The sequence below is a fragment of the Synechococcus sp. LTW-G genome (assembly GCF_054459035.1).
Genome location: NZ_JBTKYW010000001.1, coordinates 382,975 through 491,169, shown reverse-complemented (window position 1 = coordinate 491,169; position 108,195 = coordinate 382,975). Strand labels below are relative to the sequence as shown.

Below are 108,195 nucleotides of genomic sequence, written 5' to 3'. Positions count from 1 at the left end.
TGCTCCCAAAGCATGTGTTCTGCCCTAGTGAGACTGTGAAATCCCTTGGCTAGAGGCCTTTTGGCGCCTTGCCTCTTCTGCGTGAGACTGCACCAAACCGCATTCGCAGCCTTGGTTTTACCCGAAGTTTCGGGTAACTTCACGCAAGTGCTCCAATGGCACCGCTTCCATGGCGGATGGCCTGACTTTTACCCGAATTACCCGAAATGCCAAAGGCGGCCGAGCAACCGGAATGGGTCAAGAGCCTCCGCAATGGCATCAAGGCCTCGGCTCCCAGTGGTTGGCTTGTTAGCAACGACCACGGACGCATCCGGCTTGAAGTCCACGACCCAGCAGTCGGGAAGAAGCAATCCGTAGGCCTGCCATACCAGTGGCATCAAGACGACTGGCCGGACGCCCTCGTCCGCATTCGGGAAATCATTGCGGCCTACAAAACCGGTGGCCTGAGCCTCAAAGCCGCCGCCGACTTCGGCCAAAAAGTCAGCAGTTATCAAGAGGACAACTGGGCGGATGCTCTGCAGCGATTCGAGGCCTACAAGGTTCCTGACCAAGTCGCCGCCAAGACCTTCTGCACCAAATACCTTCCTGTCCTGGAGCCAGCGGTGACGCTCCTCACCGGTCGCTCTGCTCCAACTGATGGCAAAGGCCTCTGCGAGGAGGTGCTGCGGCCATGGAAGGGCAAGGACACCATGCACCGACACATGTGGCAGGCGCTGACCCAATTCCTGAACTATTGCGTTGATGAACTGGATTTCAAGGCCATATGGCGGCCTCCGGCCAAGCGCATGGCCAGAGCCAAAAAGATCGACTCCACTGGCGCCAAACGCCAGAAAAAGGTCGATGGGTATCCACTGACCGATGAGCAGATTCTCCGGCTGCTCGATGCCTTGCCGGATGACGAGGCCGGTATGCGGTGGCGCTTCGCTTTCCAGCTCATGGCCGTTTATGGCCTAAGGCCTGAAGACCTTCGCTATCTCCACACAAGGAACGGAGGCGAAGAGCTTTGGAGCAACTACGAGAAGAGCAAGGGCGGCACTGCTGGTGATTGCACCGAACCACGCATGCTCCATCCGCTCATGGTCCATGACCTTGATGGTCCGCAGCAATGGAATCTCCGCCAACGTGTCCACCTGCGTGAGGCCTTGCCACCTCTTGGGGCAGATGGCCATGCGGGTGAGGCCTGCGGTACTTTCCTGCGCCGTCAAAAGGTCTGGCAGTGCCTCAAGCAGGAAGTCGCAATGGAAGGACAAAAGCTTGTGCCGTACTCATTCCGGCATCGCTACAGCTACGTGGCGCACACCAGACCGCTTGCTGACGGTGGCTACCGGACTCCAAAGCAAATTGCCGATGCCATGGGGCATGACCTGGAGACACACCTGCACAGCTACTCCCGCTTTGCAACCTGAGACTTGAAGGCGGCCTTTGACGATGACGCTGCTACTACGCCAGTCAGAGCGTCTTCAACCAGCTAGCCAGCACGTACTGCCTCAGGTGGTCAGGGACGCGTTCTGCTTCCAGCGCCGCCATCAAGCACCCGGGATGGAGTTCTGACGCCCGCTCCAGCGCATCAGAGCGATCAGCAGCCTCTACCGGCTCGATGCCAAAGGCTTCTGGACCGCTGAACAGGATATTTAGCTGCGACGGATGGGTCTGCTCAAAGCATTCCGTGGTAGCGCTACACCGACACTCCAATTCTGAGGTTGCATTTCCAGCACGACCTGAGCCATGACAGGGGAGGACGACTGCGGGAACAGTTCAGTCCTGAACGGCTGGGGGTGCATCCGCACCCTCAACCAAGCAAATCGCACCATAGGTATGTGGCTGGCAGGCAGAGAGTTCTATTACTGCCGCCAACTAACACATATATGCTCGAATTCCCGCGAGTAACTTAAAAGAGAAAAAGAGTTATCCAATTCAGTTGAATGACGACATTGACGAGTAATTCATTTATGGCGAAATAGACCAGCTTTGAATTAAGGGAAGAAGCGGGATCCGACACTTCTACTTTTTGCTAGCAACCCTAATAAGGAGTGACTCATTGTCAATAGACCAAGGCTTGCATCCCTTGCCATACCTTGCTAATAGTTGGCGCGTATCATGCAATTGCGGGCTATCTGAGTGCTAGCCAGTAGAGTCTTCTTATGTACTCAAAGGAATAGTCAAAGTCTTCTGTCTCATCATTGATCTCTACCCATATGGCTGGATTGAATGACCTCTTGGAAAATGTTTCACTCATTAGATTGCAGGTAAGCTGAGTGTCATTGCGAATGATCGATGGCGGTGGGAGTAGCTCCAGAGAATCATGTTTAAACAGCGAAAGGTATGAAACAACCTCCCATGTACTTACCCTGGGGAGAGGCATCCCGATCGCCAGTCTCTCTATGAACCTGTAGACATGAAGGAGCCATTCTTTCATGGCGACTGGAACATAGGCTCCAAAGATTTCACCACCTGAATTCGCAAAAGCCTCATTAGGATGCTTTCTGCCAAAGAAGCAAAGTGAATTAGGATTTAGGGCAATTTGAGACGCAATAGCTTGCAGCGCTTCCCAGGTAAAGCAAACATCGCCATAGAGCCAAAGCAGTGACCTGCCTGAGTGACTACTTAGACCTAGGCTGTTCTCAAGAATCTCGATGCCTACCGGATCTGATGGTTTATTTATTAGAGGAATCTGCTGGCAAAAGTGGTCATAATTGTTAGCCACAGCAGAATCATGAGAGTCGGAGTCTATGATTGAGCATAGTGACTGAGGGAAAGTCCTGGCTAATTGCTGGATCGTTCTTTCTATCAGAGGAACGCCATCGCCAAGATCGAGAATATGCTTGCGAGGGAGAAATGAAGCATTCCATCTCGAAGAAAGTCCTCCACATGGAATCATTATGCTTAATTTGTCGTGAATCAGTGGACTTAGCCCGCTTGGCTCTTCGGTGATTGGCTTAGAATGTAAATAATCCAGCAGGCAATTAGTCATAGATTCAAAATCGAGCCTATTCAAGAATAAGTTTGCTGACTGAATTACTTGAGATTTCAAGGCCATCAAATTTCGTCTAAGCCAACATGATGCTTTCAGTCTAGGCACAAAATATCTTTCGGTGTTTTCTTAGGCGCACTGTCGAAAGGCAATGTGCGCAGAATGTTACTCAATCATGCCATGTAAGCGCTCACTCGCCCATGCTGTCAGCTTCAAATGTGACGGGCGATGGGCAGCTTCTCCGAATGTCGGACGTTTTTCAGCAGAAGAGCCGATCAGCATTCTCCTGTTGTGTAGGCCGCTAAATTGGTCACAGTTTATAACTATACTGAATAGTAAAAAGAGTTCCGCTCCAGGCCTGCTAGGCAAAGCAGTCCAGATATCATTGATTAGTGCGATTTACTCAAAGACTCTTTTCCACTCTCCTCTTTAGCCAAGAGATATACTCAATTGGGAAGTCGAAGTCTTCCGTCTCATCATTTATTTCACGCCATATCGATTCAATAAAGTCTCCATTTTCTAATGCTGCTTTCATTTCTGGTAGCAACTCTCTCAGTGAAAAGGGATGCCGAATTATTTGGGAAAGGGATTCTTCACCGCTGATTCTTCCAGCCGCAGTAACAAGTGCCAGAACTTCCCAGGTTGAATACCTGTGCATTACAAGCCTATCAGTTCCGAAGTATAGCTTCTTGCAGGTTTCGTAAAAGTGGCGGATATTGATAACTTCACTTGATGGGATATAAGCTCCGAAGATCTCACCTCCGGTATTACCATAATCCTTGTTCAATCCACTCCTCCCGAACACTCTGAGCGAACCGCCTGACAGCACAGAATCTGCTATATGATCCATCGCCAATTCCGAAAAACATACATCACCCATAAGGAGCAGTAGGTCTGCTCCTTCTACAGGAATAACCTTTGGATTTGAAAGAACCTCAATAGCAACATCTTCTTCTGGGTCACCATTGCGATAAACGAGTTCACATCCTTCAACTGCTTGATATGCAGAGCAATTACGGCTGTCAACTAAGACTTTAATATGCCCCGAAATGCTGATCCTACTGGCTATCTGATTACACGTCTCCTGAAGAAGACAGTCCTCTTCGCCGATATCCACTAGATGCTTGGCTGTGCCCAGGAAATTAGCCCATCTCTTCGCACTTCCGCCGCACGCTAGACAAATCTGTAAGCGATCTACCCGCGTCGGCGGGGGTAGGCACACAGTATTAGGAACATAGCGATGACGGAGAAAGTCAGTCATGCACTTAATGGCTTTCGCGTGCTCCAATTGGTCAAGCATTGCCCCTGCTGATTGAAGGATATTCTTCGCGCTATGCATTGAATGAGAGCTGACGTAAATAACCTAGCACTTATTCGTCTATCAGATTAGGCATCCCAAAGGATGCCTGTAAAAGTGTTTTGCTTCAGATGACTCGCACTGCCATGCGGATGTATCCCAAACGATCTCGAATGTATTTCTGCCTATTGCTTGGATGTGAATGACGCCTGGTTTACACTGCTCTTTGTACTAGTATTGCTGAAGCGAGAATCACGGTTGAGTCAGGATTTATCTGATGATTTCAAGTTTTCTTGAACCGCTCTAAAGATGTAGTTCGTTAGAAGTCTACGAAGCCGAACCTGATATAATTGCCTCTAACGTATGTGACAGTATCGACTTTGTCGACCATCAATCAGCGGAATTGAAATTACACACCACCTATTTCTGAGGTGGCGTCAAGGATGCACCAATAGAGCGTTGCCCACTGAGTCCCGTTCCACGGGCGGTTTGACCAACCATCACCTGCAAGCCAGCCATTGCAGGTTTCAGCAATCTTGTCCCAATCAACGGCGCCATCTGCTTTAACAACTGTGGCACTGTTGCTACGCTGCTGAGTTGCTTCCTTGACGGCAGCAGCAAGACCGTTGACTTCAATCAGGCGCTTACCGCCACGCCAACAGACAAAATCATCAATCCTGCCATCATTCATCAGGCGATAAAGCTGTGAGCGGCTGGAATGCCCAATCGCTTTGGCAGCATCCGAGATTGATAAAGCAGCCATTGAGACACTGCCGCTCGTAGCGCGACACGGGTAGGGGCAGCTGTATCTTATCGGCGCTTATCTACTGCTATTTGACCCAAAGTTATTCCGCTGAAGGTAGCTATTCGAAGGGGTTCGAACTCACCTTCAAATCTCCTCTATAAAGGACCCAGTGGATCTGAGCCGGTAAGGAAATTTCAGGGCAACTGCCAGCAGGAACGAAGGAATTGATTTCGCTCGGCGATGGTTTGCTGTTCATGAGCCACCGACTCTGGCCTTACGGACGAGTCAACTCCAAGATGGCCAAACCAGGGATATGTACTTGTGTAAGTCTTGCAAATATCGAAAAGTAAGTAGTCAGAAACGCAAAGCTCGGGACAGTAAAAACCAGAAAGGTCAAGCATGCAGGATGAGAAAAGGCGCTCAAGAACTCTTAGAGCACCTTTTTTGTTGACCATATACGCATAGGATCCCCAAAGGGCGTAGTGCCAATTATGCCACTCTAATGAATGCTTTATTCTATGACTTAAGAGCAGAGACGAGCCTTTAGTGTGACTTGTGCCTAGCTGGAGAACCTCAAAGTCCTTGGGTGCATACAATATGAGAGACCTGAGTCGTTCTGGAGTCAGGGAAGGGGCTGGAGTTGCATCATCTTCAAGGATTAAAGCTATATCGCCACTCTCAGACTCTGACACAAACGTCATGAGGGCTTTCAGGTGGGAGGTGAGGCAGGCTGGTTCAAGCATGCTGTGGTAGACAATGTCGCAATCACTCTTAATGTCTATGTGTTTCATGGCTGCAGGTGTTACAGCCTCGATCCTCCTGAACGCAATGCTTTTACGAGAAAGAGCTTGTGAAATCTCGGAGAGCCTTTTATCCTCCCCTGCGACATTGATGACATAGGTGCGGATCATTCTCTATTGATACCTCTGGAGCACCAAATGTGAACCTACTGTAGTCCAGTGAACATGGACGATTTGGTTGCACTAGAGCTATTGCCTAGGCTCCAGGCACGTGCAGGCTCTTACTTTCAGAGGTCTTGCTGCCCTCATTCCCTGAATGTAGCGTCGCCAACGGTGAAGGCACCATACGTAGTACTTGTCGGTAGCAGTCGGCTCAGCTTTGGTGTGCCCAATCAGCCAATGAACAGTGTCAGTCCTCAAAGCAATCAAGAATCTGATGATCCTCCTTGGTCTGCACTCCGATTCAGCCAAGGTGGTAGATGAGCCATCTCCTTATCTTGAAGAGGTCGATGGGGTGGTGATATTCAGGTGACAGCATCAGGACAAAAAGCCCCTGGTGTTCGAGTCCCAGAGGCTCGCGTCTCCCATGACGACCTTTGGTCCGCCCAGGCGAAGCGCTACCAGCGCCTATGTTTAGAGCGGTTAAGCCTTAACGGGGCTAAATCCGCCGCTAAAATGACAGGCTCGATTTAATCGGGTTAAATAAGCGCTAAACGGGCTTCTGCAGCCCAAAGATCAGCCGGGTTTATATGCAAATCAGGCTGAAGCTAGAGAGGCGTCGTGCTTCGAATTTCCCCGTAGACAAAAAATCAGTAAGGACCCCGAAGTAATTGTCATCTGATTGCAATGGTGCCAGGTATTGGAGGCTAATTGGCTGTTTTACGGGTGTGACTGAAGATATGAAAAGCCCCTGCTTTTGCAAGGGCATTGAGTGGCTAGCCTGGGTGTTTGACTGGAAATTTGGAACCAGGCTGGAAGCCAAACTGTTAAGTAAATATATCCGGGCAGCTTGTGCTCCCGTTCCATAATCTGCTTTGTCTATTGTAGCATCTACTTGTGTCGTGTACTCGCACATCTCTATTGCTCGGTGTTGATTTTAGGGCTTCAACTGCGGCATTGGATTTCGGTGTTTCTTTCCCGGGACCGCCATTGGTATTGAATCTCCACTTGATGTCAGCCGAGAAGCGTGACTTGAAGGCACTGTCATATGAGAGGTTGGTGCCAAGAGTTAGTCCGTTATTAATGGAATAAGCGAGGCGACCCAAGACGCCAGAGCCATCAGCTGTATTCATATCACCGTTTTGATAGTAGTAACCAACAGATGCCCTCAAATCTGGCGTGATGTTGTAGCCAGCATCAAAACCAATGGTGGCGAGTGCGTCACCTTGATAGACGGAGTTGAGTTGCTGCTCATCAGGCTCGCTCGTTGGAATGAGCGCATAGGCATTGAATGCCCACTTGTCGCTGACTGCTTCTGCGTTGACAGCAGCCTGCTGGAAGAAAGCGGTGCGTGATGCGTAGACAGGGATACCTGTGTCAGAGGGACCCGTGCTCATTGGTCGGGTGTCATAACCCGCATTCAGTCCATACATCCAACTGCGGTCGCCGTTGAGCCAGCGATAACCCAGGCGGGATGAGGTGGAGATGGTGGTGCCAGCAACGGTGGTGTTGATGATGCTGCTGGAGTTATTGATGTCAGCGAAGTTGGCGTTGGCTAGGACATCAGCAAAGAAGACGCTGTTCTTGCCGACAACCAGGGGCAGGAAGCCACCCAGACCTGCCTCGTTGGGAGTGCCAGCAGCTTGTGTCTGTGCCTGGACACCAACCTGAGGCTTGATCACATCCTTGAGATTGATGCTCATCACGCCCAGGTCGCTGGCTGAGCCTTGCGCCAGCTCAACGGGCTTGGCGTTGACCTGAGGGATGAATGACAGTGCCACAGCAGCAGCACCTAGAGCAGAGAAGCTCAACCGCAGAGATTTCACGCGCGCCGATCCCTTCGTTACGGGGATTGTCAAGCCGCCTGTGATGACCTACCACCTCGGCGGGTCAGCTGCTGCTCTGGATGGTTGTTGTGGGGGGCCTATGGCAGCCCCCCGTGTGGACTCTGTTCCCGCAGAGATCCACTCATGTCATGGCCTAAGTGCTACTTCGGGTGCAAGTGGCTTAACGCCCCGCAAACTCCCGCTCGGACGGCGCTGGTCTGTGGTGCGCCTCCAGCTCGGTCATGGCTTGGGTGGGGCTGGGGTGTTCGCTACCCCGTTTGCCCTATCAATGGCTAAGCCAGGGTTTAAGCGACAAATCTGTGGGCAAGCTGTTTGACCTGGCCGTTGAGGTCTCCAAGGGCTAGAGCGTCGGAACGTTGGTCCACGCAGAAAGTGCAGAGCAAGTCAGGGCCTTTGGGCGGGATCTCTTTCCCGGCTGCAACGTGATGGCCGTCCTGCATGACGGCGAGCCTGGCGCCGAGAACGACTGACCGCGCGCCTGAGCAGGTTTGCGTGCGTTTTGCGTGCCCCACTGGGGGCCAATCCCTGACAATTCAATCGGGGCGACAGGATTCGAACCTGCGACCTAGTGCTCCCAAAGCACCCGCGCTACCAAGCTGCGCCACGCCCCGTATGTCTGGAGCTTACCGGTCGATCCGCTGGGCTGGCCGTGGCGCTGGGCCCCGGTACAACGGGCCCGAAGTCCTCGCCCCACCATGGGATTCGGCCCCGTTCGCGCTGTTGCTGTCCTCGCCGGGCTGACGGGCTGTCTGTTGCCTTTCCCGGCTCTGGCCCTCCCCGAGAGGCCATTGCAAATCCCTGGCGATACTCCGGTCGCTGACCTGACGCCCGGGATGGGAATCAGCGAGGCCATGCCCGATTCTCTGGCCTGGCCACTGCGTCCTGGTCAGCCGATCCGTGTGGTCTATCCCCTGGCGGTCAAAGCGACGGAGGTGGACCCCTACGGCTGGCGCTATTCGAGTTCCCGCGGGGCCTGGCGCATGCACGCCGGTCAGGACCTGGTGGCTCCCGCGGGCACGCCTGTTCTGGCCATGCTTCCGGGACGTGTGGTTCTGGTGGAGCCCATCGACGGCTACGGCCTCACGGTGGTCCTGGACCATGGCCGCGGTTGGCAGAGCCTCTATGCCCATCTGCAGAGCGCCAATGTCCGCAAAGGTGACTTCCTGACGGCCGCCTCCACCCTGGGCCTGGTCGGCCAGAGCGGCCGTGCCAGTGGCCCCCATCTCCATGTCGAGTTGCGCCAGCGCCAAGGGGAGCAGATGCTGGCCCTCGATCCCACCCCGGTTCTTGATCAGGCCACACGCCTGACGCTCCTGGCCCCGCCCCCCGTGGCTGAAGCTCGGGTGATTGAACCAGCCCAGCCTTGATTGCGATTGAGCGTCCTGGCCTGAAGCTTCGCCACGGTTCCGCCTGGCTACAGGGCCATGGAATCGCCACGGAATCCCTGCGTCAGCGCCTGGCTCAGGAGGTTCCCTGGGAGCAGCCCCTGGTGCGCGTCTTTGGCCGCCAGCACCCCACGCCTCGTCTGACCTGCTGGATGGCTGACCCCGGCTGCAGCTACCGCTACAGCGGCCAGGTGCAGCCCATCACCCCCTGGAGTCCCTCCATTGCGCCCCTTCGCGATCTCCTGGAGCAGGAGTTGGGGGTTCGATTCAACAGCCTGCTGCTGAATCGCTACCGCACTGGAGACGACCGCATGGGCTGGCATGCCGATGACGAGCCGGAACTCGACAACCAGGCCCCCATCGCCTCATTGAGCATCGGCGTTCCGCGCGATCTGCGTTTTCGCCCGAGACGTACCTCTCTTGCGTCCGCTGAGGCGCCCTTCTCGCTTTGCCTAGATGACGGCGATCTGTTGGTGATGGATCCGCCCACCCAGGCCCACTGGCAGCACGCCCTACCGGCCCGTGCCCGGGTCAGGACCGAGCGGATCAATCTCACCTTTCGGCTGATTCAGCCCAGCACCGCGATGCAGTCGATCTCCACCCGGGCGGCCTTCGGCAGTGCGGCCACCTCCACGCAGGCGCGAGCCGGGGAAACCCCCTCTCCGAATACCTCGGCGTAGAGCGCGTTCACCTTGGCGAAATCCCCCAGATCGGCCAGGAAGACCGTGGTGCGCACCACCTGCTGCGGCGTGCAGCCGGCTTCCTTGAGCACGGCCTGGAGGTTGCTGAGAACCTGGCGGGTCTCAGCCTCCACATCTCCATTGCCGACCATCGCGCCGGTGGCTGGATCCAGGGCGATTTGGCCGGAGCAATAGAGCACCCCACCCGCCTTGACGGCCTGGTTGTAGGGGCCGACCGGTGCGGGTGCCGCGGCGGTTGTCACCGCCTCAATCGCTGGAAGGTTCATTGCACGAGAGGATGTGGCGCCGAGCCTATGGCGAACCTGCTGAATGCGCCCTGAGATGCCCAGCCCTGATCTCCCCCAGGAGCCGCAGGTGGAGCTCAGTGGCCTGTGGCATCGCTACAGCGGCCCCGCCTCCAGTGGCGACTGGACCCTTCGCGATATTGATTTCCAGCTCCAGCCCGGTGAGTTGGTCGGCCTGCTGGGCCCCTCGGGCTGCGGCAAAACCACCCTGCTGCGCCTGATCGCTGGTTTTGAGAAGCCCGACCGCGGCTCTGTGTCCATCGGCGGACGCCCCGTGGCCGGGCAGGGACGTTGGTTACCCCCGGAGCGCCGCGGCGTGGGCATGGTCTTTCAGGACTACGCCCTCTTCCCCCACCTCGATGCCTGGCGTAACGCCTGCTTTGGCCTCAGGCCAGGTCAGGACACCAGTCGCGCCTCCTGGCTGTTGGAACTGCTGGGCCTCAAGGGCCTCGAGCGCCGTTATCCCCATGAGCTCTCCGGCGGTCAGCGGCAGCGCCTGGCCCTGGCCCGCGCCCTGGCTCCGGGCTGTTCCCTGGTGCTCCTCGATGAGCCCTTCTCCAACCTGGATGTGGAGGTGCGGCTGCGCCTGCGGGCGGAGCTTCCCGGTGTCCTGGCCCGTTGCGGCGCCAGCGGGGTGATCGTGACCCACGACCCGGAGGAGGCCATGGCGATCTGTGATCGGGTGGCGGTCCTGGAGTCCGGGCATCTGCACCAATGCGCCAGCCCCCACGACCTGGTGACGGCCCCGGCGACCTCCTTTGTCGGTCGCTTTGTGCTGCAGGGCAACCTTCTGCCGGCCCAGCTCCAGGACGGTTTTTGCCTTACGCCCCTCGGGGTGCTCGAACCAACGGAGGCCGGGGCTGCTGCGTCCTCCTCCTCGGACTTGGAGGTGCTGGTCAGTCAGCAGGCCATCGCCTTGGTTCCGGACGATGACGCCGAGGCCTGGGTCGTGGGCCGGGAATTCCTCGGCCGTGAGTGGCTTTATCAGGTACAGCTCGATGACCGACGCCTGCGCCTGCGTCTGCCCTTGGAGCTGGACTATGCCCGCGGCCAGCGCTGTCAGTTGCACCTGCGCGCAGGCGAGCAGGGCCGGCTCTACCCCAGTGGTGCCGCCCTCATCGCCCGCGGCTGAGTCCTAGCCCCGCCAAAGGTCCTTGTGGCCGCGCAGCTGGCGCAGCGCCGCCGCGTCTTGGGCCCGGACGAACAGGTTCGTCTCCTGCTCCAGTCCAATGCGGCTGGGAATCGTTGGATGTCCTTCACGGCGCAGCTGCTGCACCTCCGCCAGTCGCGTGCGGATCGCGGCATTGTCCGGTTCCTGCTCCGCCGCCCATCGCAGGTTGCTTTCGGTGTACTCATGGGCGCACCAGACCCGGGTCTCGGGCCCCAGGGCCGCCAGGCTGCCCAGGGAGCTGAGCATCTGCTCGGGGGTGCCTTCAAACAGGCGACCGCAGCCGCCGGCAAACAAGGTGTCGCCGCAGAACAGCTCAGCGGCTCCCCCCGCCTCCGGCTCCACGACATAGGCAATGTGGTGACGCGTGTGGCCGGGCACCTCCAGCACCCTCAGCTCTCGGCCCAACAGCCTCAGCTGATCGCCTCCCTGGACTCCTTGGGTTTGCAGCGGGATCCGCTCACGATCCGCGGCACTGGCGATCACCGCCGCCTCAGGCCAGCGCTGCAACAGCCCGGGTGTTCCGCCGATGTGGTCGTTGTGGTGGTGCGTGTGCAGGACCGCCTCCAGCTCCAGGCCCTTCTCCTCCAGCCAGGCGATCACGGGCTCGGCCACCGCCGGATCCACCACCACCGCACCCGGACCTTCGCCGTGGAGAACGAACACGTAGTTGTCGCTCAGCACAGGGATCAGCGAAACCGTCGTGGCGGCATGCATCGTTAAAGTCCCGGTTCAGGCTGCCAACCATGATCACCGTCGCGCTGGCCAAGGGAGCCCTGCTGAAGGACTCGGTCCGCCGCTTCGCGGCCGCTGGCCTGGATTTCGCAGCGGTGCTGGAGCCGGGCAACCGCCAGCTGATGGTGCCCAGCGTCTGTGGTCGCGCCCGGGCGCTGCTGGTGCGCAATGCCGATGTGCCGGTGTATGTGGCCTACGGCCAGGCCCAGCTTGGGGTGGTGGGCTACGACGTCTTGAAGGAACACCAGCTGCCCGTGGCTCAGTTGGTGGATCTGGGCTTTGGCGGCTGCCGGATGAGTGTGGCCGTGAAGGCCTCCAGTCCCTATCGCCGGGCCAGTGACCTGCCGGCCCACTGCCGCATCGCCAGCAAGTTCACCCGCTGCGCTGAGGAGTACTTCGAGGCCCTGGATCTGCCTGTGGAGTTGATCCATCTGGCCGGCTCGGTGGAGCTCGGTCCGATCACCGGCATGAGCGAAGCCATCGTCGATCTGGTGGCCACCGGCCGCACCCTTGAAGAAAACGGCCTGATCGCCATCGAAGATCTGTTCCACTCCACCGCCCGCCTCGTGGGCCATCCGCTGTCGCTGCGGCTCGATTCCGGCGAGATCCAATCGATCGTCGATCAAATCGCCAGCGCAGGCGCTTGATGGCCAAGCGCGATCGTCAACGTCTGCTGCGTCTTCTGCCCTACCTCGGGCGCGATCGCAAACGGCTGCTGCTCACCCTGGTGCTGCTGATCCCGGTGGCGGGTGCCGCGGCGGTTCAACCCCTGCTGGTCGGACAGGCGATTTCGGCCCTGCGTCAGGAGCCGGTGCTGCCCTGGCTGCAGGCCATGCCCCTCTCGGGCCAGTTGCGGACGCTGGTGTCGCTCTTGCTGGTAGCGGTCCTGATCCGCCTGGGCCTGCAGGGGGTTCAGAGCTTCAACGTGCAGGCCGTTGGCCAACGTCTGACTGCGCGGATCCGCAACGACCTGTTTGCCCATTCCCTCGACCTCTCGCTGCGCTTCCACGACCGCACGCCCGTTGGAAAATTGCTGACGCGCCTGACCAGTGACGTCGATGCCCTGGCCGAGGTCTTTGGCAGTGGCGCCGTGGGGCTGCTGGCGGACCTGGTCACCCTCTTGGTGATCGCCGGAACGATGGTGGCGATTGAACCGCGCCTCGGGGTGTTGCTGCTGTCGGTGCAGGTGCCGGTCACCTTGACCATGCTCTGGTTGCAGAGGCGCTACCGCAAGGCCAACTACCGGGTTCGCGAGGAGCTCTCCCAGATGAACGCGGATTTGCAGGAGAACCTTCAGGGTCTGGAGGTCGTGCAGATGTTCCGCCGGGAGTCCCACAACTCCGCCCGCTTTGCCCGCACCGCTGATGCCTACCGCAATGCGGTCAACGGCACGATCTTTTACGACTCCTCGATCTCGGCCTTGATCGAGTGGGTGTCCCTGGGGGCGATTTCCTTGGTGTTGGCCCTGGGGGGCTGGATGGTCACCGCTGGGGCGATGGGCCTGGGCACCCTGACGACCTTCATCCTCTATTCCCAGCGCCTGTTTGATCCCCTGCGCCAGTTGGCGGAGCGCTTTACTCAGATCCAAGGCGGCCTGACCGCTGTTGAGCGCATCGGTGAGCTGCTGGAGGAGCCCATTGAGATTCAGGAGCTGCCCCTGAACCAGCGCTCCTCGGCCGCCATTCGCAGTGGCAGCGACTTCAGCAGCGCCGGTGAGGTGATTTTTGAAAACGTCTCCTTCGCCTACCGCCCTGACGATCCCATCCTGACGGACCTCTCCTTCCGGATTGCCCCTGGGGAGCACGTGGCCTTGGTCGGTCCGACCGGATCGGGCAAGACCACCATCATCCGCCTGCTCTGCCGCCTCTATGAACCCCAGCAGGGCCGGATCCTGCTGGATGGAGTGGACATCCGCGAGTTGCCCATCCCCACCCTGCGCCAGCGCCTTGGGGTGGTGCTGCAGGACACCTTCCTGTTCAGCGGCAACGTGGCCGACAACCTGCGCCTCGATGGCGCCATCAGCGATGTCGAGCTCGAGCGCCTCTGCTCGGAGCTTGGTCTTGAGCCCCTGCTCGATCGACTGCCTTCGGGGCTGGCCACAGAGCTGCGTGAGCGCGGCAGCAACCTCTCCTCCGGTGAGCGCCAGTTGCTCTCGGTGGCGCGGGTGGCGATTCGCAATCCCTCGGTCTTGGTGATGGACGAGGCCACGGCCTTCCTGGACCCATCCACCGAGGCCACCCTGCAGCGGGATCTCGATCGGGTTCTGCGCCAACGGACGGCCATCGTCATCGCCCACCGCCTGGCCACGGTGGAGGCAGCCCACCGCATCCTGGTGCTCAAGCGCGGTCGCCTGATCGAAGAGGGAACCCACACGGCCCTGCGCGCCGCCGGTGGTCTCTATGCCCAGTTGGCCGACCTGCAGGAACGCGGACTGGCCAGGCTCTAGAACAACGTTCGATCCAGCCAGTCCTCGATGACTCGGGCGAGGGCGTCTGGGGCGCTGCGCATCGGCAGATGCCCTTCCCCTTCGAGCTCCTGCACCTCGGCATTGGGGGCATAGCCCGAGAGATGGCGGACGTAGCGCGGCTCCATCACCGTGTCCTTGCTGCCCACCACCCAGAGGCTGGGGACCTGTAGTTGGCTCGCCAGCGCCGGCAGCTGGCGCACGGCCCCGCGCTGCATGCTGCAGGCCAGCAGCCCGCGGGCAGCGCGGAGCTCCGCCACCAGGGGGCTGCGAATGGCCTCGGTGCCAGGGAGCTGGGCGAGCCAACTCGGCCGCCAGCGCAAAAAGGTGGCCCCGCCGTTGCGCACCATCCGAAAGGGCCGCGGCTGATAGACCCCGCCTCCGGAGGCGACCTGGATGATCCCCCGCAGTTGCTCCCCCAGATGGGGGGCGGCATGGAGCACCAGGCTTCCCCCCAGGGAGTGGCCGATCAGCACGATCGGCCGGCCGCCGGCTTGCTCCTGGGCCGCCTCCGCCAGCCAGCGGCCATAGCTGACCAAGTTGGTCCGCAGGCCTTGGGGCCTCGGGCGTTGGCCAAAGCCCGGCAGATCAGGGGTCCAGCAGTCCCACCTTGGCTCCAGGGCCGTGCGCAGCGGATCCCACAGCCGCCCGGAGAGCAGCCAACCATGCACGCCAACCAGCAGAGGTGCTGCGCCCAGGGATCCCAATGCAAGAAACGGACCCAGCCTGCATCAAGGGGGTGACCTGGTGGGTCAGGATCAACCGAACCCCGCAGCGAGCTCCGTTCTGATTGGTTCCAGCGCCACTGAACTGGAGGAGCTCTACGGCCGGGACCATCGCGTCTGCGTGACCCCAAATGCCCCGACTTCACTGGTCTTGAGCCAGGAGCGGGAGATTGATCTCTATGAGCTCGAGCAGCTCACCGATGCGGTGGGTTGGAGCCGCCGTCCGATGAGGCGGGTGCGCATTGCCCTGGAGAACAGCCTCCTGGTGGTGGCCCTTTGGCGCCATGACGCCCGCCTGCCGCGCCTGGTGGGCTTTGCCCGCTGCACCGGTGACGGGGTGATCGAGGCCACCGTCTGGGATGTGGCCGTCCACCCCCATTACCAAGGTCTGGGCCTGGGCAAACAGCTGATGCAGTACGTGATCGAGCGCCTGCAGCGGATGCAGGTGGAGCGCATCAGCCTGTTCGCCGATCCCGGCGTGATCGAGTTCTATGGCGCCCAGGGTTGGGAGCTGGAACCGCAAAATCGCCGCTGCGCCTTCTGGTACGCCCCCTAGGGGCTGCGGTAGTAGCGCTTGGCGAGCTCCTGGGCCGTGGCGCCGCGGCGCCAGGCCCGGCGCAGGGCCGCGTTGCGTTCTGCCGTGCGCAGCACCCCATCGCGTCTCCAGCGGCGGCCATCGACCGCCAGTGGTTGGCCGAGTCGGCGCAGGGGGGCCAGGGGTTGGAGCCGTTGGACCAGATCCAGGTCCTCCATCAGCGGCAGGGGCCGCATGCCCCCGGCCTGCTCCAGCAGGGCCCGCGGCAGCAGCAGCCCTTGGTCGCCGTAGGGCAGGGCCCGGATCATGCAGCGCAGCTGAACGGCCAGCTCCAGCAGCCGCAGCGGCAGACCGGCCGCGGCGACCTGGAAGTCGAAGTACCAAGCGGCTGGTGCTTGCCCCATGGCCTGTTCCACCGACGCCCCCCAACGGGCCGGAAGCCTGCAGTCGGCATGCAACAGCAACAACCAAGGAGACGTTGAGGCGGCAATGCCGACCTGGAGTTGCAGTCCACGGTTGGCGGTGCAGCGGATCACCTGGGCGCCGGCGAGCTGGGCCACGTCGGCGGTCCCTGGATCGGCGCTGGAGTCCACCACGATCAGCTCTGTCTCTAGCCCGAGTGGGGCCTGCTGCAGATCGGCGAGCAACAGCGGTAGGCGCTGCGCTTCCTGCCGCGCGGGAATGACGACGGCCAGGGACGGTCGCTTCATGCGGGCGGTAGCTGGCAGCGCAGCCAGTCCTCCAGATCGCTCGGTTCATCGAGGTCGTTCTGCTGTCGCAGCAGGACCGCAGGGAGCTGGTGCGCCGCGGCGGCAGCCAGGCTGCGCTGCAGCACCTGATCACTGCCCCAGGGGATGCCACTCATCAGCTGCGCTCCGGCGCGGCGGAAGCCGGAGCGGTTCAGGCCAATCAACCAGTAGCCGCCATCTCGGGCGGGACCAAGGACCAGCGGTGCCCTCAGGAGTGCCTCGGCTGCGGCGTCGAGATCACTGGTTTCCAGGGCGGGCAGATCCGTTCCAATCACGATCACCCGCTCAGCCCCCGCCTGGAAGGCCCGCTGCAACTGCCGCTGCATGCGGCAGCCCAAGTTGCCTCCCCCCTGTGGCCCGAGCTGAACCCCTGGAGCGAGCGCCTGCAGCTGTCCTTGCCAGCGGCGCAACCCGCGGGGGCCTAGACCGTCGACGGCCATCAGCAGCTTGTGCTGGTGCCGTTGGCTCCAGCGGCCGCTGACCTCAAGGCTGTGCTGCGTCAGCTGGCGTTGGATCTGGGCCGCCGCCAGTCGACCCGTGTGGCGGGCCAGCCTGGTTTTGCAGCGTCCGGGGGCCGGCCAGCGGGCCATGACCACCAGGGTCAGAGGGGCAGCCAAGGCCGCGCCTACTTCCCGCGGGGGAGTTCAGCGGGCTTGATCTGGAGGGTGAGCGTCCGCTCCTTGCGCTGGATCACGATCGCCAGGTTCTGGCCGACGCGTCCCTGGTCCACCGCGACCTGCACTTCGGAGGGGTTCTTCACGGGCTTGCCGCCGACCTGCTCAATCAGGTCACAGGCGCGCATGCCTCCCTTGGCGGCTGGACTGCCGGGGATGACCTCCACCACCACGACGCCTTTGGTCTCCGGCAGCCGGCACTCGGCATCGGTGGCATTGACCTCCCTGGCGAGTTGGGGGGTCAGGGCCTGGAGCCGTACACCGATGTAGGGGTGGGAGGCCTGGCCGCGATCGAGGATTTGTGCGGCGATTTGGCGCCCGAGGTTGATCGGGATGGCAAAGCTCAGACCCGCGCCAGGGGCCTGTCGGATGGCGGTGTTGATCCCAATCACCTGACCGCGGTCATTGATCAGGGGACCGCCGCTGTTGCCCGGGTTCACGGCCGCGTCGGTCTGGATGTAGGGCACCCGTTGCCCCTCCCCGAGGGCATTGGTGCGCTGCACCGCGCTGATGATTCCCAAGGTGACGGTGTTATCGAGACCCAGGGGGTTGCCGATCGCGATCGCCCATTCGCCGGGCCGCACGCCTTTGGAATTACCCAGGGGTGCCACGGGCAGGTTGGCTGCCGCCACCTTCACCACAGCGACATCGGTGACCGGGTCAGAGCCCAGCACCTTGCCCTTGAAATTGCGGCCATCCGGCAGGGTGACGCCCACTTCATTGGTGCCCTCGACCACGTGGGCATTGGTCAGGATCACCCCGTCGGATCGGGTGATGAAGCCCGAGCCCTGCCCCTGCTGTTGCTGCACCGAGGGACCACTGCCAAACAGTCCGCCCATCGGGTTGACCACCCGCCGCACCGTGTCGATTCGCACCACCGCCGGTCCGACTTTGTCGACCGCGTTGACCACAAAACTTTTGCCCCCCGGTAGGGGGGCGGCGGCGGGCGCATCGCTGACCTGAGCGCCGTCTCCGCCCCTGCTGCCGTTCCAGAGCGGTAGCCGCAAACCGCCGGTCCCGCAGCCGCTCAGGCCCACACTCAGCAGCAAGCAACCCAAGGCGAGCTGGGGGCGAACGCCATGCATCAAACGGGTCATGCGCAGCAGAGATGTGGGGCAGGTGTTCAGGCGCATCATCGGAGACACTCCCGCCTCAGACCACCCCTATATTCATGGACCACAGGGGATGACGTGACGGTGCAGCAGGGAGAAACGCTGTGGCGTCAGGTTCAAGAAGCACTCCAAGGCAATCTCTCCAAACCCACGTTTGAGACCTGGATTCGTCCGGCCACGTGTGTCGACCTGCAGGGCAACGAGCTGCAGCTGCTGGCCCCCAATACCTTTGCGTGCGGCTGGCTGCGCAAGAACTACCTGAGCACCATTGCCGCGGTGGCCAGCGAGATCGCCGGTCGCCCGATCGCGGTCAGCGTCGAGGCCGGTGGTGAGTCCGCCCAGGGCATCACCCTGAACGGTCAGCCCCCCACGACCGCCGGGGTCGAGGTGGCCCCAGGCTCCGCTGCCCCCCAGCAGCGCACGGCCACGGGTGAGGCCCCGCGCAAGTTGGCCCCGGGCCTGAATCCCCGCTACGTCTTCAACCGCTTCGTCGTCGGGCCCAACAGTCGAATGGCCCATGCCGCGGCGTTGGCCGTCGCTGAGGCCCCCGGCCGTGAGTTCAACCCGCTGTTCATCTGCGGCGGGGTGGGTCTGGGTAAAACCCACCTGATGCAGGCCATTGGCCACTACCGCCTGGAGATTGATCCCGAGGCCCGGGTCGCCTACGTCAGCACTGAGACCTTCACGAACGATCTGATTCAGGCCATCCGCAAGGACGGCATGCAGAAATTTCGGGATCGCTACCGGGCTGCCGATTTGATCCTGGTGGATGACATCCAGTTCATCGAGGGCAAGGAGTACACCCAGGAGGAGTTCTTCCACACCTTCAACGCCCTCCATGAGGCCGGGCGCCAGATCGTGATTGCCAGCGATCGTCCCCCAAGCCAGATTCCCCGTCTGCAGGAGCGTTTGATCTCACGCTTCTCGATGGGCCTGATCGCGGATATCCAAACGCCTGATTTGGAAACGCGGATGGCGATCCTGCACAAGAAGGCGGAGCACGAGCGGGTCAGCCTGCCCCGGGACCTGATTCAATACCTCGCGGGTCGCTTCACCTCAAACATTCGCGAGCTCGAGGGTGCCCTGACCCGAGCCGTTGCCTTTGCTTCGATCACCGGTCTGCCGATGACTGTGGAATCGGTGGCACCGATGCTCGAACCGGCCGGTGTTGAGGTGGAGGTCACCCCGGATCAAGTCTTGAACAAGGTGGCCGAGGTCTTCGGTGTGGGCGTCGATGAGATGAAGAGCGCCAGCCGTAAGCGGGCCGTGAGCCAGGCCCGGCAGGTGGGCATGTACCTGATGCGCCAGGGCACCAATTTGTCCTTGCCCCGCATTGGCGATGCCTTTGGCGGCAAGGATCACTCCACCGTGATGTACGCCGTGGATCAAACCGAGAAGAAGCTGGCGGCTGACCCCCAGTTGGGCCGTCAGATTCAACAGGTCCGCGACCTTCTCCAGATCGACTCCCGCCGCCGGACCCGCTAGGGATTAGCCGGTGATCGGTTCACTGGGGTCAAGGCCTTCGACCTCCCCGGAGAAGACGCGGCTGGCGGTGATGTCCTCCGCTTCGATCGTCATCAGATCCAGCTTGGTGAGCTGACTGCTGTTCATCACATTGAACAGGCGATTGGCTTGGCGCATCCGCGAGCGATCGATCGCATTGCGAATCGAGCGGGCATTGGCAAAGAACGGCAGTTGCATGCGCCGATCGATGTAATCCTCGAAGGCCGCCAGGGCCTCCTCGCTGAAGCGGTAGTTCTCCTCCGCCAGGATCAGCCGCGCAATGGCAAGCAGTTCGCTGGCGCTGTAATCCGGAAAGTCAATGTGGTTGGCGACTCGAGAGGAGAGACCAGGATTGCTTTGGTAAAAAACATCCATCCGCTCCTTGTAACCGGCAAAGATCACCACCAGGTCATCACGGTTGTTCTCCATGACCTGGAGCAGGATCTCAATCGCCTCGGCTCCGTAGTCGCGCTCATTCTCAGGGCGATAGAGGTAGTAGGCCTCATCAATAAACAGCACCCCACCCATCGCCTTCTTGAGCATCTCCCGGGTCTTGGGAGCGGTGTGGCCGATGTATTGCCCCACTAGATCATCCCGGGTGGCGGTGACCACGTGACCTTTGCGCACGTAGCCGAGCTTGTGCAGGATTTGGGACATCCGCTCGGCCACGGTCGTCTTTCCCGTTCCTGGCCGACCGGTGAAGGACATGTGCAGGCTGGGGGCCGTGGTGGAGAGTCCCACCTGCTTGCGGGCCCGGTCGACGACCAGCAGGGCGGCGATTTCACGAATCCGGGTCTTGACCGGCTGGAGTCCAATCAACTCCTGGTCCAGCTGATCGAGAACCTCTTGGACCTCGGCCCCCTCATAGGCGGCCTGAAGATCGACGGGCGTGTTGTCGGGCTGCTCAGACGAGGCCATCGATGGCAGCGGCAAACGCGTGGTCAGCCTCGCCGATGCTCGCCCCCTCCTCCTCGGGCCGGAGGGTGATGTTCACGTATGTACGCCCAAAACTGATGTCCGGGTAGCGCCCTTCCTGCTCGCAGAAATCGTTGAGGCGATCCAAAAACGCCCGGTTCCCGGCGTAGTCCTCGAACTCAATCCGGCGCTCCAGCCACTCAACGCGATCGGGCTTGGGCCGGGGATTCCAGAGTTGATCCATGGGTTGACCCTACGCCGCGAGGCAATCGGTGCGGCCAATCACCAGGCGAGCGGCCCAGGAGGCGGCATAGGCGCGATTGGCCTCCTGTTCCTCCGGGTTGGTCGTGTCCAAGGCGTGGGGCATGGTGCCGCTGATGGCGGCGTTGGTCACGCAGAACATCGACTTCTGGAAGCTGCGGCAGATCTTTTCGCGCACGTCCCCTTCTCCGCGGGTGCGCACCAGATACCACTGGTGCAATCGCTCCGGAAGATGGCGGTACATGTCCTGCATCAGCAGGCTGGGGGGCACGCCCGCACCCATCGTGGGCAGCGGGTCGGCGTAGAGCGCGCCGTAGGTGAAGGTGGCCTGGTCCGGTGAGATTTGCTGAGCCTGGGCGTTGTAGCTGACGGTGCCCAAGAAGGGCATCCCCCGCAGGAAGACCGCCTCGACGTAGGGAACGGCCACATCCACCAGGAAGGTGAGCTTGGCTTCCGGCGGCAGGATCCAGAACCGTTGGCCGGCGATCATCACGCCGTATTCGATCGGGTTGGCGGCGGCGGCCACGAGCCCCTGCTTGATGAAATCGACCACATCCGGGATCGAGCGCACGGCACCGGAGCGCTCCGCCTTGGCCAAGTCGATGAACAAATCGCTCATCACGCGCCAGAACTGCCCCAGGGCATGGGTGGTGGCGGCGTTGCGAATCAGTTCGCTGAGGAAATCTGGGAACAGGGGATGCAGGATTGCCAGCAGCGGATCACGCCGGCGCTTGGCGGCAATGATCGCCTTGCAGTTCTCGCTAAAGGCCTCACTGTCGAAGTAGGCATCCATCCCGCCGGTGGCATGCCAGAGCATGCCCTTCATGCAGTACTCGGCGTACTCGAAGTTGATGCGGTCGTGGTTGAGATGGCGCCAGATCTTGGCGGGGCTGAGGTCCCCGTCGAGGTACTTGAAGATCGGGAATGGGTTGAGGAACTGATGTTCCCCTTGGTAGATCAGGTTTTTGCTGTAGGCATCAAGAACCTCGCCATAGCTCTCGAGCACATCGACCACCTCAATGAGGTGATCGGAGGTGTCGCTCAGCAAGGTCTCACCACCGAGGAGTTTGGCGATGATCTGCTCGGCGTCGAGGCCGGGGTTGCTGTGAACCAGCTCAGCAGGAATGACAGGCATCTCAGCTCACTCCTATCGATTGCAGGGCCAAGGCTGTGAGCGAGGTTTCGCTCAGATAGCTGAGGCCAAACGGTAAGAGGCCCAGGCCAATGATCGCTGCGGCCAGGGCAAGGGCGGGATAGGTCTCCCGGGGAGCCACGGGCGCGAGTTGGACATCCAAGCGTGCATCCCGAATGGGATCGTCGCTGTCGGGGGTAATGGAGAGGCGGCCAAAGAAGGCGCGGTTCACCAGCAGCAGGAAGTAGACGGCCGTCAGTCCAGAGCCCACCATCGAAAGCAGGGTGGCGACCGGGAAGGCGCTGATGCTGCCGCGGAAGACCAGGAATTCCGAGATGAATCCGGCCATGCCCGGCAGGCCGGCGCTGGCCATCACCGCCAGGATCATCAACGTCCCGGTCAGGGGGAGACCCTTTTCAGGGCTCAACAAACCATGGAGCACCTTGAGGTCGCGGGTGCCGGTCTTGCGGTAGACGATGCCCACCAGCAGGAAGAGCAGGGCCGAGATCAGACCGTGGGCCACCATCTGGAACACCGCCCCCAGCAGGCTGATGGGGGTGTTGGCCGCGGCAGCCAGGAGCACGTAGCCCATGTGGCCGACGGAGCTGAAGGCCACCATCCGCTTCATGTCGGTCTGGGCAATGGCCGCCAGGGAGCCGTAGAGCACGGAGATGGCCGCCCAGATCGCGAGGCCAGGGGCCAGCTCAGCCCAGGCCTCTGGGAAGAGCTGCAGGCCAAAACGCAGCAGCCCATAGGTGCCGAGCTTCAGCAGCACACCAGCCAGGAGAACCGACACCGGAGTAGCGGCCTGGGTGTGGGCATCGGGCAGCCAGTTGTGAAGGGGCACCAGCGGGATCTTGATCCCAAAGCCCAGCAAGATCGCAACCAGGAGCACGATCTGACCGCCCATGGCCAGACGATCGGAGAGGACCGGGGTGATGCTGAAATCCACGGTTCCAGTCAGCAGCGCCAAGCCGAGGAAGGCGCCCAGGATCAGCATTCCTGAGATCGCTGTGAAGATCAGGAATTTCGTGGCGGCATAGGCCTTGTTCGCGCCGCCCCAGACGGAGATCAAGAGCCAGAGCGGAATCAGTTCCAGCTCATAGAAGAGGAAGAACAGCAGCAGGTTGTCGGCGATGAAGGCCCCATTCACCGCACCGCTGATCAACAGCAGCATGGCGAAGTAGATCCGCGGTCTTCGGTCGATGTCGCGGGTGATGATCGCCGAGACCAAGGTCAGGGCGGCATTGATCAGCACCAGGGGCAAGGACAGGCCATCGATCCCGAGGGCGTAATCCAGACCAATGCCAGGGACCCAGCGGTGGAACTCCTGGAGCTGCATCCCAGCCACGCTGGGATCGAACTGGACGGTGATCACCAGGCTGGCGATCAGCTGGATCACCAGGATTCCAATCGTGATCAGCCGCAGGCGCCCCAGGGGTTGCTCCCCAGGCCAAAGCAGCAGCGCGGCGGTCCCCAGGAAGGGGATCAACAGCAGAGAACTCAGCAACATCGATTAACCCCCCCGCCCCAGCTGCAGCACACCAAGCAGCAAGACAATCGCGAGGAGCACCGTGAGCACATAGCTCTGGGTCTTGCCGCTGACGCTGAGCTTCAGGCCGTTGGCTGTGGCCATCGAGAGATTGCCGACACCATCGGCCATGGCCTTGATCACGTTGAGATCGAACCAGCGGGTGAATTGGGCCAAGTTGGCCACCAGGCTCACCACCGTGCGCTTGTAGATCTCCGGTGTGTAGAAGTCGTAGGCCAGAAGGTCCTGCAGGGTTCGAACCCAAGGGGTGGTCGAGCGCGACCAGAACTGATCAAGGGGAATCACAGCCCCAATGACGACACCAATCAGACCGGAGGCCGCGACCGCAAGCCCGATGCTGAGGCTGAAGGAGGCGATCCCCGGAACCGGATCAATGCGCTGCATCATCGCGGGCAGCAGCATCACGATCACGCTCAGGCTGACGATGGGCAGGGCCATCAACCAATTGACCTCAGGGGTGCGCTTGGTTTTGGGCAGTGGTTTGCCAAGGAAGACGGATCGGTAGACCCGGGTGGCGTTGGTGGCCGTCAGCAGGTTGGTGATCAAGAAGACCACCGCAAAGCCCGGGTCGCTCTCCTGGAGGCTGTTGATCATCAGGCCGTAGCACCAGAAAGAGCCCAAGGGCAGCAGGCCCACAACACCGGCGCTGCCGATGATGAAGGCCAGAGAGGTCGCGGGCATGCGGGTACCAATGCCGCCCAGTTCAGTCAGGTCCTGGCAGTTGGTGGTGGCGATGATGCTGCCCACCCCCATGAACTGCAGGGCCCTTGCCAGACCGTGGGCAAAGAGCAACAGCAGTGCGATGCCAGGGCGCTGCAGGGCAATGGCGATGAAGACCAGCCCCAAATAGGAGGTGGTCGAGTAGCTGAAGGCGCGCTTGAGGTCCACCTGGGCCAACGACACCAGGGCTCCGCCGATAGCGCTGATGGCCCCCACCGCAAGCAAGACGTCTGTTGCGAGTGGTGAGAGCTGGACGATCGGCATCAGCTTCATCAGGACGATCGCGCCGCAGGTCACCACAACGGAGTTCCTGAGGATCGAGGCCGGGTTCGGGCCCTCCATGGCTTCATCCAGCCAGAGGTGCATTGGGAACTGGGCGCACTTGCCCATCGGACCGGCGATCAACCCCAGGCCAAGCAGGGTGATGCCCAGGGGGCCGAGGGCGCCACTGTCTTTCAAGCCGCCGGCCCAGTCGTAGAGGTCGGTGAACTCCATTGAGCCTGCAAAGGCCGAGAGCGCCACAACCCCCATCAACAGCAGGACATCACCGACGCGCTTGGTGAGGAAGGCGTCCCGAGCGGCCGTGACCACCAGCGGTTGGGCATACCAAAAGCCCACCAGCAGATAGGTGGAGAGGGTGAGCATCTCCAGCAGGAAATAGCTCATGAACAGGTTGCTGCTGAGAACCACCCCACTCATGGCCCCTTCAAAGAAGCCCACCAGGGCGTAGAAGCGGGCCAGGGACCATTCCTTATCCAGGTAGCCCAGGGCATAGACCTGGCAGATCAGGCTCATCGTCGTGACGAGCTCCAGGGCCGCCAGGTTCGTCAGCGACAGATCGAAGCCGATACGCAGGTCGAGGTCAGCGGCTTGAAACCAGGCCAGATCGAGATGCTGGGGACCGATCTCGTAGACCGAACGGAGCACAAGGCTGCCGTGGATGACGGCCAGCAGCGTGACAAGAAGGTTGAGGTAGGCCGCCGGGCGCGGGCCATTGCGTTTGATCCACCCCGTGGCCCAGGGCAACGACAGGAGCATCCCGCTGAACCCGTACACCGGGATCAGCCAGATCAGTTGCAGGGGAAGGGGGAGAGCAGCGCTCAAACGGTTAAAGAATTGGGCCGCCGAAAGCAGCTTCGGCGGCGGAATCTAGGCGCTTCTGATCCCGGTTGGGCAGATCCTCAAGCGCCGAATGGACTCAGAACGTGGCGCGGTCTTGCGGTGCTCCGCGGCGGCGGGAGCCATAGCGCCCGTAGCCGCGGGGACGACGCCCACCGAGCTCGTTGAGCCAGGTCTCGAGGTCCTGCATGTGGTGCTGCTCGTCCTCCAACAGGGATTGGAAGAAGGCCGCGTTGTTTTGGTCGTTGACCACCCGGCAGAAGCGGACCGCCTCGTCGTAGTGGTTGACGAGCTGCTGCTCGAGATCGGCGTTCTGCTCAAGCAGACCCACTAGATCGGCGGCATGGGTCACCGGCTGGAGTTGGGAAGCAGCCGGTGCCGCGCCAAGCGACAGCATCTGTTGGACGATGCGTTCAGCGTGCTGCATCTCTTCGACGGTTTCCTCACGGAACCGATCGGCCGATGCCGCATCACCCCAGAGCCCCACGAGGGAGGCCTGGGTCATGTACTGCTGAACAGCGGTCAGCTCAAGGCTGAGGGCACGCCCAAGAAAACCCAGGACGCGCGGATGGACGGCGTCCATGGTGATCAGGCCCGGCGGTTGTTGCTGCTCACCAGAGCAGGCTCGACCTCGGAGTGGGGGCGGGCAATGATGTGGGCGGCCACCAGGCCATCACCCACGCGCTCGCAGGCATCGGCGCCGGCGCGAACGGCGGCGTTCACAGCACCGGTTTCGCCGCGGACCAGAACGGTTACGTAACCACCACCGACAAACTCGCGGCCGATCAGGGTCACTTCGGCTGCCTTGGTCATGGCATCAGCAGCCTCGATGGCGGGCACCAGACCGCGGGTCTCGATCATGCCGAGAGCGATGCCTTGAACGGAAGAAGCCATGGGGGAGGTGCGAGTGGAGGGGGTGGAGCGGTTGCCGCCGGAGCCCGAGCCGGAGGCAGAGGAGCGAGAGGCGGCAGCACGGGTGCTAATGCGACGGGCAGCGGGAGCAGCTTTCGCTGCTGTGCTGGCCGCACTCTTCGCAGGGGTCGAGGCGACCGTCTTGGCGGTCACCGTCACGGGAGCGGAGGCCGCCGCCGCTGCCGCCGGTGCGGCGGTGGTGGCCTTGGCAGCCGCTGCGGGGATGGCGGTCACCGGAGTGGTCCCGGCGGCCGGCTTGGCGGCAGCGGGCTTCGCGGCTGCGCTGGATTTAGCGCTGGCTGAAGTGCTGGTAGCTCGGGAACGTGGTGTGGCCATGACGGTGATGGGCTAAGCCCGGTGGATGGTCGCTGGAGATAACGGAGTGGACCCAGGCTGGCTGGGAGGAACCAGGGGCTCCTTAGCCGTCGGGCGACCAGTGGTCGATGATTCCGCCGATCGTGAGATCGGTGAAGAGGTTGGCGTTGCCGGTGGCATGGCGAGCGGCGGAGCCACTGGCCGTGAACACCCAGTTGCCGGGGGAGGCGCCCACCGGATCGGTGGCCACGCTCAACTTGCCTTTGTTGTTGCGCAGGATTCGCAGGGTTTGGTGCGCGAAACCCTCCACCCGTTGGGTGCAGACCATCGATCCCATCACCTGCATGATTTCCATTACTTGGCGTCCCCTTGGGGTTTACCCGCGGCCATTTCTTTGCCGGCCTCGGGATCCCAATGGTCAATGATCCCGACGATCGTTAGATCGCTGGGGTAGGACTTGCTGCCGGCGGCTTCGCGGGCGGCGGAGCTACCGACGCAGATCACCCAATCCCCGGGGATGGCACCGACTGCATCGACGGCCACCTTCTGAGTGCTTCCATCGAGCACCACCTGAAGATGCTTGTGCTGAAAGTCAGCGATGCGGTTGGTGGAAACCAGTGGCTTCACAACTTTGCAGATCAACATGTCAGTGCCCCCCTCCTGTGTTGAACGTGATTGAGGAACTTACGGTCTCGGCCGGCACGTGCCGATCCCGATCCCTCACGGTGAGCAGGGTGTGAAGGAGTCCTTGTTCGCAGAGCTCGCTATAGCGGGCCTCGATCGCAGCCTTGACCCGCTCGCAGTGCTGGATGGCCCTCTCCCGAGCACCGGGGACGGCACCGTGATAGTCGAAGCGCAGCACCACAGGAATCGGTAGGCCGCGGGAGACGTTGAGTCCCTTGAAGATCTTGACCCCGACATCGAGATCAGGGGCGCCCTCTTCAACGGTGTCCATGTAGGCGAAGTAGGTCAGGTTGCGCAGGTGGATCTCCTTGAACCCGATGCCGACACCAATGAAGCGCTCGGCGTGGCCGAAGTCGCTGTAGCTGCCGCCGTGGTACTGGCGGACGTAGTCGATCTGGGAGAGGTTGTTCTCGATCAGGCGGCTGATCAGCTTGACCATGCCCTCATCCGGTGTTGCGGCTGCTGCGGCTTTGACCTGGTTCTCGATCTCAATCCGGGCCTGATCGGCACGCATCGAGCGGGTCGCGGCGTAGACATCGCGGGCATCCAGCCAGCTCTCGAGGTTGGTCTTCCCGTCGGCGCTGGGGACGTGGACCCGAATGGCGTCGGTGTCGGTGTCCATCCCGACCAACAGCAGATCCACCGAGGCTCCACAGCAGAAGCTGTTCTCAACGGCCTGCTGGAAATCCTGGAGGCGCTGCATGCCCTGGGCGGCAGCTGCCGTGTCGTCGCTGCCATGGGCAGCACAGCCCTCATGGCAAGGGTCCTTCGAGCTGAAGTGGTAGACGACGGTTTTGAGGTACCGGGTGTCGGCGTGGGCTGGATTGGGGAGCCCCTCGCGATAGCGGCGGTGTTCGGTCTTGACCCAGCGATCAACGGTGTTTTCGACGTCGAACATCGCTCCGGCGTGGGAGCGGCGGCGGACCGAGCTGAAGGGAAGCCTCAGGGCGTAGGCAATGGCATGGGCCAGGCGACCATCGGCACAGGGCGTGACATCCAGCAGATGGAAGCCACACTCCAGCAGGAAGGTGTTGAAGGCTTCGGCCTCAGCGCTACCGGCTTGCGCTGCTAGGGGGTCGTCGTTGAAAAAGGAGAGGCTGGCCTGTTCATAGGCCTCAAACACACACCAGGCGAACAGGGTGCGCATGTCCAGCTGGCTGGTCCAGGCGGTCTCCAAGACAGGCTGGGGCAGCTCATGGCCGAGCTCAGCGACGGCCAGTCGCTGGGCTTGCTCAACAAAGTTGTTTTCGTGCTGAAGCGCAGAGAGACGCTTCAGGACAGGCACGACCCGATCAAAGGAACCGAGGGTCTGCTCCTCGTAGGCCCGCAGTGCGGCGTTGGCCTGACCATTGCTCAGGGGATGCAGACCGCCGGAGTGGACGGGGCCGCTCGAGCGGCGGTCTAGGACGACTTGCGTCGCCACCGGGCGCACCCTGCGTGGATTGCTCAGCTTGGACTTGATCTCAGCAACGGCTGAGCTCTTGCCCCGCACGCGGCTCGCCCTGGAGCTGCCAATGCGGGAGGCGTTCGCCAGTTCACGCTGACGCAGAACCTTGCTCAAGGCGCTGCTGGGGTTGAGCTCAGCGGGGGATTCCGCTGGGCCTGCTGACCCCTGGACCCCAGCGCCGTTTTGGCGGCGGCTGGGGGCCGTTGGAGCAAGCGGCCGCTCGTTAGTGGCGGAACGCCGACGCATTGCGGAGTGCTCCTTAGCCCCGGGCGCCGCCGGACACCGTGATCAGGGAACCCTGATCGGTGCTGCCGCTGGAGCCGGTCACCTTGTTATTCGGAGCAGGCACTTCCTGGTTGCGCTTGTTCTGGGCGCCAGGCATGCCGCTCATCGGGCCAACGCGGGTGGGGTTGCGGCGACGGGCAGATCTGCCCTCGGTGCCGGTGACGCGGTCTCCGCGATCCCAGTCGTCGCCGGTGATCTTGGTGCCGGAACCCTCACCGGTGACCCGGGAGACGGGCTCTTCAGCAGCGGCGATGGCGGCGGGCTGTTGCGCCTGGGCCAGACGCTGGTTGGCGCGACGATCGAAGCGGAACTGCTCAGTGCCGGTGATCTTGCCGCTGGCCATGTCGAAAGGGCCAGTGATCCGTCCGCCTTGCTCGTAGGTGCTGCCGGTCACACGACCGGTGCTTTCGCGCTCCTGTTGGGCGGCGCGGGCAGGGGACTGAACACTGAACTGTTGCCAGTCAGCACCATTCAGAGCCTGGGGAAAGTCAGCATCGCGGCTGGGGGCGGTGCCACAGGCGCTGGCCTGTTGATCGGCGCCGACGTAGGGAGTACCGGTGACGTCTTCGCAGGCGCCACGCTCGGCGCCGGTCAGGGAACCACCGATGCCGGGCTGAATGCCGGTCATGCGGTTGGCGTTGCGAACGGGAGTCCGCTCACGGACGGCACGGACGGCAGCGGTGTTGCAGAAATCACCAGCCTGCTCGAGCCCGGCGTAGGGGGTGCCGGTGACGACTTTGCAGCTACCGGGTTCATCACCGGTGACCTTTTCGGAGCGACCGGTGCGGCTGCCGCTGACGACCTGGTTGCGGTTGGTGATGCTGAAGCCCACCTTGGCGGCTTCGGGTGCAGGGCGAGTGCCACAGAAGCCGTCGAACTGCTGACTACCGATGTATTCATCGCCAGTCACGTTGCGGCAGCTGCCGGCCTCATCGCCGGTGACCCGCTCGCTGCGGCCCACGGAGGTCCCGGTCACGCCTGTGCCACGCAGGGTGTTTTGGCTGCTGACCTTGGTCGCGGCACGGCCAGGAACACTGGCGTCGGAACCGAGGTATTGATCGCCGGTCAGATGGCGGCCTGAACCAGCCTCATCGCCAGTGACGCGCTCGCTGCGGCCCACCATGACGCCGCTGACGGCTTGGCCGCCCAGGGTCTGGCTGCGGCCCACCTTGCGGACCGAGGGGTCAACGCCACCGCAGTAGGACGCGGACTGGTTGGCCGAGATGTACTCGGTGCCGGTGACGCTCTTGCAGGTGCCGGGCTCATCGCCGGTCACTTTTTCGCTGCGGCCGACCTCATTGCCAGTGACACGGTTGCCATGGCTGGTGGCGGTGACGCGCACCTTGGCGGGTTGGTTGCTTCCTGCGGGTTGACCGCCGCAGAAGGTCTGGAAGACTTCGGCGCCGAGGTACTCGGTCCCGGTGATCGAGCGGCAGGTGGCCGCTTCGTTACCGGTGGTTTTCGCCGAGCGGTTGGCCTGGGTGCCGGTGACGGTCTGACCAGAGAGGGTCTCGCTCACACCCACCTTCCAGGCGGCATCCGCGGCTGCGGCTTGCTTGGCGCCATGGCGATTGGGGCCACTGGGGCGGGTTCCGCTGTTGCGAGCCGTACCCGCAGAACCGGTTTTGCTCTTGAGCTCACGTACCTTTTGCGCCAGCTCACGGGCACTGAGGTCGGGGTTGATCTGACGGGCCACAGCAGCTGCACCGGACTTGGCCGCCGTGCTCGCGGACTTGCCGCGCTTGCTCAGGGCTTCGCGGCGCGCCAGGACAAGTGCCCGGCTGGCGTTGTGGACAGCCGTGCCCTTGCGGGCTGCGGGGCGATTGCCTGTGGCAGCACGGGAGGAGCTGGAGGGACGCTCAGTGCTGAGAGAGAGGCTGGCGGAACGGGAAGAGGAGGTATCGCTGGTCGTCTCTTGGCACTTGCACTTGTGCTCAGCAGCCGGTGCCGATGCGGCCTTCGGGGCTTCCTTGGCGACGTCGGTGCGGGTGCGGTCCTTCGAGGTGTCGGCACGCTTGCCGCCGCGGGTCATGGCCTCGCGACGGGACAGCACCAGATCGCGGCTGGGGTTCGAAACGCGCTTGCCAGCGGAGGAACGGTGGCTGCTGGGGGCGGACAGCTGACGGGTAGGCGCCGGAGCGGCTGCGGGAGCCTCGGCTGCGGCGGGACGCGGTGCGGAACTTGGAGCGGCGTTGGTCCGGGTCGGACGGGCATCCGCGACGCTGCGGACGCGACCGCCACCGCTGCCGTAGCGACCGGTGGCTTTCTTGCCGCCGTCGGTGAGGGCCTTGCGGCGCTCAAGGGCTGCTTCGCGACTCGATTTAGTGGCCATGTCCGCCCGGTGTATGGAATGACTGGATGGCATTAACGAAGCCGTTGATTTGCGTCAACACGGCATCGGAATGCTTGAAATCTGACTGCGAAAAATCTCAGTCAGATGGTTAATGAGTAAAAGAAGGAGTGGTCTCGAGGTGAATCGAGACCACAACTTTTAGAAGGCAGCTAATCAGCGGCCTTCGAACACCACGAAGCAAGCGCCTTGGCTTTGGGTGTAGGCGTCGTAGCCCACGAGACGCACGTGGTGGTCGGGGTAAGCGCGGTGGCAAGCTTCGAGCTCGTTCACGATGACGCTCAGATCCTTCTCACCGAAGAAGGGCAGCTTCCAGTAGGACCAGTAGGTGGCCATGGAGCGGCTGGGGTGGACGTGCTCAACGAGCGGGCTCCAACCCTGGGCAATGATGTACGCGATCTGGTCGTAGATCTCGTCCTGGGTCATCGGCGGGAGGAAGCCGAAGGTCTCCAGGGTGGCGACTGTTTGGTAGTCACCCACGGTGCTCTTGAAAGGCATGGGGTTCCTTGAGATGGATGGAATGAATGAACCTTGATTTGGTTCGATGTCCTGTTCCGATCACTGAATGGGATGGAGCCAACGGATGTTGACTCCGATTCCCAATCGCTTCGAAATCAGTTGACGTCGAGCTTGTCGACGGTGTCGAACTCGAACTTGATTTCCTTCCAGGTCTCGAGGGCGATGGCCAGCTCGGGGCTGTGCTTCGCGGCTTCCATGAGGATGTCGCGGCCTTCGCGCTCAATCTCGCGACCGGCGTTACGGGCTTTGACGCAGGCTTCCAGTGCCACGCGGTTAGCGGCAGCACCAGCAGCAGAACCCCAGGGGTGACCGTGGGTACCACCACCGAACTGGAGCACCGAGTCGTCGCCGAAGATGCTCACCAGGGCAGGCATGTGCCAGACGTGGATACCGCCGGAGGCCACGGCGAACACGCCGCCCATGGAGCCCCAATCCTGGTCGAAGAAGTTACCGCGGCTGCGATCTTCGGGAACGAAGGATTCGCGCAGCTGGTCGATGTAGCCGAGGGTGGACTGACGGTCGCCCTCGAGCTTGCCGACCACGGTGCCGGTGTGCAGCTGGTCACCACCGGAGAGACGCAGGCACTTGGCGAGAACGCGGAAGTGGATGCCGTGCTTGGGGTGACGGTCGATCACCGCGTGCATGGCGCGGTGGATGTGCAGCAGGATGCCGTTCTTACGGCACCAGTGTGCAAGACCGGTGTTGGCGGTGAAGCCACCCGTGATGTAGTCGTGCATGATGATCGGCTGCCCGAGTTCCTTGGCGAACTCGGCCCGCTCGTACATCTGCTCAGGGGTGGCGGCGGTGCAGTTCAGGTAGTGACCCTTACGCTCGCCGGTCTCCTGCTCAGCGGACTTCACAGCTTCGGCAACGAACTCGAAACGGTTCTGCCAGCGCTGGAAAGGCTGAGAGTTGATGTTCTCGTCGTCCTTGGTGAAGTCCAGACCGCCGCGGAGGCATTCGTAGACGACACGGCCGTAGTTTTTACCGCTCAGGCCGAGCTTCGGCTTGATGGTGCAACCCAGCAGAGGACGGCCGTACTTGTTCATACGGTCGCGCTCGACCTGGATGCCGTTCGGGGGACCCATGCAGGTCTTGATGAACGCCATCGGGAAGCGGATGTCTTCCAGGCGCAGGTGGCGCAGTGCCTTGAAACCGAAGACGTTGCCGACCAGGGAGGTCAGAACGTTGGTAACGGAACCCTCTTCGAACAGATCGAGGGGGTAGGCGATGAACGCATAGAAGGATTCCTTGTCGCCAGGAACGTCTTCGATGCGGTAGCAACGGCCCTTGTAGAAGTCGAGGTCGGTGAGGAGCTCGGACCACACAGTGGACCAGGTGCCGGTAGAAGATTCAGCGGCAACAGCAGCTGCAACTTCTTCCTTGGGAACGCCTTCCTGGCCGGTGCACTTGAAGCAAGCCAGCAGGTCGGTGTCGAGGGGTACGTAGTCAGGAGTCCAATACGTGTCGCGGTACTCCTTAACCCCAGCGTCGTACTTCTTAGCCATGGAGAATCTCCGAGTGGGTCGAGGGAAATAAGTCAGAGAGATGAGTGGCCTTTAGAGGCCTAGCTCAGTCCTCAGTCCTTCGAACCAACGAAGCCAGCGCTGCTGTTGAGAGCAGGCTCCACTTCACGGTGGGGGCGAGCAATGATGTGGGCGGCAACCAGGCCATCACCCACGCGCTCGCAGGCATCGGCGCCAGCGCGAACGGCAGCGTTCACAGCACCGGTTTCGCCGCGCACCAGAACGGTGACGTAACCGCCGCCCACGAATTCGCGACCGACCAGGCGCACTTCGGCGGCCTTGGTCATGGCGTCAGCGGCTTCGATCGCGGGGACCAGACCCCGGGTCTCGATCATGCCGAGGGCGATGCCCATGGTTTCGTTAGCCATTACCTGCTCCTGGAGGAGGGGTGGAATGTTCGCCAGCAACCATGCTTCGGCAACGATCCGTAAGTCAAGACATTTGGCGCTGAATCGCGATTACCGTCACCACAGTCATTGATAAGCGGCGCTCATCAGTGCCTCACAAAACTTTGGAGATGCTTCTCTAGCTGGCGGTTCCGACGCCTCTGGGTGTCTCCAAAAGCACTGCAGCTAGAGCATTTCTGCCTCGGAGACGTAGGCCACTCCGCCGTAGTAATCGAGCAGCGGTTTGAGCTTGGTTCGCAGTTGCTCCACAACCTCGGGCTCGCAAAACGTCACGACGTGGGCATTGGCGCCAAGGCCGCTGAAGTCCATCGCTTCTGAGACGGATCCATGGGGTCCTTTCCCCGTGACGTGCTTCATCACCGAGTAACCCGCTGCACCCGCCACCTCAATGGCTTTGAGGATGGGTGTGAGCTCCCGCTCGCTCACCACGACATCAACCCGTCTCATGGCGTCAGCTTGCGGAGGGAAGGATGCGATTGATCAGCGCCATGTACAGGGGGATGCCGATCACGATGTTGAAGGGGAAGGTCAACCCCAGCGCGGTTGAGATGTAGAAGCTCGGATTGGCTTCAGGGACGGTCATGCGCATCGCCGCAGGCACCGCGATGTAGGAGGCACTGGCACACAACACAACAAAGAGCAGGGCATTGCCCGGCCCCAGTCCCAGGCCTCGGGCAATCAAGGTGCCAATCAGGGCATTGCAAAGCGGCATCAGCAGGGCGAAGCCGATCAAGAAGCTTCCTGCCGCTTGGAGATCACGGATTCGCTGGGCGGCGACGATCCCCATGTCCAGCAGGAAAAAGCTGAGGGCGCCGTAGAACAACTTGTCGGTGAAGGGCAGCATCTTTTCAACGCTGCTCGGACTCTGGCCTGCACTGAGGAAACCCACGAGCAGGCTGCCGACGAGCAGGTAGACCGAGCCATTCAGCAGGGATTCGTGCAGGACGGCCCCCCAGCGCATTCCTTCACTGTTGGGGTTCTCCTGCGGGCCTGCCAACTTCACCAGGAGCAGGCCAACAATGATGGCTGGCGACTCCATTAAGGCCAGGGCGGCGACCATGAAGCCGTCGTGCTGGAGGTGTTGGGTTTCGAGAAAGCTTTCGGCGGTAATAAACGTCACCGCTGAAATGGAGCCGTAGGTCCCGGCAATGGCCGCCGCATTGAACCGGTCGAGCTTCAAGCGCAGTACCCCAAAGGAATAGAGGGGAACGACCAGCGACATCAAGATCGCCGCTGCAATGGTTGGCAGAACTTGCCCGCTGATGCCGCTGTGCTGTAGCTCAAGGCCCCCTTTAAAGCCAATCGCCAGTAAGAGATACAGCGAAAAGAGCTTGGGTAGGGGTGCCGGGATCTCCAGGTCCGAGCCCAAAAGCACGGCAAAAACACCGAGGAAAAAGAACAGAACCGGTGGTGTTAATAGGTTCTGCAGGACCAGGCTGGTGTCCATGGACGAACCTGCAGAGAGGGGCTGCCGTTTGACGCTAGGTGGCCGCGTTCGAACTGTTCCGTGGTGCACACATCTGGCATCAGTGCCATTGCGCGAGCGGGGCGGGATCCCTACGGTTTGAGGGAGGCAGGTGCCCCTGGATTTGTCTGGGGTGGAATGTTCAACCCAACCTGCCTCACCCCCTTAGGCGGCACAATGGCGGCCCCTGGTGTCATTGGATGCGATCTGGCACGCCCCAGCCGATCTTGGTGATTGCCAGTGGCAACCCCTACAAGGTGGCCGAGATCCAAGCGATGCTCGATGCCGTTGCGCTCGAGGTGCGTCAGCAGCCCGAGGGACTCGAGATCGAAGAAACGGGTACCACCTATCTCGAGAACGCTCGGCTGAAGGCCTCCAGCGTGGCCCGGCTCACGGGCCAGTGGGCCCTGGCTGATGACTCTGGTTTGGAGGTTGATGCCCTGGGTGGTGCGCCTGGGCTGTATTCCGCCCGCTATGCCGCCACCGATCCCGAGCGCATTCAACGCTTACTGGAGGAACTGGGAACGACCCCCTACCGCAGCGGCAGCTTTAACAGCGCCATGGTGCTCTCCGATCCCGAGGGCAATCCTGTGCTCGAGTCCCAGGGGATCTGCCGCGGCGAGATTCTCAGTAGCCCGCAGGGGCAAGGGGGCGGCTATGACCCGATCTTCTGGGTGCGGGAAGCAGGACTGACCTATGCCCAGATGGGGCAACACCTCAAGGACAAACTGGGCTCCCGGGGTAAAGCGGCCCGTGCCTTGGCCCCGGGGTTGAAGCAGATCTTCGGTCTGCGCTGACTCAGCGGGCAGAGCGCCGGTTGATTTGCTCGACGGCCCGCATCGCCGCAGCAGCGGCTTCGTTGACGTCCCCTTCCCAGCCGGCCAGGGTCAGTCGGCCGAAGGCGCCGACGGCCTTGACGTCGACCACGGTGATGTTGCTGGACTTTTCCGCTTCGTTGGCGGCCAGCAGGACATAGCCGGCCGGTTCGGTCTCCAGGATGAACATGCTCATGCCGGCCTGAATCATCGAGCCGCGCCGGTTCTGACGGTTGATCAGCACGGCGTGGTCGGGGGTGATCGCCCGGATGACCTCGGTCCAGGTCACGCTGCAGCGGGTGCGCTGCTCGACGCTGCTGCCGATGGCTTCAAGGACGACATCGCCGGAGTGGAGCACATTGCTCTGGTCGCGGTGATACAGCGCGAGGGAGCCAAAGGCCCGCTCGACGATCATCTGGCCCAGGCGCACCGTGCTGGCTTTGAGGGCGATGTCCGTCACCCTGTGCACGGCCATGCCAGGGGAAACCTCAAGCCAGAGGCAGGCATCGCCTGGGATGGGCAGGAAGCCCTGGCTCACCGTCCCCATGTAGGTGGCGAGTTGGGGCTGGAGTGAATCGAGAAAGACGTAGGTCCGCAGCTCGATGGATTCGACTGCGCTGGCCTGGCTGACCAGCCGCGCTTCGCTGTCGGTCGTGATGACACAGCTGGCGGCCGATGGGTGCAGCTCATCCAAAGAGGTGCCGCTGCCGCTGAATCCCAGGTCGGTGCCAGTGATCTGCACCGATGCAGTTCGTCGCCTGGGATTGTGTTCAATCAAGGGGTCGGGCTGCTCCCTACAGACGTTGAGGTCCTCTGCTGGTCAGCGGGAGGAGCGCGGCGATCTTACCGCTCTACCGCTGTGTTTCCGCACGATGACCTGGGCGCAAAACGGTGGCGAAGGCCACAACCGCTCTGGGAGGCCTGGCTAACACGGCTTCATTCGCGGTGCGTTGGTCATGCTCACACCGTCCACCAGGCTCCGTCTTCAGAACATCGTCCACCGCATTGGCGCCGACCAGGCGGTGTCGTTGCAGGAACGCATCTACCTCCAAAAATTTGCGGATCGCGACCATGCCGTAGCGGCTTGGTTGCGCCAGGCCCGGCGCCGCCAGCAGGCCGCCTCCAGTCAGGGGCTCGATCGCTTGATGGCGGAATTGGATTTGGGCGAGGTGGACCCTGGAGCGGCCTTCCGGCCTGATCCGGAGGATCCAGGCGATCTCGGTGATTGGTTCGGGCAGGCCCCGGATTGGTTGCGCCGCAGTTGATGTCCGCCGGTCTCTGGGGTCTTGCGCCCCGGGCGAGAGCCGGTACCGTCCGGCCATCCCTGCAGGACTGCCCGTGGCTGCTAAGCGCTCTGCCCCTTCTGCCTCCGCGAAGGGCGCTGCTCCCGTTCAAGACGGCGGCGATCTCAATGCTGATCAGGCTTTGGCTCTGGTCAGCATGAGCCTGATGCAGAAGCTTGCGGCCCAAGGGGAGCTTCCCTGGGTCTGGAACGAGTCCGAGGACGGTGGCGCCTGTGATGTCGGCTCCCTGCGCCAGCGCCTGGAGCTCACCCAGTTGGCCCTGCAAACGGGTGCGCCCCTGTCGACGGCAGAGGTGACTTATTTGATGGGTGCCCGTCCCGGCAGCGCCGAGGTGGAGCGGGGCGGCCTGCGGGCTAGGCGCATCAGCCGCAATGTCTGGAAACTGGCTCAAACCGCTGGCGCTGAGGCGCGCCGGGGTGAGGTCACCAGCTTCTCCAGCTTCAATGACGGCCGCCGCCGCTTCGGTTGATCAGGGCAACTCGCCGCCTGCGCTGATCTCTTGATCCCAGGCGGCGATCAGCTGGTTTTTCAGCGCTTCGCTCTGTTCTAGGGCGATCTCCAGTCCCCCCCACCAGTTGATCAAGGCCACCGGGACGGGCATGGCATTGCACTCCAGTTCATAGGACTGGATTTGCTCTTCAGCATCGATCAGGACGCAGATGCTGAACTCCAAGAGCCCGTTGGACCACGGGTGGAGTGAAACGGTCGTCACTGGGCCCAGGTCGATGCTCCACCAGGGGCAATCGGGCGTGACTTTGGGAACCCCGGCGGGAAGGTCAAGTTTGGCCCACCCCCGCAGCACCAGTTGTTCCAGTAGGTCGTTGAGGCTCGAGCGCATGGACTCCCCCGGATGGGGTGTCTTTGTCATGGCACGGCCCATGGGCTGCCAGCAAGGGCAGATCTGGGCATGGTGAGGCCAGCCGCGCGCCACAGGGTTGCTTTCGTTTGCCCGTCGTCTTTTGGGGCGTCCTCTGCCGCGCAGGGAATCGGATGCGCAGCGGCTGCCGAGCCTGATTGCGCTGCCGATCCTCTCGTCGGACGCCCTCTCCTCGGTGGCCTATGCGACGGAGGCCGCTTTGGGGGTCTTGCTCCTGGCCGGCAGCGGTGCCCTGGGTCTGTCCCTGCCGATCACGGTCTGCATCGTCGGCCTGATCGCGATCGTGGTGCTCTCCTATCGCCAGGCGATTGAGGCCTACCCCGAGGGGGGCGGCTCCTATGTGGTGGCCCGGGAGAATCTCGGCGCCTGGGCGGGACTGGTGGCGGCGGCGGCATTGCTGGTGGATTACACCCTGACCGCCGCGGTGAGTCTGATGGCGGCGGCCCAGGCCCTGAGCTCTCTGCTTCCAGGGCTGCTGGCCCATGAGACCAGCCTCTCGCTGCTGCTGTTGGCGCTGGTGGGTTGGGCCAATTTGCGGGGTCTGAAGGAGGCCGGTCGCCTGTTTGTTGTGCCGACCTACGCCTTTGTGGTGATGGTGGCGCTGCTGGCCCTGTTTGGTCTGCAGAACATCGTTTTTGCCCATGGCTTTCGCCCGGACGCACCGCCGGCGATCGCAGCCCTGGAGCCCTTGGGCCTGTTCTTGATTCTTCGGGCCTTCAGCGCCGGTTGCTCGGCGATGACCGGTATTGAGGCGATTGCCAACGGGGTGAAGGTGTTCCGAGAGCCCTCGGCCCGCCGGGCCCAGGCCACGCTGCTGGTGATGGGGGTGTTGCTGGCGCTGCTGTTCCTGGCCGTCAGCGGTTTGGCCTATCTCTACGGGATTGCCCCCAATCCCGATCGCACCGTTCTGGCCCAGATCGGTCTGCGGGTGTTCGGTCCCGGCAATCCCCTCTATTGGTGCCTGCAGATCAGCACGTTGTTGATCTTGGGCTTGGCGGCAAACACCGCCTTCGCTGGATTCCCCCGGCTGGCGGCACTGCTGGCCAAGGACCGCTACCTGCCTCGCCAGATGGCTTGGTTGGGGGATCGTCTGGTGTTCCAGAACGGCATCGGCCTCTTGCTGCTGGTCTCAGCCCTGGTGATCGTGGTCTGCCGCGGCAACACCAATGTCGCGATCAATCTCTACGCCTTGGGGGTGTTCCTGGCCTTCACCCTGTCCCAGGCGGGCCTGGTCAAGCACTGGTGGGTGCGGCGGGGCCAGGGGTGGAGCGGCCGCCTAGCGCTGAACGCTCTCGGGGCCTTCACCACCGGGGTGGTGTTTGCCGTGATTGTCGTCAGCAAATTTGACGAGGGCGCCTGGATCGTGGTGCTGCTTCTCCCCCTGCTGGTCTGGGGCTTGGCCGGCATTGGGCGCCGCTACAAGCGGGTCTATGAGGCGATTGAGCTGAAACCAGGGGAGGACTGCTCAGTCCCCTGGCCGGATCGGCGCGATCCCTTGGAGAACCAGAGCATCGTTTGGTTGGCCTCCTGGAGCCGTCCGACCCTGGAGGCCCTTCGCTACGCGGCCCAGGTGTCTGATCGCGTGATCGGCGTCTGGGTCTGTGAACCGGAGGACGATTTCGAAGCCTTGCGCCTGCGCTGGCATCGACTGGTGGGCGATGCGCCTCAATTTGAGTTGCGCCTGCTGGAGAGTCCCTTCGCCTCCTTGATCGATCCCTTTGCCCAGTTCGTGGCCGAGGAGGAGGCCCGCTGCCCCGGGAGTCAATTCACGATCGTGATGCCCATGGCGATCCCCAGGCGCCGTTTTGATCATCTGCTGCTCAACCAGCGCGGCTTGAACATGCGGGAGGCCCTCAATGCTCAACACAGCCGCGTTTTTACCCTCGTTCGCTACTTCCCGCCTGCCTAGAGGGCATCGAGGCAAGACTGCAGGGCGCCGTAGCAGCGCTCCAGTTGGTCGGTGCTGGTGCAGAGCGGGGGCAAGAGATAGACGACGTTGCCCAGCGGCCGCAGGTAGACGCCTTGATCGATGCAGTGGCGCTGAACCGTTTTCCCAATCGGATTGAGATAACTGGTCTGGCCAGCGTCCAGCTCAAAGGCCGCCACGGTTCCTGTGCAGCGAGGCCGAACCACCTTGGGGTGCTGGGCGAGTGCCGCCAGGTGGGGGGTGTGGCGTGCCTCAAAGTCCTGGTAGCGCTCAGGGTTGGCCTCCAGAAGATCGAGGCTGGCCAGAGCAGCGGCACAACCGAGGGGATTGGCGGTGAAGCTGTGGCCGTGGAAGAAGGTTGCCGTGGGTTCGCTGTCGCTGATGAAGCCGGCGTAGATCCGTTCACTGGCCATGGTCACGGCCATCGGTAAAAAACCAGCGGTGAGACCTTTGGAGAGGGCCACAAGATCCGGCCGAATCCCGGCCCGTTGGCAGGCGAACAGTGCTCCAGTCCGGCCAAAGCCGGTCATTACTTCATCGGCAATCAGCAGGGCTCCACTGGCTTGCACTTGTTCGGCCACCGCTTTTAGAAACTGCGGCCGCACCATGCGCATCCCTGCGGCCCCCTGGATCAAGGGCTCGACAATCAGGGCTGCGGTGGGTGTTTGAAGCGCCTCCCTGAGGGCCGCGAGGGCGGCTTCCTCCCGCTCCTCCACCTGCTCGTCACCCCAGTGGGTGGCGGGCCAGGGCAGTCGGGTGACATCGAAGAGCAGCTCCTCGAAGGCTTCGGTGAAGACCGAGCGATCCCCCACGGCCATCGCTCCAAAGGTGTCGCCGTGATAGGCCCCCTCGAAGGCGATCAGTTGGCGGCGTTCACTGCCCTGATTGCGCCACCACTGCCAGGCCATCTTCAAGGCGACCTCAACGGCACTGGAGCCGTTATCGGAGAAAAACAAGCGCTCGAGGCCGCTCAAGGCGCTGAGGCGGCTGGCGAGTTCTTCCGCAGGGCTGTGGCTGAAGTTGGCAAAGATGACCTGCTCCAGCTGCTGCGCCTGGTGGCCGATGGCTTCAGCAACGCTGGGTTCGGCGTGGCCATGGAGGGTGACCCACCAACTGCTGATGGCATCAATCAGCTCCCTGCCGTCTTCGAGCTGAAGAACGGAACCCTGGGCTCTCACCACCCGAGCCGGCGCGTCGCTGCGCGCCACTTGGGTGATCGGATGCCAGAGATGGGGATGCCAGGCCATGAATCAGGTGATGGCGCTGACGGCCTGTTGCAGAGCTAGGCGACGGTCCAGGCCGGTGCGCTCCGCGGGGAGTTTCTTGTAGAGCCCCAGCTTCTCGAGGCGGCGCTTGGTGGTTCCGCTCGCTCCGACCACAAAGACCTCGCGGCCCTTCTCGATCGCTTCCTCCACGGCGTTCTCCACCGCGAGGGCCGCGGTGACGCCGAGGTGAGAGACCTCAGTTAGGTCAAAGACGACGGCGCGGCAGTCACCAATGGCGTTGTGCTCGCGGCCGATCGCCTTGGCGACGCCGAAGATCATCGCCCCGTTGAGTTGGAACAGCAGGACCTGACCGCGGGCGGCGTCGAGGAGTTGACGCTCTTCATCACTGATCTCGAGGTCGCCGTCACCGGTGCTGATCGACTTGACGCTCTTGCTCTGTAGGGCGCTCATCTTGTCGATCGTGAGGATGTTGGCGATGAAGACGCCCACGCCCACGGCGGCGATCAGATCCACGAGGACCGTGAGGGCGATCACCAAATACATGATCAGTGCGCCGCTGATCGAGATGCGGTGAGCGCGCCTGATGAAGCCCCAGTCGACGATGTCGACACCGACCTTCAGGGCGATGCCGGCGAGGACGGCCTGGGGGATCTGGGCGGCGACGCCGGTGAGGGCGAGGATCACCACCATCAGGATCAGGGCCCGGCTGATGCCAGAGAGGGCACTGCGGCCGCCGCTCTGAATGTTGACCACGGTGCCCATGGTGGCGCCGGCGCCGGGTAGGCCACCGAAGAGGCCGGAGGCGAGGTTCCCGAGGCCCTGACCGATGAGTTCTTTATTGGAGTTGTGCTCGGTGCGGGTGATGCTGTCGGCCACCACCGAGGTCAACAGGGCATCGATGCAGCCCAGCATGCCCAGCACGGCTGCGTCGACAAACATCAACTGCAATTCGCCCAGCTCAAAGTGGGGAATCTGCAGAGCGGGGAAGCCGGAAGCGATCTCGCCGATGCGGCGAATCTCCTCGCCTCCACCGCCGCCCAGGACGGTGATCGAGAGCAGCGTCCCCACCACCAGGGCAATCAGCTGGGGTGGGGCCACTTTTTTGACGGCCGCTGGGGTCAACCAGAGGATGGCCATCGTCACCACGGCCAGGGTGATCTCGGTGGGCCGTGCGTTGGCGAGCAGCTGGGGCAGGTTGCTGAGGGTTCCCATGACGCCGCCCTTCGGGCTGGCCTGACCGAGGAAGGGTCCCAGCTGCAGGATGATCAGGATCAGACCGATCCCGCTCATGAAGCCCGAGATGACCGTGTAGGGCATCTGGGTGACGTAGCGACCGAGCCGCAGCAAACCGAAGGCGATCTGGAAGACGCCCGCCAGCATCACCACGGTGAAGGCCATGGCGAGCCCGTGCTCGGGATTGCGGGCCGTCAAGCTCGCGATCACGGCCGTCATCACCACGGTCATGGGACCGGTGGGTTCGGAGATCAGGCTGGGGGTTCCGCCAAAGAGGGCCGCGAACAGGCCCACCAACACCGCACCCCAGAGGCCGGCCGCCGCCCCTGCCCCTGAGGCGACGCCGAAGGCCAGGGCCATGGGTAGGGCTATCACTGCGGCGGTGACGCCGCCAAAGAGATCTCCCTTGATGTTGTTGGTGCTGATCTGATTCAGCAGGCGAAAACTTGACGCACGTTGGGACGTCGACGCCGGGGTCATGACCGCTGCCAATGGGGCCAAAACGCTACGTCTGAGCGGAATCGATTGGGGCTTTGCCGGCAGGGCGTTAGCGAATCGGTCATCCTGAGCCCAGGACTTTGCGCGAGCCATGGGCGAGCCCACACCCCTGGCGTTCCTGGAGGCCAGCTTTGAGCGGGAAGCCCGCCTGGATCAGTCCTATGTGGTGCTCACGGTTGCGGCGAGCCTGATCGCCACCCTGGGACTGTTGGCGGACAGCGCTGCGGTGGTGATCGGCGCGATGTTGATTGCCCCCTGGATCCTGCCCCTGCGCAGTGCCTCCTTCGCGATCCTGGAGGGACGACTGGCCCTGGTGGGCCGTGCGTTGCTGACCCTGGCCGTGGGCGTCGGCATCACGGTGCTGACCTCAGCGGCCCTGGGTTGGGTGGCCAACCTGCCGGTCCTGGGCGATGAGGTCCTGGGGCGCACCACGCCGAACCTGCTGGATTTGGGCATTGCTTTGGTGGCGGGGTCGATCGCGACCTATGGCCGCCTTAAGCCGGAGGCGGTGTCATCCGTTGCAGGCACGGCGATTGCGGTGGCCTTGGTGCCTCCGGTCTGTGTCCTGGGCCTGTTGCTGTCGCTTCAGCAGTGGGAACCAGCCAGGGGAGCAGCCCTGCTGTTTGCCGCCAACCTGCTGGGCATTCTTTCGGGGGGATTGCTCACCTTGGTGGCTACCCAGGCAAGCCTGCGCCAGCAGCTCTTCCGCAGCCAGATGGGTCTGGTGAGCCTGCTCCTGACGGGACTGCTGCTGATTCCGCTGACCGGTGGCTTTGTGACGCTGCTGGGACAAGCCCAACAGCGTCAGGCCCTCGAGGAGGTGGAGCGGGCCATCACCGAGAGCCTGCGCCAACGCACCATCACCTTGGGGCGGGATTCGGAACTCACGGACGTCAAGATCGATTGGACGCAAAACCCCCCCTTGATCAAGGCGGCGGTGCGGGTGAGTCGCCCCAACCTGCCCACCCCGAAACAGGTTGCGGCTGTTCAGGACTTCATCAACAAGACGCAAAAGTTCCGCTACCGCCTTTTGGTCCAGCGAGTCTCCATTGACGTGATCGGCCCTGAGACCGAACCCAACCCCGAACCCACCCCCGTGGAAGAACCCCAAGAGGTGGTTCCAGAGAAAGCTGAGCCGGCCGGCATCACCCCTGCTCCAGCGGTCGCCCCACCGCCCGCGGCTCCGGTGGTGCCGGGGTAACGGCCTGAAGACATTTCGGCTGTTCTGTGCACAATTGGGCCAGTCCGCTGCTGGCCATGCCTGACGCCCTCACCTTCCTGGAGATCGTCGCGGGCATCTTGCTCCTCTTTGGCGGGGGCGAGCTGTTTGTCGCTGGCGCGGTTGCCCTGTCTTTGTTGCTGGGCATTCCTCAGATCGTCATTGGCCTGACGGTTGTGGCCTTTGGCACGAGCGCCCCTGAGCTGTTTGTGAGCTTGCTCTCGACCTTGCAGGGAAATTCCGGCGGGGACTCGATTGCCGTCAGCAACGTTCTGGGCTCCAACATCTTCAACGTGATGGTGGTGTTGGGCGCCAGCGCGGCGATTACCTCCCTACGCGTTCGTAGTCGCCTGGTGCGGCGGGATGTGCCGTTGCTGATCGCCGTGTCGATGGCCACCTGGGCGATGGCCTCATCCGGGAGCTTCTCCTGGGTTGCGGGTCTGGCTCTGTTGACAGCCCTGGTGATCACCCTGGTTTGGGAGGTGCGCTCAGCGCGGGAAGACCACGAGGACGGTCTTGATGACATTGATGCGGAAGGGGCCTCCACCACACCCGTTGCCGTTTTCAAGCTGGCCCTGGGTCTGGTGTTGCTGGTGGTGGGCTCCCAGGTTCTGATCAAAGGCGCCATCGCTGCGGCCCAGACCCTCGGGGTGAGTGAGGCGGTGATCGGTCTGACGATCGTTTCGGCTGGCACCTCGATGCCAGAACTGGTGACGTCCCTGGTGGCGGCTTACCGGGGTAAGGCGGATCTGGCCATCGGCAACGTGGTGGGTAGCAACCTGCTCAACCAGCTCTTGATCCTGGGTCTGTGCGCCCTGCTCTCGGGTCAGGACGGACTGTTGGTCAGCCCTGAATTGTTGCGCCGTGATTTCCCAGTGATGGTGTTGACGACCTTGGCCTGCCTGCCGATTTTCTGGAGTGGCGGCGTGATCAATCGCCTTGAGGGGTGGCTCTTGCTTGGCGCCTACGGCCTCTATTTGGTTGAGCAGATCCTCAGCAGTACGGCGGCTCCGGGTATTGATGAATTCCGCTTGTTCGTCTTGGTGGCGGCTCTGCCCCTGGTGTTGGTCTTCCTGACTTGGACCTCACTGCGCTGGATGCAACAGCGCAAGAGCGTTGGTTAGGAGCAGACAACGCTCGGGAGCATGGACACGCTGACCCCTGCGGCGGTGGCGTCGTTGTAGAGGCTTTCGCTGCTCTGGCGGTTCAGATTGACCTGTCCTGAGCAGATCAAGTCCCAGGTTTCATCGGCGAAGTGGGTTTGGAGCCAGAGCATCCCCATCACCGTGCGGTGCTTGAGGTTGTAGCTCTCTCCGACGGACGTCAGGGTGATGTCCATGGCCCACAAAAAAACCTCCCCCTATTGGAGGGGGAGGCGTTGGACGCTGATGTATCAATACGAACCAAAACCAAAAGCCTTGGTTTTGGGGCGGAATCAGCCTTGGTTGACCTGGGAAGCGGCCTCGGCCTGGCGGTGGTTGTAGTGATGCCCGCGGTACTGCAGATCGACACTGGTGTCGACTGAAGCCGCTTCGTGACGGAGGGGCGCTTCGAAATGTTGGCCGCGGTAGGCGTGCTCAACGGGAGCGCTGGTGGGCTGTTCGTGGTTGGCGTTGTCGTAGGTGACGCCGCGGTACTGGAGTTTGCTCATGGTGGTCATCGGGCCTCGAAGGGTTGGCTGGTTGTCCGCTTCGTGGGAAGGAGCGTTGCTTCGCCTCGCGGTGGGCTACTTCCGGTGGAGCCAGGCCCAAAGGGGGCTCACTCAACGTTTTGTCCTTCTGCAGCATTTCTAGCGGATGAAGAATGTTCAGAGTGAACAAAAGCCTCTTTTTTGTCTTTTTTGTAATAGTCACTGTGGCCCGTTGAACGTTTTTTCTTCACTTTCCTTCTGCTGCCTTAGCGCAATTCCTGATGGACTTGCGAATTGGTAGCGAATGCAACCTTGACGGTGGTCTGTGATGCGGAACATTGGCACCTAATGGCGGTAATCCGTCATCCACCCAGCGACTGCTTTTTGATGACTGTTGCTTCTCCTGTCTCTCGGCCTCGGTCGAAGAGCCTGCAGGAAGCGAGCTTGCTGGAGGCTCCTCAGCTTCTGCTCCGCAAGGTGCGAGGACTGTCCTCCGGCCGTTCGCTGACCTGGCTGGCTTGTGTGCCTCTGGCTCTTTTCGGCCTGGGCGTGTTCAACCTTTCGGCCCGCGCCGCTGAGCTCCCCGAGCTCAACGCAGCGTTCCTGGCCAACAACATGTGGCTCCTGGTGGCCACGATCCTGGTGATCTTCATGAACGCCGGTTTCGCCATGGTCGAAGCCGGGATGTGTCGCCAGAAGAACGCCGTCAACATCCTTGCCAAGAACTTGTTCGTGTTCGCCCTCGCGGTGACCGCCTACTGGTTCATCGGTTATTCGCTGATGTACGGCGGATCCCTGGTGGATGGCTGGCTTTATTTCAACGGCCTCTTCTTTGACCCCACCGTCACCGCTGAGATGGTGACCGAGGGAGCCTTGGTTCCCACCGTCGACTTCCTGTTCCAGGCTGCCTTCGCCGGCACCGCCGCCACGATCGTTTCCGGTCTCGTGGCTGAGCGCGTCAAGTTCGGCGAGTTCGTGATCTTCGCGCTGGTTCTGACTGCTGTTATTTACCCGGTCTCCGGTTCCTGGCAGTGGAATGGCGGCTGGCTGAGCGAGCTGGGTTTCATTGATTTCGCTGGCTCCTCGATCGTCCACTCCGTGGGTGCTTGGGCCGGCCTGGTGGGCGCCATGCTGCTTGGCCCCCGCATCGGCAAGTTCGTGGGCGGTAAGCCCCAGGCCATCCCCGGCCACAACATGTCGATTGCAACCCTGGGCGCCCTGATCCTCTGGATCGGCTGGTACGGCTTCAACCCCGGCTCTGAGCTGGCGATGGACCAGTACGTGCCCTACGTGGCTGTGACCACCACCCTGGCGGCTGCCGGTGGCGCCATCGCTGCCACCATCGTCTCCACCCTGACTTCGGGCAAGCCCGACCTGACGATGATCATCAACGGCATCCTGGCCGGTCTGGTGAGCATCACTGCCGGTTGCGGCAACATGACCCTGGTGGGCTCCTGGGTCGCTGGTGCCGTTGGCGGCATCATCGTTGTCTTCGCAGTCTCCGCACTGGATGCCGCTGGCATTGACGATCCCGTCGGCGCCTTCTCCGTCCACGGTGTGTGCGGCGTCTGGGGCACCCTCGTCATCGGCCTCTGGGGCGTTGATGGCATGGATGTCGGTTCTGCAGGCCTTGGCCTCTTCAATGGCGGTGGCTTCAGCCAGCTCGGCATTCAGGCCCTGGGCTGTGCGGCCTACGCCATCTGGACCCTGGTCACCTGCTGGATTGCTTGGTCCGTGATCGGCGGCCTCTTCGGCGGCATCCGTGTCACTGAGCAGGAAGAGATCGAAGGTCTCGACATCGGTGAGCACGGCATGGAGGCTTACCCCGATTTCGCTTCGGCGAAGTGATCCTCTGAGCTCTGCTCAATGGGCCCGCTTCGGCGGGCCTTTTTTATTGCCTCAGGGCCTTGGCTGGCAGCATGGACTGGCCCAAGGGTGCCGCTTTTGCCCTGCCCCCGCTGCGGTGCGCGCTTGCTCGCCAAAACCGAGGAGCGTCCTCCGCGCTTGGTTTGCGTGGACTGCCGGCAGGTCTTGCCCCAGTCGGTCCAGGTGCCGCTCATCACCCTGGTGGTGCGTCACTTTTTGGGCGTGATGCTGCTGCTGGGCCTCGTGGTGGTTCCACTGCTGGTGATGAGTCTTTCGCCCTGGATTGATCGGGTTCCCCGGGCGCCCCGCACCAACTTGAGCGTCATTAGATGAAGTACATCGCTTGCGCCTGAAGCAGTGCATCCCGTTGGGCGAGAAGGTCCGCGAGGGTTGTGGACTCCAGGAGGGCCAGGCGCTGTTCCTGCAGTTGGGTCCCAAGCGAGTGCAGCACCTGCTGCTCCAGGCTCTGTTGAGCCGGTGGCTCCGGATCGGACCTGCCCTCGAGGCAGTCGAGCGCCTCGCTCAGCCGGATGTCTGCGGCGGGTCGGGCCAGTTGGTACCCCCCCTTGGGGCCACGGCTGCTGGTGAGCAGGCCCCCCTTGCGCAGGCTGGTCATCATCTGCTCGAGGTAGCGCTCGGGAATGCCCTGCCGCTGGGCGATGACCGAGACCTGTAGCCGCCCTCCTTGGGTCTGGATGCCAGCGAGTTCGATCAGGGCGAGCAGTCCGTAGCTGGTTTTGGCGTTGAAGGGCAACGGAGGTGCTTGGGTTGATTCCACGGTAAAGCACTTGGGAATTGGTGTCGCCAAGTTCCCTTTGGGAGACTCAGCTCTGGCTGAACTTCTCTCGCGGTGCTGTGATTCCCGATCCTCATGCCGTGTTTTTCGAGCTGTAGGCTGAGGGCCTTGCCCGATCGCCCCTCCCTTGGCTGATCTTGTTGCTGCCGCTCTGCAGCCCGGAGCCCTGATCACGCTGGTGGTGTTGCTGGGCTCCGTGGTCCTCTTCATCTCGGGTTGGCTGGCGCCCGATCTCACGGGGTTGCTCGCCGCCGGCCTGCTGGTCAGTTTCCACGTGATCGAGCCGCGGGAAGCCCTGGAGGGTTTTGGCAGCCCTGCCCTGATCACCCTGGCTGGTCTGTTCGCCATCTCCGCTGGGCTGTTCCGCAGCGGGGGACTCGATCGTCTGCGCGCCTTGATCGGCTCCGACGCCATTCGCAGCCCGAAGCGAATGATTGCCTTGATGGTGGCGGTGGTGGGTCCCGTTTCGGCGGTCGTCCCCAATACCCCGATCGTCGCCAGCCTGCTTCCGGTGGTGGAGGGCTGGTGCAAACGCCGCCGGATCTCCCCGTCGAAGGTGCTGCTCCCGTTGTCCTTTGCCACGGTGCTCGGGGGGACGATCACCCTGCTGGGCAGCTCGGTGAACCTGCTGGCCAGCGAGGTCAGTAGCCGTCTGGGCTACGGCAGCTTTGGCTTATTCAGCTTTACCCCGATCGGTCTGGGGGTCTGGCTGCTGGGCGGGTCGCTGATGGTGCTGCTCGCCGATCGCTTTCTGCCGGATCGGGGCCGCGATGACGACGACCTGATCGCTGACCTCTCCAGCAGTGGATACCTGACCGAGGTCAAGATTCCATTGGGTTCTGAGCTCATTGGCCAGTCGCTTCACGCCACGCGGCTGCAACGGCGCTTTGACCTCGACGTTCTGGAGCTGCACCGCGGCACGGAGCGCTTTATGCCTCCCTTGGCCGACCGCACCTTGATGCTCGGGGATCGTCTGCTGCTGCGCTGCAGCCGCGAGGACCTGCTGCGCCTCCAGCAGGACCACACAGTGGTCTTGGCCCCCACGCCGGAGCAACCGCTCAGCCTGGAGCAGGACAACAGCCAGCGGATGGTGGAGGTGCTGTTGCCCTCCGGCTCCACCCTCGCCGGTGACTGCCTGCGCGATCTGCGTTTCCGGCAGCGCTACAACGCCACGGTGTTGGCCCTGCGGCGCGGCAACGCCGTGCTGCGGGAACGGCTCGGGCGCGCCCAACTCCGTGAGGGGGATGTGCTGCTGCTGCAGGGGCCCAAGGACGCCATCCGCGGCCTGGCGGCCAGTAACGACCTGGTGGTCCTGGAGCAGTTGGAGAAGGACCTGCCCACGGTCAGCCGCAAGCGCGTGGCGCTGCTGATTGCTGCCCTGGTGCTGCTGTTGCCCAGCTTTGAGGTCATCCCCCTGGTGGCGTCCGTGCTGCTGGGCACGGTGGCCATGGTGGTGACCGGTTGCCTTCGCGCCGGTGAACTGCAACGGGTGGTGCGCCTGGATGTACTGGTGCTCCTGGGCTCGCTGGCGAGCTTCAGCGTTGCCCTGGAAAAAACGGGTCTGGCCTCTGCCCTGGCCCAGGCCCTGTTGCTCGGCTTGAGCAGCTGGCCGGTCTATGGCGCCATGCTCGTGGTGTTCCTGTTCACCGTCGCGTTGACCGAAGTCATGAGCAACGCGGCGACGGTGGCGATGTTGATTCCCATCGCGGGTCAGTTGGCCCAGGGGCTTGGCCTACCGCCGATGGCCTTGATTTATGTGGTGCTCTTCGGCGCCAGCCAGAGCTTTCTCAGTCCGATTGGCTACCAAACCAACCTGATGGTCTATGGCCCGGGTCGCTATCGCTTCTTGGATGTCTCCCGCTATGGCTTCCCCTTGACGATTGCCATGGCCATCGCCGTTCCTTGGATGGTCTGCCGCTGGTTCGGCCTGTAGAACGTGAGCTCGCAAGGCCCTCGGGGTTGGATGAAGCGCCTCAAACAGTGGTTGCTCTGGCTGTGGCATCACGAGGCCAGCCGCGGCCAGAAAGCCCGGGGCTTGGCGGCTGGGGTGTTCATGGGCTGCTTCCCGATCTTCGGTCTGCAGACCTTGCTGGGCATCGCCCTGGCCAGCCTGGTGCGCGGGAACCACATCCTGGCTGCGGCGGGTACCTGGATTAGCAATCCCCTGACCTACATCCCCCTCTATTGGTTCAACTACAGCGTTGGCTGCTGGTTGCTGGGTCCTGGCCCTGCCTTGCCCAGCCTTGAGGCGATCCAGCAGGGGGGCATCTGGGAGCTCGGGCTGGCGATCTCCAGCCGTCTGTTGCTGGGCTCCACCTTGGTGGGATCCCTTAGCGCAGCGCTGTTTGGCGGGATCTACTGGTGGTTGCTCAAGCGCAGCCAGCAGGGCCGCGCCCATACCTAGCCCTCGGGGACCCGCTTCCAACCGGCCAGCACCCCAAGGATGTCGGCGGCGCTGACCAGGCCGACGAAGGCCCCGAACTCGTCGACAACAACCCGCACGGAGCTGCGGTCGCCGCGCCGGAAGCTGGTGAGCAGCCGATCGGCACGGATCATCTCGGGGACGAATTGCGGCGCATCACAGAGCTGGCTGATCAGGCGGTAGCCCCCACCGCTGAGCAGCTCAGCCATGGCTCGCTCGCGGCTTTGAACCCCCAGCACCTCATCCACCTCTTCCCCCAGGACAACCCACCAGGCGTCATCGGCGGCCTCAAGGATCTCCTGGCGAACCGAGTCCAGGCTGGCGCCGCCTGACAGGGACGGGGTCGCCACCCGTGAAACCATCAGATCCCTGGCGGTGAGGTCGTTGAGGGCAAAGACCTTGCCGATCATCGCGGCCTCGTCGGCTTCGATCTGGCCCTGCTGGGAGCCCAGGCGCGCCATCAGGTGGATCTCACGTTCGTTGGTGGTGAGTTCACTCGTCGCGGTGATGGCCGGCATCAGCTTCTCCAGCACCAGCAGCAGCGGCAGGGTCAGCCGCTCGAGCATCAGCAGAATGCGCGCCGAGACCAAGGAGATCGGCATGGCGAAGCTGTTGCCGATCGTTTTGGGCAGGATTTCAGCAAAGAGGATCACGGCCACCGTGAACCCGACGTTGAAGAGCAGCAGGGCCCAGCGGCCCCCGACGCTTTCGAACACCTGGTTGGCCTGGCTACCGAGCAGGATTGAACCGGAGATGTTGAACAGGTTGTTGATCACCACCAGCAGCACCAGGGCCCGCCCGGGCCTGGCCTTGATGCGCTCCAGTGCTCGTGATCCCGGCACCTTTTGCTGCTTGAGGGTGTGGACCTGAATCGGATTCACCGTCAGCATGGCGGCTTCCGTACTGGAGGCCAAAGCCGAGCCCACCAGGATCAGCACCGCCATCACCAGCAGCACAACGATCGGATTCATCGACTGGCGCAGGCTGCGAGATCGATCGGACCTTACCTACGGTTTGCGGGATGAACCCGTCTTCGAGCAATCCAGTCCGGGCGCTACAGCGTTGGCGTCATCAGCTCACGGTGCCGCAGTTCACCGTGGTGACGGGCCTGCTGGTGATCGTTCTGGCGACACTGCTGCTCTCGACGCCGCTCTGCTCCAACTCCAACGTTGGTTTGTGGCAGGCCCTGTTCACGGCCACTTCGGCGATCACTGTGACCGGTCTGTCGGTGATCGATATCGGAGAGGATCTGACCTTCGCAGGCCAGGTGGTGCTCGCGGGCCTGATCATCACCGGCGGCCTGGGCCTGATGGCGATCACGACCTTCCTGCAGGGGTTTGTGCAGGGCCGATCCGGCTTGCGCAATCGTTTGGACAAGGGCCGTGCCCTTGATGAATTCGGGGTTGGCGGCATCGGACCCACCTTCCACAGCATCCTGCTGGTGGCCCTGTGTGTGATGGGCCTGGGCACGGTGGTGCTCTACAGCTTTGGTTTTACCGACATCGAGGACCCGGGCAGACGGCTTTGGGCTGCGATGTTCCATGCCATCAGCGCTTACAACAACGCCGGATTTGGCCTCTGGTCCAACAGCCTGGAGAGCTATCGCGATAACCCAGTGGTGACTGGGGTCATCGCCTTCATGATCGTCATCGGTGGCATTGGTTGGCGGGTGGCCAATGACATCTGGAACAACCGCTTTCGGTTGGGTCGCCTGCGTCGCCTGAGCCTGCACACCCGCCTGGTCATTCGCAGTACGGCGCTGTTGATCGTGATCGGCGCGGTGGGTCTGTTGATTACCGAGCACATCGGCTACGGCGCCTCGGCGATGGAGCCCTACGGCTGGCTTGAGGACCTTCAGATCGTCCTCTTTCAGTCGATCACCACCCGCACCGCCGGCTTCAACACGATTCCCCTCTCCGCCCACCAGATCACCGACGCCGGGCTGCTGCTGATCATCCTGTTGATGTTCATTGGCGCCAGCCCTGGCGGTACCGGTGGTGGGGTCAAGACAACGACCTTCGCCATCCTGATGGGGGCGACCCGCTCGACCCTCCAGGGCCGCAGCCATGTGCTGCTGCACCGCCGGCAGATCCCCGATGCCACGGTGCTGCGGGCCGTTGGGGTCACCTTGGCTTCGGCCCTGTTTGTGGTGCTGATGGCCTTGACCTTGGGCCTGGGGAATTCCCTGGGGCAGCAGCAGGTGCAGTCCTTCAGTTTCCTGGAGAAGCTCTTCACCTGCGTGTCCGCCTTTGGCACGGTTGGCCTGGACCTGGGGGTCACGGCCCATCTCAACCGCTGGGGCCAACTGGTCTTGATGGTGGGGATGTTCGTGGGGCGGGTGGGAATCCTGTTGCTGCTCTCGGCGCTCTATGGCACCCGGCCCCAGAGCCGGGTGGGCTATCCCAAGGAGGATTTGTATGTCTAGTGGCTTCACCACTTAGAACAGGGACGACGAGCACCGGGCTGTGAATCAGTGGCTGTGAATCAGTGGTGGCAGTGGAGCGCTGAAGCCGGGGTGCGCCGCGGCAGCTTTGCCGTCATCGGGGTCGGACGTTTTGGCTCCTCGGTCTGCTCGGAGTTGCTGCAGTCCGGGGCGGAGGTGTTGGCGATTGATTCCAACCAGCGCGCCATCGATGAGCTGCGGCAGATCGATCCCGCCATCGAAGCGCGGGTGGTGGACTGCACCGACGAAGAGGCCCTGCGGGCCGCCGGGGTGCTGGACATGGAGACGGTGGTGGTGGCCATGAGTGAACCGCTGGAGGCCAGTGTCACCGCGACCTTGATCTGCAAGGACTCCGAAGGCAGTCGGGTGAAGCAGGTGATCGCCCGGGCCACGAGCGACATCCACATGAAGATGCTCAAGCGGGTCGGTGCTGACCGCGTGGTCTTCCCCTCAAAAATGATGGGTCAGCGGCTGGGGATGGAGCTGGTGCGCCCGAACCTCCTGGAGCAGTTGCGCTTGGACGACCGCAGCAGCATCGAAGAAATCAAGGTCCCAGCGGCCTTCATCGGCCATTCCCTGCGGGATCTCAACCTGCGTAAGCACTACAACGTCAACGTCCTGGCGGCAGGACCGGCGGGTGAGCTGCATGTGAACCCCCCGGCCTCCCATGTCCTGGCCGAGGGCGAGCTGCTGGTGGTGATGGGCTCTGAGGATTCCCTGCGGGCCCTGCCAGCCAGTTGAGGGATGGCCTTTGTGCGCTTTCCCTCACCCCGTTAATGACAGCTTGTGCCCAAAACCTTTCCTGACCCCCTGAGCCGGAGCTAGCCCGGGGCGATAGCGCTCACCAAAGGGGGCTGACTGTCATGGTCAGTAGCTCAGTGGCTCCAACGGCCTTACCACCACCGCTCAAGGAAAGCGGCCAGCGGGAGGTCTTTTGCGGCCTGACCTCGATCGTCTGGTTGCATCGGCGCATGCCGGATGCCTTTTTCCTGGTGGTGGGCTCCCGCACCTGCGCCCATCTGATCCAGAGCGCAGCTGGGGTGATGATTTTTGCCGAACCCCGCTTTGGCACCGCCATCCTTGGTGAGCGGGACCTGGCGGGTTTGGCCGATGCCAACGAAGAGTTGGATCGACTCGTCGCGCAACTCCTGGAGCGCCGCCCCGAGATCCGCACCCTCTTCCTGGTGGGGAGTTGCCCCAGTGAGGTGATCAAGCTCGACCTGGCCAAGGCCTCCGAGCGGCTGAATCAGCAGCACGCCGGGCGCGTGACGGTGATCAACTACACCGGCAGCGGCATTGAGACCACCTTCACCCAGGGGGAGGACAGCGCCCTGCAGGCGCTAGTCCCCCTGATGCCCAAAACGGACCAGCCCCAGTTGTTGATCGCCGGGACCCTGGCGGATGCGGTCGAAGACCGTTTGGTGGGACTGTTCCAGAAGCTCGGCATTGAGCGGGTGGTGAGCCTGCCGCCGCGGCGCTCCACTGAGCTTCCCGCGGTGGGCCCGGGGACCCAGTTGCTCCTGGCGCAGCCCTACCTCTCCGGTACGGCTCGGGCCTTGGTGGACCGCGGAGCCACGTTGGTGTCAGCGCCCTATCCCTTTGGCGTTGAAGGAAGTCGGGACTGGATGGCCGCGGCGGCCAGGGCCTGCGGAATCGCGCAGGAGCGGATTGATGCCGTGCTGGATCCCCTGGTGGAGCGCGGCCGGCGCGCCTTGGCTCCCCACCGGGAGGTATTGGCGGGCAAACGTCTCTTTCTCCTTCCCGATTCCCAGCTGGAGCCGGCCCTGGCGCGCTTTCTCGCGCGGGAGTGCGGCATGGAGCTGGTGGAGGTGGGAACCCCCTATCTCGACCGTCAGTTGATGGCCGAAGAGCTCGCGCGCCTGCCCGAGGGCACGCAGCTGAGCGAGGGGCAACACGTCGAAAACCAGTTGCAACGGGTGCGCCAGGAGCGTCCGGATCTGGTGGTCTGCGGTTTGGGCTTGGCCAATCCCCTGGAGGCTGAGGGGATGGCCACCAAGTGGTCCATCGAGTTGGTCTTTAGCCCGATTCATGGCATCGATCAGGCCGGAGATCTGGCTGAACTCTTTGCCCGTCCCCTGCGTCGCCGCGGCGCGCTGCAGTTCTCCTAATTCGCCACCGATGGAACTCACGCTCTGGACCTACGAAGGCCCCCCACACGTTGGGGCCATGCGCATCGCTGCCTCGATGAAGGGGGTGCACTACGTCCTGCATGCGCCGCAGGGCGACACCTACGCCGACCTGCTGTTCACGATGATTGAACGGCGGGATCGCCGACCCCCTGTCACCTACACCACCTTCCAGGCCCGGGATCTAGGTGGTGACACCGCCGAACTGGTGAAGCGCTCCATTGCCGATGCGGTCGAGCGCTTTCAGCCTGAGGCACTGCTCGTGGGCGAGAGCTGCACGGCGGAGCTGATCCAGGACCAGCCAGGGGCCCTGGCGGCGGGCATGGATCTGGGTGGGATCCCGATGGTCAATCTGGACCTGCCGGCCTATTCCAAAAAAGAAAACTGGGGGGCGGCTGAGACCTTCTACCAATTGGTCCGCAGCCTGCTCAAACCGCAGCTTCCAGCGCCCGGTCAGCCCAAGCTCGATCCCACCCGTTGGCGCGCTGAAAACCGCCGGCCGCGGGTGAACCTGCTGGGTCCATCCCTCTTGGGTTTCCGCTGCCGCGATGACGTGCGGGAGTTGACCCAGCTGCTGGCGAGTTACGGCATTGATGTGGCCGTTGTCGCCCCCCTCGGCGCCCGGCCGGCTGACCTGCTGCGACTCCCGACGGCTGACGCCAACCTCAACCTCTACCCCGAGGTCTCCGGAGCGGTCTGCAGCTGGCTGGAGCGCCAGTTCGGCTTGCCCACGGTCAAAACGATTCCAATCGGCATTGGCGCCACGGTGGAATTCCTGCGGGAACTGCATGGCGTCCTCGGCCTGGAGCTGCCCCAGGACCTGCAGCCCGGCGCCGATGGCCTCTGTCCTGCCGAGCGCCGCTCGCGGCTTCCTTGGTATTCCCGTTCGGTGGATTCCACTTATCTGACGGGGAAGCGGGTCTTTGTGTTTGCCGATGGCACCCACGCCCTGGCGGCGGCAAAGATCGCCAGCCGTGAACTGGGCTTTGAGGTGGTGGGCCTGGGCACCTACAGCCGTGAGATGGCCCGGGAGGTCCGGGCGTTGGCGGCGGAGTTGGGGCTGGAGGCCCTGATCAGCGATGACTACCTCGCCGTTGAGGCGGCCATGGCCGCGGCAGCGCCGGAGTTGGTGCTCGGCACCCAGATGGAGCGCCACAGCGCTAAGCGCCTGGGCATTCCCTGCGCTGTGATCAGCGCCCCCTTGCACGTTCAGGACGTCCCCGCCCGCTATGCCCCCCAGATGGGCTGGGAGGGGGCCAACGTCATCTTTGACAGCTGGGTGCACCCCTTGATGATGGGTCTGGAGGAGCACCTGATCGGCATGTTCCGCCATGACTTTGAGTTCGTGGATGGTCACCGCAGTCACCTGGGGGATGGTGCACCGGCCTCGCCCGTCGCACCTGCCGAGGAGGTCACGCTGCCCTCAGTGGATGGGGCGCAGTTGTCCTGGAGTGCCGATGGCGAGGCGGAACTGGCCAAGATTCCCTTCTTTGTGCGCGGCAAGGTCCGCAAAAATACCGAGGCCTATGCCCGTGATCAGGGTCTGGCGGTGATTGATAGTGAAGCCCTCTATGAAGCGAAAGCCCACTACAGCCGTTGAGTGCTGCAGTGGGATGAGTATTGCTACCTATGAATGAGTGTTTAAATCCTCATTTCTGACCTGGACTGTTTCGCTTTGCACGGGGCTAGAGGTCAAGGGGCAGGAACAGGTCTTGTATGGAAGAAGAGCTTTAAAACCAGGGTTCCTGTGTTCCTGGTTTTCCTTGTTTTATGACCACCACGCTCAAGCGCCCCGATGGTGAGGGCAGCGTTCAGGTTCATCAGGATTCCTCGATGCAAATCGAGGAGGGAGCGTTGGTCATTGCCGTCTACGGCAAAGGTGGGATCGGTAAAAGCACCACCAGCTCGAACCTCTCTGCGGCCTTCTCCAAGCTCGGCAAACGGGTGCTGCAAATCGGCTGCGACCCTAAGCACGACAGCACCTTCACCCTGACCAAGCAAATGGTCCCGACGGTGATCGACATCCTCGAGGGGGTGGACTTTCACACTGAGGAGTTGCGCCCAGAGGACTTCGTCTTTGATGGCTTCAATGGGGTGCAATGCGTCGAGTCCGGCGGTCCGCCGGCGGGTACCGGCTGCGGCGGCTATGTCACCGGACAGACGGTCAAGTTGCTGAAAGAGCACCATCTCTTGGAAGACACCGATGTGGTGATCTTTGATGTGCTCGGCGACGTGGTTTGTGGTGGGTTTGCGGCCCCTCTGCAGCACGCCCACTACTGCCTGATTGTCACGGCGAATGACTTCGATTCGATCTTTGCGATGAATCGGATCATTGCGGCCATTCAAGCCAAGGCCAAGAACTACAAGGTGCGCCTCGGTGGGGTCGTGGCCAACCGCAGCCGCGACACCGACCAGATCGATCGCTTTAACGACCGGGTGGGCATGAAGACCATGGCCCACTTCCCCGATCTCGATGCGATCCGCCGCTCCCGCCTGAAGAAGTGCACGATCTTCGAGATGGAATCCACTCCTGAAGTGGAGGCCGTCCAGAACGAATATCTACGCCTCGCTCAGTCGATGTTTGAGAGCGTGAAGCCCCTGGAGGCTGAACCGCTCAAGGATCGCGAGATCTTTGACCTGCTCGGGTTCGACTGAGCCCTAGAGCCGAACCTTCGTCACTTCGGCTTTGATGCTGCCTCCGCGGGTTCCCACATCAATGGGGGCCCGCGTGAAGATCTCGACCCGAATTCCGCTTCTGGCAATCAGCCAGAGCGCTTGAGCTAGCAGCGCCACGCTGGCCAGGACCACAACGGGCCAGAGCAGCGGTTGCAGGGACTGCTGGTTGAGGAGTTGTGCTGCGGCCAGTCCGCTGAGGAAACCCAGCAGCAGGAGCAGGCAGGACTGGGCTGTGCGGTTCAAGAGCTCAGGCTGCTGCAGGCATCCAGCAGGAGTTGCTCCGCCGGAGTTCCAGCGCCGGGAACGCGCCAGTCCCCCCAGTTGGAACCAGCCCGCTTGCGGTTGAGGGTCAGATCACGGCAGTTCACCGCGAGTGCCCGATCGGGCACGTTGCTCTTGGGATTGCTCTCTGGCGTGGAGGGCCAGCTCAGGCCGCCAATGGCCGTGGGGCGGGTGACGGCGCGTCGCCAGGGGGTGACCCAGATGTAGGGGTGACTGTCGAATGGCTTCCAGCTGGTCCAATCCACCTCCACATCACCGAAACGACGCCAGCGTTCGTGCTCTTGCGCTTGCCGCTGCCGCAGGCGCTCCAGCAGTGCCTGTTGCTCCGCGCTGGTTGCTGTTTCGGCCCGTCCTGCGGGGATACCGCCGCTGCCCATCAGGAGCATCAAGCTGCCCGAGAGCAATGTGAGGAGGGGGACGCGTTGAATCATGGCCGGCGCCTCAGGGCAGGGGGGGGAGCGGTAGCGGTGAAACGGCCTTGAGGGCGTCCTTGATCGAGACGGTGACATTGCCGCCGATCTGGTTCACCCCCACTTCGCCATTGACCAGCAGCGGTTCATCGCTGACGATCTCGACGGGTTCAACAATTTTCTCAACGGTCACCGGCTTGGCGATGCGTCCAACGTCAACCGGGAGTGAGTCGTTGGCCTTGACCGGAAGGGCTGCTTTGGCACTGACGGCAACCGGTAGGGCGCCGTTGGCTTGGACCTGGACTGGGGTCAGGATTTTCTCGACTTGGATGGGCCCCTTGAGGACCACGGGGAAGGGCTGTTGGCGCTTGACGGCAATCGGTATGGGTTGCTCCAAGATCTGGATTGCCGCCATGGCCGCCGACCAGGTGGCCAGCACAACCGCCAGGGGCCAACGGCAGGCCATCGCCAGCAGGAACCAGCGCGGCTGATCCTGAGGGTTCAGTGGAATCACAGGCCTTCCCATCGGCAACCCTGCAAGGCTTGCCGTAGGCATACATCAGGGATGAGGGCTTGTCATCCCTACTGCAGGTGAGCCGTTGGAATAGCGCAAGCCGACCAACTTGAGTGATTCATCCCAAACCCCTTGTGCCGTTTCGGGATTGCTGGCCTTATCGGAGAGCTCTTGGCTGAACTGCTGGCCGCCCTGCTTCTGGCGGTTACCCCAGCTCCAATGCACCCCGGATGTCCCAAAACCTGGATCGGCGACCACCTGCGCCACCCGCTCTCCGGCGAGGGCCTGGCTGACGTAGCCACCGGTGACGTTCTTTTGGAACCAGGGGAAGATCTTCTGGAAGGCCCGCGGGGTATTGCGGAAGAGGGGAGTGTCCGCGACGCAGCCGGGGTACAGCGAGCTGAAGACGATCCCCGTGGAGTGGTGCAGGCGGCGATGCAGCTCCTGCGTGGTGATCATGTTGCAGAGCTTGCTGTCCTTGTAGGCCTTACCAGGTTTGAAGGCCTTGCCGTTGGCCATGGCGATGGGTGCCTTGAAGCCCGCTTTGAAGCCGCTGAGGTCGCCCAGGTCCGCCGGAGCGGGGATGGGGATCTTGCCGCCCAGTTCTTTCGAGTTGGCTGTGACGGTGCCGAGGATCACGACCCGCTTGGAGGGATGCTGCGAGGCCTGCAGCTGCGGCAGCAGCAGTTGAATCAAGAGGAAGTGGCCCAGGTGGTTGGTGGCCATGGAGAGCTCATAGCCCTGGGGAGAGCGCTCGGGTTCTTTGAGCCTGGGTTTGTAGACCGCCGCATTGACGACCAGGGCATCGAGGCCAAAGCCAAGGGAGTCGACCAGGGTCTCAACGCCGACACGGACACTCTCGAGATCCCCGAGGTCCATGCGGATGTGGTGGAGCTTGTCGCTGGGGATGCCCAGGGAATCGGCGGCGGCTCCAGCGCGCACCGGATCCCGGTTTGCCGTGACCACCGTCCATCCCCGATCGGTCAGGGCCTTGACGGCATTCAGGCCAACCCCTGAGGTGGTGCCGGTCACCAGGACCGCTCCGGCGGGTCCGCCTGCGTTGGTGAGGTTGCTTGAAGCGGTCATGGACCCAAAAACTGCCCGCAACAACTTACGGAAAGACAGGCCTCAGGGGGTCTGGATTGCGTTGGACGGTTGCTGATTGGAATCCGGGCGCAGTTGCTTCCAGACCACCCGCAGGCGGTTCGGGGCGATCCACTGGTCCTGCTCCTGGATCAGCTTCTGCTCACCACCAACGTTGAACAGGCGATCAAAACGGGTCTGGGCTTTAAGCAGCTTTGCTTTTTGGATGTCCAGAACGGCGGTGATCTCGCCGTAACGATCCAGGCGCTCCTGGTAGGCCCCCGCCAGTCGAACCAAGCTGACCACGGCCACCAGGGAGAGGCCGATCTTCAGGGAGAGACCGATGGAGCCGTAGAGCAACTCCTGGCTCGGACTTGAAGGCCTGATCTGCTGCGAGGGTGCCGGCTCAACAACGCTCAAGTTAGCGTCACTGCGGTGCTGGCGACGGCCTCGAGCGGGTTCCGCTTTGGGATCTTGAGCAGTCCGTTTCCGATTTGCGGATCGCCGCTGTGATAGCTGGGCAGATCGGGAGGGGCTCAAGGGTGAGGAGGAGTGGGGAGAGACGCACCGCTTCTAGCAGGTTGTCTCTCCCGTGCCAAGGGATCAGGCGCGGTAGAGGCTGGCGGCGAGACGCACTGCGAGCACGCCAGCGTGGGCGGCCACCACCAGGGCGATCAGAATTTCAGCCTGGGTGAGGGACATGACCGTTGAGAAAAACACCAATCCATTTTCACGCAGATGGTGGGGCTGGCTAGGGCCTGGGCCTCGGCCTGTCACAGCTCGACACCCCTAGGAGATGGGCTCGCTACGGTCGATCGACAGTTCTGCAGGGTTCTTTTGGTGTCTGGTCTGGCTCCTGATGGAACGGTGTCGATCTCGGCGCAACAGGTTCAAGACCAGAGCCTTGAGCCCCTGCAGCCTTGGTTCGCCTTGGACCCCAAGGACCTGCTGCAGGCCAGCGGCAGCCTGACGCTCCAGTTCGACTGGCCCCGTTCCGCGGAGGACCCGCGCGAGCTCTCGGAGATCACGGAGCTGCGCCTCTGGAGCCTGCGCGCCGATGCCCTCTGCCCGTGGCTACCGCTGCTGCTGGAGCGCAGCAGTGGCCAATTGACCCGCCACGTGGCGATGCTGCTCCCCCATCAGTTCAGCCGCAGCGAGGGGATTCGCTTCGCCCCAGACAGCCTTGAGCTCTGGATGACCCATCGCCTCTATCTGCTGGATCACTGGTCCAGGGGGTATGGCTTGAACTGTCGCGGCAATCTGGAGCAGATGGCGGCCGTGCTGGGCTTTGAGCTGGACGGCAGCTTCTGGAAAGACCACGAGCGCTAGAGCCAGAGCAGAACGGCCCGCCGTCCGACGTCCACGGCCAGCAGCACGCAGAGCAGCCGGATCAGTACCACCAGGCGCTGTTCCGGCACCTTCTGCAGGTGCCCGGCGGACCACTGGGCGGCTGAGGCGGCCGTCGCCCCCAGCACCAGGCCGATCAGCAGTTGGGCCCTGCCGTCTCCCCAAAAGGTGAAGGAGGCCACCAAGGAGGAGGCGAAGACCGCCATCGTGCTCAGCCGGATCGCCTGGTAGACCCCAAGGCACAGCCCGCGAACCATCAGCGGCACCATCACCAGGCCGCCTCCGACACCCAGCAGGCCGCTGGAGAGGCCTGCCACCAGGCCAACGCCGATCAGTCCCAGCACCGGCACGGTTGAAGCGCTGTTGCCGCCCGTGCGCCTGGGCTCGATCACCAGGGCCAGCAGCCCGTACATCAGCGCCTGCAAGGCCAGCAGTTGCCAGCTCTCAAGGCTGTGGCCGAGCCGGCTGAAGAGGCCCCCGCCAAAGGCGGCGCCAGCGCTGATCGCCAGGGCCGCTTGAGCGGGCACCTGACCGCTGCGCCAATGGGTCAGGCTGCCCGCCATGGTGGTGGGAACAATCGCCAGGGTGCTGGTGGCCAGGGCCTGATGGGGCGGCAGGCCAATCCAGAGCAGCAGGGGAGAGAAGACCAGGCCTCCACCAATTCCCAGCAGGCCTGAGAGCAAGCCGGCCAAGATGCCTAGAGGCAACAGAGGCAGCAGCTCCCAGCCCATGGCGCATGCCGCACGTCTCACCCGCATCCTGCCAGCTCCATGAGGTGGCGTTGGATCCCACCACTCACGGCCGATGCCGGCCTGCAGATGGCGATCGACCGTTGGATGCTGCAGCAGCAGTGCGCCGGTCAGGGCGATCCGATGCTGCGGCTCTACCAGTGGAGTCGGCCGACGCTCTCATTGGGCCGGCACCAACGCCAGATCGATCCCAGCTGGATCGCCCTGGCTGAGCAGGGCCGTTTGCACCTGGTGCGGCGTCCCAGCGGCGGTCGGGCTGTTCTGCATGCCGGAGAACTCACCTATGCCCTGGCCTGCCGGCCGGCCACGACCCATCGCCTGACGGCCTATGCCGAGGCCTGTCAGTGGCTGCAGGTGGCCTTCGCCGCCCTGGGCGTTCCCCTGGAGTTCGGCTCGGTGAAGGCTGCGGAGGCGGCGCAGCGGGGCAACTGTTTTGCCAGCGGCACGGCTGCAGATCTCGTGCAGGCCAATGGCGCCAAACGGATCGGTAGTGCCCAGCTCTGGAGTGGGGCCTGCCTGCTGCAGCACGGCAGTGTCCTGCTCTCTCCACCCCAGGACCTCTGGCGGGAGGTCTTCAACTCTCCAGCGCCAAACCTGGAGCCTCTACCGCAAGCGGCCGTGATGGCGCAGCTCCAGCGGGCGGCGCGGGATCACCTGTGTGGCGGTGCGCTCCAGACCGTGGCCCTCAGCGCCAGGGAGTGGCAGCAGATCCAGCTGTTGGAGGACACGGCTCCCCTGGGCTGAAGCCCTCAGCCCTCGGGGTTGCTTTCGATGGTTCGTGCCACGGGCGCCAGCATCATCCCCAGGGGGTAGACCCCTTGGCGGCGGGCGGCCTCGAGGATCGGTAGAGGCAGCCGCACGCCGAGTTCCTTCAGGACCCGTTCCGCCAGTTCCGGTCGCTCCAACGTGCCCGTGGGTAGGCCCGCTGGACCAAGCACCAGCAGCCGATTCACCTCCGGCTGGTCGAGCTGCAGGATCGCCTGCCAGAGCGGAGTCCCATCGCCAATGCTCGGGAGTTGATCGAGGGGTTGCAGGTGCTCGCCAACGCTGTCCTCATCCCAGCGCTGCACAGGCAGGCACTGCAGGGGGGCATCGGTGATGAACCCCTTCCAGCGGCCCTGGTCACAGACCAGTAGCCAGTCCGCCAGACCCTTCTCGTCGCTGACCCGCAGGCGGCTGAGTTCCCGCAGTTTCGTGTTGGCCTCGAGCACGCGGTAGCGCCTCTGGGCCGCATCCTTGACCTGCAGCCTGCGCAGCACGCCCTGCAGCGCCAGCATCTGCGATTGGTTGCGGGCGGCGCCCAGGCCAAACCAGCCCAGCAGCATCAACCAAATCCCCGCTACCCCGGCTCCTCGCAGCAGCAGAAAGGCCCCAAGGCCAATGGCGCTGAAGGCCAGCACCTTGCCGCTGGCGGTGGCCACCTGGATTCCCTTGCGCTGGCTTCCGGTGAACTGCCAGACCAGGGCCTTGAGAATCAGGCCGCCATCGAGCGGGAGTCCCGGCAGCAGGTTGAACAGGGCCAGGATCAGATTCAGCCCGCCCAGCTCACTGACCATGGCCCCCAGCAGGGGCGAGGCATGGCTGGCGCTATGGCTGCCGAGGAGCAGCAGGGCGGAGAGCACCAGGCTCACCAAGGGGCCAGCGGCGGCCACCCAGAAGGAGCCCATGGCGGTTGGGCACTCCCGCTCCACGCTGGCCACCCCGCCCAGCAGAAATAGGGTGATGCTGCGGACCTTGACCCCCTGACTGAGGGCCACCAGGGAGTGCCCCAACTCATGGAGCAGCACTGAGAGGAACAGCAGCAGGGCGGTGAGCAGGCCAATCAGCCAGAGCCAGGCCTCCTGGGTTTGCGCGGCGAATTGCTGGCTGTACTGCTGCTGGAAGGCCACCGTGGCCAGGGCCAAGATCAGAAACCAGCTGGGGTGAATGCGTAGGGGGATGCCCCGAATCCGCAGTAGCTGCCAGCCTTCCCCCACACGTCCTCACCCGTTGCCCCGATCCTAGAAAGGTTGGGCTTCCTGGGGCCACGGCATGACGGCGCGTCCAACTTCCCCCATTGGCCCCCAGCCCTGGCTGAAGGTCTGTGGACTGCGCCATCCCGAGCAGGCCAGTGCCGTGGCCGCCCTGGGCGTCGATGCGATCGGGGTGATCGGTGTTGAGGCCTCCCCCCGCTGGTTGTCCCCTGGGGCCCGGCCGGCGCTGTTTGCGGCGATGCGCCAGGCCTCAAGCCGCTGTCTTGGCGTCCTCGTGGTGGCCGATCCCAGTGATGGGGAGCTGTCCCAGTTGGGGGCGGCCGGTGGCCATCAGGTGCTGCAACTCCATGGCCAGGAAACGCCAGAGCGCTGCCGGCAACTGCGGGAGGCCCTCGGCCCGGATCTCTTGTTGTGGAAGGCGCTGAGAATTCGCCAGCCCGAGGATCTGCAGCGGGCGGCCGACTACGGCGCGGTCGTCGACGCTCTGCTGCTGGATGCCTGGGTGCCCGATCAGCTCGGCGGCACGGGCCACCGCATCCCGATCGATTGGCTCAGTGGTTTTTGCTCCCCTCTGCCCTGGTGGCTCGCTGGCGGCTTGAATCCCGATCGGGTTGCCCCAGCCCTACGGGCCCTGCAGCACCGGCCCCCCTCTGGATTGGATGTCTCCAGCGGGGTGGAGCAGGCTCCGGGCAATAAGGATCTCGCCAAAGTGGAACAGCTGGTGGCCGCCTTGGCTCCCTTTCGCCAGGATTTGAGCAGCTAATCCTTGGCTATGGCTGCTCTGCGCTCTGCCCCTGTGCTCCTGGGCTTGGCCCTTGCGCTGTCCCCAGCCCTGCGCGCCCAGGACCTGGTCGGTTGCCGCCTGGTGAGAGCGAGCCTGCAGTGCATCCCCGGCGTCACGGAAAGTGCCCAGCAGCAGATCAGCACCTTCCGCGATCAGATCTCTGCGGATCTGGAGTTGGAGGGTGCGATCGAGCAGCAGATTGATGGCCTGCGTTCACTCGTGATCGCTGGTCAGGCCATTCAGGGCGGGCTGCTCCAGGCCACGGTCGAGACCGACGCCAATGCCGCCCTGGCGAACTCCCAATACCACTGGTACCGGAAGGATCCCTCGGCGCGCACCTGGCTCTTGATTGAAACGGCCCAGGGCACCAGCTATGTCCCGGGGCCGGTGGATGTTGGCCAGAACCTCATGGTGGTGGCGGTCGTCAACCAAAAAGGTCAGGTCAAACGCATCGCCTCAGCCCCCGTCGGGCCGGTGCTGGCGCCTTAGCCCAGCACCGACTCCTGCTGCTTTACCAGTTCGAAGAACTCAGCCTTGAGGCTGGAGTCGTGGCGGAAGTCGCCGCGGACCACAGAGTTCACCATGCTGGTTTGGGGCTCCTTCACCCCGCGCCACTTCATGCAGTAGTGCTGCGCTTTGACCAGGATGGCCAGGCCCTGGGGTTCGCAGAGACGCTCGATCTCATCGGCCAGGATCATCACCGCCTCTTCCTGGATGTGGGGACGGGAGAAGACCCAGTCGGCCACGCGCGAGAACTTGGAGAGACCAATCACCCGTTCGCCGGGCTTGATCCCAATCCAGCAGTTGCCCAAGATCGGCACCAGGTGGTGGGAGCAAGCCGAGCGCACCGTGATCGGGCCCACGGTGTAGATCTCGTCGAGCTTTTTGACGTTCGGGAAGCTCGCGATCTTCGGCTGGGGATGGAAGCGACCCTTGAAGACCTCATGGAGGTACATCCGGGCGACACGCTCGGCGGTCTCCTCGGTGTTGTGGTCGTTGTCGATATCGATCACCAAGCTGCGCAGCAGCTCGCGAACCTTTCCGGCGACCTCGATTTCCAGTTGATCGAGTTCGCCGTCCTTGAGGTGTTCGGCGATGTTGTCGTTCGCCAGGAAGGGCACGCCGGCGGACTCGAGGCGTTCACGGATGCGGCGGCTCACGGGAGCCAACTGGCCGGGAATGCTCGAGGACAGGGTTGAAGTCATGAACGGGTCCCGAGATGCGTTCAAAGAACGCCCGCTGCGGGCATAAGGGTTAGATCCTCCACAACATTGGAGGAAGGTTGCTGAGCCAAAGACAGCAGTGTCTCGGCCACGCGCTCTGGAGTGAGCATGGCACGGCGGTCGAAGGAACTGTGGACGGTCTCGCTGTCCCAGAGGGGGGTATTAACCGCACCCAAGGTGAGCGTCGATACACGGATTCCGTGCTGGCGCTCCTCTTCCGCTAAGCAGCGACTAAAGGAGGCCAAGGCGGCCTTGGTGGTGCAATAGGCCCCCCATTCCGGAAAGGCATTGCGGGCCGCATGGCTGCTGACGTTGATGATCAAACCCTGGGTCCGGCGCAGGGCCGGCAGGACCGCCTGGCAGGTTTGAACAACGCTGGTGAGGTTGAGCTGCAGCAACCATTGCCATTGCTCCAGGGGCATCTCCGCTAGAGCCCCCGTGTAGGCCGCTCCGGCGTTGTTGATCAGCACCGTTGGAACCAGTCCCCGGGAGAGCAGGTTCTCCAGGGCAGGGGCGATGGCTTGTGGATCGGAGAGATCCACAGCGATCGTTTCCACCCGGCAGCGCTCACTGCGCAGCTCCTGGGCCAGCTGCTCAAGATCGGCTTGGGAGCGGGCCAAGAGCAGCAGCTGATAGCCGGCTTGGGAAAAAGCCCTTGCTGCGGCTGCTCCGATCCCCCTGGAGGCACCAGTGATGAGGGCAACGGGCGCTGAAGCGGAGACAGGGGAACTCAACGGCGGGGGCGGGCCGCAAGGACCCCGATCAAACCAACGAAAACCTTACGAGCTCAGGCTTGCGTCCTGGGCGCCGGATTCCAGGAAGCGACCCATCCGGCGGAACTTGGCGTAGCGCTGATCCACCAGTTGCTCCTCGCTGAGGGCCTGCAGGCCCGCGAGTTGCTGCAGAAGAGCCGCCTTCAAATTCTCTGCCGCCTGACGCGGGGCCCAGTGGTTGCCGCCCGAAGGCTCGGCAATGATTTCATCGATGATCCCCAGCTTGAGCAGATCGGGCGCGGTGATCTTCAACGCCTCAGCGGCCACCGGAGCTTTACCCGCATCGCGCCAGAGGATGGAGGCGCAGGCCTCGGGGCTGGCCACCGTGTAGACGCTGTGCTGGAACATCAGCAGCCGGTCCGCCACGCCGATGCCCAGCGCACCACCTGAGCCCCCCTCACCGATCACCGTGGCCAGGATCGGAACGCGCAGCTTGAACATCTCGCGTAGGTTCACGGCGATGGCCTCGCCCTGGCCCTGCTCCTCCGCCAGCAGTCCGGCGTAGGCGCCGGGGGTGTCGATGAAGCTGAGGATCGGCAGGCGGAAGCGATCGGCGTGCTCCATCAGGCGCATCGCCTTGCGGTAGCCCCCAGGTGAGGCCATGCCGAAGTTGCGAGCCACGTTTTCCTTCGTGTCCCGTCCCTTCTGGTGGCCCAAGAGGACGACGCCTTGATCGCCAATGCGTCCGACGCCGCCCACGAGGGCTTGATCATCGCTGCCACGCCGGTCCCCGTGCAGTTCGATGAATTCATCGGTCAGCACCTGGATGTAATCGAAGGTGCTGGGGCGTTGGGGGTGGCGCGCAACCTGAATCTTTTGGGCGGGACTCAGGTTGCTGAAGATCTCTTCCCGCCTGCGGGCCGCCAGGGTCTCCAGTTGGAGCAACTGCTGGCTGACGTCGACTTCAGAGTCTTTGGCGAGCTGCCGGATTTGGTCGATCTGCTCCTCCAACTCCACCAGGGGCTTCTCGAAGTCGAGCAGGGGACGACGGGCCATGGCAGCGGGTGTAAGGGGCAGGGGGGCGAGCGTTGAACCGGGAGGCCTTAAGCAGCGGCCAGTTCAAGGTCGGGGTTGCCGGAGCTTGCTGGGGCTTGGTTCAGGCCGATGGCCCGGAACCCGTGCCGCAGGGAGGCTTCACCAATGAGCTCCATGTTGGCGATGGAGATGCGGTTGCGGCCCCAGCTGAAGTTGGTGTGGATACCCTCGAATTCCAGCAGCATCGCCTCTGCAAAGCAAGCGAACAACTGGCGTTTGGGGTTTTCCATCTCCACGACTTCCATCATCTGCCAGCTGATGTCCTGCCAGAACTCGACGATGCCGCCCTTGAGGACATGGACCCCTTCACCGGCCACCTTGGCGTCGAGATTCTTGGGGTAGCCGCCGTCAATCATCAGACAGGGCTTGCGCAGGCTGCCGTGGTCGATGGTCAGGGTCTGGGGAAGGCTGGCCACCCACACCACCACGTCGGCTTCGGGGAGTGCCTCCTCCAGGGTCAGGATCCGGCCACCGCCGAGGGATTCCTGCAGATCCAGTAGGCGCTGCTGCTGCCTAGCGACCAGGAGCAGTTCACCCACGCCTGTTTTTTGGCTGAGCCAGCGGCAGACTGCGCTGCCGATGTCACCGGTGGCGCCGACCACGGCGACTTTGGCCTGGCTCAGGTCGATGCCCAGCAGAGGGGCATTGGTCTGGACCTGTTGGCAGATCACCCAGGCCGTGTGGGTGTTGCCTGTTGTGAAACGCTCCCACTCGAGGGTGGTGTTGCGGATCTGCTGGAACTTCGAGAGGTCGTAGTTCTCGAAAATGATCGAGGTGAAACCGCCCAGGGCTGTGACGTTGATCCCGTTCTTCTGCGCCAATTCCATGGCGTTTTGAACCTTGCGGGTCGCGGTCTTGAAGCGGCTCAGCATCTCCGGCACGAAGCAGGAGTCGATGTAGGTCCCTTGGATGGTGGCCCCGGTTTTGCTGGTGACCTCGAAGGTCTCCAGCAGCTGAGGTGGAGCCGAGCACCAGGAGAGGAGGTCCGCTTCGGCCATCTCCTCTAGCCCCAGGTCGCGGGCCTTTTCCTGGGCCTGCGCAAAGCTGCTGGAGTGACCGATCAGACCAAACATTCGCGGGGGCTCTCCTGGTTACACACCGGCCGAGAAGACACCTGATTAAAGGGCAGCGTCGACTCGTTCAGGCTGATCGCTTCAGCCGATCAGAGCGGCGGCCGCCATGCGGGCGATTTCGCGGGTGGTGAAACCGATCTCGGTCAGAGCTTCCTGGTAGGCGATCAGGAAATCCTCGATCAGATCCTCCTTGTCCATCTGCAGAACAGCGGCGTCACCGGCCACCTGATCGAGCATGCGGCGGATCAGGGGGAGGTTCTCGCGGTTGGCCTCTTCGAGCTCCTCACGGCAGCTCTCCAGGTTGGCCTTGAGCCAGACCTCGCCGTAGTTGAGGTGGGTGTACTCGTCCTTCACCACGCCCTCGGTGATCTTGCGGGCGAAGGGATCGGCGACCGGGATATAGATGTGATAAGCCGAGATCGCGAAGGCTTCGATCAGCAGGGCCTGGATCAGCAGGCAGGTCGGAACCTTGCCCTCTTTCAGGGCTTTTTGGAAGTTGCCGTGCAGGGGGGCGAAGAATTCCTTGGCGAACGCCATGTCGGCGGTTACACCCAGGTTGTTGGCACAGGCGGTGAAGCCCTTCATGTGCTTCAGCTCCATGCGAGCCAACTTCGTCAGTTCGTCGGCCTGCTCGGGCAGCAGCGTGCCGATGGACATGTAGTTGTCGTGGGCTTCCTGCTCGCCCTCGATCACGATCGCGTTGATCCGGCTGTAGGCGTCCTTGTAGTTCGCGCAGGTGAAATCGGGAAGCGCAGTCGCGCCCGCCGTAGGCAGATCAGTGGCTTCGAGGGTCGCCATGGCTACCGAGAACACGTTGCAATGGGGTTGACTGTAACCATCTCCACAAGCCTCAGATGGGCTTTGGCAGCTTTTGCCAACTTCCCGTCGCCCGCTGACCCCGATTCTTCAGCGCTGGTCTGGCTTCGGTTTGGGCTCCCGGGGGGGCCAGTCGCTGCCCAGGAGACTGCCGAAGAGCGCGCTCCAGCCCTGGACCAACCGCTGCTGGACCGCCTCGCCTTGGGCCCCATCGGCCTGGCTGGGATCGCCAATGACGCCACTGCTGCTGAGGTCCTGCGTCAGCCAGGCATTCGGCACGGCCCCCTCCAGGCTCCATCCCTGGGGCGGCTGCTGGGCCCCCAGGCCATCTGCGGCCCTCTTCGGCCCGACGAGCTCAGGATTGAGCTGCAACATCAAGCTCGTCTCGACCTGTCCGGCGTGGAGGCCTTCACTGCGCTCGGGCTCCTCGATCAGCTCTCCGATTCCCTTGGGGCCGCTCCAGAGGAAGCAGGGCAACACCCCAAGCGAGGGATGGGCGGCGCGAAGTTGTCGGGCGGCGACCTGGAGCAGGGCGATTTGACCGCCATGGCCGTTGAACAGCACCAGTCGCTTGAAGCCTGCCGCCGCCAGCTGGGCGCCAACGGTTTCGATGCTGCGGATCAGGAGCTCGGCCGGGAGGCTCAGGGTTCCTGGGAAGCCCAGGTGCTCCGGTGAAAAGCCGATGCTCTGCAGCGGCAGCCGCCAGATCGGCGCCTCCTGGGGGAAGGTCTCGAGCACCTGGTCAAGGATTTGCTCAGCGAAGAGTGCATCCGTTCCCAGGGGAAGGTGAGGACCGTGCTGCTCGAAGGCGCCAAAGGGCCAAACCACCGTGCTGCCGCAGGTCTGGGCGGCCGCCTGGAAGGCGGGCCAGGTCAGGCGCTCGAGGCGACGGGATCCCTGACAGGCGTATGCGTCGTCGCCCATGGGTCCGTCTTCGATCAAGGAGGGTCGTCCCTACAGTGTGGCGCTGTGCGTCTTTGCTTGGTCATGGCCGGTTCCGGCACTCCCCAGCCCCCCCAGCCCTTCTCCAAGCAGCAACCCACCTCGGCTCGTCCGGTGCCTCCGTCGCCTCAGCGTCCCGCCGCTGCGCCGCCGCCGGTTCGCAAGCCGCCCCAGGTTCTGCAGATCAATAAGAAGGAAGAGCAGCTGCGCCTGGAGCGTGAAGCCGCTGAGGCCCGTGCCGCCGCCGAAGCCGCTGCGCAGCGGGCAGCTGAATTGGAAGACGCCGCACGGGCGGCCCGAGGTGAGGCGCCGGTCGCGCCCCAGCGCCCGGCGGCTTCCCCGGCATCAGGCGACGACGACCTGTTCGATATGAGCGGCTTTGAGGGGCTGTCCATGGCGGACCTGCTGGGCCCCGACGACCGCAATAAGGGTGGGCGCTCCGGTGGCTCCCGCATGGCGCAGCCCCAGTCCAAGCAGGCGGCGGTTCCCACCCGTTCGGTCGATGACTTCGACTTTGACGAGGAGGCCTTCCTGGCGGCCCTCGATGAGCAGGATTTCGTCGGCACCACCGGTGAAGTCGTCACCGGCACGGTGATCGGCATGGAGAGCGACGGTGTCTATGTCGACATCGGCGGTAAGGCTCCTGGCTTCATGCCCAAAAAGGAGTGTGCTCTGGGGGTGATCACCAACCTCAAGGAGCGCTTCCCGAAGGGCTTGACCGTTGAAGTGCTCGTCACCCGCGAGCAGAACGCCGATGGCATGGTCACCATCAGCGCCCGTGCCCTGGCCCTGCGCCAGAGCTGGGAGAAGGTTCGTGCTCTCGAGAAGGAGGGCAAGGTGCTCCAGGTGAAGGTCAACGGTTTCAACCGTGGTGGCATCACCTGTGATGTCGAAGGTCTGCGCGGTTTTGTGCCCCGCTCCCAGCTTCAGGAGGGTGAAAACCACGAGGCGCTGGTGGGCAAAACCCTTGGTGTGGCCTTCTTGGAGGTCAATCCGGAGACCCGCAAGCTGGTGCTCTCTGAGAAGAAGGCGGCCACGGCGGCCCTGTTCCAGAACCTCGAGGTCGGCCAGCTGGTTGAGGGACAGGTGGTGGCCATCAAGCCCTATGGCCTCTTCGTGGACCTGGGCGGCATCAGCGGACTCCTGCACCACTCCGTGATTACGGGTGGTCAGATGCGTGATCTGCGCGAGGTCTTCGGCCAGGGCGACCGCGTGAAAGCACTGATTACTGAATTGGATCCCGGTCGCGGTCGCATCGCCTTGAACACTGCTCTGTTGGAGGGGCAGCCGGGTGAGTTGTTGATTGAGCGCGACAAAGTGATGGCGGAGGCCGCCGATCGCGCCAATAGGGCTCGTAACGTGCTGCGTCAGCAGGAACAATCCGCCGGATGATTCAGGCCACCGAGCCCGCGAGTCCTGCCCGCCTGCAGGCGGATTGGGAGCTGGATTACTACTCCCGTCCAATCCTGGAAGAGGACGGAAAGAAGCGCTGGGAGCTGCTGATTTGCAGTTCCCCCAATGCGGACAATCCCGGTCGCGCCTTCCAGTGGGTCCTGAAGTGCCCGGCCTCCAGCGTCAACTCCCAGTGGCTGAAGTCCGCGTTGGAGCAGGCCTTGGAGGAGGCGGATGCTGAGGGGTTTGATCCCCCACGCAAGATCCGCTGCTGGCGTTCCTCGATGCGCACGATGGTGCAGCGGGCCTCTGAGCAGCTGGGGCTTGAGTTGGTGCCGAGCCGCCGCTGCTATGCCCTGGTCGAGTGGCTCCAGGAACGTGAAGCCACGGTTTATCCCGAGGAGGAGGGCTACATGGCGGGCCCCCTGGCTCCGCCGCCCCAGCCGATCCAGCCCGTGGCAGTTCCGCTGCCTGAGGCGGCCCGCGGCGACAGCTGGTCTTGGGCCTCCCTGCCAATCGGTGCCCTGCGGGAGGCGATGACCTGGGACACCAGCTTTGCTGGTCTGGTTCCCTTGCCGGAGTCGCTCGATGACGAGCTGATGGTGAGCGGTCTGCGCCTGTTCAGCGCGAGCCGCTCCTTGGCGATCGCTGGCTGGGTGTCGGGATTGGAGCCGGTGCGCCTCGAGGTCTGCGGTCAGCAACTGGTGCTGGAGGCGGGCCAAGAAGACCGATGGTTGCTGGGACAGTTGGAGTCAGACGAAGCTGAGGCTGCGGCCGCGGCATTCCTGGCCGCCCGCGGTCAAGCCGGTGGTGTGCAATTCCTGGCGATTCAATCCAGCCCGGATCAACCCGGTTTTGATGGCTTCTGGATCCTGAGGGACCTCCCCGATGCCTAGACGGTTGTATGGCTGAGGCCGTTGAGGCCCCCTTTGACCGCCCAGATGCAGGGTTTAACGCCCTAGAGGGCTGGACCTGGATCGGTTGCTACGGGGGCTATTACCTCCAGTCGAATCTGCTGGAGGCCTTTGAACATGGCTTCTTCACCCGCCAGTGGCAGGGCCGAGGCCCTGATGTGTTGGCCGGTTATGTCAGCGCGGGCATCAGCGTCCACCGTCCCCAGCAGGTCCACAGCGCGTTGGTGCTCCCGGCGAGTGAGGCCGTCGCGGAGCCCTGGCCCCAGGCCGATGGCTTGGTGTGCGATGCCGGTGGTCAGAGTCTCTGGGTCTGCGGCGCGGATTGCACTCCAGTGCTGCTCGCGGATCCGGAATCCGGACAGGTGGCGGCCTGCCATGCCGGCTGGCGTGGTGTCGCCGGGAGCATCGTTCAAGAGGCGATCCTGCAGCTGGAGCAGCGCGGCTGCCGCCGCCGTGACCTGCTGATTGCGTTGGGTCCAGCCATCAGCGGCCCCCAGTACCAGGTGGAACCGTCCGTGCCGGAAGCGATCGCTGAGCAGTTGCTGCAGGTGGATGCGTCCCTCACGTTCGAGGGGGCCCTGGCGGCGATGGAGGAGTGCGGTGCTCTGCTCGCCGATCCAGAGCCGCTGCGGCAGCGCCTCGATCTGCGGCTCGCCACCCGTTTGCTGCTCGAGCGCTTTGGTGTTCCCCCAGAGCAGATCAGTGTCTGCCCCCTGTGCACGGCATCAGAGCCGCTGCTGTTTCACTCCTGGCGCCGCGACCAGGTCAAGGCGGTGCAGTGGAGCGGCATCGTCTCCCAACAGTTGCCTAGTTGAACTCCAGGCTGAGCTGGCCGTTGTCGGTTTGGCTGCGCTTGGGTTTGCGTCTCTTCGGGGGGCTCTCTCCGGCTTCACCGGTTTCGGCCGAGCGCCTGAGGCTGAACCAGCTGAGCAGGGCCATCCATCCCTCCTGGTCCAGTCGATCGAGGTCCACCGCCGCGGGGAAGAGCTCCGGTGCCCGGGGTTGCGCCCAGAGCACCTGGCTGCCGGCGATTTGATCACTGCCAAAGGGCGTCAGGTCAGCGGGCAACCGCGCCAAGGCGGAGGGAATGTCTCCGATGCCGTGGCGTGTGTTGCTCAACGCCTCCATCCGCGCCTGGCGCGCTTCCTCGTAGTTGAGCACTGGGGCGGGGTAGTCCGCGAAGGCGGGGGGCTCTCCGAGCTGGTCATTGGTGAGGCGCTCGAGTTGCGGCAACCAGCGCCGGATGAAGAGGCCATGGGGGTCGCAGCGGTTCACGGCCACCTGGCCGGGGTGGTAGATCCGCGTCCAGGCTTTGCGTCTCCGATAGGTCGCCCCGGCCTGCATGGCCCATTGGTAGTGATCGATCGGGCAGTCCCCATCGATCAGGTGCCGCATGAAATGCAGGGCGCCGTAGCGCCAGTCAATTCCGCAGAGGTTGCTGAGAAAGCTGGCGTAGATCGCTCGGCTGCGGAAGTTCAGCTCCAGCCAGCCACCGCCCCCCCGCAGGCAGTGGGCCGCGGCATCGACGATCGGGAAACCCGTGCGGCCCTCTTTCCAGGCTTCGTAGAGCTCAATCTGTTGGGCGGAGAGCGCGCTTTCTTGGTCGAAGGCGCTCCAGAGGGAGCGCAGCTCCAGCTGGGGCAGGTAGCGGAAGCGCTGGTGAATGGAGCAGCCCCAGCGCAGGCGGCTGAACAGTTGTTGGATGCTGCGCAGGCGGCTGCGATCGGCGTTTTCCTTTGCCCGTAGGCCGGCTGCGGTGAGCCGTTGCAAGCACTGCCTGGGGCTGACGACGCCGAACTTCAGGTAGGGGCTAAGGCCTGAGGTGACCTTGGCGGAGGGGTAGCTCAGCTCCCAGTAGTAGGTGCGTGAATCGGATCCCTCGAGAAACCGCTCCAACCGCCCCAGGGCGGCATCAGTCCCTGCTGTTGGAATCGGCTTACCATCGCCGATTAGCCCCAGGTCCTTGAGGCTGGGGACCGGTGCATCCGGGCACTGCTCAGGTACTACGACCCGCTGCGGTTCCGGTACGAGTGGCTCGGCCATGGCGCCATGCCATTGGCGGTTCCAATCGCTGTAGGCCTGAAGCTCGCCGCTGGCACCGGCTGGTTCGATCCAGTCCAGCTCGATGCCTTGCTCCTTCAGGTGGCGGTTGACGCGGGCATCACGGACCCGGCCGACCAGGCGCTCACTGTCGGTATGGGCGAGGACATGGCGCGCGCCGCTGTCCTTGGCGAGACGGGCGAGGACCACTTCGGGTTGGCCGCGCTGCACAAGTAATCGCCCCCCAAGCCACCGCAATCGGGCATCGAGGGCCTGCAATGAGTGCAGTAAAAACTCAACACGAGCGACGGCAGTCTCAGGATGAAACAACAGCGCGTCATCCAGCACAAACACTGGAATCACGGGTCCTCTTGAGCAAGCCTTCGCCAGTGGTTTGTGATCCTGCGTGCGCAAATCGCGGCGATACCAGACCAGCGTGGGGGGCATTGATTGAAAAAAAACTCCTGGGAAATCCCGGCTCTTTGAAAAAATTCAGCCTTGCTGAATTGACCGTCGGGTGTAATGATGCAGAAGTTGCATAACTATCAATCTCATGCTCACCGGAGCTGATCTGCTCGCCAAGGTCAAAGAAATGGGCGACGTGAGCAAATCCGATGTTGTTCGGGCATGCGGATATGTCTCCAACAAGAAAGACGGCAGCGAGCGACTGAATTTCACGGCGTTCTACGAGGCGCTGCTGAATGCCAAGGGCGTTGATTTTGGCGGCTCGAGCGCCAAGGTTGGTAAAGGCGGCCGCAAGCTGAGCTTCACCACCAAGGTTCAGTTCAACGGCAACCTGATGGTGGGCAAGGCCTACACCGCTCTGTTGGACCTCAAGCCCGGCGATGAGTTCGAAATCAAGCTGGGTCGCAAGCAGATCCGTCTGGTGCCCCTGGGCGCTCCTGACGAAGAAGAGTGAGGCCAACGGCTTCCGCGACGCGGATGCCATCCATCGCAGCGGAGAGGATTCCGCCGGCGAAGCCGGCCCCCTCTCCCGCTGGATAAAGCCCTGGGGTGTTGACGCTCTCCAGGGCTCTTGTTCTGGGAATGCGCACGGGGGATGAGGTGCGGGTCTCAACGCCAGTCAGCAGCGCATCGTCCATGGCGTAGCCCGGGATGGACTGCTCGAACTGCGGCAGGGCCTCCCGCAGGGCTTCGATCACAAAGGCTGGTAAGGCCTGCCCCAGGTCTGCCGGGACCACACCGGGGCTGTAGGAGGGCTTGACCGTCCCCAGATCAGCGGGTGCCTGGCTGCCGCCGGCCAGGAAGTCCTTGAGCCGCTGACCGGGAGCCGCATAGCTCTTGCCACCGAGTTCAAAGGCTTTGGCCTCCCAGTGCCGCTGGAAGGCAATCCCCGCAAGGGGGTCGCCGGGGTAGGCGCCATAGCTTTCGACGTCGCCTGTCTCAATGTTCACGACGATGCCGCTGTTGGCGTTGCGCTCATTGCGCGAGTGCTGACTCATCCCGTTGGTGACGACCCGTCCCACCTCCGAGGTAGCCCCCACCACCAGGCCACCGGGGCACATGCAGAAGCTGTAGACGCAGCGCCCGTTGCTGACGTGTTTGACGAGCTTGTACTCCGCAGCCCCCAGGCGGGGATGGCCGGCGCAGTTTCCCCAACGGGCGGCATCGATCAGGGGTTGCGGGTGCTCGATGCGAAAGCCCACCGAGAAGGGTTTGCGCTCCAGCGTCACGCCCTGCTCCTGAAGCATCGCGAAGGTGTCGCGCGCGCTGTGGCCGACCGCGAGGACCACCTGCTGCGCCGGGATGATCTCTCCGCTGGCTAGGGCAACGCCGCTGAGGCGCCGCTCCCCATCGCTCTGCTCAACGCAGAGCTGGCTGACACGGCTTTCGAAGCGAATCTCTCCGCCGAGGGCCGTGATCTTGCTCCGGAGACCCCGAACCACCGTGGCCAACTTGAAGGTGCCGATGTGGGGGTGGTGCTTGACCAGGATCTCTGGATTAGCCCCCGCTGCGACCAGTTCCTCCAGGACCTTGCGCCCGAGGTGTTTCGGGTCCCGCACCTGGCTGTAGAGCTTCCCATCGGAGAAGGTGCCCGCACCCCCTTCCCCAAATTGCGCGTTGGATTCGGGGTTGAACGGCGCAGTGCCTTTCCAGAAGCCAAAGGTGTCCGCCGTGCGCTCCTTCACGGGTTTGCCCCGCTCGAGCAGCAGGGGTCTCAGCCCCATCTCCGCCAGGATCAGGGCACAGAAGTAGCCGCAGGGTCCGGCGCCCACAACCACCGGCCGCTGAGGCAGGGGATCTCCGGGGCTGGCCTGTGCCATGGGTTGGTAGTGGGTGTCGCTTGCGGGTTGCAGGTGGGGATCGCGCTTGAAGCGTTTCAGCAGTTGCTGCTCGAGCTGCGGCGGCAGTTCCAGCTCCAGGCTGTAGGCGATCTGGATGGCGGATTTCCGCCTGGCGTCGATGCTCTCTTTGATGACCCGATGCGCGACCAGGGCTGCTGGATCGATCTTGAGGCGTTTGCAGATGGCTGGAGCGAGGTCCGCTTCCTCGTGATCCAGCGGCAGCTTCAACTCGCTCAGTCGCAGCACCACTTGTCCTGAGCCTCGTTCCTGTATTCCAGCACCGCGCTGCCTAGCCTCGCCGCCAGTTGCGTTGAAGCGGTGGAAGCGACCTATTACGGGGCAAACGGCTGGTTACTGGACTGGTCGGGACTGCGGGTGCTGGTGGACCCCTGGTTCCGCGGTCCGTTGGTCTTTCCCCCCGGGCCCTGGTTTTTCCAGGGGCAGTTGTCCCGCTCCTTTGCGCTTCCTGCCGATCTCGATTTGCTGCTGCTCACCCAGGGACTGGATGACCACGCCCATCCCGAGACCCTGGCGCTGCTGCCCCGTTCCCTGCCCGTGGTGGGCTCCCTGACGGCGGCCAAGAAGGTGCAGCAGATGGGCTTTGAGCAGGTCACGGGCCTGCGCCCCGGTGAAACCACGGCCTTTGGCAAGCTTCGGATTGAAGCCACAGCTGGCGCACCGGTGCCCCAGGTTGAGAACGGCTACCTGCTGCGCCATCCCCAGGGGAGCCTTTACCTCGAGCCCCATGGCTACCTGCCCGCTGACCTCGCCCCGGAAGCACTTGATGCGGTGATCACGCCCGTGGTCGACTTGGGCTTGCCCGTTGCTGGCGCCTTTGTCCGCGGCCAGACCGTTTTGCCTGAGCTGTTGGAGCGCTTCTCGCCTCGCACGGTGCTGGCGAGCACGACCGGCGGGGATGTGGCCTTCAGCGGCTGGCTGAACCGCTGGCTCTGGCAAAAGGGGAACTTGGAGGAGGCCCAGCAGGCTGTGGCCTCAGCCGCCCGGCTGATTGATCCAGTCCCAGGAGAGCCCTACGCCCTGGGGGGCTTTCCTGGGTTCTGACTAGGGTTGACTTTTCTTGATCGGTCGCATGCTCTCGCGCTTTCCCGCTTGGTTGAAGCCGATGGGCCGTCAAGCGGCCTCGTTGCTGGCCCCCGTCGCCGTCCTGGGCGCCATGGCTGCGGCTCCCGCCTTGGCGATCCCTGAAGCCGAGGCGATCAAGAAACTTCAGGTGATTCCGGTCTTCGTGATCACCGATGCCAATGGCATTCCCCTGCCGATCCCCCGGGACGAGGCGTTGGTCCTGCCCCTCTATCTCGAGAGTGATCGGGCGAATACCGAGCTCAAGGCGCTGCTGAAGTCGAACCCGAGCCTCAAGGCCACCGTCACCCCTGTTCCACTGAATGTGATGAACGAGAAGGTGGTGGAGCTCAATAAGCAGCTGAAGGACAAGAGCAAGCCACTGGTGGCCCCGGTGGTGATGAACGACGCCGATATCAAGCAGGCCTATACCCTGCTCAAGAAAGAAGGGCTGAGTGACGAGGAGATCAAGAAGGGCCTGAATGTGGCGGTGTTCTTCACCCAGCCCTTCCTGACCCTCAACACCCCCGATGGTCCTCGCGGTGTGTTCTTCCTGAGCTACGACGAGTTGCAGAAGGCCCTTTCCAACGTGCCTGAGGCTGAGCGCAGCAAGCTGAAGCCCAGGGTTGCCGACCTCACCGCGGTGCTCTCTCAGATCAGCAAAGCCAAGGAGGACAGCTTTGTGATCTTCCCGACCAAGGAGTACTTCCGCCTGGTGGAAGAGGGCCGCACCAAAGCCCAATCCACCCCTCAGGCCAAGCCGGCGAAGTAACGCTCAGGGTTCGTCTTCGGACCTGGCCTCGGGAGCTGGCTCCGGCATCAGCTGGGCCAGCAAACCCGCTGCGATCAAGACTCCTCCGACCCCCAGGGCGAGGGACTTGTTGTCAGCGGCTGCCGCTGGTCCCCAGACCGCGGTGGCGATGAAGGCACTTCCCAACAGGAGTGTGGGCACCAGCACGATGCCCTTGGCTGCCCGATTGATGCTCAACGGCCGTTAGCAGGATCCTGAGGAGGACGCTAGGCCCGATGCAATCAGCTCCGCGCCCAGGTCGTGGTTGGCTTGCCCATCGAGGTGATTGATGCGGGCGATGAGGACCCCATCGGCACTGCCGGTCGGACGCAGGTTCACCTTGCTGCGCCGGGGCAGTTGCTTACGAATCCAGTCGACTGCGGCAGCGTCATCGTCTGGGTCCACCACGACGCAGGCCAGTTGCACGCTGTAGGTGCGGTTCCGGTCACCGATCTGCAGCAGAGTGCCGCTCCGCACCTGCAGCACCTCGGCCGCCAAGACCTGTCCCGGCCAGAGCAGCAGGCATGCAGCCGCTGCAGCACAGAGCCAGCGGCGGATCAACCCCAGCCTCACAGCTTGGCGCCGCAGTTGGGGCAGTACAGGCTGGAGCTGGAGGTGCTGTGGTGGCAGCTGTGGCACTCACGATTGGTGTCGATCGCTAGTTCCGGATGGGAGGGGAGGCCCACCATCTGGGCGTTGCTGGCACCGGGGGGCACCATCGGATAGCAGTTCTCGTTGCGGCGCACCTTCACCTCAATGAAGGCCGGACCGGGGTGGGCCAGGGCTTCGGCAAGTTTGGAGCGCAGTTCCTCCCGTCCCTGGATCTGAACACCTTTGACGCCGAAGGCTTCCGCCACCGCGGGGAAGTTCGGCATGCCGCCGGTCATCTCTGAGGCGCTGTAGCGCTCGCCGTAGAAGCTCTCCTGCCACTGGCGCACCATTCCCTGCCAGCCGTTGTTGAGCACCACCACCTTCACGGGGAGGTGGTACTGGCTGAGGGTGCCCAGCTCCTGGATGTTCATCAGGATGCTCGCGTCGCCGGCCACGCAGATCACCGGTTCTTCGGGGAAGGCGCACTGAACGCCCATGGCCGCCGGCATGCCGAAACCCATGGTCCCGAGGCCCGCGGAGCTGATCCAACGGCGGGGGAGGGTGTGCAGGAACTGCGCAGCCCACATCTGGTGCTGCCCCACGTCAGTGGTGAAGAAGGCTTTGGGGGAGAGCTCCTGCAGCATCGACACCACCTCTTGGGGCGCGATGTCTCCCTCGGGTGCCGGAACCACCAAGGGGTAGTGCTGTTTCCACTGGGCGATGCGCTCGAGCCAGGCTTCGGTGCGGCCGCGGGAGTCCTCCTGGCTCGAGGCGGCCAGCAGGGCCTCGACCGCTTGCTTGACGTCGGCGACGACGGCGACATCCGGCAGACGGGTTTTGCCCATCTCTGCCGCATCAATATCGATGTGGATGACCTGGGCCCGGGGGGCGAAGCCATCGAGGCGGCCGGTGACGCGGTCGTCAAAACGGGCGCCGGCGGCGATCAGCAGGTCGCAATCGGTCACCGCGAAGTTGGCGTAGGCGGTCCCGTGCATGCCGAGCATCCCCACCGAGAGGGGGTGGAGCTCATCAAAGGCACCCTTCCCCATCAAGGTGGTGGTCACCGGAAGCCGGAAGCGCTCCGCCAGGGCATGGATTTCGGCGTGGGCGCCGCTGCTGATCGCCCCACCACCGACATAGAGGAGGGGACGGCGGGCATTGCGGATGAGCTCCAGTGCAGCGGAGATGGCGCTGGGGCCTGGCGCGGGGGGGAGTTTGAAACCAGGGGGGACGGCCGCGCCGGGTTCAACGGGGATGTAGTCGAACTCTTCGACTCCGACGTCCTTGGGCACGTCGATCAGAACGGGACCGGGTCGGCCGCTGGAGGCAATCAAGAAGGCCTCCGAGACGATGCGGGCAATGTCCCGGGGATCGCGCACCACCCAGGAGTGCTTCACGATCGGCAGGGTGATGCCAAAGATGTCCGTCTCCTGGAAGGCGTCCGTCCCGATGGCCGCCCGGGGGACTTGGCCGGTGATGACCACCATGGGCACGGAGTCCATGTGGGCGGTGGCGATGCCCGTCACCAGGTTGGTGGCCCCTGGACCGGAGGTGCCAAAACAGACCCCGACCTTGCCAGTCGCGCGGGCGTAGGCGTCGGCTGCGTGGGTGCCGCCCTGTTCGTGGCGCACGAGCACGTGCTTCAGCCAGCCCCTGGACTCGGCCTTGTGCAGCTCGTCGTAGATGGGAAGGATCGCGCCGCCGGGATAGCCAAAGATGGTCTCCACGCCATGGCGACGGAGGGCATCCATGAGGGCGTAACCGCCACTCACCCGAGTCGGGGTGGAGTGATCAGCGGCGGTGGCCGCTTGTGAAACGGACGTCACGGTCACGGCGGCGGCGGACAGCGTTTTCGGATCCAATCACCCTAAGGTCTGGCCTGAGAAATGGGCGTTTCCACGCGCCTGGCGTCAGCCATTGCTCGCAGCAGCAGCACCGGGTCCACCCAACGCTCGTTCAGCTTGACGCCCCAATGCAGGTGAGGTCCGCTGCTGCGGCCGCTCATCCCGATGGCGCCCAGGGGTTCCCCCGTCCGTAGCCAGGAGCCATGGCGCAGGCTCGCGCCTCCGCTGCGCAGGGTGTCCTGTTCGATCGTTCCCTGAAGGTGGCAGTAGAGGTGCTCGTAGGGGCCGGAGCGGATCGCCACGCCGATGCCGCAGCTGCCGTCGTTGATCAGCCGCTCCACCCGCCCGGCCCACCAGCTGAGTACCGGGGAGCCCAGGGGAGCGGCGATGTCCAGGCCCCGGTGGAGGCTGGAGCCGCCGGATGCGCCGCTCCTGAGCCCGTAATGGCTGGTGTAGCCGCTGAACTGCGGAACAGGAAAACGGGCCTGTTGCCAGGGGTTGGCCAGGGCGGGCCCCAGCAGCAGGGAGGCTCCGAGAAGGGCCTCAGAGCAGGCCGATGGAATGCAGCGGGCCACGACCGCTCAGCAACTCCAGCAGGAAAGCGGAGAAGCCGAGCATTGCCAAGCGTCCGTTCCAGACCTCCGAGCTGTTGTTCCAGCCCCAGGCCCACTTGTCCTGGGGATAGAGCTTGACCTGGGTTGGCAGGGCCGCGGCTTGATCCAGGTTGACCTCCGGACCTTCCAAGGCGTGCTGGACCAGGTTGGCCAGGCCCTGAATAAAAGATGGGGTGGTGTCGAGGGCCGGAACGCGGCGGAAATTCGTGATGCCGGCTTCGGTGGCAATTTCCCGGTACTCGATATCGATCTCTTCGAGCGTTTCGATGTGCTCGCTGACGAAGCTGATGGGGACGACCACCAGATCCTTCACCCCGGACTCCCCGAGTTCATTGAGGGCGTCATCGGTGTAGGGCTTGAGCCACTCCACCGGACCGACGCGGCTCTGGTAGGCAAGCGTGAAGGGGTTGGCGTGGCCGAGATCGGCGGCCAGCTTGTCCATGATCAGCTGGGCGCAGCCCTCGATCTCCTTTTGATAGGGGTCACCGGCTTCCTCGACGTAGCTCTTGGGGACGCCGTGGGCGGAGAAGAAGACGTGGGCCGTGGCCGGGTCTGGGCAGGCCTGGATTTCCTTGCCGATCAACTCGGCCATCGCGCCGATGTAACCAGGGTCGTTGTAGTAGCTGCGGATGCAGCGGATCGGCAGCTTGGAGAAGGCGGGATCGCCCTGGCGCAGGCGCTGCAGTTCCCGGAAGCTGGAGCCGCTGGTGCTGATCGAGAAGTGGGGATAGAGGGGCAGGACCACCACCTCATCGATCCCATCGGCCTTGATGTCGGCCACGGCCGACTCGGTAAAGGGGTGCCAGTAGCGCATCGCCACGTAGCTGGTGGCCTCGATGCCGCGTTGGCGCAGGGTGCTTTGCAGCTCGCGGGCCTGCTGCTCGGTGATGCGCCGGAGGGGGGATCCCCCACCGATGGAGCGATAGGCGGCTTGGGACTTGCCGGCGCGCAGGCTGCTGATCAACCAGGCCAGGGGTTTTTGCAGCGCCGGATTCGGTAGCCGGATGATTTCCGGGTCCGCGAAGAGGTTGTAGAGGAAGGGACCGACGTCCTGAATGCGCTCAGGGCCGCCCAGGTTCAGCAACACCACGCCGACCTTGGCCATGCCCCGCTTCATCGGACAACAACAGCGGCGAGCGTAACGCTGCCGGCTGGGGGCTGGTCGCTCCCGTTCAGGCTCGATAAGGTCGGCCGGCTCGCTTTGGTCTCAAGATCAGCCTCGAACGCCTCGATCTGGCCCTTAGGGAACACAACGCGCTGCTGGCCGCCAGCGGTGTTTCGCTGCGGCTGGAGCGCCGGGGTTCCCGGCTCGGCCTGAGGGGACCCTTGCCCTGCCGCAGCGGTGGGTCGGCTCAGCGGGTGCAACGGATCAGCCTTGGCCTTGACGCTGACCCAGCCGGCCTCGAGCAGGCCCGCCACCAACTGAAGCTGGTCCTGCAGCAGCTTCAGCAGCAGCGCTTCTGCTGGGACGACTGGCTTCAAACCAAGGACGCTCCCAAGGGGCCATTGCCCCCAGCGACGGCCTCTTCGCTTGCGGCGCGGCTACAGCGCTTTGAGCAGGGGTTTTTCCAAGATCCGCGCCGCCGCCGCAATCCCTCCGGAGCCCGGACGACCTGGAGCAGCGCCTATCTGCCCTATGTCCGCCGCCTTGAGCGCTTGGCTGGGGACCAGGGGATGGCCTGGGGCCTGCCGCTTCTGGAGGCCGTTCTGGAGAGTTATCCCTTGGCCTCGCGGGGGCGACAGCAGTGCGGCACCACCCTCGCGGCCCTGGCTCGCGCAGAAGGGTTGGCGTTGCCCCCTGACTGGGGTGAGCGGGCGGGGGGCTATGGCCTGCATGCCGCCCAATTTCGCCAGCTCCCAAGCGACCTTCAGATCCTGGAGTGGCTTGAGCGCATTCCTAACCCCGGATGGCGCTTGGCCTACGGCCTGATGGCGACCTATGGCCTACGCAACCATGAGGTCTTCTTCACCGACCTCTCTGCCTTGGCACCCGGGGGCGATCGGGTGATCCGTGTGTTGCCCACGAGCAAGACCGGAGAGCACCAGGTTTGGCCCTTTCAACCGCAGTGGGTGGAGCGCTTCGGCTTGGAGCAACTAGGGGCTCAGCGTCAGCTTCTGCCGGCGGTCTGTACCGATCTCCGCCGCACCACCCTGCAGCAGGTCGGCCGCCGTGTTGCCGAGCAGTTCCGTCGCTACGACCTGCCCCTCACCCCCTATGACCTGCGCCATGCCTGGGCGGTTCGCACGATCCACATCGGTCTGCCGGACACGGTGGCGGCTCGGATGATGGGCCACTCCGTGGCGATCCACACCAGGACTTATCACCACTGGATCACCCGCCGGGATCAGCAGCAGGCTGTGGATACGGCCCTGGCCCGGCACCAGGCGAGCGCGGCTTAACCGCGCCAGATTGGAGGCACCCCTGACCTCAAGCTGTGGCCGATCCCAACGCCCTGGACCAGACAGCATCGGAGTTGGGGATGGGCGGAGACCTGGCCCCTGAGGTCACGGCCGATGCCTACCAGCGGCGCATGGCTCGCCGCAAGGAAGTGCAGCAGCAGCGGGTTGGGGAGCGCTCCCTGGAGAAGGGACTGGTGCTGGTCTTCACCGGTGATGGCAAGGGCAAGACAACGGCAGCCCTGGGGTTGGTGCTGCGGACCTTGGGCCACGGGGAGCAGGTGGCCGTTGTGCAGTTCATTAAGGGGGGCTGGCAACCCGGCGAGGCCAAGGCGCTGGAGCTGTTTGGTGAAGCGCTGCACTGGCATGCCCTTGGGGAGGGCTTTACCTGGGAAACCCAGGACCGCGAGCGTGACCGTGCCTTGGTGCAGCAGGCCTGGAAGCGCTCCTGCGAGTACCTCGCTGATCCCCAGCGCAAGTTGGTGGTCCTCGATGAGGTGAATGTGGCCCTCAAGTTGGGCTACCTCGATCTGGAGGATCTGTTGGAGGGATTGAAGCTGCGGCCGCCCTTGACCCATGTGGCGCTCACCGGCCGGGGCGCTCCGGCGGCGTTAGTGGAGCGTGCTGATCTGGTGACGGAGATGAAGCTTGTGCGCCATCCCTTCCGGGAACAGGGGGTAAAAGCCCAGGCGGGCATTGAGTTCTAAGGACTGGTCTGGGTTTGCACCGTGGCCAGGGCGCTCATCAGCACCGAGAGCCCGCTGATCAACAGCGCCCGATGCACGACCGGTTCAGCCCAGGCGCGGGGGTCTTCGGTGAGTTGTTCCACGGCCGAGAGGGTGAGCCGGGCCATGAGGCCGCTGCGGCTGGAGCCGACCGGTGGAATGGGTTGGTCCTGATTCCTGTCCATCCAGCACTCCCATCTGCTGGCATCGAAGCGCTCCTGGCCAGCGTCGGCAAGGGATCTCACGCTTGCTACTGTTCGGCCAACGAAGCTGCAGCACGAAGGGATGGCCTATCAGCGCGTGTTGCTGAAGCTCAGCGGCGAAGCCCTGATGGGCGAGCAGGGCTACGGCATCGATCCTGCGGTGGTGGATGCCATCGCTAAGGATGTCGCCGCTGTGGTCGCCGACGGCAGCCAACTGGCGATCGTGGTGGGCGGCGGCAACATCTTCCGCGGTCTTAAGGGGTCCGCCGCCGGCATGGACCGGGCCACCGCTGACTACGTCGGCATGTTGGCGACGGTGATGAATGCCATCACGCTCCAGGACGGATTGGAGCGGGCCGGCATTCCCACCCGCGTCCAGAGCGCCATCTCGATGCAGGAGGTTGCGGAGCCTTACATCCGTCGCAAGGCCATCCGCCACATGGAGAAGGGGCGCGTGGTGATCTTTGCCGCCGGTACGGGTAATCCCTTCTTCACCACGGACACCACCGCAGCGTTGCGGGCCGCTGAGATCGGAGCCGACGTGGTGTTCAAGGCGACCAAGGTCGACGGGGTCTACGACAAGGACCCCAACAAGCATGCTGATGCGGTGCGTTACGAGAGCCTCTCGTTCATGGATGTCCTCAGCAAAGAGCTAGAGGTCATGGACAGCACGGCCATCGCCCTCTGCAAGGACAACGCCATCCCAATCGTGGTGTTTGATCTGTTCGGTTCCGGCAACATTGGCCGGGCTGTGCGCGGTGAGCCCATCGGCACCAGCATCCTTCCTTCGGCCTGACGGGTCGGCCCCTTTCTTTCTTCAGCGACGCCCTTTTTCTCGCCATGGATCTCGAAGCCAGCATGCGCAAGTCGGTGGACTCCACCCAGCGCACCTTCAATACGATTCGCACCGGCCGGGCGAATGCGTCGCTGCTCGACAAGATCCAGGTGGAGTACTACGGCGCGGATACGCCGCTGAAGTCCCTGGCGACCATCAGCACCCCGGACTCCTCGACGATCCAACTGCAGCCCTTCGATGGCAGCTCCTTGGGGCTGATCGAGAAGGCCATCTCGATGAGTGACCTGGGTCTGACTTGCAACAACGACGGCAAGTTGATCCGTATCAACATCCCGCCCCTGACGGAGGACCGCCGCAAGGAGCTCTGCAAGTTGGCGGCGAAGTATGCGGAGGAGGGCAAGGTGGCCCTGCGCAACGTTCGCCGCGATGCGATCGACAAGGTGAAAAAGCAGGAGAAGGAGGGCGAGTTCTCCGAGGATCAAAGCCGCGATGAGCAGGACAAGGTCCAAAAGCTCACCGACAAGTTCATTGCGGAGATCGAGAAATTGCTGGCGGAGAAGGAAGCAGACATCCTCAAGGTGTGAGCGAACCGCACTGTTTTGATGTCGCCGTTGTCGGCGCCGGTGCTGCCGGCGGCGCAGCGGCCTTCCACCTGGCTGCGAGGGGACGTCGTGTTCTGCTGCTTGAGGCGCAGTCCCTTCCCAGGCCCAAACCCTGTGGCGGTGGCATGGCGGCCTCCGTGCAGCGTTGGTTTCCCTTTGATCTGCAGCCGGCCGTTGATCGGGTGATCACCCAGGTGAAATTCACCTGGTGCCTGGAGGATCCGGTGGTGGCGGTCCTTCCTGGCGACTCTCCGTTTTGGATCGTGCAGCGCTCCAAGCTGGACCACTATCTGGTTGAGCGGGCCGTTGCGGAGGGTGCGGAACTGCTGGATGGCTCCGAAGTGTCGTCAATCCAGCGGGATGGCGATCAATGGATGTTGGAAGCCGGTGGCCATGGCTACCACGCACGAGCCGTGGTGATTGCCGATGGCTCCAACTCTCGTTTTGCGGCCCCCTTGGGCCTGGGTCCCAGTCAGCCGCGGTTTGCAGAAGCCCTGGCGGCGGAGGTTGATGCCGAGGTGTTGGAGGGGTACACGGCCCGATTCGAATTCGGTCTCGTGCGCCATGGCTTCTGCTGGGCCTTCCCCAGGCAAGGGGGCTACAGCATTGGAGTGGGCACCTTCATTGGCCGCGAAGCGGCGGATGCGGATGCGGTGTTAGCCGAATTGCTTCCCTCCTTGGGCCTCTCGCCGGATGCCGGCCTGCGGCGCCGTTCTCCCCTCAGGGTTTGGGACGGTCACTACCCACTGCATGTCTCTGGCGCCGTGGTGGTCGGTGACGCGGCCTCCCTCTGTGATCCCTTTTTGGCGGAGGGGTTACGCCCAGCACTGATGAGTGGCGTGCGGGCCGCTGACGCGGTGGATCGCTACCTGGGCAGCTCCGCTTCCGATGAGCAACAGCAGGCCCTCTCTCAATACAGCGCCCAGATGCGCCAGCACTGGGGGGACTCCATGGCCTGGGGCAGGCGCATTGCACAGGTGTTCTACCGGGTCCCGAAAGTGGGTTACCAGCTGGGGATCAAGCGACCGACAGCGCCACAACGGATCGCCCAAATTCTCTCGGGCGAGATGGGTTACGGCGATATCGCCCAACGCGTGATTAAACGTCTGCTGTTCCAGCGGGGCTGAGCGCTCAGCCGACCTTGGTGCAGTCCTTGAGTTGCCTCAGGCGTTGATCGATTGAGCCCAGCAGCTCGATGGCGAACATCGGGGACTCCTGAACGGCGAAGAGGAACTTCTCGCGGTTCATCTTCAGCAGCTTGCAGTCGCTGACGGCTTTGGCATTGCCGTAGCGGCGATGCTCCGCGGTCACCAGGGCACCGGCCCCAAAGACGTCGCCGGCCTGAATGACCTCATGGCCGACCTCGTCGTTCCAGGTGAGCTCAACGGTTCCTTCCAGAACCCCAAACATGCAGTCTCCGGTCTCCCCGGAGGAGAAGATCGCATCACCTGCCGTTGCCTGAATCACCTCTCCCTGGCTGGCCAGGGCACGCATGGTTTCGAGGGCGTTCATGCAACGGCCAACCAACTCGGCCAGAGCCTAAGTCAGTTCTTAATGGCGAGGGCCGCACCGAGACCGCCACGGATGTCATTGGGCAAAAGACGTCCGTCGTGATCGGTGTCCAGGGCATCGAACACAGCATCGGTCCCCAGCCATTCCTCGCGGGTGATGCAGCCGTCGCCATCGAGGTCGTTGAGCAGGAAGATTTCCTGGGCGGCATGTTGGAAGGCACCGGCTCCCTCCAGTTCTCCCAAACGGTGGGCCAACTGGGCTTCCAGGGTCTCGATCGCTTTGGTGAATCCCTGGATGCCCTCATCCAGTTTTTCAGTGGCCATCTGATCCTCGGCCATCATCGCCTTGAAGCCTTGGGCATCCAGGTGGATCTGTTGCTCCGTCGTCGCTGGATCAAAGGGGTTCAGTTTCCGTTGCAGATCCCCCTGGGTGTTGCGCAGTTGATCCAGGAGTTTGGGTGAGATGGTGAGTAGGTCACAGCCTGCCAATTCGACGATTTCGTCGATGTTGCGGAAGCTCGCTCCCATGACCTCGGTTTTGTAGCCGAAGGTCTTGAAGTAGTTGAAGATCTTGGTGACCGAGAGCACGCCCGGATCCTCGTGGCCGGGATAGCTCTCGCGGCCAGTGCTCTTTTTGAACCAGTCGAGGATGCGGCCGACAAAGGGGGAGATCAAGGTGACACCAGCCTCAGCGGCGGCCACGGCCTGAGCGAAGCTGAAGAGGAGGGTGAGGTTGCAGTGGATGCCCTCTTTCTCGAGCACCTCCGCAGCCTTGATGCCTTCCCAGGTGGAGGCAATCTTGATCAGAACGCGATCACGGCTGATGCCCGCTTGGCGATAGAGGCCAATCAGCTTGCGGGCTTTGGTGATCGTCGCTTCGGTGTTGAAGCTCAGGCGCGCATCCACTTCGGTGGAGACCCGGCCGGGGACGATCTTGAGAATTTCCTTACCGAAGGTGACGCAGATCTCGTCGAGGGCTTCGCGCACCACCTCTTCAGCCGGTGCCGAGGGGCCGCAGACCTCGCGGGACTCCCGCAGGGAGGTATCAATCAGGTTTTGGTAGGCCGGGATCTGGGCTGCCGCCAGGATCAATGAAGGGTTGGTGGTGGCATCCCGGGGGGTGAACTGCTGAATCGCGTCGATGTCACCGGTATCGGCGACAACAACAGTCATCGCGGCCAGTTGGTCGAGGAGATTGGCCATGCCGGGCACCAAACGTATTTTCAAGCTAGCGATGCCAATCGGGGCCTGACTCCCGTTGTCATCAAGCGGTCACGCAGTGCGATCTACTGACGGGCCGTTGTGGGAACCGTGCGGCTGGGCGGGATTTTCTCAATCACCAATAAGGCCTCAATGATTTGCTTGGCCACGGGAACCGCCACCGTTGATCCGTAGGCGTTTTCGCCCTTCGGCTCATCGACAACGACCAACACGACATAGCGCGGTTGGTTGATCGGCAAATGTGCGATGAAGCTCGTGATCTTGGCTCCGGCCACGTAGACACCATTGCGTGCCTTTTGCGCGGTCCCTGTTTTGCCGCCAATGCGGTGGCCTGGGATTTGCACGCCGCGGCCACTGCCTTTCTCCACCACCGTCTCCATCCAATTGAGGACGGTTTGGGCGATGGCGGGCCGGATCAGTTGCACCCCTGAGGCCGGCGGGGCGCTGGCCAGGTCATCACCGGAGCGCAGGCCGCGGGTGATGTGGGGACTGACCAGCCGGCCGCCGTTCGCCAACATCGCGTGCAGCTGGATCAATTTCAGGGGCGTCAGGTTGAAGCCTTGACCGAAGGCGGCCGTTGCGGGCTCGATTGGTTGGGTTTTAAAGGTCTCGAGGGATTTGAGCTGACCGGCTACGGCGCCGGGTAGGTCGGTATCCGGGGTGTTGTCGATTCCCAGGGTGTGGAGCCAATGCCAGAAGCGTGCCGGTTGAACCCGCCGCATCGCCTCCACCATCGCCACGTTGCTGGAGACCTGCAGGACCGTTGGGAAGTCGATCAACCCATTGCCTTTGCGGTCGTGATTAAAGATCGGCCAGCCGCCAACGGTCAGTTGTCCGGAGTCATTCACCTTCCCTGAAGGGTCAATGGCGTTTTCCTGAAGGGCGATCGCCAGGTTGATCGGCTTGAAGGTTGACCCCGGTTCATAGAGATCTTGGACGGACCACTCGCGGAACAATCCCGGCTGGAACTTCCAGAACTGGTTGGGGTTGTAGGTCGGGGTGGAGGCCAGGGTCAGCAGCTCTCCGTTGCGGACATCCATGACCAACGCGGCCCCGCGCTTGGCCTTCCATTGCTTGACCTGTTTGGCCAGTGCCATCTGGGCGACTTGCTGCAGGCGGGCATCGAGGGTGAGCTGCAGCTTGAGGTCGTCGCCGTAGAGCACCCCGGGTTTCAGACCATCGGGCAGGGGCGTGCCATCGGCTCCACGCCGGAGACTTTTGGAGGCTTCTTGGCGACGCAGGTCGCGGTCACGGCTCTGCTCGAGACCCGCCTGGGGGACCCGCTCGAGGTTGAGGAAGCCAACGACATTGGCGAAAAGTCCCCCTTGGGGATAAACGCGCTGGGGATAGGCCTCAAGGTCGACACCGCTGATGCCCAGCTCGCGCACCCGTTGTGCGGTTTCTGGGTCGAGCTCGCTGGCCAGCTTCACCCCTGACTTACGGCCATCCATGGCCTTGAGCAACTCGCCCATGGGCTTGGCCAGGACGGGGGAGAGTTTGCGCGCCACATCCAGGGGGCTGCGCAGCCTTCCGATGTCGTCTCCAGGGAAGGAGAAGTAGCGGGGGTGGGCCCAGAGGGTGAAGCGCTCTTCATCCAGAGCAACTAGGCGACCTTGGCGATCAACGATCGTCCGCCTGCGGCCAAGGGGCGTGATCGTTTGGGTCTGAATCGCTCGGGCCCGGTTCAACAATTCGTTGCCCTGGATCACCTGAACCCAGGCCAGCCGCAGCGCTAAACCACTGAGTCCAGCCGCCAGAAGGCCGTAGACGAGCCAAAGACGGCGCGGGGGCACCGGCTGCAAATCCACGACGCGGTTGCGTCTTGGACCACGTCCTTCCCGTGGTGCAGGCTCGCGGCGACCCTGCAGCCCCTGCTGCGCCATCAGTAGCCCGGAAGAATTTGACCGGGATTGACCTGGGCCAAGAGGGCTTCAAAGTCAGGCCCTGCTGAGACGGCCGGCGGAGCGACGTACACGAGCTTTTCACTGCTGGTGGGCTCCAGCAGGGCCGGCTTGCGGGTCATCGAGAGGTGATGCTGCTCGAGCACCGCCGCTGATTCCTGCAGGCGGTGCTCCAGCCGCTGGGTCGCTTCAAGGGATTGGAAGCTGCTGGTCCAGCGGCCCTGCCAATGGAGCGTCAGGGCGCTGAGACCGACAACGGCAACTCCCAGGCCGACGAGACTTCCATCGGCAATGCGATGCAAATTGCCAAGCCACGGCGCTTGGCGATCCAGCTTGCGTGCAAGCAGCGTTCCTTGAATCAGCTCGAGGGAACGGCTGGAGCGGCTGCCCGGCGCTCTGTTGCTCTTCTGGAGCGAAACGGCAACCACAAACATCAACGCGTGCTGCGCAAGTCAACCACGCGAGAGCGCTTCCAGCAAGGGGGTTTTCACCAACCCAGAACAACGAGATTGGCGAAGGTCAGGCTGTTCCAGAGGGCGTGCATCAGCACGCAACTGCCGAGCCGTCCACTGCGCCAGCGCAGCCAGCCCAAGCCGAGCCCCAGCACCATCAGCGGCGGAAATTCTCCGAGGCTGGAATGGGCCACGGCGAAGACAGCGGCGCTGACCACAATTCCCCAACCCGATCCCCAGTAGCGGGCGGCAACGGGCAGCAGCGCACCGCGAAAGATCGTCTCCTCAAACAGGGGGGCAAGGACGATGGCGGTGACTCCAAAACAAGCCAGAGCGGGGATGTTGTGTCCGTTGAGGACCAATTCCAGGAGGGGATTGCTGCCGCCCGGATCGCCAAAGAGTTGTCCCTGAAGCCAGCCCACCAGGCTCACCAGGGGCAGCACCATCAAGAAGCCTTTGAGGGCTTGGCCAAAGCAAAGCGGCAGGGGGGACCAGCGGAATTGCAACCAGCCCCCCTGGGGCCCTGGCCCGAGGGGCTTCAGCAGCAGCCTCAGGATCAGCAGTGGCCCTGTCATCAAGGCGCCGTAGAGGACCACGACACTGATCCCCTGTTTGAGCACAGCCTCGATCGGCCAGTCCTGCAGCAGCCGCGTCAGCAGCGGTGCCACCAGCAGGGGAGTGATGAGCTCACCGACGACCACAAAACCGCCGGCCACCAGCAGAACCGTGTCAATGCCGGAGAGGGCTGGGCCGAGCCATGGGGGCGCCGCTGGAGTCTTTCCGCGCCAGCGCCTCCAGAGCTCGCGAATCAGCAGGGCGATGCCGCCGAGCAGTCCCAGGCCGGGCACCAGGGTGACCGCCAGCAGCTGCACGCTGGCCTGCCTGGCGACCTGATCACCCTGGCAGGCCTCAGCGCCCAGCAGTGCTTCGCAGCTCCACTGGCGTACAAGCGTTGATCCCTTGAGCTCGGAAAGAAGTTGCTCGCGCGCCTGGCGGCTGTGCTGTTCGGGGTTCAGCAGCACGGTGGCGATCGCCTGTTGGGCTCCCCCTTCTTGGCGGAGTTGCTTCAGCAGGGTCTGCGCCTGGCTCGGGTCCCCTGTGCGTTGCAGCAGCAGGGCTTGCTCAAGCAGCAATCCTGGGGGTGGATTGCGGCCCTCCTCCTCGCTGTCGTTGATCGCGTTCTGGAGGCTCTCTTGGAGGGACTGCAGGGGGTCGCCCGAGCTCAGCAGCGGACGGATGGGCTCGCTCAGGTTCCCCTGGGCCAGCACGCTCAGCTCCAGCTGGCGTCTGCTGAGGTCATCGCCAACGGAGGGGCGTTGCAGGCTGCTGACGAGTCCGTTGAGCCAGAGCAACAGGCTGAGGGCCAGGCTGACCAACGCCAGGGCCGATTTCCAGTTGGGTGTGTCTGACCTGCGTGGACTGTTGGACTCCTTTTCCGTGCTCACCCCACCGCCCCGTGCATCTCACTGGGCTGCATTCTGCGGCCCAGTGAGGGGCCATAGAGCCCTCAAATACGATGCCGTTTCGTTAAGGAAGTGCCCGTGTCCCTCCGGATCCTGCTGGTTCGCCACGGCCTGAGCAGCTTCAACCTCGAGCACCGGATCCAGGGCCGAGATGACCTCTCGAGCTTGACCGATGTGGGCGCCAAGCAGGCGCTGGCCACCGGTGAAGCCCTGCGGGGTCTGACGATTGATGCGGCTTACAGCTCTCCGCTGCGGCGCGCCCACGACACGGCCAAGGCCCTGCTGGCGGCGCAGGGATCCAGCGTGGATCTGCAGTTGAGCGATGACCTGCTCGAGGTGGACCTGGCCCCTTGGAGTGGCCTGCTGAGCAGTGAGGTCCAGACGCAGTTCCCACAGGACTACGCCACATGGAAACGAAGCCCTGAGCAGCTCCAGCTACGGCGCGCCGATGGATCCGAGTACGCCCCGATCCCAGAGTTGATGGCGCAGGCCCAGCGCTTTCTCGATGGTCTGCTGGCGGCCCATGACCCGGGGGGAAGCCCCAAGACCGTTCTGGTGGTCGGTCACAACGCGATCCTGCGTTGCCTCGTGCTGGCCCTCCTTGGCTTGGAGGCTTCCGGCTTCCGTCGCCTTCGCCTAGAGAACGCCTCCTTGTCGGTGTTCAACGTCAGTCCTGCGCCAGCCGGTTCGGCCTCCAAGCCCGTCGCAGTTCAAATTGAATCGCTGAACGGCACGACCCACCTGCAGCCCGAGGTTTGCGGAAGCAGCCTGCCCAGCAAAGGCCCCGGCCCCCGGATGCTGCTGGTGCGCCATGGCGAAACCGACTGGAACCGCCAAGGGCGCTTCCAGGGTCAAATCGATATCCCCCTGAACGAGAACGGCCGAGCCCAAGCCGCCGCCGCCGGCGAGTTCCTGCGCAAGGTGAGCTTCGATCGGGCCTATTCCAGTTCCATGTCTCGCCCCCGTCAGACGGCGGAGGGGATCTTGAATCACCACGCCGGGGTGCCCCTCACCAGCGTCTCTGATCTGGTGGAAATCGGCCACGGTGAATGGGAGGGCCGCCTCGAGGAGGAGATCTCTGCGGGCTGGGCGGAGCTCCTGGCCGACTGGAAACGGGCCCCCGAAACCGTGCAGATGCCAGGCGGGGAGACCATTCACGACGTCTGGGATCGCTCCCTGCGGGGCTGGAACACCATTGCGGCGAGCTTGTCCGCTGAGGAGACCGCCCTGGTGGTGGCCCACGATGCCGTGAACAAGACCATCCTCTGCGCGTTGCTGGGCCTGACTCCGGCAGACATCTGGGCCATCAAGCAGGGCAACGGCGGCGTCACCGTGATCGACTACCCCAACGGAGCCGATCAGGCTCCAGTGGTGGTGTGTTTGAACCAAACGGCGCATCTTGGGGGGGTGATCGATCGAACCGCTGCCGGTGCGCTCTGATCGCCCCAGTTCCCCGCGTTGACCATGTCCATGTCTCTCCCCCAAGCCCTGGTGCTGCGCCAGGTTCAGCTGTTGGAGGGACCAGGCCAGGCGATTCGCCGCACCGACGTGCGTCTGGAGCAGGGCCGGATCGTCGCCTGGGGTGAGGGTTGCCTGGATCAAGGCACCCCAGAGATCGAGGCCTCGGGGCTCCTGTTGGCCCCTGCCCTGGTCGATCCCCATTCCTGCCTGGACGATCCCCAGAACGGGGTGGCTGAAACCAGGGTCTCCCTGGAGCGTTCCGCGATTGCGGCGGGCTATGGCACCGTCGCTGTTCTGCCGGACTCCTGCCAGTGGCGCGACTCCCCTGAGCGGCTTCAGGCCCTGGGTCCGGTGTCTTCAGGGGGCTTCGAGCTTCTGCGCTGGGGCAGCTTCAGCCTGGCGGGGGATGGCCAGGAGCTGGCCCCCCATGGCGATCAATTGGCCAGTGGAGCCCTGGGGCTGGCGGATGGCGCCCAACTCCCCTCTCTGCCGCTACTTGAGCGTGGCCTCAGCCTGGCGGAAATGGACAACGCTCCCGTCCTCCTCTCGCCCCGTGATCGCCGCCTGGCTCAAGAGGGGTTTGTCCGAGAGGGGGTCGCGGCCCTGCGGGCGGGATGGCCCATGGATCCCTCCACCAGTGAAAGCCTGCCCCTGCGCAGCCTGTTGGCGTTGGCCGAGCGCTATCCCGCGCGACGCCTGCAGCTGATGAATCTCTCCACCGCCGAGGCGGTGAACCTGCTTGAGGCCGTCGCCCCAGACCAGCGCCCGCCCGCCACGGTCTGTTGGTGGCATCTGCTGGTGGACTCCGCCAGCTTGGATCCGATCGCGGAGGGGTGGCGTGTGGAGCCGCCCCTGGGATCTGCCCTGGATCGCCAGCGGCTGAAGCATGGGCTGCGCCAGGGGCTGATCAGCGCCGTGGCGGTTCACCATCAAGCGCTGGATCCTGAAGAGCAGTTGCTTCCGGTGGATCAGCGCCGCCCTGGTGTCGCCGGCCATCGCTTCGTTCTGCCGGCCCTCTGGCAGGAGCTGGTGCAGACGGATGGCTGGAGTGCCGAGGAGCTCTGGCAGGTGCTCTGTTTTGGCCCCGCCTCACTGCTTGGTCTCGCTCCTCCCCAGCTGTCTCTCGGCACGGATCGCTGGTTGCTCTTTGATCCCCAGCAGGTCTGGTCGGCCCAGCAGGATTCCTACGCTCCGCTGGCTGCCAACCAGCCCCTGGCGAAGGCAACCCTCAAGGGGCAGGTGCTGGCGACGGGGCTTAACCCCCAGCTTTGGCGCCGGAGTCCTTAAGCGGATCGCTGCTCGTTAACGCACCGGATGTGGGGAGGGGCCAGAAGCGCCAGAAGGCCCGTCCGATGATTTCCTGTTCAGGAAGGAAGGCGCCACCCGGCCAGAAACGACCATCCCAGCTGTTCGCCCGGTTGTCCCCCAGCACCAGGACATGGCCCGGAGGGACAACGGCATTCAGGGTCCGGCACTGCCCCATGCCCAGGGCATCGACGGGGCAGTAGTTCTGCACGTAGGGCTCCTTGAGCCAGGTGCCATTGATGTTGACCTGCCCTCGCGGGTTGACGACGACCCGATCACCGGAGACGGCGACGACGCGTTTGATGTAGGCATCACAGGCCGGATCGGCGACCCCTGGAATGCTGTTCAGAATGGGCAGCTGGGCCAGGACGCAACTGAAGGGTCCGACCTTGCGATCAGCGCTCAGAACGGGATCGAAGTGGTGGGGTGCATGGAAGACCACGATCTCCCCTCGTTTGGGTGAGCGGCTGCGCAGGGAGAGTTTCTCCACCAGCAGCCGGTCCTGCAGCTGTAGTCCAGGCAGCATCGAACCCGAGGGGATGTAGCGGGCCTCCAGGACGTAATGGCGCACGCCCAGGGCCACTCCGAGGGTGATCAGCACCCCCCTCCAGAACACCCAGGGACTCTCCTGGGGGGGCTGTTGAGGGTTGCGTTCGGGGTCTGAACCTCCGCTGTTGCTGCTGGCGGCTTGTGTTGGATCGTGCGAGGACAAGGACGGGGCTGCCAGCTGGGGGTTCGGCTAGGGAAGATTAGGTCCGTCCCCTCGCTTGATCGATGGTTCGTCCGCGTTGGTTGTCCGTTCAGCGAACCGGCGCGGCGCGCAGCTGGTTGATCTGGGATCGGACCATTGCCCTTTGGGCCACGGTCAATTTGGTCTGGGTGGTCTTTGACATCACCTATGTCCCCTTCCGCACCTTCTGGTTGCAACGGAATCTGACCCCGATTCCCCAGGTGCCGCTGGTGGTTCCGCTGACGGTTCTGCCCAACATCACCCCGCTCTACGACCCGGTGAAGGGCATTGAGCCCCATCGGGAGACCCAGGGCTATCTGCAGCAGTTCGATCAACTGGATGCGGCCCTGCTCAAACCCGCTCCATTGAGCAATTCGCTTCAGCTGCGCCGTCAACAGGTGGCACTGACCGAGGCGATGATCAACGAGAACCCCTTTGCCGCCTCAGGCAACAGCGGCACCCTCGAGAAAATTAAGAACCGCCTGCGTCAGCGTGCTGGCTTGGACTCCGCCAAGCAGTCCGCCCAGCGCCTGCTCTCGGATGGCTGGCTAAAGCAATACTCCTGGGAGGAGGAACGGCGCTTCTGGCAGCAGCAGATCCTGCCGCTGGTGGCCACGAGCTATTGGCGCTCGATTGATGAAAACGGCCGCCCCAGCGATCACTTCTGGCGCTACGACCTTCTGCTCTTTCAAAGCGTCTTTGCCTTCGACATCCTGCTGCGGATGCTGCGTTTGCGGCGGCGCTTCCCAGGCCTGAGTTGGCGGGATGCCCTGCTGCGGCGTTGGATCGATCTGCCGCTGTTGCTGCCCTTTTGGCGCTGGATGCGCCTGGCGCCGGTGGTGGAGCGTTTGAGTCAGACGGGATTGATCAATGTCGAGCCGCTGCGGGCCGTGATTAGTCGCGGTGTCGTCTCGCTCTTGGCGTTGGAGCTCTTTGAGGTTTTGGCTCTGCAATTGGTGGATGGCACCCAATCGCTGATTCGCTCGCCCCAGTGGCCGCGCATGATTCGGAGCCTGCGCAGCCACCAGAGTGTCAGCGCGCTACCCCCCCAGCTCGAGCAGCCCCTGCTGGGTTTGCTGCAGTTGTGGGGACCGATGGTGCTCGGCCAGGTCACCCCCAGGCTGACCCCAGAGCTGCAGTCCCTGCTCAGCCATGCCCTCGAGCAAAGTTTGCGGGAGGTGCCGGGGGGGGCGGTGGTTCCCTCTGCCCTTGCCCGTCAGCTCACCGCCAGCATGGTGGAGACCGTCGTTGAGCTCTCCCGGACAACTGCGGATCGCTTGGCACAGAGCGATGACCGGCAGGCGGAACTGCTGCAGCGCTTCGGTGATCGCTTCTGGGAGGAGTTGGCGGCGGCTCTGGAGCGCGGGGACACCCTGGAGCGCAGTCAGGAGCTGCTCTGCGGCTTGCTCCAGCAGGTGAAGTTGAACTACTTGGCCCAGGTCAACCGCGCCGGCATCGGCGCCTTGATGGAGGAACTCGATGAACTGACAGCGCCTGTGCCGCTTAGCCCAGAGCCGCCTGCCACTCCTCAGGCTTGAATCCCACCAGGGCCGTGCCGGCTTCAGTGATTGCGAAGGGACGCTTGATCAGCTTCCCGTCAGCAGCCAAGGCAGCAAGGGCCTCGTCATCGCTGAGTGCAGCGACGGCCGCGGCACCAAGGGCGCGATAGCTCTGGCCACTGGTGTTGAACAGCCGCTTGCGCCCCAGGCTGTTGAAGGCCAGGCGCAGGTCATCCAGGCCCGGGGGATCGAGGGTGATATCGATCAGCTCGAGATTCCCCTTCCTAACAGAAAAGCCCTGCTGGTCAAGCCATTGCAGGGCTTTGCGGCAAGTGCCGCACTTGGGATAACTGAAGAGCCGAAGACGGCTGCTGCTCACTTGCCCAGCAGGCTCTTGATGGCGCCCACGAGGCTGTTGGAGCCGCTGCCGGTGCCGCCTTGGGGGCGGGTGCGAACGGTCACATCACCGTTGACGCTGGTGCGGCAGCTCAGGCGGTAGTTAGCGGGACGGTCAGCCAGGTAGACCTGCTCGACGTCGCTACGGGGGGAGAGGTTTTGCATGCCCTCAAGCACCTCGACGACGCAGGTGCCGCACTGGCCGACGCCACCACAGTTATTGAGGTTGTTCAGACCGCCGTAGGGATTGACGCCTGCATCCACGGCAGCCTTGCGAAGGTTGGCCCCTTCAATGCATCCGACCTGCTGGCCTTCCTGTTCAAAACGGATGGTGGGCACGGTCGAGCGGGGATCTTCGGCGCCGACAAACCTACCTGGCCGCAGACGTTCTTTGACGTTGTTTGCTGCGGCTGACACCAAATGCAGCGTCCTGCCGTGTCGCATTGGGCTGCTTAGCATTGGCCTTTCTTTGGCCGAAACGGTGCATCCAGCGGGTTACGACCGTCTCCAGAGCCAAGTCATTCCCGGCTACGGAAGTCTGGCTCGCCTGGCCGTGGCCCTGCTCAGCAGCTCACCCCAGGCTCAGATCGAGGGTTCATCCGTCCTGGTGGCGGGCTGCGGCACCGGCGCGGAGCTGCTGGAAGCGGTTGCGCAGCGTCCGGATTGGCGGCTGACGGCCTTGGATCCCAGCGACGAGATGCTCCAGGCCTCGCGCGATCGCCTGGGTGAAGGGGTTCCCATTCGTTGGCATCAAGACACGGTTGAGGGGTTTGTCGCCGCTGACGCCGAAGCCGGTGGCTACGCCGGCGCCCTCTCGGTGCTGGTGCTTCAGTCCCTTCCTGATGACGGCAGCAAACTGGCCTATCTGAGCGCCCTGGCCCAGTGCCTGCAGCCCGGGGCTCAGCTGGTCTTAGTTGACTTGATGCGCAGCTCCCTGACGTCGTTGGAGCCCCAGCTCGATGCGGCCTGGGATCGCTTCCAGCGTGCCAGTGGCCTCGATCTCACCCGCGATCAGTTGGCCTCGGAGGGTCTGCATCCCATCGGTTTGGCCCGTCTCACCAGCCTGGTCAACGCCGCTGGTTTTGGTGATCCGGCCCGGGTGTTTCAGGCCCTGGGTTTTGAAGGCTTTTTGCTGCAGAAGCGGGGTTAAGGCTGTTGCGCTGCGGCGCTGCAGGCTTCGATCAGCGCAGGGACGGCGTCCGCATCGAGCCACCCCAGGATGTCGACGACCCGGCCCTCCATGCTCTTGTAGGTCCGAAAGAATTCGGCCACCTCTTCCAGCTGCACCGGAGCGATCTGTCGAATGCTGTTGATGCCCCGTTGGTTGGGATCGGCCGCAGGAACGCAGAGGAGCTTGCCGTCATGGGCCCCCTCGTCGAGCATGTCGAGGATGCCGATGGGACGGGCCTGGATCAGGCATCCGGCAAAGGTGGGTTCGTGCATGATCACCATCGCGTCCAGAGGAGCGCCGTCCTCTGCGAGGGTGTTGGGGATAAAGCCGTAGTCGAAGGGATAGCGCACGGAGGAGTGCAGCACCCGATCGAGGGCCATCACTCCAGCCTCTTGGTTGAACTCGTATTTATTGCGGCTTCCAGCTGGAATCTCCACCACCAGGTTCACTAGCCCTGGCCGCGGGGAGGCCTGCAGACTGCGCAAATCCATGGCTGGGTTGCTCGATCACGCCAGAGGGGGGAGCCGCAACCTGAGCGGGACCCGATCGACTGCCCAGCACGCTGGCGATGGGAATCACCATGGTGCAGACGGCAACGACAAAGCCCAGAAGGGGAGCGGCGGAGTCGTAAATCGGGCTGGAACTAAAGGGTTCCTCGCTCGATTCGCTCAACACGGGGGTGGATCTGCTGCTTGCGGCTTGCGTGGTGGCCGGAGCCTGAGCCGCAGGAGCGGATCCGCTGGTTCGGGGAGGGGGGTCTGAGTCCATCGAGGGGGTTAATGAAAACCCTCAGTACAGATTAGATATGTGCATCCTGACATCCTGCGATGGGACTGTCAGGTGCAGCGTCTATGCCGCGGGGCGTTCTTGTTCGTGCTGATCCCGCCGGCTATCGAGGGTGGTGGGGCTGAGATTGCTGGAGTCCAGAAGTTCTCGAATCGTGCGCAGTTCTTCGAGGATCGAACCCAGGAGTTGCTGGGTTGCCGTTGAAGGGGAGTTCAGCACCTCAACGGTTACTTCCTTGATGCGCAGGACGTCCCGGGCGAAGCGAGCCACCTCATTGGGGTGGAACATCAAGGGTTCTTTCTGATCGCTGCGGTACTCGGGGTTGAGTTTGCGGGGATTGAAAGGCGGGTTGAGGTTGCGCGGATCGGTGTTGGTGTAGCGGTAGACCGAGGCCCGTGAGCGGTTCAACGAACGCTGAACTTCGTCGATGCCAATCAGGTTCTCGGATTGTTCGGAGCTATTGGCTGCGCCTTCTGCACTGGCTTCAATCGCAGCGGCTGCACTGGCCATCCCTTGCCCCATTCCTGAAGTGAACGAATGGGGGTTCATGAGACGTGCGTGCGACGGGTTGGAATCCTGCGGAAACTAGCAGGCTTTCCTCTCTGCAACTGAAATTTCGTCTTGATTTCCGCTTCACTTGTGGCGCTTTTTTAAGCGGGTGGGACGGAACGGTTCGTGGGGCAGCAAATGCTGGCTCCAGGGCTGCTCGAGCAGGTGATAGCTTCCGGCCTCTTTCCTTGCTCGGATCCCATGCGCGTCTCCCGCCTGATGCTGGTGACGCTGCGGGATGACCCCGCCGAGGCTGAGATTGCCTCCCACAAGCTGCTGCTGCGAGCCGGCTATATCCGCAGGATTGGCAGCGGCATCTACGCCTATCTCCCCCTCCTCTGGCGCGTCCTTCAGAAGGTCTCAGCCGTTGTCCGCGAGGAACTCAACGCGGCGGGCGCCCTGGAGACGCTCCTGCCCCAGCTCCAGCCGTCTGAGCTCTGGCAGCGCAGCGGGCGCTGGGCCGGGTACACCGACGGCGAGGGGATCATGTTTCACCTTGAGGACCGTCAAGGTCGCGAGCTCGGTCTCGGCCCGACCCACGAGGAGGTCATCACGGCACTCGCCGCTGATCTGCTGCGTTCCTACCGGCAACTCCCGGTCAACCTGTACCAGGTCCAGACCAAGTTTCGCGATGAGATTCGTCCCCGCTTCGGTCTGATGCGTGGGCGCGAATTCATCATGAAGGACGCCTATTCGTTCCATGCCAACGAGGACTGCCTGAAGCAGACCTATGGCCTGATGGACCAGGCTTACCGCAGGATCTTTCAGCGTTGTGGCCTGCGGGCCGTCGCCGTCGAGGCCGACAGTGGTGCCATCGGCGGTTCGGCCAGCCAGGAATTCATGGTCACGGCTGAATCCGGTGAGGATTTGATCTTGGCCGCCGGCGATGGCCGCTACGCGGCGAACCAAGAGCGGGCGGTTTCCCTACCACCCGAGCCCCACCCGCTTCCGCCCGGCTCGGCTGTGGAGCGGATCGAGACCCCTTGTCAAAGCACCATTGAGGCCCTGAGCCAGGCCCAGGGTTGGCACCCCACGCAGGTGGTCAAGGTGCTCCTATTGCTGGCTCGCTTTGAAGACGGTCTGCAGCAGCCGTTGCTCGTCTCCCTGCGGGGCGACCAGCAGCTCAATGAGGTCAAGTTGAGCAATGCCGTCAGTCACCGGCTCTCGGCTAAGCACGGAACCCTTTTGGACCTGCAAGCACTGCAGCCCGATGAGGCGGCCAAGCAAGGCCTGACGGGGATTCCCTTTGGTTACATCGGGCCGGATTTGAGCGATTCGATGCTCTCTGGTGCCAAGTCTTGGGCCCCCCGCTTTGAGCGCTTTGCCGATGGCACCGCCACGGCCTTGGAGGTCTTCATTTGCGGCGCCAATGAGCGCGACGCCCATCGGCTGGGCGTGAGCTGGGGTGCGCTCGGGGGGGCTCCTGATTCAGCCGATCTGCGCTCCGCGCAGCCCGGAGATCGCTGCATTCATGACCCCAGCCAAACCCTCGAAGCCAGCCGTGGCATTGAGGTGGGGCATATCTTCCAGCTCGGCAGGAAGTACTCCACGGCCCTGGACGCCACCTTTACCAATGAGTCCGGCCAGGAGGAGCCCCTGTGGATGGGCTGCTATGGCATCGGTGTATCGAGGCTGGCCCAGGCCGCCGTCGAGCAACACCACGACGCCAACGGAATCTGTTGGCCCACCGCAATCGCTCCCTATGAGGTGATTGTCGTGATCGCCAACGTCAAAGAAACGGAGCAGGTGGACTTGGCGGAACGTCTCTACGACCAGTTGCAGGCGGCCGGCGTTGATGTGCTGCTCGACGACCGCTCTGAACGGGCTGGCGTCAAGTTCAAGGACTCAGAGCTGCTCGGAATTCCCTGGCGGGTCGTGGTCGGTCGCGGCGCGGCTGAGGGGCAGGTGGAGTTGGTTCAGCGCTCCACTGGTGCCAAACAGGACCTCGCGGCTGACCAGCTGGAAGCCACCTTGCTGCCCCAGCTCCTGCTGGAGCGTCAAGGACTTCTGGCCTCCGAGGCCCCCTAGGATCCCGCTCAAGTTGATCCCGAGTCCGATGGCAGCTGGTTGGCGTCGAATCAAAGCAGCTCTGCTGGCTGTCTGCCTGGGCCTGACCCTGCTGGTGACGGCTTGCTCTGGCAGCTCGGGTCCCCTGACCGGTAACTACGCGGAGGACACGGTCGTCGTTGCTGATCAGTTGATGGCCACCATTGCCATTGCGGCTGATGATCCTGGCCGCAGTGAGGCGGAGACCTCGGCACGGGCCCTGATCAATGACTACATGGCCCGCTACCGCCCCCAGGCCAAATTCAACGGCTTGGCCTCCTTCACCACGATGCAGACGGCCCTGAACTCCCTGGCGGGCCACTACGCGAATTATCCGAATCGCCCCGTCCCCGATGCCCTGAAGGAGCGCCTGAATAAGGAACTCAAAAAAGCTGAGACCGGTGTCGTGCGCGGCGCCTGATCGTCTCCGCCTTCGTTGTTTGAACCCAAAGCGGCCCATCCGGGCCGCTTTTTTAATCCAAACAATTCCGTGATTGTTTTGACGGAGGGTCACCCCATCTGAGATCCTTGATCCTTGTGCTTAGAAGCGGCTGCGGGCCGCTGTGTCCTTGGCCAACGTTGTCGTCATCGGTGCTCAATGGGGTGACGAGGGGAAGGGCAAGATCACCGATCTCCTGAGTCGTTCGGCCGATGTGGTCGTCCGTTATCAGGGCGGTGTGAATGCCGGCCACACGATTGTTGTGGACGACAAGGTGCTGAAGCTGCACCTGATTCCCTCCGGCATTCTTTACCCAGGAACCGTCTGCCTGATCGGCTCCGGCACCGTTGTGGACCCCAAGGTCATGATCGGTGAGCTGGACATGCTCGCTGAGAACGGCATCCCGGTCGACGACCTGCGTTTGGCCGCGACGGCCCACGTGACGATGCCCTACCACCGCCTGTTGGATCAGGCGATGGAGCAGCGCCGCGGGGATCAGCGCATTGGCACCACCGGCCGTGGCATTGGCCCGACCTACGCCGATAAGTCCCAGCGCAACGGGATCCGGGTGATCGACATCCTGGATGAATCGCGCCTTCGGGAACGTTTGGCCGGTCCGCTGGCGGAGAAGAACGAGATCCTGCAAAAGATCTACGGCATCGAGCCCCTGGATTTCGACGCCGTCGTTGCTGAGTACGTGGCCTACGGCCAGCGCTTGGCTCCCCACGTCGTCGATTGCACCCGCACCATTCACCAGGCGGCCAAGGCCAAAAAGAACATCCTGTTTGAGGGTGCCCAGGGCACCCTGCTGGATCTCGATCACGGCACCTACCCCTACGTCACCTCCTCGAATCCAGTCAGTGGTGGTGCCTGCATTGGTGCTGGCGTCGGTCCGACCCTGATTGACCGCGTGATCGGTGTGGCCAAGGCCTACACCACCCGCGTCGGTGAAGGTCCCTTCCCTACGGAATTGGAGGGCAGCCTGAATGACCACCTCTGCGATCGAGGTGGTGAATTCGGAACCACCACCGGACGTCGCCGCCGCTGCGGTTGGTTTGACGGGGTGATCGGCCGCTATGCCGTTGAGGTCAACGGTCTCGATTGCCTGGCCATCACCAAGCTCGATGTTCTCGATGAACTCGACGAGATCCAGGTCTGTGTGGCCTATGAACTCGATGGCCAGCGCATCGAGCACTTCCCCGGCTCCGCTGAGGATTTCGCCCGCTGTCAGCCCATCTTTGAGACCCTGCCGGGTTGGCAGACCTCCACGGCTGATTGCCGCCGCCTCGAGGATCTTCCCCCGACGGCCATGAGCTATCTCCGCTTCCTTGCTGAGCTCATGGAAGTGCCGATTGCGATCGTTTCCTTGGGTGCTGATCGCGACCAAACCATCGTGGTCGAAGACCCCATTCACGGTCCCAAGCGGGCCCTGCTGAGCCGCTGATTCCCATGCCTGAAGTGAAGACCTTGGATGTTGTCGGGATCGGCAACGCGATCGTTGACGTGCTTGTTCAGGCCGACGATGCCGTCATCGAGGGCTTTGGCCTGACCAAAGGCACGATGGCCCTGATTGATCAGGACCAAGCCGAGTCGCTCTACTCCAAGCTCGGCCCTGGTTTGGAAACCTCTGGGGGATCCGCGGCTAACACCCTGGCTGGCATTGCCCAGCTTGGCGGGCGTGCTGGCTTTATTGGTCGGGTGCGGGATGACCAATTGGGCACGATCTTTGCCCATGACATCCGTGCTGTAGGTACCCGTTATGAGACCCCCGCAGCAACGGCAGGGGCATCGACCGCACGCTGCTTGATCCTTGTGTCACCGGATGCGCAGCGCACCATGTGCACCTACTTGGGTGCCTCGGTTGGCCTCGATCCCAGCGATCTGAATCTCGAGATGGTGGCCCAGGCGAAGGTGCTCTACCTCGAGGGCTATCTCTGGGATAGCGACGACGCCAAGGCTGCTTTTCTTTCGGCCGCCAAGGTGGCGAAAGAGAACGGTGCCGAAGTGGCGCTGAGCCTCTCCGATGCGTTCTGCGTGGAACGCCATCGCGACAGCTTCCTTGAGCTGGTCGACGGCCATGTCGACATTCTCTTTGCCAATGAGATGGAGATCACCTCCCTCTACAAGGCCAATAGCTTTGATGAGGCCGCCCAGGCTGTCCGCGGCCGCTGCCGCATCGCCGCCTTGACCCGCAGCGAGCAGGGTTCTGTGATTCTCAGCGGCGATTCATCGATCGCCATCAAGCCCTTCAACCTGGGCCCGCTTGTGGACACCACGGGTGCCGGTGACCTCTATGCCGGTGGTTTCCTGCATGCCTATACCCAGGGCGAATCGCTGGAGCGCTGTGGTCAGCTCGCCTCGCTCTGCGCTGGTCAGGTGGTGACCCAGCTGGGCCCCCGCTCCCAGGTCGATCTGCAGGCCCTCGCCCAGACGCACCTCAACTAGGGCGGCAGGCCGCTTCAGCCCAGGCTCCATAGCCAGGGCTTGCTTCTGCACTCCAGACGATCCATTCGGGTGTCTCGTAGCTGTGGTGCTCATGGACGGCGGCCTCCAGGGCCTGCTGCTGCTCTCGAGTGGTTTTGATCAGCAGCTCGACCTCCGCGCTGTCCTCGATCTGTCCTTGCCACCAGTAGAGGGCCCGTTGCGGTCGCAGGGCAACGCAGGCCGCCAGACGCCTCTCCAGAAGAACGCGGGCGAGGGCCTCGGCGGTCTCTGTGTTGGCCTCGGTGGTGAGGGCCAGGATCAACGATGGGCTCATGACCGCGCTTGCGCTGCCCCAACTTGACGCAGGATTCCTTCCGGTGTCAGGCCTTCTGGCAGCTGTTCTGCGGGGGGGCGGATCTGGATCAACTGCAGGCCCAGCTCCTGGCTGAGGTTCTGCCAGATCTGCTGGGTGAGTCCCCCGGATTGCCTGCAGAGCACGGCGCTGATCCTCCAGCGCCGGCAGAGGGCGCGTTCGATGGCGCCCTCGGGCAAAGCCCCGGGCCGTACGCAGGCCAGTTGTTGCGGTTCAAAGCCTGCCGCTAGGGCAAGACGCAGGCTCTCCGGGTTGTCGAGGATTCGCGCGAAGTGCTGCGAAGCGGAGCTCTGGCGCAGGGCCGCTTGGAGGTGTCTCGAGCCAATGGCCAGGAGCAGTCGCTCTCCCCCCAGCGCGATGGAACGCAGATCCTCGAACTGTTGGATCCCATGGATCCGGGTTCCTTCAGGCAGGCGAGGGGTCTCCCGTTGCAGTCGCAGCAGGGGTTGGTTCATGGCCTGGCAGCGCCGTTGCAGCCTGGCGCTGATCACTGCGGCGAAGGGATGGGAGGCATCGAGCACCCAGCGGGGTCTGAGCGTCCTCAGCAGTTGATCAACAGCCTCATCCTCCTGGAGCTTCCCCACCTGAAAGCGCAGATTGGGGTGGGAGCGATAGGCCCGTGTGGCGGAGGCGCTGACCACGCTGACCAGGACTTTCCAGCCCTGCTGCAGCAAGGCCTGGGCCAGGG

Annotated in this window: 116 protein-coding genes, 1 tRNA gene and 1 riboswitch (1 of these 118 only partly in view); of the genes, 47 read left to right on the top strand and 70 right to left on the bottom strand. The window is 63.2% G+C overall.

Annotation, left to right across the window (positions count from 1 at the left end; translation table 11 throughout):
• The first annotated feature begins 206 nt into the window (after positions 1 to 206).
• Positions 207 to 1,406 carry an integrase gene (locus ACXIQ9_RS02620; protein ID WP_459015446.1) on the top strand — a complete coding sequence of 400 codons (1,200 nt, stop codon included), beginning with the start codon at positions 207 to 209 and terminating at the stop codon, positions 1,404 to 1,406.
• Between the two features lie 704 nt (positions 1,407 to 2,110).
• On the opposite strand, the gene ACXIQ9_RS02615 is transcribed toward ACXIQ9_RS02620, so the two are convergent.
• The 6 genes from ACXIQ9_RS02615 to ACXIQ9_RS02590 all read right to left on the bottom strand — a co-directional run bounded on the left by ACXIQ9_RS02615 (position 2,111) and on the right by ACXIQ9_RS02590 (position 8,370).
• Positions 2,111 to 3,037 carry a hypothetical protein gene (locus ACXIQ9_RS02615; protein ID WP_459015444.1) on the bottom strand — a complete coding sequence of 309 codons (927 nt, stop codon included), beginning with the start codon at positions 3,035 to 3,037 and terminating at the stop codon, positions 2,111 to 2,113.
• A 337-nt stretch (positions 3,038 to 3,374) separates the two neighbouring features.
• Positions 3,375 to 4,088, bottom strand: a complete 714-nt coding sequence (locus ACXIQ9_RS02610; RefSeq protein WP_459015442.1) for a hypothetical protein — start codon at positions 4,086 to 4,088, stop codon at positions 3,375 to 3,377.
• 589 nt (positions 4,089 to 4,677) lie between these two features.
• Complete coding sequence (locus ACXIQ9_RS02605) at positions 4,678 to 5,031, bottom strand: hypothetical protein (RefSeq protein WP_459015440.1); 354 nt, start codon at positions 5,029 to 5,031, stop codon at positions 4,678 to 4,680.
• A gap of 176 nt (positions 5,032 to 5,207) precedes the next feature.
• The gene (locus ACXIQ9_RS02600; RefSeq protein ID WP_459015438.1) at positions 5,208 to 5,924 is read right to left on the bottom strand and encodes a glycosyltransferase family 25 protein; all 717 of its coding nucleotides are present in this window, start codon (positions 5,922 to 5,924) and stop codon (positions 5,208 to 5,210) included.
• A gap of 815 nt (positions 5,925 to 6,739) precedes the next feature.
• Positions 6,740 to 7,738: a carbamoyl-phosphate synthase L chain gene (locus tag ACXIQ9_RS02595; protein ID WP_459015436.1), complete on the bottom strand. Its 999-nt coding sequence runs from the start codon at positions 7,736 to 7,738 to the stop codon at positions 6,740 to 6,742.
• Positions 7,739 to 8,296: 558 nt separating this feature from the next.
• Positions 8,297 to 8,370 (bottom strand) — tRNA-Pro (locus ACXIQ9_RS02590).
• Positions 8,371 to 8,454: 84 nt separating this feature from the next.
• Between ACXIQ9_RS02590 and ACXIQ9_RS02585 the strand changes: the two genes are divergently transcribed.
• Together ACXIQ9_RS02585 and ACXIQ9_RS02580 are read left to right on the top strand one after the other, a co-directional pair.
• Positions 8,455 to 9,126 carry a M23 family metallopeptidase gene (locus ACXIQ9_RS02585; RefSeq protein ID WP_156797900.1) on the top strand — a complete coding sequence of 224 codons (672 nt, stop codon included), beginning with the start codon at positions 8,455 to 8,457 and terminating at the stop codon, positions 9,124 to 9,126.
• The gene (locus ACXIQ9_RS02580) at positions 9,123 to 9,824 is read left to right on the top strand and encodes an alpha-ketoglutarate-dependent dioxygenase AlkB family protein (RefSeq protein ID WP_459015433.1); all 702 of its coding nucleotides are present in this window, start codon (positions 9,123 to 9,125) and stop codon (positions 9,822 to 9,824) included. Before ACXIQ9_RS02585 ends, ACXIQ9_RS02580 begins: the two co-directional genes overlap by 4 nt.
• On the opposite strand, the gene ACXIQ9_RS02575 is transcribed toward ACXIQ9_RS02580, so the two are convergent.
• Positions 9,713 to 10,111 (bottom strand): Rid family detoxifying hydrolase, encoded by a 399-nt coding sequence (locus tag ACXIQ9_RS02575; protein ID WP_459015431.1) that lies wholly within the window; start codon positions 10,109 to 10,111, stop codon positions 9,713 to 9,715. The two genes, ACXIQ9_RS02580 and ACXIQ9_RS02575, sit on opposite strands and share 112 nt — an antisense overlap.
• Before the next feature lie 55 nt (positions 10,112 to 10,166).
• Here ACXIQ9_RS02575 and ACXIQ9_RS02570 point away from each other — a divergent pair, with 55 nt between their 5' ends.
• On the top strand, positions 10,167 to 11,261 hold the full coding sequence (locus ACXIQ9_RS02570) for an ABC transporter ATP-binding protein (protein ID WP_459015429.1): 1,095 nt from the start codon (positions 10,167 to 10,169) through the stop codon (positions 11,259 to 11,261).
• 3 nt (positions 11,262 to 11,264) lie between these two features.
• Here ACXIQ9_RS02570 and gloB read toward each other — a convergent pair whose 3' ends face one another.
• Positions 11,265 to 12,014 (bottom strand): hydroxyacylglutathione hydrolase, encoded by a 750-nt coding sequence (gene gloB / locus ACXIQ9_RS02565; RefSeq protein WP_459015427.1) that lies wholly within the window; start codon positions 12,012 to 12,014, stop codon positions 11,265 to 11,267.
• 29 nt (positions 12,015 to 12,043) lie between these two features.
• On the opposite strand from gloB, the gene hisG reads away from it, so the two are divergent.
• Together hisG and ACXIQ9_RS02555 are read left to right on the top strand one after the other, a co-directional pair.
• The gene (hisG, locus tag ACXIQ9_RS02560; RefSeq protein WP_010316491.1) at positions 12,044 to 12,679 is read left to right on the top strand and encodes an ATP phosphoribosyltransferase; all 636 of its coding nucleotides are present in this window, start codon (positions 12,044 to 12,046) and stop codon (positions 12,677 to 12,679) included.
• Positions 12,679 to 14,478, top strand: a complete 1,800-nt coding sequence (locus tag ACXIQ9_RS02555; RefSeq protein ID WP_010316493.1) for an ABC transporter ATP-binding protein — start codon at positions 12,679 to 12,681, stop codon at positions 14,476 to 14,478. The genes hisG and ACXIQ9_RS02555 overlap by 1 nt, the downstream gene beginning before the upstream one ends.
• Here the strand turns inward: ACXIQ9_RS02555 and ACXIQ9_RS02550 are convergent.
• Positions 14,475 to 15,167 (bottom strand): alpha/beta fold hydrolase, encoded by a 693-nt coding sequence (locus ACXIQ9_RS02550; RefSeq protein ID WP_459015424.1) that lies wholly within the window; start codon positions 15,165 to 15,167, stop codon positions 14,475 to 14,477. The genes ACXIQ9_RS02555 and ACXIQ9_RS02550 overlap by 4 nt on opposite strands.
• Before the next feature lie 139 nt (positions 15,168 to 15,306).
• Here ACXIQ9_RS02550 and ACXIQ9_RS02545 point away from each other — a divergent pair, with 139 nt between their 5' ends.
• On the top strand, positions 15,307 to 15,777 hold the full coding sequence (locus ACXIQ9_RS02545) for a GNAT family N-acetyltransferase (protein ID WP_459015794.1): 471 nt from the start codon (positions 15,307 to 15,309) through the stop codon (positions 15,775 to 15,777).
• On the opposite strand, the gene ACXIQ9_RS02540 is transcribed toward ACXIQ9_RS02545, so the two are convergent.
• The 3 genes from ACXIQ9_RS02540 to ACXIQ9_RS02530 are packed head-to-tail and all read right to left on the bottom strand — an operon-like array spanning position 15,774 to position 18,315.
• Entirely contained in the window at positions 15,774 to 16,466 is a 693-nt protein-coding gene (locus tag ACXIQ9_RS02540) for a TIGR04283 family arsenosugar biosynthesis glycosyltransferase (protein WP_459015422.1), read from the bottom strand. The two genes, ACXIQ9_RS02545 and ACXIQ9_RS02540, sit on opposite strands and share 4 nt — an antisense overlap.
• Positions 16,463 to 17,122, bottom strand: a complete 660-nt coding sequence (locus ACXIQ9_RS02535) for a TIGR04282 family arsenosugar biosynthesis glycosyltransferase (protein WP_296418382.1) — start codon at positions 17,120 to 17,122, stop codon at positions 16,463 to 16,465. Before ACXIQ9_RS02535 ends, ACXIQ9_RS02540 begins: the two co-directional genes overlap by 4 nt.
• Before the next feature lie 8 nt (positions 17,123 to 17,130).
• Positions 17,131 to 18,315: a trypsin-like peptidase domain-containing protein gene (locus ACXIQ9_RS02530; protein ID WP_010316502.1), complete on the bottom strand. Its 1,185-nt coding sequence runs from the start codon at positions 18,313 to 18,315 to the stop codon at positions 17,131 to 17,133.
• Positions 18,316 to 18,369: 54 nt separating this feature from the next.
• On the opposite strand from ACXIQ9_RS02530, the gene dnaA reads away from it, so the two are divergent.
• Entirely contained in the window at positions 18,370 to 19,776 is a 1,407-nt protein-coding gene (gene dnaA, locus ACXIQ9_RS02525) for a chromosomal replication initiator protein DnaA (RefSeq protein ID WP_296416370.1), read from the top strand.
• A gap of 3 nt (positions 19,777 to 19,779) precedes the next feature.
• On the opposite strand, the gene cbbX is transcribed toward dnaA, so the two are convergent.
• From cbbX to ACXIQ9_RS02490, 7 genes are all read right to left on the bottom strand, one after another.
• The gene (gene cbbX, locus ACXIQ9_RS02520; protein WP_010316507.1) at positions 19,780 to 20,712 is read right to left on the bottom strand and encodes a CbbX protein; all 933 of its coding nucleotides are present in this window, start codon (positions 20,710 to 20,712) and stop codon (positions 19,780 to 19,782) included.
• On the bottom strand, positions 20,699 to 20,953 hold the full coding sequence (locus ACXIQ9_RS02515; protein WP_010316509.1) for a 4a-hydroxytetrahydrobiopterin dehydratase: 255 nt from the start codon (positions 20,951 to 20,953) through the stop codon (positions 20,699 to 20,701). Before ACXIQ9_RS02515 ends, cbbX begins: the two co-directional genes overlap by 14 nt.
• 9 nt (positions 20,954 to 20,962) lie before the next feature.
• Positions 20,963 to 22,105 (bottom strand): CO2 hydration protein, encoded by a 1,143-nt coding sequence (locus ACXIQ9_RS02510; protein WP_459015418.1) that lies wholly within the window; start codon positions 22,103 to 22,105, stop codon positions 20,963 to 20,965.
• A 1-nt stretch (position 22,106) separates the two neighbouring features.
• Entirely contained in the window at positions 22,107 to 23,615 is a 1,509-nt protein-coding gene (locus ACXIQ9_RS02505) for an NADH-quinone oxidoreductase subunit M (protein WP_459015416.1), read from the bottom strand.
• 3 nt (positions 23,616 to 23,618) lie between these two features.
• Positions 23,619 to 25,478: an NAD(P)H-quinone oxidoreductase subunit F gene (locus ACXIQ9_RS02500; protein ID WP_424175040.1), complete on the bottom strand. Its 1,860-nt coding sequence runs from the start codon at positions 25,476 to 25,478 to the stop codon at positions 23,619 to 23,621.
• 94 nt (positions 25,479 to 25,572) lie between these two features.
• On the bottom strand, positions 25,573 to 26,076 hold the full coding sequence (locus ACXIQ9_RS02495) for a ferritin-like domain-containing protein (RefSeq protein ID WP_424174664.1): 504 nt from the start codon (positions 26,074 to 26,076) through the stop codon (positions 25,573 to 25,575).
• 5 nt (positions 26,077 to 26,081) lie between these two features.
• Entirely contained in the window at positions 26,082 to 26,387 is a 306-nt protein-coding gene (locus ACXIQ9_RS02490) for a BMC domain-containing protein (RefSeq protein ID WP_029626246.1), read from the bottom strand.
• Here ACXIQ9_RS02490 and ACXIQ9_RS02485 point away from each other — a divergent pair.
• On the top strand, positions 26,386 to 26,757 hold the full coding sequence (locus ACXIQ9_RS02485) for a hypothetical protein (protein ID WP_459015413.1): 372 nt from the start codon (positions 26,386 to 26,388) through the stop codon (positions 26,755 to 26,757). The two genes, ACXIQ9_RS02490 and ACXIQ9_RS02485, sit on opposite strands and share 2 nt — an antisense overlap.
• A gap of 66 nt (positions 26,758 to 26,823) precedes the next feature.
• On the opposite strand, the gene ACXIQ9_RS02480 is transcribed toward ACXIQ9_RS02485, so the two are convergent.
• The 9 genes from ACXIQ9_RS02480 to ACXIQ9_RS02440 form a co-directional block, all read right to left on the bottom strand.
• Positions 26,824 to 27,075 carry a carboxysome peptide B gene (locus ACXIQ9_RS02480; protein WP_010316530.1) on the bottom strand — a complete coding sequence of 84 codons (252 nt, stop codon included), beginning with the start codon at positions 27,073 to 27,075 and terminating at the stop codon, positions 26,824 to 26,826.
• Positions 27,075 to 27,365 carry a carboxysome peptide A gene (locus ACXIQ9_RS02475; protein WP_010316532.1) on the bottom strand — a complete coding sequence of 97 codons (291 nt, stop codon included), beginning with the start codon at positions 27,363 to 27,365 and terminating at the stop codon, positions 27,075 to 27,077. Before ACXIQ9_RS02475 ends, ACXIQ9_RS02480 begins: the two co-directional genes overlap by 1 nt.
• Before the next feature lies 1 nt (position 27,366).
• A complete protein-coding gene (locus ACXIQ9_RS02470; protein WP_459015410.1) occupies positions 27,367 to 29,097 on the bottom strand; it encodes a carboxysome shell carbonic anhydrase in 1,731 nt (576 codons plus the stop codon).
• A 13-nt stretch (positions 29,098 to 29,110) separates the two neighbouring features.
• Complete coding sequence (csoS2, locus tag ACXIQ9_RS02465) at positions 29,111 to 31,468, bottom strand: carboxysome assembly protein CsoS2 (protein ID WP_459015408.1); 2,358 nt, start codon at positions 31,466 to 31,468, stop codon at positions 29,111 to 29,113.
• 174 nt (positions 31,469 to 31,642) lie between these two features.
• On the bottom strand, positions 31,643 to 31,984 hold the full coding sequence (locus ACXIQ9_RS02460; protein ID WP_010316537.1) for a ribulose bisphosphate carboxylase small subunit: 342 nt from the start codon (positions 31,982 to 31,984) through the stop codon (positions 31,643 to 31,645).
• 116 nt (positions 31,985 to 32,100) lie between these two features.
• Positions 32,101 to 33,513, bottom strand: coding sequence for a form I ribulose bisphosphate carboxylase large subunit (locus tag ACXIQ9_RS02455; RefSeq protein WP_296420839.1), 1,413 nt, complete (start codon positions 33,511 to 33,513; stop codon positions 32,101 to 32,103).
• A 71-nt stretch (positions 33,514 to 33,584) separates the two neighbouring features.
• Positions 33,585 to 33,899: a BMC domain-containing protein gene (locus ACXIQ9_RS02450; protein WP_010306728.1), complete on the bottom strand. Its 315-nt coding sequence runs from the start codon at positions 33,897 to 33,899 to the stop codon at positions 33,585 to 33,587.
• 204 nt (positions 33,900 to 34,103) lie between these two features.
• Positions 34,104 to 34,385: a P-II family nitrogen regulator gene (locus tag ACXIQ9_RS02445; protein WP_459015404.1), complete on the bottom strand. Its 282-nt coding sequence runs from the start codon at positions 34,383 to 34,385 to the stop codon at positions 34,104 to 34,106.
• A 4-nt stretch (positions 34,386 to 34,389) separates the two neighbouring features.
• Positions 34,390 to 35,385 (bottom strand): sodium-dependent bicarbonate transport family permease, encoded by a 996-nt coding sequence (locus ACXIQ9_RS02440; RefSeq protein ID WP_459015402.1) that lies wholly within the window; start codon positions 35,383 to 35,385, stop codon positions 34,390 to 34,392.
• 218 nt (positions 35,386 to 35,603) lie between these two features.
• On the opposite strand from ACXIQ9_RS02440, the gene rdgB reads away from it, so the two are divergent.
• Positions 35,604 to 36,200: an RdgB/HAM1 family non-canonical purine NTP pyrophosphatase gene (gene rdgB, locus ACXIQ9_RS02435; protein WP_010316544.1), complete on the top strand. Its 597-nt coding sequence runs from the start codon at positions 35,604 to 35,606 to the stop codon at positions 36,198 to 36,200.
• A 1-nt stretch (position 36,201) separates the two neighbouring features.
• Here rdgB and ACXIQ9_RS02430 read toward each other — a convergent pair whose 3' ends face one another.
• A complete protein-coding gene (locus tag ACXIQ9_RS02430) occupies positions 36,202 to 36,960 on the bottom strand; it encodes a BMC domain-containing protein (RefSeq protein WP_010316545.1) in 759 nt (252 codons plus the stop codon).
• 214 nt (positions 36,961 to 37,174) lie between these two features.
• Between ACXIQ9_RS02430 and ACXIQ9_RS02425 the strand changes: the two genes are divergently transcribed.
• Positions 37,175 to 37,483, top strand: a complete 309-nt coding sequence (locus ACXIQ9_RS02425; protein ID WP_010316546.1) for a hypothetical protein — start codon at positions 37,175 to 37,177, stop codon at positions 37,481 to 37,483.
• A gap of 73 nt (positions 37,484 to 37,556) precedes the next feature.
• Positions 37,557 to 37,991 (top strand): hypothetical protein, encoded by a 435-nt coding sequence (locus ACXIQ9_RS02420; RefSeq protein ID WP_459015399.1) that lies wholly within the window; start codon positions 37,557 to 37,559, stop codon positions 37,989 to 37,991.
• Here ACXIQ9_RS02420 and ACXIQ9_RS02415 read toward each other — a convergent pair whose 3' ends face one another.
• Complete coding sequence (locus tag ACXIQ9_RS02415; protein ID WP_232197280.1) at positions 37,992 to 38,390, bottom strand: hypothetical protein; 399 nt, start codon at positions 38,388 to 38,390, stop codon at positions 37,992 to 37,994.
• Between the two features lie 67 nt (positions 38,391 to 38,457).
• Between ACXIQ9_RS02415 and ACXIQ9_RS02410 the strand changes: the two genes are divergently transcribed.
• Positions 38,458 to 40,308 carry an APC family permease gene (locus ACXIQ9_RS02410; RefSeq protein ID WP_459015397.1) on the top strand — a complete coding sequence of 617 codons (1,851 nt, stop codon included), beginning with the start codon at positions 38,458 to 38,460 and terminating at the stop codon, positions 40,306 to 40,308.
• Here ACXIQ9_RS02410 and bioA read toward each other — a convergent pair.
• Both bioA and bicA read right to left on the bottom strand, forming a co-directional pair.
• A complete protein-coding gene (gene bioA, locus ACXIQ9_RS02405) occupies positions 40,305 to 41,573 on the bottom strand; it encodes an adenosylmethionine--8-amino-7-oxononanoate transaminase (RefSeq protein ID WP_459015395.1) in 1,269 nt (422 codons plus the stop codon). The genes ACXIQ9_RS02410 and bioA overlap by 4 nt on opposite strands.
• Positions 41,574 to 41,576: 3 nt before the next feature.
• Positions 41,577 to 43,265: a bicarbonate transporter BicA gene (bicA, locus tag ACXIQ9_RS02400; protein WP_459015393.1), complete on the bottom strand. Its 1,689-nt coding sequence runs from the start codon at positions 43,263 to 43,265 to the stop codon at positions 41,577 to 41,579.
• Between the two features lie 109 nt (positions 43,266 to 43,374).
• Here bicA and ACXIQ9_RS02395 point away from each other — a divergent pair, with 109 nt between their 5' ends.
• Together ACXIQ9_RS02395 and ACXIQ9_RS02390 are read left to right on the top strand one after the other, a co-directional pair.
• Positions 43,375 to 44,484, top strand: a complete 1,110-nt coding sequence (locus tag ACXIQ9_RS02395) for a DUF389 domain-containing protein (RefSeq protein WP_459015392.1) — start codon at positions 43,375 to 43,377, stop codon at positions 44,482 to 44,484.
• A gap of 56 nt (positions 44,485 to 44,540) precedes the next feature.
• A complete protein-coding gene (locus ACXIQ9_RS02390) occupies positions 44,541 to 45,626 on the top strand; it encodes a calcium/sodium antiporter (protein WP_459015390.1) in 1,086 nt (361 codons plus the stop codon).
• Here ACXIQ9_RS02390 and ACXIQ9_RS02385 read toward each other — a convergent pair.
• Both ACXIQ9_RS02385 and ACXIQ9_RS02380 read right to left on the bottom strand, forming a co-directional pair.
• Complete coding sequence (locus ACXIQ9_RS02385) at positions 45,623 to 45,841, bottom strand: hypothetical protein (protein ID WP_247477794.1); 219 nt, start codon at positions 45,839 to 45,841, stop codon at positions 45,623 to 45,625. The two genes, ACXIQ9_RS02390 and ACXIQ9_RS02385, sit on opposite strands and share 4 nt — an antisense overlap.
• A gap of 96 nt (positions 45,842 to 45,937) precedes the next feature.
• On the bottom strand, positions 45,938 to 46,162 hold the full coding sequence (locus tag ACXIQ9_RS02380) for a DUF4278 domain-containing protein (RefSeq protein WP_459015388.1): 225 nt from the start codon (positions 46,160 to 46,162) through the stop codon (positions 45,938 to 45,940).
• Positions 46,163 to 46,202: 40 nt separating this feature from the next.
• A riboswitch (Glutamine riboswitch) is annotated at positions 46,203 to 46,272 on the bottom strand.
• Positions 46,273 to 46,519: 247 nt separating this feature from the next.
• Here ACXIQ9_RS02380 and ACXIQ9_RS02375 point away from each other — a divergent pair.
• Complete coding sequence (locus ACXIQ9_RS02375; protein ID WP_459015386.1) at positions 46,520 to 47,980, top strand: ammonium transporter; 1,461 nt, start codon at positions 46,520 to 46,522, stop codon at positions 47,978 to 47,980.
• Positions 47,981 to 48,067: 87 nt separating this feature from the next.
• Entirely contained in the window at positions 48,068 to 48,331 is a 264-nt protein-coding gene (locus tag ACXIQ9_RS02370) for a hypothetical protein (protein WP_459015384.1), read from the top strand.
• Here ACXIQ9_RS02370 and ACXIQ9_RS02365 read toward each other — a convergent pair.
• A complete protein-coding gene (locus ACXIQ9_RS02365) occupies positions 48,324 to 48,752 on the bottom strand; it encodes an RrF2 family transcriptional regulator (RefSeq protein WP_459015382.1) in 429 nt (142 codons plus the stop codon). The genes ACXIQ9_RS02370 and ACXIQ9_RS02365 overlap by 8 nt on opposite strands.
• Positions 48,753 to 48,921: 169 nt before the next feature.
• Here ACXIQ9_RS02365 and ACXIQ9_RS02360 point away from each other — a divergent pair, with 169 nt between their 5' ends.
• Together ACXIQ9_RS02360 and ACXIQ9_RS02355 are read left to right on the top strand one after the other, a co-directional pair.
• A complete protein-coding gene (locus ACXIQ9_RS02360) occupies positions 48,922 to 50,727 on the top strand; it encodes an SLC13 family permease (RefSeq protein WP_296415886.1) in 1,806 nt (601 codons plus the stop codon).
• A 30-nt stretch (positions 50,728 to 50,757) separates the two neighbouring features.
• Positions 50,758 to 51,198 (top strand): DUF2062 domain-containing protein, encoded by a 441-nt coding sequence (locus ACXIQ9_RS02355; RefSeq protein ID WP_459015379.1) that lies wholly within the window; start codon positions 50,758 to 50,760, stop codon positions 51,196 to 51,198.
• On the opposite strand, the gene ACXIQ9_RS02350 is transcribed toward ACXIQ9_RS02355, so the two are convergent.
• Positions 51,195 to 52,187 (bottom strand): CNNM domain-containing protein, encoded by a 993-nt coding sequence (locus ACXIQ9_RS02350; RefSeq protein ID WP_247477824.1) that lies wholly within the window; start codon positions 52,185 to 52,187, stop codon positions 51,195 to 51,197. The two genes, ACXIQ9_RS02355 and ACXIQ9_RS02350, sit on opposite strands and share 4 nt — an antisense overlap.
• A 50-nt stretch (positions 52,188 to 52,237) precedes the next feature.
• Between ACXIQ9_RS02350 and ACXIQ9_RS02345 the strand changes: the two genes are divergently transcribed.
• The 5 genes from ACXIQ9_RS02345 to bchL all read left to right on the top strand — a co-directional run bounded on the left by ACXIQ9_RS02345 (position 52,238) and on the right by bchL (position 58,461).
• Entirely contained in the window at positions 52,238 to 53,641 is a 1,404-nt protein-coding gene (locus ACXIQ9_RS02345) for a TrkH family potassium uptake protein (RefSeq protein ID WP_029626252.1), read from the top strand.
• A gap of 54 nt (positions 53,642 to 53,695) precedes the next feature.
• A complete protein-coding gene (locus ACXIQ9_RS02340; RefSeq protein WP_010316572.1) occupies positions 53,696 to 54,400 on the top strand; it encodes a potassium channel family protein in 705 nt (234 codons plus the stop codon).
• A 122-nt stretch (positions 54,401 to 54,522) separates the two neighbouring features.
• Complete coding sequence (locus ACXIQ9_RS02335; RefSeq protein WP_424162973.1) at positions 54,523 to 55,788, top strand: ferredoxin:protochlorophyllide reductase (ATP-dependent) subunit N; 1,266 nt, start codon at positions 54,523 to 54,525, stop codon at positions 55,786 to 55,788.
• Positions 55,789 to 55,798: 10 nt separating this feature from the next.
• Positions 55,799 to 57,406: a ferredoxin:protochlorophyllide reductase (ATP-dependent) subunit B gene (locus ACXIQ9_RS02330; protein WP_459015376.1), complete on the top strand. Its 1,608-nt coding sequence runs from the start codon at positions 55,799 to 55,801 to the stop codon at positions 57,404 to 57,406.
• A gap of 170 nt (positions 57,407 to 57,576) precedes the next feature.
• Positions 57,577 to 58,461 (top strand): ferredoxin:protochlorophyllide reductase (ATP-dependent) iron-sulfur ATP-binding protein, encoded by an 885-nt coding sequence (gene bchL, locus ACXIQ9_RS02325; RefSeq protein WP_296421318.1) that lies wholly within the window; start codon positions 57,577 to 57,579, stop codon positions 58,459 to 58,461.
• A gap of 3 nt (positions 58,462 to 58,464) precedes the next feature.
• Here bchL and ACXIQ9_RS02320 read toward each other — a convergent pair whose 3' ends face one another.
• From ACXIQ9_RS02320 to psaM, 6 genes are all read right to left on the bottom strand, one after another.
• Positions 58,465 to 58,725: a hypothetical protein gene (locus tag ACXIQ9_RS02320; protein ID WP_459015374.1), complete on the bottom strand. Its 261-nt coding sequence runs from the start codon at positions 58,723 to 58,725 to the stop codon at positions 58,465 to 58,467.
• The gene (locus ACXIQ9_RS02315; RefSeq protein WP_459015372.1) at positions 58,722 to 59,195 is read right to left on the bottom strand and encodes a hypothetical protein; all 474 of its coding nucleotides are present in this window, start codon (positions 59,193 to 59,195) and stop codon (positions 58,722 to 58,724) included. Before ACXIQ9_RS02315 ends, ACXIQ9_RS02320 begins: the two co-directional genes overlap by 4 nt.
• A gap of 10 nt (positions 59,196 to 59,205) precedes the next feature.
• The gene (locus ACXIQ9_RS02310) at positions 59,206 to 59,700 is read right to left on the bottom strand and encodes a hypothetical protein (RefSeq protein WP_459015370.1); all 495 of its coding nucleotides are present in this window, start codon (positions 59,698 to 59,700) and stop codon (positions 59,206 to 59,208) included.
• A 33-nt stretch (positions 59,701 to 59,733) separates the two neighbouring features.
• Positions 59,734 to 60,774: a protochlorophyllide reductase gene (locus tag ACXIQ9_RS02305; RefSeq protein ID WP_459015368.1), complete on the bottom strand. Its 1,041-nt coding sequence runs from the start codon at positions 60,772 to 60,774 to the stop codon at positions 59,734 to 59,736.
• Positions 60,775 to 60,816: 42 nt separating this feature from the next.
• On the bottom strand, positions 60,817 to 61,191 hold the full coding sequence (locus ACXIQ9_RS02300) for a hypothetical protein (RefSeq protein WP_247477858.1): 375 nt from the start codon (positions 61,189 to 61,191) through the stop codon (positions 60,817 to 60,819).
• Positions 61,192 to 61,374: 183 nt separating this feature from the next.
• Positions 61,375 to 61,473, bottom strand: a complete 99-nt coding sequence (gene psaM / locus ACXIQ9_RS02295; RefSeq protein WP_010316586.1) for a photosystem I reaction center subunit XII — start codon at positions 61,471 to 61,473, stop codon at positions 61,375 to 61,377.
• 165 nt (positions 61,474 to 61,638) lie between these two features.
• Here psaM and ACXIQ9_RS02290 point away from each other — a divergent pair, with 165 nt between their 5' ends.
• Positions 61,639 to 62,100 carry a CRR6 family NdhI maturation factor gene (locus ACXIQ9_RS02290; RefSeq protein WP_296418557.1) on the top strand — a complete coding sequence of 154 codons (462 nt, stop codon included), beginning with the start codon at positions 61,639 to 61,641 and terminating at the stop codon, positions 62,098 to 62,100.
• On the opposite strand, the gene ACXIQ9_RS02285 is transcribed toward ACXIQ9_RS02290, so the two are convergent.
• Complete coding sequence (locus tag ACXIQ9_RS02285) at positions 62,097 to 62,849, bottom strand: sulfite exporter TauE/SafE family protein (RefSeq protein ID WP_459015365.1); 753 nt, start codon at positions 62,847 to 62,849, stop codon at positions 62,097 to 62,099. The two genes, ACXIQ9_RS02290 and ACXIQ9_RS02285, sit on opposite strands and share 4 nt — an antisense overlap.
• Before the next feature lie 39 nt (positions 62,850 to 62,888).
• On the opposite strand from ACXIQ9_RS02285, the gene ACXIQ9_RS02280 reads away from it, so the two are divergent.
• A complete protein-coding gene (locus ACXIQ9_RS02280; protein WP_459015363.1) occupies positions 62,889 to 63,611 on the top strand; it encodes a lipoate--protein ligase family protein in 723 nt (240 codons plus the stop codon).
• A gap of 5 nt (positions 63,612 to 63,616) precedes the next feature.
• Here the strand turns inward: ACXIQ9_RS02280 and ACXIQ9_RS02275 are convergent, their stop codons facing one another.
• Positions 63,617 to 64,843: a site-2 protease family protein gene (locus tag ACXIQ9_RS02275; protein WP_459015361.1), complete on the bottom strand. Its 1,227-nt coding sequence runs from the start codon at positions 64,841 to 64,843 to the stop codon at positions 63,617 to 63,619.
• Between the two features lie 55 nt (positions 64,844 to 64,898).
• On the opposite strand from ACXIQ9_RS02275, the gene ACXIQ9_RS02270 reads away from it, so the two are divergent.
• Positions 64,899 to 65,603 carry a phosphoribosylanthranilate isomerase gene (locus ACXIQ9_RS02270; RefSeq protein ID WP_459015359.1) on the top strand — a complete coding sequence of 235 codons (705 nt, stop codon included), beginning with the start codon at positions 64,899 to 64,901 and terminating at the stop codon, positions 65,601 to 65,603.
• 9 nt (positions 65,604 to 65,612) lie between these two features.
• Positions 65,613 to 66,113: a hypothetical protein gene (locus ACXIQ9_RS02265; protein ID WP_459015357.1), complete on the top strand. Its 501-nt coding sequence runs from the start codon at positions 65,613 to 65,615 to the stop codon at positions 66,111 to 66,113.
• Here the strand turns inward: ACXIQ9_RS02265 and folE are convergent.
• The 6 genes from folE to ACXIQ9_RS02235 form a co-directional block, all read right to left on the bottom strand.
• Positions 66,110 to 66,829 (bottom strand): GTP cyclohydrolase I, encoded by a 720-nt coding sequence (folE, locus tag ACXIQ9_RS02260; RefSeq protein ID WP_459015355.1) that lies wholly within the window; start codon positions 66,827 to 66,829, stop codon positions 66,110 to 66,112. The two genes, ACXIQ9_RS02265 and folE, sit on opposite strands and share 4 nt — an antisense overlap.
• 20 nt (positions 66,830 to 66,849) lie before the next feature.
• Positions 66,850 to 67,581 (bottom strand): SDR family oxidoreductase, encoded by a 732-nt coding sequence (locus ACXIQ9_RS02255; RefSeq protein WP_459015353.1) that lies wholly within the window; start codon positions 67,579 to 67,581, stop codon positions 66,850 to 66,852.
• 45 nt (positions 67,582 to 67,626) lie between these two features.
• On the bottom strand, positions 67,627 to 68,616 hold the full coding sequence (locus ACXIQ9_RS02250) for an acetyl-CoA carboxylase carboxyltransferase subunit alpha (protein WP_010316603.1): 990 nt from the start codon (positions 68,614 to 68,616) through the stop codon (positions 67,627 to 67,629).
• Between the two features lie 47 nt (positions 68,617 to 68,663).
• The gene (locus ACXIQ9_RS02245) at positions 68,664 to 69,728 is read right to left on the bottom strand and encodes a long-chain acyl-[acyl-carrier-protein] reductase (RefSeq protein WP_459015350.1); all 1,065 of its coding nucleotides are present in this window, start codon (positions 69,726 to 69,728) and stop codon (positions 68,664 to 68,666) included.
• Between the two features lie 81 nt (positions 69,729 to 69,809).
• A complete protein-coding gene (locus ACXIQ9_RS02240) occupies positions 69,810 to 70,526 on the bottom strand; it encodes an aldehyde oxygenase (deformylating) (RefSeq protein WP_247477888.1) in 717 nt (238 codons plus the stop codon).
• A 108-nt stretch (positions 70,527 to 70,634) separates the two neighbouring features.
• Entirely contained in the window at positions 70,635 to 71,468 is an 834-nt protein-coding gene (locus ACXIQ9_RS02235) for a creatininase family protein (RefSeq protein WP_459015348.1), read from the bottom strand.
• A 63-nt stretch (positions 71,469 to 71,531) separates the two neighbouring features.
• On the opposite strand from ACXIQ9_RS02235, the gene ACXIQ9_RS02230 reads away from it, so the two are divergent.
• From ACXIQ9_RS02230 to pgeF, 3 genes are read left to right on the top strand one after another with little or no spacing between them, the layout of a single operon-like run.
• Positions 71,532 to 72,878, top strand: coding sequence for a S1 RNA-binding domain-containing protein (locus tag ACXIQ9_RS02230; RefSeq protein WP_459015346.1), 1,347 nt, complete (start codon positions 71,532 to 71,534; stop codon positions 72,876 to 72,878).
• Positions 72,875 to 73,774 carry a Tab2 family RNA-binding protein gene (locus tag ACXIQ9_RS02225; RefSeq protein WP_459015344.1) on the top strand — a complete coding sequence of 300 codons (900 nt, stop codon included), beginning with the start codon at positions 72,875 to 72,877 and terminating at the stop codon, positions 73,772 to 73,774. Before ACXIQ9_RS02230 ends, ACXIQ9_RS02225 begins: the two co-directional genes overlap by 4 nt.
• An 8-nt stretch (positions 73,775 to 73,782) precedes the next feature.
• A complete protein-coding gene (gene pgeF / locus ACXIQ9_RS02220; RefSeq protein WP_459015342.1) occupies positions 73,783 to 74,607 on the top strand; it encodes a peptidoglycan editing factor PgeF in 825 nt (274 codons plus the stop codon).
• On the opposite strand, the gene ACXIQ9_RS02215 is transcribed toward pgeF, so the two are convergent.
• Positions 74,600 to 76,279, bottom strand: a complete 1,680-nt coding sequence (locus ACXIQ9_RS02215; protein WP_459015340.1) for an FAD-binding domain-containing protein — start codon at positions 76,277 to 76,279, stop codon at positions 74,600 to 74,602. The two genes, pgeF and ACXIQ9_RS02215, sit on opposite strands and share 8 nt — an antisense overlap.
• A 106-nt stretch (positions 76,280 to 76,385) precedes the next feature.
• On the opposite strand from ACXIQ9_RS02215, the gene ACXIQ9_RS02210 reads away from it, so the two are divergent.
• On the top strand, positions 76,386 to 76,751 hold the full coding sequence (locus ACXIQ9_RS02210) for an AbrB family transcriptional regulator (RefSeq protein WP_010316617.1): 366 nt from the start codon (positions 76,386 to 76,388) through the stop codon (positions 76,749 to 76,751).
• Here the strand turns inward: ACXIQ9_RS02210 and ACXIQ9_RS02205 are convergent.
• The gene (locus ACXIQ9_RS02205) at positions 76,690 to 78,384 is read right to left on the bottom strand and encodes an NAD(P)/FAD-dependent oxidoreductase (protein ID WP_459015338.1); all 1,695 of its coding nucleotides are present in this window, start codon (positions 78,382 to 78,384) and stop codon (positions 76,690 to 76,692) included. The genes ACXIQ9_RS02210 and ACXIQ9_RS02205 overlap by 62 nt on opposite strands.
• A 72-nt stretch (positions 78,385 to 78,456) precedes the next feature.
• Here ACXIQ9_RS02205 and ACXIQ9_RS02200 point away from each other — a divergent pair, with 72 nt between their 5' ends.
• Positions 78,457 to 79,200, top strand: a complete 744-nt coding sequence (locus ACXIQ9_RS02200; RefSeq protein WP_459015336.1) for an MBL fold metallo-hydrolase — start codon at positions 78,457 to 78,459, stop codon at positions 79,198 to 79,200.
• Between the two features lie 28 nt (positions 79,201 to 79,228).
• A complete protein-coding gene (locus ACXIQ9_RS02195) occupies positions 79,229 to 79,990 on the top strand; it encodes a Tic22 family protein (protein ID WP_459015334.1) in 762 nt (253 codons plus the stop codon).
• A 3-nt stretch (positions 79,991 to 79,993) separates the two neighbouring features.
• Here ACXIQ9_RS02195 and ACXIQ9_RS02190 read toward each other — a convergent pair whose 3' ends face one another.
• From ACXIQ9_RS02190 to hemH, 5 genes are read right to left on the bottom strand one after another with little or no spacing between them, the layout of a single operon-like run.
• Positions 79,994 to 80,206 carry a GIVxVP protein gene (locus ACXIQ9_RS02190; protein ID WP_296421298.1) on the bottom strand — a complete coding sequence of 71 codons (213 nt, stop codon included), beginning with the start codon at positions 80,204 to 80,206 and terminating at the stop codon, positions 79,994 to 79,996.
• Between the two features lie 6 nt (positions 80,207 to 80,212).
• A complete protein-coding gene (locus ACXIQ9_RS02185) occupies positions 80,213 to 80,569 on the bottom strand; it encodes a nuclease (protein WP_459015332.1) in 357 nt (118 codons plus the stop codon).
• 8 nt (positions 80,570 to 80,577) lie between these two features.
• Complete coding sequence (gene ilvB / locus ACXIQ9_RS02180) at positions 80,578 to 82,431, bottom strand: biosynthetic-type acetolactate synthase large subunit (RefSeq protein ID WP_459015330.1); 1,854 nt, start codon at positions 82,429 to 82,431, stop codon at positions 80,578 to 80,580.
• Between the two features lie 35 nt (positions 82,432 to 82,466).
• On the bottom strand, positions 82,467 to 83,018 hold the full coding sequence (locus ACXIQ9_RS02175; RefSeq protein ID WP_459015328.1) for a M23 family metallopeptidase: 552 nt from the start codon (positions 83,016 to 83,018) through the stop codon (positions 82,467 to 82,469).
• Positions 82,987 to 84,162, bottom strand: a complete 1,176-nt coding sequence (gene hemH, locus ACXIQ9_RS02170; RefSeq protein ID WP_247479932.1) for a ferrochelatase — start codon at positions 84,160 to 84,162, stop codon at positions 82,987 to 82,989. The genes ACXIQ9_RS02175 and hemH overlap by 32 nt, the downstream gene beginning before the upstream one ends.
• Before the next feature lie 107 nt (positions 84,163 to 84,269).
• Here hemH and ACXIQ9_RS02165 point away from each other — a divergent pair, with 107 nt between their 5' ends.
• On the top strand, positions 84,270 to 85,457 hold the full coding sequence (locus tag ACXIQ9_RS02165; RefSeq protein ID WP_459015791.1) for a site-specific integrase: 1,188 nt from the start codon (positions 84,270 to 84,272) through the stop codon (positions 85,455 to 85,457).
• 80 nt (positions 85,458 to 85,537) lie between these two features.
• On the top strand, positions 85,538 to 86,161 hold the full coding sequence (gene cobO, locus ACXIQ9_RS02160; RefSeq protein WP_459015789.1) for a cob(I)yrinic acid a,c-diamide adenosyltransferase: 624 nt from the start codon (positions 85,538 to 85,540) through the stop codon (positions 86,159 to 86,161).
• Here the strand turns inward: cobO and ACXIQ9_RS02155 are convergent.
• Positions 86,158 to 86,364 (bottom strand): hypothetical protein, encoded by a 207-nt coding sequence (locus tag ACXIQ9_RS02155; RefSeq protein ID WP_459015326.1) that lies wholly within the window; start codon positions 86,362 to 86,364, stop codon positions 86,158 to 86,160. The two genes, cobO and ACXIQ9_RS02155, sit on opposite strands and share 4 nt — an antisense overlap.
• A 100-nt stretch (positions 86,365 to 86,464) precedes the next feature.
• Between ACXIQ9_RS02155 and pyrH the strand changes: the two genes are divergently transcribed.
• The 3 genes from pyrH to ACXIQ9_RS02140 are packed head-to-tail and all read left to right on the top strand — an operon-like array spanning position 86,465 to position 88,907.
• Entirely contained in the window at positions 86,465 to 87,178 is a 714-nt protein-coding gene (pyrH, locus tag ACXIQ9_RS02150; protein WP_010316646.1) for a UMP kinase, read from the top strand.
• A gap of 44 nt (positions 87,179 to 87,222) precedes the next feature.
• Positions 87,223 to 87,762 carry a ribosome recycling factor gene (gene frr, locus ACXIQ9_RS02145; RefSeq protein ID WP_010316649.1) on the top strand — a complete coding sequence of 180 codons (540 nt, stop codon included), beginning with the start codon at positions 87,223 to 87,225 and terminating at the stop codon, positions 87,760 to 87,762.
• The gene (locus ACXIQ9_RS02140) at positions 87,759 to 88,907 is read left to right on the top strand and encodes a geranylgeranyl reductase family protein (protein WP_459015323.1); all 1,149 of its coding nucleotides are present in this window, start codon (positions 87,759 to 87,761) and stop codon (positions 88,905 to 88,907) included. The genes frr and ACXIQ9_RS02140 overlap by 4 nt, the downstream gene beginning before the upstream one ends.
• A gap of 4 nt (positions 88,908 to 88,911) precedes the next feature.
• Here the strand turns inward: ACXIQ9_RS02140 and ACXIQ9_RS02135 are convergent, their stop codons facing one another.
• The 5 genes from ACXIQ9_RS02135 to ACXIQ9_RS02115 all read right to left on the bottom strand — a co-directional run bounded on the left by ACXIQ9_RS02135 (position 88,912) and on the right by ACXIQ9_RS02115 (position 94,310).
• Entirely contained in the window at positions 88,912 to 89,292 is a 381-nt protein-coding gene (locus ACXIQ9_RS02135; RefSeq protein ID WP_010316652.1) for a Crp/Fnr family transcriptional regulator, read from the bottom strand.
• A 32-nt stretch (positions 89,293 to 89,324) separates the two neighbouring features.
• Positions 89,325 to 90,494, bottom strand: coding sequence for a transaldolase (locus ACXIQ9_RS02130; RefSeq protein WP_424163501.1), 1,170 nt, complete (start codon positions 90,492 to 90,494; stop codon positions 89,325 to 89,327).
• Between the two features lie 83 nt (positions 90,495 to 90,577).
• A complete protein-coding gene (locus ACXIQ9_RS02125) occupies positions 90,578 to 92,395 on the bottom strand; it encodes a peptidoglycan D,D-transpeptidase FtsI family protein (RefSeq protein ID WP_459015321.1) in 1,818 nt (605 codons plus the stop codon).
• Positions 92,395 to 92,847 carry a hypothetical protein gene (locus tag ACXIQ9_RS02120; RefSeq protein ID WP_459015319.1) on the bottom strand — a complete coding sequence of 151 codons (453 nt, stop codon included), beginning with the start codon at positions 92,845 to 92,847 and terminating at the stop codon, positions 92,395 to 92,397. The genes ACXIQ9_RS02125 and ACXIQ9_RS02120 overlap by 1 nt, the downstream gene beginning before the upstream one ends.
• A 53-nt stretch (positions 92,848 to 92,900) precedes the next feature.
• On the bottom strand, positions 92,901 to 94,310 hold the full coding sequence (locus ACXIQ9_RS02115) for a CPBP family intramembrane glutamic endopeptidase (protein WP_459015317.1): 1,410 nt from the start codon (positions 94,308 to 94,310) through the stop codon (positions 92,901 to 92,903).
• Positions 94,311 to 94,406: 96 nt separating this feature from the next.
• On the opposite strand from ACXIQ9_RS02115, the gene ACXIQ9_RS02110 reads away from it, so the two are divergent.
• Positions 94,407 to 95,768 carry a histidine phosphatase family protein gene (locus ACXIQ9_RS02110; RefSeq protein WP_459015315.1) on the top strand — a complete coding sequence of 454 codons (1,362 nt, stop codon included), beginning with the start codon at positions 94,407 to 94,409 and terminating at the stop codon, positions 95,766 to 95,768.
• Positions 95,769 to 95,792: 24 nt separating this feature from the next.
• A complete protein-coding gene (locus tag ACXIQ9_RS02105) occupies positions 95,793 to 97,076 on the top strand; it encodes an amidohydrolase family protein (RefSeq protein WP_459015313.1) in 1,284 nt (427 codons plus the stop codon).
• Here the strand turns inward: ACXIQ9_RS02105 and lepB are convergent.
• Positions 97,045 to 97,806, bottom strand: coding sequence for a signal peptidase I (lepB, locus tag ACXIQ9_RS02100; protein WP_459015311.1), 762 nt, complete (start codon positions 97,804 to 97,806; stop codon positions 97,045 to 97,047). The genes ACXIQ9_RS02105 and lepB overlap by 32 nt on opposite strands.
• Before the next feature lie 62 nt (positions 97,807 to 97,868).
• Between lepB and ACXIQ9_RS02095 the strand changes: the two genes are divergently transcribed.
• On the top strand, positions 97,869 to 99,362 hold the full coding sequence (locus tag ACXIQ9_RS02095; protein ID WP_459015309.1) for a hypothetical protein: 1,494 nt from the start codon (positions 97,869 to 97,871) through the stop codon (positions 99,360 to 99,362).
• Here ACXIQ9_RS02095 and ACXIQ9_RS02090 read toward each other — a convergent pair.
• Both ACXIQ9_RS02090 and ACXIQ9_RS02085 read right to left on the bottom strand, forming a co-directional pair.
• On the bottom strand, positions 99,328 to 99,702 hold the full coding sequence (locus tag ACXIQ9_RS02090; protein ID WP_459015307.1) for a Spx/MgsR family RNA polymerase-binding regulatory protein: 375 nt from the start codon (positions 99,700 to 99,702) through the stop codon (positions 99,328 to 99,330). The genes ACXIQ9_RS02095 and ACXIQ9_RS02090 overlap by 35 nt on opposite strands.
• On the bottom strand, positions 99,699 to 100,058 hold the full coding sequence (locus ACXIQ9_RS02085) for a 2Fe-2S iron-sulfur cluster-binding protein (protein WP_459015787.1): 360 nt from the start codon (positions 100,056 to 100,058) through the stop codon (positions 99,699 to 99,701). Before ACXIQ9_RS02085 ends, ACXIQ9_RS02090 begins: the two co-directional genes overlap by 4 nt.
• Before the next feature lie 142 nt (positions 100,059 to 100,200).
• On the opposite strand from ACXIQ9_RS02085, the gene ACXIQ9_RS02080 reads away from it, so the two are divergent.
• Positions 100,201 to 100,869 carry a class I SAM-dependent methyltransferase gene (locus tag ACXIQ9_RS02080; RefSeq protein ID WP_232197283.1) on the top strand — a complete coding sequence of 223 codons (669 nt, stop codon included), beginning with the start codon at positions 100,201 to 100,203 and terminating at the stop codon, positions 100,867 to 100,869.
• On the opposite strand, the gene ACXIQ9_RS02075 is transcribed toward ACXIQ9_RS02080, so the two are convergent.
• Positions 100,866 to 101,381 (bottom strand): inorganic diphosphatase, encoded by a 516-nt coding sequence (locus tag ACXIQ9_RS02075; RefSeq protein WP_247477932.1) that lies wholly within the window; start codon positions 101,379 to 101,381, stop codon positions 100,866 to 100,868. The two genes, ACXIQ9_RS02080 and ACXIQ9_RS02075, sit on opposite strands and share 4 nt — an antisense overlap.
• A 358-nt stretch (positions 101,382 to 101,739) precedes the next feature.
• Positions 101,740 to 102,186: a hypothetical protein gene (locus tag ACXIQ9_RS02070; protein ID WP_010316672.1), complete on the bottom strand. Its 447-nt coding sequence runs from the start codon at positions 102,184 to 102,186 to the stop codon at positions 101,740 to 101,742.
• Positions 102,187 to 102,426: 240 nt separating this feature from the next.
• Here ACXIQ9_RS02070 and ACXIQ9_RS02065 point away from each other — a divergent pair, with 240 nt between their 5' ends.
• From ACXIQ9_RS02065 to ACXIQ9_RS02050, 4 genes are all read left to right on the top strand, one after another.
• The gene (locus tag ACXIQ9_RS02065; RefSeq protein WP_459015304.1) at positions 102,427 to 104,253 is read left to right on the top strand and encodes a proline--tRNA ligase; all 1,827 of its coding nucleotides are present in this window, start codon (positions 102,427 to 102,429) and stop codon (positions 104,251 to 104,253) included.
• Between the two features lie 28 nt (positions 104,254 to 104,281).
• Positions 104,282 to 104,692: a photosystem II protein Psb27 gene (gene psb27, locus ACXIQ9_RS02060; RefSeq protein ID WP_010316676.1), complete on the top strand. Its 411-nt coding sequence runs from the start codon at positions 104,282 to 104,284 to the stop codon at positions 104,690 to 104,692.
• A 148-nt stretch (positions 104,693 to 104,840) separates the two neighbouring features.
• Positions 104,841 to 106,154 carry an adenylosuccinate synthase gene (locus ACXIQ9_RS02055; RefSeq protein WP_010316677.1) on the top strand — a complete coding sequence of 438 codons (1,314 nt, stop codon included), beginning with the start codon at positions 104,841 to 104,843 and terminating at the stop codon, positions 106,152 to 106,154.
• Positions 106,155 to 106,159: 5 nt separating this feature from the next.
• On the top strand, positions 106,160 to 107,155 hold the full coding sequence (locus tag ACXIQ9_RS02050; protein ID WP_459015301.1) for an adenosine kinase: 996 nt from the start codon (positions 106,160 to 106,162) through the stop codon (positions 107,153 to 107,155).
• On the opposite strand, the gene cutA is transcribed toward ACXIQ9_RS02050, so the two are convergent.
• Entirely contained in the window at positions 107,148 to 107,468 is a 321-nt protein-coding gene (gene cutA / locus ACXIQ9_RS02045; RefSeq protein ID WP_296415921.1) for a divalent-cation tolerance protein CutA, read from the bottom strand. The two genes, ACXIQ9_RS02050 and cutA, sit on opposite strands and share 8 nt — an antisense overlap.
• On the bottom strand, positions 107,465 to 108,195 hold the 3' portion of the coding sequence (locus ACXIQ9_RS02040; protein WP_459015299.1) for a precorrin-6A/cobalt-precorrin-6A reductase. 112 nt of this gene lie beyond the right edge of the window; only the last 731 of its 843 coding nucleotides appear in the window; its start codon lies off the right edge, out of view; it ends in the stop codon at positions 107,465 to 107,467. The genes cutA and ACXIQ9_RS02040 overlap by 4 nt, the downstream gene beginning before the upstream one ends.

Excerpts from the sequence above, each read along its gene's own strand:
- ACXIQ9_RS02310 (WP_459015370.1), bottom strand. The coding sequence starts at position 59,700 with ATGGGAAGGCCTGTGATTCCACTGAACCCTCAGGATCAGCCGCGCTGG.
- ACXIQ9_RS02215 (WP_459015340.1), bottom strand. The coding sequence starts at position 76,279 with ATGCCCCCCACGCTGGTCTGGTATCGCCGCGATTTGCGCACGCAGGAT.
- ACXIQ9_RS02155 (WP_459015326.1), bottom strand. The coding sequence starts at position 86,364 with ATGGACAGGAATCAGGACCAACCCATTCCACCGGTCGGCTCCAGCCGC.
- ACXIQ9_RS02050 (WP_459015301.1), top strand. The coding sequence starts at position 106,160 with ATGCCTGAAGTGAAGACCTTGGATGTTGTCGGGATCGGCAACGCGATC.
- gloB (WP_459015427.1), bottom strand. The coding sequence starts at position 12,014 with ATGCATGCCGCCACGACGGTTTCGCTGATCCCTGTGCTGAGCGACAAC.
- ACXIQ9_RS02225 (WP_459015344.1), top strand. The coding sequence starts at position 72,875 with ATGATTCAGGCCACCGAGCCCGCGAGTCCTGCCCGCCTGCAGGCGGAT.
- ACXIQ9_RS02355 (WP_459015379.1), top strand. The coding sequence starts at position 50,758 with ATGAAGCGCCTCAAACAGTGGTTGCTCTGGCTGTGGCATCACGAGGCC.
- hisG (WP_010316491.1), top strand. The coding sequence starts at position 12,044 with ATGATCACCGTCGCGCTGGCCAAGGGAGCCCTGCTGAAGGACTCGGTC.
- ACXIQ9_RS02265 (WP_459015357.1), top strand. The coding sequence starts at position 65,613 with ATGGCTGCTCTGCGCTCTGCCCCTGTGCTCCTGGGCTTGGCCCTTGCG.
- pgeF (WP_459015342.1), top strand. The coding sequence starts at position 73,783 with ATGGCTGAGGCCGTTGAGGCCCCCTTTGACCGCCCAGATGCAGGGTTT.
- ACXIQ9_RS02530 (WP_010316502.1), bottom strand. The coding sequence starts at position 18,315 with ATGATGCGCCTGAACACCTGCCCCACATCTCTGCTGCGCATGACCCGT.
- ACXIQ9_RS02070 (WP_010316672.1), bottom strand. The coding sequence starts at position 102,186 with ATGGCCAGTGCAGCCGCTGCGATTGAAGCCAGTGCAGAAGGCGCAGCC.
- ACXIQ9_RS02105 (WP_459015313.1), top strand. The coding sequence starts at position 95,793 with ATGTCCATGTCTCTCCCCCAAGCCCTGGTGCTGCGCCAGGTTCAGCTG.
- cobO (WP_459015789.1), top strand. The coding sequence starts at position 85,538 with ATGGGCGGAGACCTGGCCCCTGAGGTCACGGCCGATGCCTACCAGCGG.
- ACXIQ9_RS02570 (WP_459015429.1), top strand. The coding sequence starts at position 10,167 with ATGCCCAGCCCTGATCTCCCCCAGGAGCCGCAGGTGGAGCTCAGTGGC.
- ACXIQ9_RS02390 (WP_459015390.1), top strand. The coding sequence starts at position 44,541 with ATGCCTGACGCCCTCACCTTCCTGGAGATCGTCGCGGGCATCTTGCTC.
- rdgB (WP_010316544.1), top strand. The coding sequence starts at position 35,604 with ATGCGATCTGGCACGCCCCAGCCGATCTTGGTGATTGCCAGTGGCAAC.
- ACXIQ9_RS02210 (WP_010316617.1), top strand. The coding sequence starts at position 76,386 with ATGCTCACCGGAGCTGATCTGCTCGCCAAGGTCAAAGAAATGGGCGAC.
- ACXIQ9_RS02345 (WP_029626252.1), top strand. The coding sequence starts at position 52,238 with ATGAACCCGTCTTCGAGCAATCCAGTCCGGGCGCTACAGCGTTGGCGT.
- ACXIQ9_RS02480 (WP_010316530.1), bottom strand. The coding sequence starts at position 27,075 with ATGGAAATCATGCAGGTGATGGGATCGATGGTCTGCACCCAACGGGTG.
- ACXIQ9_RS02385 (WP_247477794.1), bottom strand. The coding sequence starts at position 45,841 with ATGGACATCACCCTGACGTCCGTCGGAGAGAGCTACAACCTCAAGCAC.
- ACXIQ9_RS02510 (WP_459015418.1), bottom strand. The coding sequence starts at position 22,105 with ATGCCTGTCATTCCTGCTGAGCTGGTTCACAGCAACCCCGGCCTCGAC.
- ACXIQ9_RS02335 (WP_424162973.1), top strand. The coding sequence starts at position 54,523 with ATGGTCAGTAGCTCAGTGGCTCCAACGGCCTTACCACCACCGCTCAAG.
- cbbX (WP_010316507.1), bottom strand. The coding sequence starts at position 20,712 with ATGGCCTCGTCTGAGCAGCCCGACAACACGCCCGTCGATCTTCAGGCC.
- pyrH (WP_010316646.1), top strand. The coding sequence starts at position 86,465 with ATGGCCTATCAGCGCGTGTTGCTGAAGCTCAGCGGCGAAGCCCTGATG.
- ACXIQ9_RS02585 (WP_156797900.1), top strand. The coding sequence starts at position 8,455 with ATGGGATTCGGCCCCGTTCGCGCTGTTGCTGTCCTCGCCGGGCTGACG.
- ACXIQ9_RS02620 (WP_459015446.1), top strand. The coding sequence starts at position 207 with ATGCCAAAGGCGGCCGAGCAACCGGAATGGGTCAAGAGCCTCCGCAAT.
- ACXIQ9_RS02065 (WP_459015304.1), top strand. The coding sequence starts at position 102,427 with ATGCGCGTCTCCCGCCTGATGCTGGTGACGCTGCGGGATGACCCCGCC.
- ACXIQ9_RS02445 (WP_459015404.1), bottom strand. The coding sequence starts at position 34,385 with ATGAGACGGGTTGATGTCGTGGTGAGCGAGCGGGAGCTCACACCCATC.
- folE (WP_459015355.1), bottom strand. The coding sequence starts at position 66,829 with ATGACTTCAACCCTGTCCTCGAGCATTCCCGGCCAGTTGGCTCCCGTG.
- ACXIQ9_RS02235 (WP_459015348.1), bottom strand. The coding sequence starts at position 71,468 with ATGGGCGACGACGCATACGCCTGTCAGGGATCCCGTCGCCTCGAGCGC.
- ACXIQ9_RS02395 (WP_459015392.1), top strand. The coding sequence starts at position 43,375 with ATGGGCGAGCCCACACCCCTGGCGTTCCTGGAGGCCAGCTTTGAGCGG.
- ACXIQ9_RS02455 (WP_296420839.1), bottom strand. The coding sequence starts at position 33,513 with ATGGCTAAGAAGTACGACGCTGGGGTTAAGGAGTACCGCGACACGTAT.
- ACXIQ9_RS02280 (WP_459015363.1), top strand. The coding sequence starts at position 62,889 with ATGAGGTGGCGTTGGATCCCACCACTCACGGCCGATGCCGGCCTGCAG.
- ACXIQ9_RS02350 (WP_247477824.1), bottom strand. The coding sequence starts at position 52,187 with ATGAATCCGATCGTTGTGCTGCTGGTGATGGCGGTGCTGATCCTGGTG.
- ACXIQ9_RS02485 (WP_459015413.1), top strand. The coding sequence starts at position 26,386 with ATGGGGGAGGTGCGAGTGGAGGGGGTGGAGCGGTTGCCGCCGGAGCCC.
- ACXIQ9_RS02240 (WP_247477888.1), bottom strand. The coding sequence starts at position 70,526 with ATGGCGACCCTCGAAGCCACTGATCTGCCTACGGCGGGCGCGACTGCG.
- csoS2 (WP_459015408.1), bottom strand. The coding sequence starts at position 31,468 with ATGGCCACTAAATCGAGTCGCGAAGCAGCCCTTGAGCGCCGCAAGGCC.
- ACXIQ9_RS02135 (WP_010316652.1), bottom strand. The coding sequence starts at position 89,292 with ATGAACGCCCTCGAAACCATGCGTGCCCTGGCCAGCCAGGGAGAGGTG.
- ACXIQ9_RS02425 (WP_010316546.1), top strand. The coding sequence starts at position 37,175 with ATGCTCACACCGTCCACCAGGCTCCGTCTTCAGAACATCGTCCACCGC.
- ACXIQ9_RS02095 (WP_459015309.1), top strand. The coding sequence starts at position 97,869 with ATGGTTCGTCCGCGTTGGTTGTCCGTTCAGCGAACCGGCGCGGCGCGC.
- ACXIQ9_RS02440 (WP_459015402.1), bottom strand. The coding sequence starts at position 35,385 with ATGGACACCAGCCTGGTCCTGCAGAACCTATTAACACCACCGGTTCTG.
- ACXIQ9_RS02250 (WP_010316603.1), bottom strand. The coding sequence starts at position 68,616 with ATGGCCCGTCGTCCCCTGCTCGACTTCGAGAAGCCCCTGGTGGAGTTG.
- ACXIQ9_RS02575 (WP_459015431.1), bottom strand. The coding sequence starts at position 10,111 with ATGAACCTTCCAGCGATTGAGGCGGTGACAACCGCCGCGGCACCCGCA.
- ACXIQ9_RS02490 (WP_029626246.1), bottom strand. The coding sequence starts at position 26,387 with ATGGCTTCTTCCGTTCAAGGCATCGCTCTCGGCATGATCGAGACCCGC.
- ACXIQ9_RS02380 (WP_459015388.1), bottom strand. The coding sequence starts at position 46,162 with ATGACCACCATGAGCAAACTCCAGTACCGCGGCGTCACCTACGACAAC.
- cutA (WP_296415921.1), bottom strand. The coding sequence starts at position 107,468 with ATGAGCCCATCGTTGATCCTGGCCCTCACCACCGAGGCCAACACAGAG.
- ACXIQ9_RS02605 (WP_459015440.1), bottom strand. The coding sequence starts at position 5,031 with ATGGCTGCTTTATCAATCTCGGATGCTGCCAAAGCGATTGGGCATTCC.
- ACXIQ9_RS02450 (WP_010306728.1), bottom strand. The coding sequence starts at position 33,899 with ATGGCTAACGAAACCATGGGCATCGCCCTCGGCATGATCGAGACCCGG.
- ACXIQ9_RS02270 (WP_459015359.1), top strand. The coding sequence starts at position 64,899 with ATGACGGCGCGTCCAACTTCCCCCATTGGCCCCCAGCCCTGGCTGAAG.
- bchL (WP_296421318.1), top strand. The coding sequence starts at position 57,577 with ATGACCACCACGCTCAAGCGCCCCGATGGTGAGGGCAGCGTTCAGGTT.
- ACXIQ9_RS02230 (WP_459015346.1), top strand. The coding sequence starts at position 71,532 with ATGGCCGGTTCCGGCACTCCCCAGCCCCCCCAGCCCTTCTCCAAGCAG.
- ACXIQ9_RS02285 (WP_459015365.1), bottom strand. The coding sequence starts at position 62,849 with ATGGGCTGGGAGCTGCTGCCTCTGTTGCCTCTAGGCATCTTGGCCGGC.
- bioA (WP_459015395.1), bottom strand. The coding sequence starts at position 41,573 with ATGGCCTGGCATCCCCATCTCTGGCATCCGATCACCCAAGTGGCGCGC.
- ACXIQ9_RS02245 (WP_459015350.1), bottom strand. The coding sequence starts at position 69,728 with ATGTTTGGTCTGATCGGTCACTCCAGCAGCTTTGCGCAGGCCCAGGAA.
- ACXIQ9_RS02505 (WP_459015416.1), bottom strand. The coding sequence starts at position 23,615 with ATGTTGCTGAGTTCTCTGCTGTTGATCCCCTTCCTGGGGACCGCCGCG.
- bicA (WP_459015393.1), bottom strand. The coding sequence starts at position 43,265 with ATGACCCCGGCGTCGACGTCCCAACGTGCGTCAAGTTTTCGCCTGCTG.
- ACXIQ9_RS02495 (WP_424174664.1), bottom strand. The coding sequence starts at position 26,076 with ATGGACGCCGTCCATCCGCGCGTCCTGGGTTTTCTTGGGCGTGCCCTC.
- ACXIQ9_RS02125 (WP_459015321.1), bottom strand. The coding sequence starts at position 92,395 with ATGGCGCAGCAGGGGCTGCAGGGTCGCCGCGAGCCTGCACCACGGGAA.
- ACXIQ9_RS02305 (WP_459015368.1), bottom strand. The coding sequence starts at position 60,774 with ATGACCGCTTCAAGCAACCTCACCAACGCAGGCGGACCCGCCGGAGCG.
- psb27 (WP_010316676.1), top strand. The coding sequence starts at position 104,282 with ATGGCAGCTGGTTGGCGTCGAATCAAAGCAGCTCTGCTGGCTGTCTGC.
- ACXIQ9_RS02195 (WP_459015334.1), top strand. The coding sequence starts at position 79,229 with ATGCTCTCGCGCTTTCCCGCTTGGTTGAAGCCGATGGGCCGTCAAGCG.
- frr (WP_010316649.1), top strand. The coding sequence starts at position 87,223 with ATGGATCTCGAAGCCAGCATGCGCAAGTCGGTGGACTCCACCCAGCGC.
- ACXIQ9_RS02540 (WP_459015422.1), bottom strand. The coding sequence starts at position 16,466 with ATGAAGCGACCGTCCCTGGCCGTCGTCATTCCCGCGCGGCAGGAAGCG.
- ACXIQ9_RS02130 (WP_424163501.1), bottom strand. The coding sequence starts at position 90,494 with ATGGCCAATCTCCTCGACCAACTGGCCGCGATGACTGTTGTTGTCGCC.
- ACXIQ9_RS02075 (WP_247477932.1), bottom strand. The coding sequence starts at position 101,381 with ATGGATTTGCGCAGTCTGCAGGCCTCCCCGCGGCCAGGGCTAGTGAAC.
- ACXIQ9_RS02415 (WP_232197280.1), bottom strand. The coding sequence starts at position 38,390 with ATGACAAAGACACCCCATCCGGGGGAGTCCATGCGCTCGAGCCTCAAC.
- ACXIQ9_RS02460 (WP_010316537.1), bottom strand. The coding sequence starts at position 31,984 with ATGCCTTTCAAGAGCACCGTGGGTGACTACCAAACAGTCGCCACCCTG.
- ACXIQ9_RS02475 (WP_010316532.1), bottom strand. The coding sequence starts at position 27,365 with ATGTTGATCTGCAAAGTTGTGAAGCCACTGGTTTCCACCAACCGCATC.
- ACXIQ9_RS02330 (WP_459015376.1), top strand. The coding sequence starts at position 55,799 with ATGGAACTCACGCTCTGGACCTACGAAGGCCCCCCACACGTTGGGGCC.
- ACXIQ9_RS02375 (WP_459015386.1), top strand. The coding sequence starts at position 46,520 with ATGACTGTTGCTTCTCCTGTCTCTCGGCCTCGGTCGAAGAGCCTGCAG.
- ACXIQ9_RS02315 (WP_459015372.1), bottom strand. The coding sequence starts at position 59,195 with ATGATTCAACGCGTCCCCCTCCTCACATTGCTCTCGGGCAGCTTGATG.
- ACXIQ9_RS02600 (WP_459015438.1), bottom strand. The coding sequence starts at position 5,924 with ATGATCCGCACCTATGTCATCAATGTCGCAGGGGAGGATAAAAGGCTC.
- hemH (WP_247479932.1), bottom strand. The coding sequence starts at position 84,162 with ATGGCCAAGGTCGGCGTGGTGTTGCTGAACCTGGGCGGCCCTGAGCGC.
- psaM (WP_010316586.1), bottom strand. The coding sequence starts at position 61,473 with ATGTCCCTCACCCAGGCTGAAATTCTGATCGCCCTGGTGGTGGCCGCC.
- ACXIQ9_RS02470 (WP_459015410.1), bottom strand. The coding sequence starts at position 29,097 with ATGCGTCGGCGTTCCGCCACTAACGAGCGGCCGCTTGCTCCAACGGCC.
- ACXIQ9_RS02615 (WP_459015444.1), bottom strand. The coding sequence starts at position 3,037 with ATGGCCTTGAAATCTCAAGTAATTCAGTCAGCAAACTTATTCTTGAAT.
- ACXIQ9_RS02515 (WP_010316509.1), bottom strand. The coding sequence starts at position 20,953 with ATGGATCAACTCTGGAATCCCCGGCCCAAGCCCGATCGCGTTGAGTGG.
- ACXIQ9_RS02120 (WP_459015319.1), bottom strand. The coding sequence starts at position 92,847 with ATGTTTGTGGTTGCCGTTTCGCTCCAGAAGAGCAACAGAGCGCCGGGC.
- ACXIQ9_RS02555 (WP_010316493.1), top strand. The coding sequence starts at position 12,679 with ATGGCCAAGCGCGATCGTCAACGTCTGCTGCGTCTTCTGCCCTACCTC.